We start from the raw sequence: 99317 nt of genomic DNA, 5'->3' as shown, positions 1-99317 counted from the left end.
CGCTATCGGCGCCGACGGCGGTCGCGTTGTAGCCGGAGGCCGCGCTCCAGCTGCCCACCGAGGTGCTGTTGAACCCCGACGCATCTGCACGGCCGCCGATGGCCGTGCCGTAGTCGCCCGACGCGTCCGACAGCGTACCGAAGGCCGAGGACTCGCTGCCCGAGGCCGCACTGTCGGCGCCCACCGCAGTCGCGTACGCGGACGTCGCCTGTGCACCGGCGCCCAGCGCGGTCGCGCCATCGCCTTGGGCCACGGCGTTCGCGCCGGCGGCAATCGCGCCTTCGCCATCGACGCTGGCGTCGTCGCTGCCGTCATCGGCGCCGTCGGCCTTGAAGTAGCGGTCGGTGTGTTCAGCGACCCCGGCCACCGCCTCCACCGCGTCGGCGACATCGCCAACCGCGGCAGCGACCTCATCCACCTGCCCGACCGTGGCTGCATCACTGACGGCGATGCCGTCGCTGACGTTGGTGATCCGTCGCGTGGCCGGACCGATCGTGCCCGCGCCCCCGCCGTTGCCCACCGACAGCACGCCGGCTTCTGTCGCGCGCGCGCCATAGCCGAGCGCCACGCTGCCCGAAGCGGCGGGGCTAGCGTAGGCGTTGAAGCCGATCGCGATCGCGCCTTCCGCGTGCGCCTGCGCGGCCTGGCCGACGGCGGTGCTGCGCAGGCCCAGCGCCTGGGTGGAACTGCCCAGCGCGGTCGATGCCGTGCCCGACGCCAGCGCGTTGGATCCCACCGCAGTCGCGTTGGACTGCAGCGCGCGCGCGTTGTTGCCGATCGCCGATGCGTTGGCGTGCGTCGCCCGTGCAGCATTGCCGACCGCCGTCGATCCGGCGCCGCTGGCGACCGCACCATTGCCGCAAGCCATCGCGCCGGTTGCGGTGGCGCTGGCCGTGCCGCAGTCCAAGGCCTTCTCCTTGGCCGGCGCCTTGGAAGGCGCATGCGACTTGCCCGCATGCTGTGACTTGGAACCCGATGGCCCACCAGGACCCTGCGCCATCGCAGCGCCGGCAAACACGACCGCGCCCGCCATCACCACCGCCTGCAGCAGGCGCGCACCTTTCCCCTTGCCCTTCGCCTTGGCCAGTTCGGACGCGACGATTACCTGACCGGTGGACTGGTTCCAGACCTTGGAGTAGATGCGGTTCATCGAGTGACCCTCGTGGTGGAATGGCTGACGAAAACCCCGGGAAGCGCATGCGCGGATGGCTCACGGCATGCGGTGCGCAATTGCGTCGGGAGGGAGCAGGGAGTGCTGCGGTCGCAATGAGATTCGGCTGTGAGCCAGTCCTTGTGCGGGCCAATAGCGCTGTTCCTGAACGCTCCTCGAATTGCTTGCAGCTGGGACGATATTCACCATGAGTGACAATTCTCGTCAAGCATTTGGTCGCAAAACGTCAGAAATTGACGCAGAGTTACCCTGCCACGGAAAATATCAGTGACTTACGCGATGTCCCGCGCATGGTTTCGATGTTTCCGGGGAAACGAGCTGACCTGAATGGAAAAGCAGCGCGTCGAGTCCGGCCGCAGGCACTGCTACATGGGTCCCGAGGGCGCCAGTCACGCGATTTCCAGGCGGGGATGGCTTCCGGGGGCCTACGAGCTTGTTGCTGCAGTGCAGCAAGAACTTTCCGCCTATCTGCAGTGGGGCGCAGGGCGCCGCCGCCATCGTCGGCTCGGGGCAGATCGCGGCAGCCACCCCGACAGGACAGACACCCCGATGCCGCCCGGGCGGGCACAGGCTGGATGGAGGACAGTGCGCGCTCCGCGCCGCGGCATCGCCGCGACGCGGGCGCAGGTCAGCCGAGCAGCGCCCGCGCGTTGCGGAACATCCGCATCCACGGCGAGGCGTCGGGCCAGTCGGCCGGCGCCCAGCTGAAATTGGCGCTGCGCAAGGTGCGCTCGGGATGTGGCATCAGGATCGTGGCGCGGCCATCGTCACTGGCCAGGCCTGCGATCGCGTCGGTCGAGCCGTTGGGATTGGCCGGATACGACGTTGCCGCCGCACCGTCGCCGTCCACGTAGCGAAGCGCCACGCGGGCCGCGGTGCGCTCGGCTTCGGAACCGAACTCGGCACGGCCTTCACCGTGGGAGACGACGACGGGGATGCGCGAGCCGGCCATGCCGGACAGGAACAGCGACGGCGAATCGAGCACTTCCAGCATGCCCAGGCGGCCCTCGAACTGCTCGCTGCGGTTGCGCAGGAAGTGCGGCCAGTGCATCGCACCCGGGATGATCTCCCGCAGCTGCGACAGCATCTGGCAGCCGTTGCACACGCCCAGGGAGAACGTCCCCGGGCGCAAGAAGAACGCGCCGAACTGGTCGCGCAGAAGGTCGCGCTCGAGGATCGACGTCGCCCAGCCGCGGCCCGCACCGAGCACGTCGCCGTAGCTGAAGCCGCCGCAGGCCACCAACCCGTCGAAGCCGTCCAGGCGCACGCGCCCGGCGATGAGGTCGCTCATGTGCACGTCGACCGCGCTGAAGCCGGCACGGTCGAAGCCCACCGCCATCTCAACCTGGCTGTTGACGCCCTGCTCGCGCAGGATCGCGACCTTTGGTCTCGCACCGGTGCCGATATAAGGCGCGGCCACGTCCTCGGACGGATCGAAGCCGAGCTTGGGCTGCAGGCCCGGTGCATCGAAGCGGCGCGCTGCATCGCGCTCCTCGTCGGCGCAGTCCGGGTTGTCGCGCAGTCGCTGCATCGCGTGGCTCACCGACCACCAGGCGTCGAACAGTTCCTCCCAGCGCCAGTCGACCAGGGTCTCGTCGCCATGCAGCACGCGGATGCGGCCGCCGCTGGTGGGACGCGCGATGCGCTGCGCGCACTCGACCAGGCCATGGCGCGCGAGCAGGTCGGCGAATTCCGCGCGGTCCTCGCACGCGATCTGCACCACAGCGCCCAGTTCCTCGGAGAACAGGGTGCGGAAGGCATCCTCGGCACGGTCCTCGCCCCAGCCGTCCAGGTCGATATCCAGGCCGCGGTGCGAACAGAACGCCATCTCGCACAGCGCGGCGAAAGTGCCGCCGTCGGAGCGGTCGTGGTAGGCGCGCAGCAGCCCTGCCTCGCGCGCATCGCGGATCAGTTCGAAGAAGGCCCGCAGCCGCGCCGGATCATCAAGATCGGGGCAGCTGCCGCCAAAGGCGTCGAAGCACTGCGCCAGGATCGAGCCGCCCAGGCGCTGCTTGCCCGCGCCCAGGCCGATCAGCCACAGCTCGCTGTCGATGCCATCCTCGATCAACGGCGTGAGCTGCCGGGTGACGTCGGGCACGGGCGCGAACGCGGTGACGATCAGCGAAACCGGCGAGACCGACTTGTGACTGGTGGACGGGGGCGGCTGGTCCGCAGCGGCGGCACCATTGGACGACGGCGGTTGTCCACCGCCCGCCGCATCGTTCCACTGCACCTGCATCGACAGCGAATCCTTGCCGACCGGAATGCTCAGGCCGAGCTCCGGGCACAGCTCCATGCCGACGGCATACACCGCGTCGAACAGCTTTGCGTCCTCGCCTGGATGGCCGGCGGCGGCCATCCAGTTGGCCGAAAGTTTGACCCGCTCGAGCGCCTCGATCGGCGCGGCGCACAGGTTGGTGATCGCCTCGCCCACGGCCATGCGTGCGGCCGCGGCGGCATCGATCAGCGCCAGCGGCGTGCGCTCGCCGATCGCCATCGCTTCGCCGGCCACGCCTTCATAGCCGGCCAGCGTCAGCGCGCAGTCGGCCACCGGCATCTGCCAGGGACCAACCAGCTGGTCGCGCGCGGTCAGTCCGCCCACGGCGCGGTCGCCGATCGTGATCAGGAACTGCTTGGCCGCGACGGTCGGGTGTGCCAGCACGCGCAGCCCGGCCTCGTGCAGGTCGATGGCATTGGTGTTGAGCCCGCGCCAGCGCACCGGCGCCGGGCGCTGCGCGTCGCGATGCATCTTCGGCGCTTTGCCGAACAGCACGTCCATGGGCAAGTTGATCGGCAGGTCCTGCGACGCCGATGCCGGCATGTCTCCCGCCAGCACGCCATACCCGACCGTCAGATGCTCCTCCGCCGTCGCCACGCCCACCGCGGCGAACGGGCAGCGCTCGCGTTCGCACAGCGCGGCGAATTCGGCCATGCGCGCCTGCGGCACGCCCAGCACGTAGCGCTCCTGCGATTCGTTGCACCACAGCTGCATCGGCGACAGCGAAGGGTCGTCGCTGGGCACGCGATCCAGGTCGATCACGCCGCCGACGTTGGAGTCGTGCAGCAGTTCGGGAATCGCGTTGGACAGGCCACCGGCGCCGACGTCGTGGATCGAGGCGATGGGATTGTCCTCGCCGAGCGCGACGCAGCTGTCGATCACTTCCTGGCAGCGGCGCTCCATCTCGGGGTTTTCGCGCTGTACCGAGGCGAAGTCGAGGTCTTCGGCGCTTTCGCCCGAAGCCACCGAACTCGCCGCGCCACCGCCCAGGCCGATCAGCATCGCCGGGCCACCCAGCACCACCACCGCGTCGCCGGGCTGCAGGCTGTGCTTGGCCACCATCGGCCGGTCCATCGCGCCGAGGCCGCCGGCCAGCATGATCGGCTTGTCGTAGGCGCGCGCGGGCTCGCCTTCGTGCTGCAGCTCGAAGCTGCGGAAATAGCCGAGCAGGTTCGGCCGCCCGAACTCGTTGTTGAATGCGGCGCCGCCGAGCGGGCCGTCGAGCATGATCTCCAGCGCCGGCGCCATGCGCGGGTTGAGCGCGCGCGGCGACTCCCAGGGCTGGGGCAGCGTGGGGATGCGCAGGTGCGAGACGCTGAAGCCGGTCAGGCCGGCCTTGGGCTTGCCGCCGCGGCCGGTCGCGCCCTCGTCGCGGATCTCGCCGCCGGCACCGGTGCTCGCACCGGAGAACGGAGAGATCGCGGTCGGATGGTTGTGGGTCTCGACCTTGATGCAGAACGCGCTGTCGGTAGGCGGCTCGCTGCGGTACTCGCCGCTGGCCGGATCGGGCCGGAAGCGGCTGGCCTGATAGCCCTCCATCACCGCCGCGTTGTCGCTGTAGGCCGATAGCGTGTACTGAGGCGTGCGCGCGTGGGTGTTGCGGATCATCGCGAACAGCGAGCGCGGCTGGTCCTCGCCATCTACCGTCCACGAGGCGTTGAAGATCTTGTGCCGGCAATGTTCGGAGTTGGCCTGCGCGAACATCATCAGTTCGACGTCGGATGGATCGCGGCCAAGCTCGGCATAGCGCTCGCGCAGGTACTCGATCTCGTCCGCGGCCAGCGCCAGGCCCAGGCGCGTATTGGCCTGCTCCAGCTGCGCCAGCGCAATGCGCTCGAACGCGCCGCGCGCCGGCGTGACGAACAGCCCGGCCGCCCCGGCGTGCGAAGCCAGCAGCGACTGCGTCATCGGGTCGTGCAGCAACCTCGACAGCGCGGCCTGGGCCGCAAGGTCGTCCGGCCAGTCGGCCAGGTCGATGCGGGTACCGCGCTCGACGCGGCGCACCGGCTGCCGGGCGCCGCGCAGGATCTCGCTGGCCTTGCTGGCCCAGGGCGAAATGGTGCCCAGGCGCGGGGCCACGAAGCGCGACACCGCACCTTCGACCACCGGAGCCAGGTGGTCGCCGGCCGACAGCACGCGCCGCAGCACGGCCGGATCCGGCGTTGCGCCCGGTTCGGAATCGACCCAGTAGACGTGCCAGGCGCCGACGATGCGGACCCCGGGCGATGCGGATTGGAGGCGGAGCTCAAGCCGTTCGCGACGGAACGGCGACAGGGCCGGCAGGCCCTCGAGGACGATCATGTCCGGGAGCACACTTGGGAGCGGGCCGCCTATTGTAAGCGGCTTTGCCGGACATGGCCCGCGGTTGCCCCGTCGGCCCGACACACCCGCCGGCCCTCCGCGCAGGGGCGGCTTCAGCCGCGACCGGGCCAGTCGTCCACGCCCCCGCCCTCAGCCCTCGCCGGAGCCACCCGGCTGCACCGCATCCATTTCCTGCAGCGCCGACAGCAGCGCATCGGGCGGCAAATAGCCCGGCATCGCCACGCCGCTGGCAGTGACGATCATCGGGGTGCCGGTCAGGCCCACGCGCTGGCCCAGATCGTAATGGCGCGCCACCGGGTTCTCGCAGCTGGCCTCGGGCACCTTGCGGCCGTCCTTGGCATCGGTCAGCGCCTTGCGACGATCCTTCGCGCACCAGACCGACACCATCAGACGGTAGTCCGGGGTATCGATCCCCATACGCGGGAAGGCCAGGTATTCGATGGCGATGCCGCGCTTGTTGTACTCGGCGATGTCCTGGTGCAGGCGGCGGCAGTAGCCGCACTCCACGTCGGTGAACACGCTGACGGTGTACTTCGGGCTGGGCGGCGCGAAGACGATGCGTTCGCTGGCCGGCACCGCCGCCACCAGGCGGCGCCGCACCTCGGCCACGCCGGCCTGGCTGACGTCGCGCTTGGCCTCGATGTCGTACAGGCTGCCCTGCAGCAGGTACTTGCCGTCATCGCTCACGTACAGCGCCTGGCCGCCGACGATCACTTCCTGGAAGCCGTCCAGCGGCGCGGTCGAGATCGCGTCGATCCGGATCTCCGGATTGATCGCCATGATCGCCTGGCGGGCGCGATCTTCCGGCGTGCCCGGCCTGGTCTGGACCTCTTCGACGGCGACGGTATCTGCGCCGGTCGCCTCCCCGTCCGGGCCTTCGTCCGGCGCCTGCGCGCAGGCGGACAGGCTGGCGGCACACAGGGCGGACAACAGCAGGCTTCGCATCACGGACATGGGCTCGGCGCGGGGCGCATTCGCGGAAAGCGTGAATTGTCGCACGCCGTGTCGCGGCGCCCGCGCGGGCGACGCCGACCGGTACGGGCGGGTTCAACCGCGCCGGCGTTCAGTCCCGCGCAAGCGCCTGGGCGTGAACGCCCGCGACTGCGCGCCCCGAGGGATCGGCCATCGCCGCGAAGCTCGCGTCCCAGGCGATCGCCGCGGGCGACGAGCAGGCGATCGACTTGCCGCCGGGCACCGTTTCGGCACAGGCCGCGCCGGGATAGAACTGCTCGAAGAGCGTGCGGTAGAAGTGCGCCTCCTTGGTCTGCGGCGGGTTGACCGGGAAGCGGCGGCCGGCGGCGGCGAGCTCACGGTCGCTCACCTGCGCTTCGGCGTGCGCCTTGAGTGCGTCGATCCAGCCGTAGCCCACGCCGTCGCTGAACTGCTCCTTCTGGCGCCACAGGATCGCCTCGGGCAGGTAGCCCTCGAAGGCCGCGCGCAGCACGCCCTTCTCCATACGCTGTGGGCCCTGCGCGCCGCGGTCGATCATCTTGTGGGTCGCGTCCATGCGCATGGCCACGTCCATGAACTCGCGGTCCAGGAACGGCACGCGCGGCTCCACGCCCCAGGCCATCATCGACTTGTTGGCGCGCAGGCAGTCGTAGTTGTGCAGCGCGTCGATCTTGCGCACCAGCTCCTCGTGGAACTCGCGGGCGTTGGGCGCCTTGTGGAAGTACAGGTAGCCACCGAAGATCTCGTCGCTGCCCTCGCCGGACAGCACCATCTTCACTCCCATCGCCTTGATCCGCCGCGCCAGCAGGTACATCGGCGTGGAGGCGCGGATGGTGGTGACGTCGTAGGTCTCGATGTGGCGGACCACCTCCGGCAGCGCATCCAGCCCTTCCTGCAGGGTGTAGGTGAAGCCGTGGTGCACGGTGCCCAGCATCTCCGCCGCCACTTCGGCGGCGGCAAGATCCGGCGAACCGTCCAGCCCGATCGCGAACGAGTGCAGGCGCGGCCACCAGGCTTCGCTGGCGTCGTTGTCCTCCACGCGATGGCGCGCATAGCGCGCGGCGACCGCAGCCACCAGCGAAGAGTCGAGCCCGCCGGAAAGCAGCACGCCATAGGGCACGTCGGTCATCAGCTGGCGATGCACCGCGGCCTCGAACGCCTCGCGCAGCTCCTGCAGCTCCACCTGCACGCCTTCGACCGCCGCATAGTCGCGCCACGGGCGCTCGTAGTAGCGGTGCAGCGCGCCTTCGGGCCGGCCATCCGCGCCGTCGGCCGACCACTCGTACCAGTGCCCCGGCGGGAACTGGGCGACGTCCGCGCAGATGGGCGCCAGCGCCTTCATCTCCGAGGCCACGCACAGACGTCCTTCGCGGTCATGGCCCCAGTACAGCGGCACCACGCCGATCGGATCGCGCGCGATCAGCACGCGCCCGCGCTGCGCATCCCACAGGGCGAAGGCGAAGATGCCGTTGAGGCGGTTGAGGAAGGATCCCGGGCTGTCCTCGCGGTACAGCGCGTTGATCACCTCGCAGTCCGATCCGGTCTGGAAGTCGTAGTCCTGCTGGAGTCCGGCCTTGAGCTCGCGGTGGTTGTAGATTTCGCCATTGACCGCGAGCACCTGCGCGCCATCGGCCGATCGCAGCGGCTGCGAGCCGCCGGCCGGGTCGACGATCGCCAGGCGCTCGTGCACCAGGATCGCGCCGTCGTCGTGATGGATGCCGCTCCAGTCCGGGCCGCGGTGGCGCTGGCGCTGGGACAGTTCCAGCGACTGCCGGCGCAGGGCCGCGATGTCGTCGCCGGGCTGCAGCCCGAAGATGCCGAAGATCGAACACATGGGGGGGACGCTCCTGGAGAAGAGAAGGCCGGGCCTGGTCCCGATACGAAAAAAGCCCGCATCCTGCGATGCGGGCTTTTGCGTTCCGGGCGAGGCCCCGGAGGGATCTACGCCTGGCTGCAGCCCGCTGCGCGCACACGATTGTTGGCCGCATTGGAATTGCGGTTGCGAACCTGCGCGTTGCGGAAGGACTGCGTTGCCATGTGGCGACCGTAAAGGACGCTTTCGCGGTTTGCAACGGTTGCAGACACAACCGTCACCAGGCCGCCGGAATACTGCCGGGCGCGCTGGCCGGGGGCCTGCGGACACAGTCAAGGGGCGACCATACGTGAACGACACCATGCAGCGGCTTTCCCGCACCTCGCAGATCATCGCCATGTTCGCGCGCTATCGGCGCGCCGGCATCATGACCGGCCTGGACCTGGGAGACGCGCGCGACGAGGAAGCGGCCGACGGCGAGACCGATGCGCTCGCCGAGCGCTTCGTCAACGACCTCGAGGCCATGGGACCGGCCTTCGTCAAGCTGGGCCAGGCGCTGTCGACGCGTCCGGACCTGGTGCCGGCAAGCTGGCTGGCCGCGCTCGAGCGCATCCAGGACGACGCCACGCCCGCGCAGGTCGGGGACATCGAGGTTTTGCTCGAGAACGAGCTCGGCGTGCGCGCGAGCAAGGTGTTCGCCGAGATCGATCCCAAGCCGATGGCGGCCGCCTCGCTCGCGCAGGTGCATCGTGCGGTCCTCCACGACGGCCGCGTGGTCGCACTGAAGATCCAGCGTCCCGACGTGGCGACATCGGTACGCAGCGACCTGGACGTGCTGGCGCAGCTGGCGGGTACCGCCGACACGCTGACCGATGCCGGTCGCCGCCTGCGCCTGGCCGACTGGATCGCCGAGTTCCGCAAGGCGATGCTCAACGAGCTCGACTACCGGATCGAAGCGGAGAACCTGGACCGCTTCGGCCGCCACCTGTCCGCCTACCCGCTGCTGCGGGTTCCCAAGCCGCTGTGGGACTACGTGACCCCGCGGCTGCTGGTGATGGACTGGATCGAGGGCATCAACGTCACTCGCATCACCGGCCTGCGCCGCACCGAGCTCGACACCGCGCCGGCCACCAGCCAGCTGCTGCGGGCCTACCTCGACCAGGTGTTCGTGCACGGCGACATCCACGCCGACCCGCACCCGGGCAACGTGCTGCTGGGCCCCGACGGGCGCATCGCGCTGATCGACCTGGGCATGGTGGCCACCATTCCGCCGCGCCAGCGCGAACACCTGCTCAAGCTGGTGTTCGCGGCCGTCGACGGTCGCGGCGAGGACGTGGCGCGCCAGCTCGTGGTGCTCGGCACGCGGCTGGAGGACTTCGACGAAGGCGCATACGTGCGCGAAATATCGCAGGCGGTGGCGCGCTATGCCAACGCCACCCGGCGCGCGTCGGAAGGCAGGATGGTGCTGGACCTGGTGCGCCGCGCCACCGAGTGCGGGCTGCGCACGCCTCCGGAGATCAGCCTGCTGGGCAAGACCCTGCTCAACCTCGAGCGCGTGGTGGAGACGCTCGCACCGGAGCTGGACGTCCGCGAGCAGATCGAATCGCACCTGCAGTCGCTGATGCGCGACCGTCTGCGCAAGGCGCTGTCGCCGGCCAACCTGGCCACCGAGGCGCTGGAACTGCAGGAGCTGGTGCGCGACGCGCCGCGCAAGATCTCCGACACGCTGTCGCTGCTGGCGTCGAACCGGATGCAGGTGCGCCTGGCGGGGCTCGACGACTCCCGGCTGATGGAGAACCTGCAGAAGATCGCCAACCGGATCGCCTCGTCGGTGGTGATCGCGGCCCTGTTGCTGTCGTCCACGCAGCTGATGCGGCTGGACGTGGGCCCGAGCATGTGGGGCTACCCGGCGCTGGCGGTGGTGATGTTCGTGATTGCCGCGGTGCTTGCGGTGATGCTGGTGATCAGCGCCATGCGCTACGACCGGCGCGCGCGCCCCGTCGAGCGAACGGGGGCGGAGTAGAGCCGCGCCGTACGTACCACGGCGCCCCTGCAGGAGCAGCTTCAGCCGCGACCCGGGACGCGACGCAAGCGATCGCGGCTGGAGTCGCTCCTACACAGGCGGGGTTTCGGGCAGGAGGCGTTCGATCAGGGCGAGGTAGAGGTCGGGCAGCGCTTCGAGGTCGGACACGCGCACGTGTTCGTCGACCTGGTGGATGCTGGCGTTGACCGGACCGACTTCGATGCACTGCGCGCCGAGCGGCGCAATGAAACGGGCGTCGGAGGTGCCGCCGCCGGTGCTCTCTTCGGGCATGGTGCCGGCGAACTGCGCCAGCACCTCGCGCGCCGCGGCGCGCAGCGGGCCTTCGGGCGTATGGAAGGGCTCGCCGCTGCGATGCCAGTGCAGCGTGTAGTCCAGGTCATGGCCGTCCAGCAGGGCCGAGACCTCGGCCTCCAGCGCAGCGGCATCCCAGTGCGGGTTGTAGCGCAGGTTGAACAGCACCCGCAGTTCGCCCGGGATGACGTTGCCCGCCCCGGTCCCGGCGTTGATGTTGGAGATCTGCAGGCTGGTGGGCGGGAAGCTTTCATAGCCGTCGTCCCAGGCGCGCGCGGCCAGCTCGGCGAGCGCGGGCCCCGCGGCGTGGATCGGGTTGCGCGCCTTCTCCGGGTAGGCGACGTGGCCCTGCACACCGTGCACGGTGAGCGTGGCCGACAGGCTGCCGCGGCGGCCGACGCGCAGCAGGTCGCCCAGGCGCGCGGTCGAGGACGGCTCGCCGGTGATGCACCAGTCGATGCGGGTACCGCGCTCGCGGAACAGCTGCGCCACGCGGCGCACGCCATCGATCGCGTCGCCCTCCTCGTCCGAGGTCAGCAGCAGGGCGATGGTGCCCGGATGGTCCGGATGCTCGATCACGAAGCGCTCGAGCGCGATCACGAACGCAGCGACGCTGCCCTTCATGTCGGCGGCGCCGCGTCCGTACAGCACGCCGTCGCGCACCGTGGGCACGAAGGGATCGCTGCGCCATGCCTCCGCCGGGCCGGGCGGCACCACGTCGGTATGGCCCAGCAGCACCAGCATCGGGCCTGCGCTGCCGTGCATGGCCCAGAGGTTGTCGACCTCGCCCAGGCGCATGTGCTCGATGGCGAAGCCGGCGCGGGCGAGGCGCGCGGCGATGAGCGCCTGGCAGCCGGCGTCGTCGGGCGTTACCGACGGTCGCGCGATCAGCGCGCTGGCAAGTTCGAGCACCTCGCTCACGTGGTCATGCCTCCGATCCCGAAACGCTGCTTGAAACCGTTGTCGGTAAAGCCCTGCGTGACCTGGCCATCTTCGGTCACCACCACCGGACGCCGGATCAGCTGCGGATACTCGCGCAGCAGCAGCTTCCATTCCGCATCGCTGGCCGCGGCCTTGCGGTTGTCGGGCAGCTGCCGCCAGGTGGTCGAGGACTTGTTGACCATGGCGGCAAAACCGCCCAGCTTCCCGGCCCACTCGACCAGGGTGTCCGGCGTCGGCTTGCTGTCGCGATAGTCGACGAAGGCATGCGCGACTCCGAAACGGTCCAGCCATTTCGTCGCCTTCCGGCAGGTGTCGCAGTTCCTCAGTCCGTACAGCGTGGTCATGCATCCATCCCTCAATCCGATCCATGTAGAAGCGGCTTCAGCCGCGATCCGCCGCATCCTCGATCGCGGCTGAAGCCGCTCCTACAACAGCCAAAGGTGCACCGCTCGCAGAACGATCAGTCCGCCAGGCCGCGCAGCAGGTCGTTGACGCTGGTCTTGCTGCGGGTCTTCTCGTCGACCTGCTTGACGATCACCGCGCAGTACAGCGAGTGGGAGCCGTCCTTCGCCGGCAGCGAGCCCGACACCACCACGCTCCCCGGCGGCACGTAGCCGTAGCTGACTTCGCCGGTGGCGCGGTTGTAGATGCGCGTGGACTGGCCGATGAACACGCCCATGCCGATCACGCTGTGGTGGCCGACCACCACGCCCTCCACCACTTCGGAGCGCGCGCCGATGAAGCAGTGGTCCTCGATGATGGTCGGGCTGGCCTGCAGCGGCTCGAGCACGCCGCCGATGCCGGCGCCACCGGACAGGTGCACGTGCCTGCCGATCTGTGCGCACGAGCCGACCGTCGCCCAGGTATCCACCATCGTGCCCTCGCCGACGTACGCACCGATGTTGACGAAGCTCGGCATCAGCACCACGTCGCGGCCCAGGTACGTGCCGCGGCGCGCGACCGCACCCGGCACCACGCGCACGCCCATGGCCTTGAACCGCTCCGCGTCGAAGCCGGCGAAGCGCGCTTCGACCTTGTCCCAGTACGGCGCCGGCTGCGCGTCGACCACGGCCATGTCGTTGACCCGGAAGTACAGCAATACCGCCTTCTTCAGCCACTCGTTGACCCGCCAGCCGCCTTCTGCCGCTGGTTCGGCCACGCGCAGCTCGCCGCTTTCCAGCCCCTGGATCGCCGCCTCCACCGCGGGCCTGACCACGTCGCCGGTCTCCTCGGCGGTCAGCGTGGTGCGACGCTCCCAGGCGTCCTCGATGGTGCGCTGGACGCCGCTTGCCTGTGCCGCTGGGGTCATGCCGTGGTTTCTCCGTCGATGCCGAGTTGGAGCGCGCCCCGCAGGGCGTCGCGCTGGATGTCGTCGAGTGCGCGGTCTTCGCGGTCGCTGACCAGGAACACGTCCTCGGCGCGCGCGCCGAAGGTGGCGATGCGTGCATCGTGCACGCGGATGTGCTGCTGGCGCAGGACCTGGGCGATGTCGGCCAGCAGCCCGGGGCGGTCGGTGCAGACCAGGCTCATCACGGTGCGGCGGCCATCGGCGGTGGTGTCGAAGTCGATCTGCGGCACCACCCGGAAATGGCGCAGGTGCCGCGGCTGTGCGCGCCGCGCCGGGCGCACGTCGAGCGACCCGGCCAGCACGGTGGCCAGCTTGCGATCGATGGCACCGATGTCGGGCGCCTGGCGCTGGTCGATCGACAGCACCTGGAAGGTGTCGAAGATGGTCCGCTGCGGCCCATCCAGCGCGCGCGCCTGCTGGATCGCAAGGCCCATGCGGTCGAGGGTGATCACGATCGCGGCGAACAGGCCGTCGCGGTCGGGCGCGTGCACGAACACCTCCAACGCATCGCCCGCGCCCGCCACGCGTCGCACGCGCACCACGGTCGCGCCGGGACCGGCGTCGCGCAGCGCCAGCGCCTGCCACACGACCTGGTCGGCGCGCGCGCGCAGGAAGCCGGTGTCGGGCATGCGCGCGAACAACGCGTCGATCCCGTCCACGCCCTCGGCGACCAGCAGGCCGCGGGACTTGTCGCGCGTTTCGGCGATGCGGTCGGCGGCGCCGACGCGGTGCTCCAGCCCACGCCGCAGCGCATAGCGCGTGGCGGTCCTCAGGTCGGCCAGCAGCCGGTCCTTCCATGCGTTCCACAGCTGCGGCGAGGTGCCGGCGATGTCGGCGCATGTGAGCAGGTACAGGTAGTCCAGGCGCTCGCGGTCGGCGACCTCGACCGCGAAGCGGTGGATCACCGCCGGATCGGAGATGTCCTGCTTCTGCGCGGTTACCGACATCAGCAGGTGCTTGAGCACCAGCCACTCGACCAGCGCGGTGTCGACGGCGCCGTAGCCGTGCGCCTGGCAGAAGACACGCGCGTCGACCGCGCCGAGTTCGGAATGGTCGCCGCCACGGCCCTTGGCGATGTCGTGGAACAGCCCCGCGACGAGCAGCAACTCGGGCTTGCGCAGGTGCGGCCAGACCTCGTGCGCCATCGAGAAACGCTCGTCGGGGATGCCGGTGGAGAACGACGCCAGGTTGCGCAGCACCGCCAGCGTGTGCTGGTCGACCGTGTACACGTGGAACAGGTCGAACTGCATGCGCCCGGACACCTGCGCGAAGGCCGGGATCCAGCGGCCCAGCACGCCCAGCCGGGCCATGCGCTCGAGCGTGCGCACCGGGCCGGGGCCGCGCAGCAGCGAGATGAAGGCTTCGCGCATATCCGCAAGCGCCACGTCGTACGCGGGCAGCGCGTGCAACGATTCGGCCAGTGCGCGGGCGGTCCTGGAATGCAGCCCCTTGGCCTCGGGATGGTCGGCCCACAGCGCGAACAGCGACAGTACCCGCGACATGTCGCCACCCGGCCAGAACTCGTCGCGGGCGACCAGGTAGCCGCGCTTCATCGCGAACTCCGCGTCCAGCGGCACCGCCTCGACGTCGCCCTCGATCTGCTCTTCGTAGCGCTGCAGCAGGCGTTCGCCGATGCGCAGCAGGATCGCGGCGCTGCGGTAGAAGCCCTGCATCATCCGCTCGACCGCGGCATTGTCGGCGTCGTCCAGGTGCTGCAGGCGCGCGGCCAGCGTCTTCTGGTAGTCGAAGCGCAGCCGCTCCTCGCGCTTGCCGGCCGCCAGGTGCAGGCCGTAGCGCAGCCGGGACAGCAGGCGCCACTCGCGTTCCAGCGCGGAGTATTCGTCCAGGCCCAGGTGGCCGAGCGGGATCAGCGATTCGATGTCGCGGGTACCGAACACGCGCCGCGCCATCCAGCGCAGGGTGTGGATGTCGCGCAGGCCGCCGGGGCCTTCCTTGATGTTGGGCTCGAGGTTGTCGGCGGTGTCGCCGAAGCGCGCATGGCGCTGGCGCAGTTCCTCGCGCTTGGCGTAGAAGAATTCGCGCGACGGCCAGACCCGTTCGACCGACACCGCCTCTTCCAGGCGCGCGGCCATCTCCGGCGTCGCCACCAGCGGCCGTGCCTCGATCAGCGAAGTCATGACGGTGATGTCGTCGGCTGACGCCTGGGTACATTCGGCCAGCGTGCGCACGGCGTGGCCGACCGGCAGGCCGGCGTCCCACAGCAGGGCGAACAGGCGCGACAGGGCGGCGGTATCGGCCTCGCAGGCGTCGTCGCCGACCAGCACCAGCAGGTCGATATCCGAACGCGGGAACAGCTCGCCGCGGCCGTAGCCACCGACCGCGAACAGGGTCAGCGCCGCATCCGCCGGCACGGTGCGCGACCAGGCCTGGCGCACCAGTCCGTCGACCGCGATCACGCGCGCCAGCAGCAGGCGCTCGATGTCATCGTCCGCATCGAAGCGCAGGGCGAAGCCGGCGTCCTGCGCGCGCAGGTTCTCGGCGGCCAGCGCGGCCCAGGCCGCGTCGTCGTCGCCAGCCGCCGTGTCCACGTCAGCCACCGGCGACGGCCGCAGGCGCCGGACGTGCTCGGCCGACGACGCAGCCGCCGTGGGCCAGTGCGCGGATGCGGTCGGGAGCGGCGTATGGCATCGGCATCGCCCTACAGGTCGTTGTCGTCGCCGGGCAGGCGGGTCAGGATCTCGACGCCGTCGGCGGTCACCAGCACGGTGTGCTCCCACTGCGCCGAAAGCTTGCGGTCCTTGGTCACCACGGTCCAGCCGTCCGGCAGCAGCCGGGTGAAGCGCGTTCCTTCATTGATCATCGGTTCGATAGTGAAGGTCATGCCGGGCTGGAACACCAGCCCCTCGCCGGGCCGTCCGTAATGCAGCACCTGCGGGTCCTCGTGGTAGACCTTGCCGATGCCGTGGCCGCAGTACTCGCGTACCACGCTGAAGCGTTCGCCTTCGGCATATTCCTGGATCGCATGGCCGACATCGCCCAGCGTCGCCCCCGGCCGGACCGCGCGGATTCCGCGGAACAGCGCCTCGCGCGTGGTGTCCACCAGGCGGCGCGCCATCACCGAGGGCGTGCCCACGTAGTACATGCGGCTGGTGTCGCCGTGCCAGCCGTCCTTGATGACGGTGACGTCGATGTTGATGATGTCGCCGTCCTTGAGCACCTTGGCTTCGCCGGGAATGCCGTGGCAGATGACGTTGTTGGCCGAGATGCACGTCGTCTTCGGATAGCCCTTGTAGCCCAGGTTGGCCGGGGTCGCCTTCTGCACGTTGACGATGTGGTCGTGGCAGATGCGGTCGAGCTCGTCGGTATTGACGCCGGGCCTCACGTGGGGCGCGACGACCTGCAGCACCTCGGCCGCCAGCCGCCCGGCCACGCGCATCTTCTCGATCTGCTCGGGGGTCTTGAGGGAAATGGTCATGCGCCCATTATCGCCGAGCCCGGCGCGCTCTGCCCGGGTGGCGGCCTGGCCGGCGCGCCCGGCGGCGGCCCCGCGGCCGCCCGCCGCCCGCGATCCGACGCGTGGCGGCCTGCCCCGGTTTGCCTGCGCCGCGGCTCCGGGCTATGATCGCCGGGTTGTGCCTGGCGCTCCTGCCAGGCCGCCGCCCACGCCGGGCGTGGCGTCACCTCGACGCAGGCGAATACACACCCGCTGCAGACACCCGTGCCGGGGTGTCCCCGGTCCGCAAGGAACGGGGATCTGGCCACGGAGGCAGCGGGGAGGCCCAACCCCGGAACCACGCGTCCCGCGCCCAGCGCAGGCCGCACCGCCCTTCACAGAACCGGGCGGCGGTTCCCTTTCAGGAGTTCGAAGCAATGCCCCAGATCACCATGCGCCAGATGCTGGAAGCCGGCGTCCATTTCGGCCACCAGACGCGCTACTGGAACCCGAAGATGGCGCCTTACATCTTCGGTGCCCGCGGCAAGATCCACATCATCAACCTCGAGAAGACGGTTCCGCTGTTCAACGACGCGATGAACTTCATCTCGGGGATCGCCCAGAAGCGCGGCATCATCCTGTTCGTCGGCACCAAGCGCAGCGCGCGCGACCCGATCAAGGAAGAGGCCGAGCGCTGCGGCATGCCGTACATGACCCAGCGCTGGCTGGGCGGCACGCTGACCAACTTCCGCACCGTCAAGCAGTCGGTGTCGCGCCTGAAGGAACTGGAAGCGGCCGAAACCGACGGCACCTTCGAGAAGCTGGTCAAGCACGAAGTGCTGGGCCTGCGCCGCGAGCGCGACAAGCTGGAAGCTTCGCTCGGCGGCCTGAAGGACCTCAACCGCCTGCCCGACGCGCTGTTCGTGATCGACATCGGCCATGAAGACATCGCGGTCAAGGAAGCCAAGAAGCTCGGCATCCCGGTGATCGCCGTGGTCGACACCAACTACGACCCGGCCCTGGTCGACTACGCCATCCCAGGCAACGACGACGCCATCCGCGCCGTGCAGCTGTACGGCCGCGCCGCCGCCGACGCCGTGCTGGAGGGCAAGGCCGCCGCGCCGAACGCTTCCAACGTGCGCGAGGAAGAGTTCGCCGAGGGCCAAGGCAAGCCGGGCCGCCGCGCGCCCGCGAAGAAGGCTGCCGTGGCCGAGGCGACAGCGCCGGTTGAGGGCGCAGCGCCGGTCGAGACGGCCGATGCGACAGCTCCGGCCGAAGCGGCAGCGCCGGTCGAGGGCCAGGAAGCCCCGGCGCCGGACGCGACTCCGGCAGCCTGATCCGGCGGCAAACGCGACCGCGGCGCCCTGCCGCGGTCGACCGGCCGGCCGGTCACCCGCCTGCGCGAGCATGAACCGCCCGCGGCAGCGGCGTGCCGCCGGACATCTTTCGAACAAATCCGAGGTCCCCCAATGGAAATCACCGCTTCCCTGGTCAAGGAACTGCGCGAGCGCACCGGCGCCGGCATGATGGAGTGCAAGAAGGCGCTCACCGAGCACAACGGCGACGTCGACGCAGCCGCCGAAGCGCTGCGCAAGTCCGGCCTGGCCAAGGCCGACAAGAAGGCCAGCCGCATCGCCGCCGAAGGCCGCATCGTCAGCGCCCAGGACGGCGGCAAGGCCGTCCTGGTCGAGGTCAACTCCGAAACCGACTTCGTCGCCATCGACGACAACTTCAAGGGCTTCGCCGAAGCCGTCGTGCAGGCCGCGCTGGCCTCCGGCGCCGCCGATGCCGAAGCGCTCAAGGCCGCGAAGCTCGCTTCCGGCGAAACCGTCGAGGAGGCCCGCGCCGCCGTCATCGCCAAGGTCGGCGAGAACGTGCAGGTCCGCCGCGTCGCCTCCATCGACTCCGCCAACACCGTGGCCGCCTACGTCCACGGCGGCAAGATCGGCGTGCTGGTCGAGCTCAAGGGCGGCGATGCCGACCTGGCCCGCGGCCTGGCGATGCACGTCGCGGCGATGAACCCGCCGCACAACAGGCAGTCCGACGTGCCGGCCGAGTTCGTGGCCAAGGAAAAGGAAATCGAGCTGGCCAAGATGTCCGAGAAGGACCGCTCCAAGCCGGCCGAGATCCTGGAGAAGATCATCGGCGGCAAGATCGCCAAGATCGTCAACGAGGTCAGCCTGTACGGCCAGCCCTACGTGCTCGACACCGACAAGACCGTCGAGGCCGTGCTCAAGGCCGCCGGCGCCGAAGTGGTCGGCTTCCAGCGCCTGGCCGTCGGCGAGGGCATCGAGAAGGTGGTCGAGGATTACGCCGCCGAAGTGATGAAGCAGGCCGGGCTGGCGTAAGCCACCACGCCACGCCGCAACGCCGAAAGAAGCCGCGGGGAACCGCGGCTTCTTTCGTTCCGGCGCGGTTGCACTGGCGGTGGCCAGGAAAGCTCTGGGCAACTGTCATCTCAAGCGTAAACGAGAGAGGGGCCCCGCGGGCCGTTGAAACCCGCGTCCCGCCTTCGCGGCAATGGGGATCAACAGGGAGTTGTTCAGGCCTTCCCTAAGGAATCGGCCGTGGTTGCCGATAACCGGTCCGGGAATCCCTGGTCAGGTTGCGATGCACTCCGAACTTCAAGCCGTGCTGGCCCATTGTCGCAACCTGCCGTCGCCGCCTGCGATCGCGCTGCGCATCATCGACCTGGCGCAGCAGCCGGATGCCGACCTGGACGCGACGGCCGACGTCATCGCCAAGGACAGCGCGCTCAGCGCGCGCATGCTGCGCATCGCCAACTCGCCGCTGTACGCCAACCGCCGCCAGGTCGCGACCCTGGGCCAGGCGCTGACCCTGCTCGGCCTCAACGCCACGCTGAGCCTGGCCCTGGGGCTGTCGCTGAGCCGCAACCTGCGTGACGCGCAACCCGGCGACGAGCAGGGACTTCTTTGGCGGCGCAGCGTGCTGTCCGCAATGGCGGCACGCCTGCTCGGCGAGGAGGTCGGGCTGGCGCGACTCGAGGAACTGATGCTGGCCGGTCTGCTGCAGGACATCGGCGCGTTGGCTCTTCTGCAGGTCCGGCCGGATGCCTACCGCGAGCTGCTGCGCGCCGCCGAGGGTCCGGACGACCGGCTGCGCCGCGAGCGCGAAGCGCTGGGCGGCGACCACGCTGAAATCGGAGCGTGGATCGCGAACCTCTGGAACCTGCCGGGCTACCTGCAGCAGGCGATCCGCGCCAGTGAATCGGCTGCAGGCGACGGCAACTGCTTCCATGACTGCATCGCCGCTTCGGGTTTCGTGGCCGACGTGTGGCTGGCGACCGACGAGCACCTCACCCGGAGTGCGCGGCAGCGCGCGATGGCCGCCACCCGCGACCGGCTGGGCCTGGACCAGGCGCGGTTCGACGTCCTGATCACCCGCATGTCGGACGCCCTGCCCGACATCGCGTCCCTGTTCGACGTGCACGTCGTGCAACCGGAACATCTCGACGCCATCGTCGAGCATGCCCGCGAGCTGCTGCTCGTGCGCAACCTGCGCGAGATCCGGGGCGCCATCCAGACGCGCGGCCAGGCCGACGCCACCGACGAGCGCATGCGCGAGCTGGAGGAGCTGGCGCTGCGCGACCCGCTGACCGGCATGTACAACCGGAGCCAGCTGGAAGACATGCTGGAACGCGAGTTCGGGGCCTCCGTGCAGCGCGACCAGCCCCTGAGCCTGGTGTTCATCGACCTGGACGATTTCAAGCAGGTCAACGACCGGCACGGCCACCTCGTCGGCGACCAGGTGTTGAGCGAGTTCGCCCAGGTGCTGTCGCGCCTGCTGCGCAGTACCGACCTGATCGTGCGCTACGGAGGCGAGGAATTCCTGGTGATGCTGAGCAATTCCAGTACCGATGCCGCGCTGGCGGTGATCCGGCGCATCCTCGACGAGGTTTCGCGGACCTCGATGGCCATCGTCGAGGGGGCCCCGCTGTACGTGACCTTCTCGGCAGGAGTGGCCACACGGGGCGGGCAGGAACGGTTCGAAAGCGCGCGCGACCTGCTGGACGCCGCGGACCAGGCCCTGTACGGCGCCAAGCGCCAGGGCCGCAACCGGGTGACAACACGCACTCCCGACGGCACGGATTCCTGACCGGACCCCGACGCGCAAGGCCCTGGACCCAGACGCGCCACCACGGCGCGCGACCCGGCGCGCTCCATGCGGCAGCCTGGATCGGCGCCGCGAAGCCTTCGCGCATCGGCGCGATCCGCTAGAATCCACGGGTTTCCCGCCGCTGCCGAGACCCCCATGTCGCAACTCGCCTATCGCCGCATCCTGTTGAAACTCTCCGGCGAGGCGTTGATGGGCGAGGAGGACTACGGCATCGATCCCAAGGTGATCGGCCGCCTGGCCAGCGAGGTCATCGAGGCGCAGCAGGCCGGCGCCGAGATCGGCGTGGTGGTTGGCGGCGGCAACATCTTCCGCGGCGCAGGCCTGGCGGCTGGCGGCATGGACCGGGTCACCGGCGACCAGATGGGCATGCTGGCCACCGTGATCAACGCGCTGGCCATGCAGGACGCACTGGAAAAGCTTGGCGCGCGCGCCCGGGTGATGAGCGCGATCAAGATCAACGACGTCTGCGAGGACTACATCCGCCGGCGCGCGATCCGCCACCTGGAAAAGGGCCGGATCGCGATCTTCGCCGCCGGCACCGGCAATCCCTTCTTCACCACCGACTCGGGCGCGGCCCTGCGCGCGATCGAGATCGGCGCGGACCTGCTGCTCAAGGCGACCAAGGTCGACGGCGTCTATGACAAGGACCCGAAGAAGCATCCCGACGCGGTGCGCTACGACAGCCTGACCTACGACGAGGTGATCTCGCGCGACCTGCAGGTGATGGACACCGCCGCCTTCGCCCTGTGCCGCGACAGCGACCTGCCGCTGCGGATCTTCGACATGTCCCAGCCCGGCGTGCTGCTGCGGATCCTGAAGGGCGAACCGATCGGCACCCTGGTGCACGGGCGCCGCTAGCCTTCGTTCAACCGGGCCGGCGCCAGCGGGCGACTCCACCGGGCCCCCGCGACCTGCTGAACCACCCCGATTCCCGGCACACGACACGGCCCCGGCCGCCGCCGGCGCGCCGGCCCGCCTATAATCCCGCAATCCCGCTGCCAAAGCCCACAGCTCACCGGAGCCGGCAATGCTCAATGAAATCAAGAAAGACGCCCAGACCCGCATGGCCAAATGCGTCGACGCGCTGCGCCAGACACTGGTGAAGGTGCGCACCGGTCGCGCATCGACCGGCCTGGTCGACAGCATCCGCGTCAGCGCCTACGGCGGCGACGTGCCGCTGTCGCAGGTCGCCGCGGTGTCGGTGTCCGACTCCCGCTCGCTGATGATCCAGCCCTGGGACAAGGGCATGGTGGGCGTGATCGAGAAGGCGATCCTGTCCTCCGACCTCGGCCTGACCCCGAATACGGCCGGCACCACGATCCGGCTCAACCTGCCCTCGCTCACCGAGGAGCGCCGGCGCGAGCTGACCAAGGTGGTCCACGGCGAGGGCGAGGATGCCAAGGTGGCGATCCGCAACGTCCGCCGCGACGCGATCCAGCAGGCCAAGGAGTTGCTGAAGGACAAGTCGCTCTCCGAGGACGACCTGCGTCGCGGCGAGGACGAGATCCAGAAGCTGACCGACAAGGCGATCAAGGACGTCGACGAAGTGGTCAAGGCCAAGGAAACGGAGCTGATGTCGGTTTGACGGGACGTGATCGGTGATCCGCGACCGGTGATCCCGCCCGTGGCCGGTCACACGCCCGAAGCCCGAAGAGGCCACCCCGTTGACTGAGCTCCAGGCTCCACCAGACCACGCGGTTTCGGATCGGCAGCCAGCTGGCGCCGATTCCCGTGCGCTGCCCCGGCACGTCGCGATCATCATGGACGGCAACGGGCGCTGGGCGGCGCGGCGCGGGCGGCCACGCGTCATCGGCCATCGCGCCGGCGCGCGCGCGGTCAACCTGTGCATCGACTTCTGCCTGGAGCAGGGCATCGGCGCCCTGACCCTGTTCGCCTTTTCCAGCGAGAACTGGGGCCGGCCCGAAGATGAAGTCGGCGCGCTGATGAAGCTGTTCATCGCCGCGCTCGACCGGGAGATCGAGGAAATGCATCGTCGCGGCGTGGCCCTGCGCTTCATCGGCGACCAGACGCGTTTCTCCGCGGACATCCGCGCGCGCATGCGCGTGGCCGAGACCCTGACTGCCGGCAATACCCGCCTCGTGCTGAGCATCGCCGCCAGCTACGGCGGCCGACAGGACATCGCCACCGCCGCGCGTTCACTGGCCGAGGATGTCGCCGCCGGACGGCTGCGCCCCGAGCAGATCGACGAAGCCGCGCTTGGCGCGCGCGTCGCCCTGGCCGACCTGCCGCCGCCGGACCTGTTCATCCGCACCGGTGGCGACTGCCGGATCAGCAACTTCCTGCTCTGGCAGCTGGCCTACACCGAACTGTGGTTCACCGAAACGCTGTGGCCCGAGCTCGATGCCGCCACCCTGCACGAGGCGCTCGGCGCCTATGCGGGGCGCGAGCGCCGCTTCGGCCTCACCGGCGAGCAGATCGCCGCCCGCGCCAGGCCCGATCTCCAGGGGAGTCCGACACCGTGACCCGCACCCGCGTGCTCGCCGCGTTGACGATGGCGCCGCTGGCCATTGGCGGCGTGCTCCTGCTGCCCACGCCTTGGCTGGTGGCGGTGACCGCAATCCTGTTCCTGGTCGCGCTGTGGGAATGGTTCCGGCTCTCGGACATCGACGACACCCTGCAGCGCACCGTGCTGCTGCTGGCCAACCTGCTGCTGATGGCCGCCCTGGTCTGGGCGTCACCCAACGACAGCGGCGGCTCGCTGGTGCTGTTCAAGCTGGTGTCGATGCTGGGCGTGGTCTGGTGGCTGCTGGCGATGCTGTGGCTGCGCCATTACGACTTCGCCTCCGACCACGACACCCATGCGCGCGTGTTCAAGCTGGCCGCCGGCACCGCCGCGGTGGTCCCGGCCTGGTGCGCGCTGGCGGTGCTCCACGCCGGCGACCCCGAGCCCACCAGCTGGCCGCTGGTCAGCCAGGGCCATGTGTGGCTGCTGACCGCGCTGATGATCGTCTGGGCCACCGACACCGGCGCCTATTTCGCTGGACGCAGGTTCGGGCGGCGCAAGCTGGCGCCCCGGATCAGCCCGAACAAGACCGTCGAAGGCATGCTGGGCGGCGTGGCCGCGGGCGTCGCCGTGGCGCTGACCATGGCGCCGCTGGCCGGCGCCAGCGTCGGGCAACTGCCGCTGGTCGCGCTCGCCGCCCTGGCCACGGTGCTGTTCTCGGTGGTCGGGGACCTGTTCGAAAGCCTGCTCAAGCGCCATGTCGGCGCCAAGGATTCGGGCACGCTGATCCCGGGCCACGGCGGCGTGCTCGACCGCATCGACAGCGTGCTTGCCGCCCTGCCCGTGTTCGCCGTGGCGAAGATCTGGCTGGGCTTCTGATGCAGCGCGTTGCTGTCCTTGGCGCGACCGGTTCGATCGGCGGGTCGGCGCTCGACGTCATCGCCCGCCACCCCGGCGCGATGCGCGCCAGCGTGCTTGCGGCCGGCGGCAACGTCGAGGCACTGGTGGCGCTGTGCGCCACCCATCGTCCCGACCATGCGGTGATCGGCGACGGTTCGCGCCTGCAGCTGTTGCGCGACGGCCTGCGCGCGGCAGGCCTGCCGACGTCGGCCCACGCAGGCGACGAGGCGCTGTCGGACCTGGTCGCGGGCGATGCCTGCGACACCGTGGTCGCGGCGATCGTCGGCGCGGCCGGGCTCGACTCCACCCTCGCCGCCGCCCGCGCCGGCAAGCGCCTGCTGCTGGCCAACAAGGAATCGCTGGTGCTGGCCGGCGAGCTGCTGATCGAGGCAGCGGCTACGGGCGGCGCGACCATCGTGCCGATCGACAGCGAGCACAACGCCATCTTCCAGTGCCTGCACGGCCGCGCTGCCGGCGCCGAGGTGCGGCGCATCACCCTGACTGCCTCCGGCGGCCCGTTCCGCGGCTGGGACCGCGCCCGCCTGGCCGGCGTGACCCCGGCGCAGGCCGTGGCCCATCCGAAGTGGTCGATGGGGCCGAAGATCTCGGTCGACTCGGCAACGCTGATGAACAAGGGGCTGGAGCTGATCGAGGCCCACCACCTGTTCGGCCTGGCCGACGACAGGCTCGACGTGCTGGTGCATCCGCAGAGCCTGGTCCACTCGCTGGTGGAATTCGTCGATGGTTCCACCCTGGCCCAGCTCGGACTGCCGGACATGCGCACTTCGCTCGCGGTCGGCCTGGGCTGGCCACAGCGCATTCCGTCCGGGGTCGGGCCGCTGGACCTGACGGCGCAGGGCCGGCTCGAGTTCGAGCCGCCGGACATGGACACCTTCCCCTGCCTGCGCCTGGCGCGCGGCGCACTGCGCGCCGGTGGCACCGCACCGGCGGTGCTGAACGCCGCCAACGAAGTAGCGGTTTCAGCCTTTCTTCAGGGGCGCATCGGTTTCCTGTCCATCGCCGCCCTGGTCGAAGACGCCCTCGCGGCAATCACGGTGGAACCGGCACAATCGATGGCGGCGCTGGCCGACGCCGACCTCCGCGCGCGCCACCACGCCAGCCACGCCATCGCCACGGGTGCCATCGCATGATCCGCCATGACTGATTTCCTGGGTGCCGTCTGGTGGTTGCTGGTCAGCCTCGGGATCCTGGTGACCATCCACGAGTTCGGCCATTTCTGGGTCGCGCGCCGCTGTGGCGTGCGCGTGCTGCGCTTTTCGATCGGCTTTGGCGGCGCGCTGTGGCAGCGCACGGCGAAGGACGGCACCGAGTACCGGATTGCCGCCATCCCGCTGGGCGGCTACGTCAAGATGCTCGACGAGCGCGAGTCCGACGTGCCCGAGGCCGAGGCCGCGCGCGCCTTCAACCGCCAGTCGGTGTGGAAGCGGATCGCGATCGTCGCCGCCGGGCCGGCCGCCAACCTGGTGCTGTGCTTCGGCCTGCTGTGGGCGATGTTCGTGATCGGCCGCCCGGATTACGCGCCGCTGCTGGGGCCCTCCACCGGCATCGCCGCAGAGTCCGGCCTGCAAGACAACGACCGGGTGCTCGCGCTCGGCGAGCGCCAGACGCCGACCTGGATGGAACTGCAGATGGCGCTGCTGCCGGCCGCGCTGGACCGCGTCGACGTGCCGCTGCGCGTGGCCGACCGCGGCGGGCGCGAGCGCCAGGTGACGCTGCGCCTGTCGGGGCTGCCGGAAGACTTCGACCAGCGCCAGGTGCTGCGCAGCATCGGCCTGGTCCCCCGCCACTTCACCATTCCCGCCGATATCGGCCGGGTACGGCCCGACGGGGCGGCCTGGGGCCTGCTGGCCGAGGGCGACCGCATCACCGCCATCGACGGCCACCCGGTGGAGCGCTTCGAGGACATGGGCCCGCTGGTGCAGGCGCTGGGCGAGCGTGGCGTGGAGGCCATGATCGAGGTCACCCGCGACGGCGAGCGCCTGGCCTTCCCGCTGGCGCCGCGCGAGGTCGAAGACCAGGGCGAACGGCGCTGGGTGCTGGGGATCGAGGCGCCGCGCCGCATCGAGCTGCCGCCCAAGGACGCGCTCCAGCAGTACGGCCCGGTGGCCGCGATCCCGGCGGCCGCGCGCGAGGTCGGCCACCTCACCGGCCAGCTGCTGGGCATGCTCCGGCGGGCCGTGACCGGCCGCCTGGCGATCGAAAACACCGTCGCCGGGCCCCTGACCATCGCCCGCGCCACCAATGCCTACGCCAGCCAGGGCGTGGCCTGGTACCTGACGATCCTCGCCCTTTTGTCGCTGAGCATCGCCATTCTCAACCTGCTGCCGATCCCGCTCTTGGACGGGGGACACCTGTTGTATTACCTTATCGAGTTGGTCAAGGGCAGTCCGTTAAGCGAACGTGCGATGGCGGCCGGGCAGTATGTCGGCCTGGTGCTGTTGGCTGGCCTGATGGGCCTGGCGTTCTACAACGACATTCTCCAGCTGGTGCGCTGATGCCCCGCCTTACGACCACCATTGCGTCAGCAATGGAGCACTTCCCCAATCCGGATCGATCGATGACGCGTACTCCTGCCCGCCGCCTGCTTGCACTCGCCCTTGCGACCGCGATCGCACCCGTCTGGGCCCAGCAAGCGGTCGATCCGCAGGCTGCGTTCGCGGTACCCGCTCCGGCGATGGCACAGCCTGCTGGCGCGTTCACCGTCAGCGACATCCGCATCGACGGCCTGCAGCGCATCGGCGCCGGCACCGTGTTCACCTACCTGCCGGTGGAGCGCGGCGACACGGTCAACCAGACCCGCATCGGCGAGGCCGTGCGGGCCCTGTACCGCACCGGTTTCTTCGAGGACATCCAGATCGGCCGCCAGGGCGACATCCTGGTGGTCACGGTGACCGAGCGCCCGGCAATCAACAAGCTGACGCTCCAGGGCAACAAGGACATCAAGACCGAGGACCTGACCAAGGGCCTCAACGACATCGGCCTGTCCGAGGGCGAAACCTTCGATCGCATGGCCCTGGACCGCGTGACCCAGGAACTGACCCGCCAGTACAACAACCGCGGCAAGTACAACGTCGAGATCGACCCGACCGTTTCGCGGCTGGACCGCAACCGCGTCGACGTCACCATCGACGTCAAGGAAGGCAAGGCCGCCAAGATCCGCCACATCAACCTGATCGGCAACGAGCTGTTCGAGCAGGATGAGCTGACCGACACCTGGGAATCGGGCGAGAGCAACTGGCTGAGCTGGTACCGCCGCGACGACCAGTACTCGAAGGAGAAGCTCTCGGGCGACCTGGAGAAGCTGCACAACTTCTACCTGGACCGCGGCTACGTCGACTTCAGCATCGACAACACCCAGGTGTCGATCAGCCCCGACAAGCGCGACATGTTCATCACCGCCGGGATGTCCGAGGGCGTGATCTACACCATCTCCTCGGTCGAGGTCACCGGCGACACGGTCCTGCCCAAGGAGGACATCGAGCGCCTGGTGCTGGTCCGCGAGGGCATGGTGTTCTCGCGCGCGCTGCTGGAACTTACCTCCGACGCGATCACCGCCACGCTCGGCAACATCGGCTACGCGTTCGCCCAGGTCAACACGATTCCCGAGATCGACCGCGACAAGCGCACGGTCGGCATCCAGCTGCAGGTGGTGCCCGGGCCGCGCGTGAACGTGCGTCGCATCGTGTTCCGCGGCAATTCCCGCACCTCCGACGAGGTGATGCGCCGCGAGATGCGCCAGTTCGAGGGTGCATGGTATTCGCAGGCCGCGATCGATCGCTCCAAGGTGCGACTGCAGCGCCTGGGCTACTTCGAATCGGGCAGCGTCAACGTCGAGAGCCAGCCGGTGCCGGGCAGCAACGACGAGGTCGACGTGGTCTTCAGCGTCACCGAGACCACCTCCGGCAGCTTCGTGTTCGGCGTGGGCTACTCGCAGCTGGCCGGGCTGACCACGTCGGTGCAGCTGGCGCAGAACAACTTCCTGGGCAGCGGCAACCGCGTGTCGGTGGAGGCGCAGCGCAACGTCTACCTGCAGCGGTATTCGTTCTCGTTCCTCAACCCCTACTTCACCGACGAGGGGCTGTCGCTGGGCTACAACCTGTGGTGGCGCGAGTTCGACAACTCCGAGTTCAACACCGCGCAGTTCTCCTCGACCAACGCGGCCATGCAGATGATGCTGGGGCTGCCGATCACCGAATCGGACACGATCTCGGCGCTGGTCGGCATCGACCGCAACCAGATCTTCGCCTTCCGCGGTTCCTCTCCGGAATCGATCGTCGACTACATCGACGCGGTCGGCTCGCGCACCTTCCATTCCTGGCGCAGCGAGTTGGCCTGGGCGCGCGATTCGCGCAACGACTTCCTGCAGCCGACCCGCGGCACCCTGCAGCGCGTCTCGCTGGAAACGACCCTGCCCGGCTCGACCGTCGAGTACTTCAAGCTCAACTACGAGTTCTCGCGGTATTGGCCGATCAGCCGGGCGCTGGTGCTCAACACCCGCTTCGAACTGGGTTACGGCGAAAGCTACGGCGACGACACCCTCCGCGTGTTCTGCCGCGCCTCGGGCGAGCAGCCGCTGCCGCCGCCCGGCGGCACCGCCTCCGACGCGGTCCCCGCTCCTGGCGGGGAGTGCCGCGACGGCTCGGTCTACAACAGGACCCTGGTCGCCACCGGCCTGCCGTTCTTCGAGAACTTCTACGCCGGCGGCGCGCGCTCGGTGCGCGGCTTCCGCGACAACACCCTGGGTCCGCGCGAGTCCGCGTTCAACAGCACTTACCTGCAGCCGATGGGTGGCTCGCTGAAGACGGTCGGCTCGCTGGAAATGTTCTTCCCGCAGCTGATCAAGTCGCCGGCCGCGCGCGTGTCCGCCTTCGTCGACTTCGGCAACGTGTTCCGCAACGTCGACGCCTTCGAGACCAGTGAGCTGCGCGCCTCGGCAGGCATCGCGCTGATGTGGCGCGCACCGGTGGGTCCGATCTCCATCAGCTATTCGTATCCGCTCCGCAGCCAGGACGCGGTGCGCGACAGCACCGGCCGGGTGCTGGTCGAAGGCGACGAGCTGGAGCGGCTGCAGTTCACCTTCGGCGGCGCGTTCTAGCCGCAAGCTGGAGCCATGCCCCGACCCGGCATCAGGATCACCGCAGGAGAGCTCGCCGAACGCTTCGGCCTCGGCCTGCGGGGTGACCCGGCGCGCCCCGTGCAGGGCGTCGGCACGCTTGCCGGCGCCGGGCCGACGCAGCTGTCGTTCCTCGCCAATCCGAAGTACCGCAGCCAGCTTGCCCAATCCGGTGCAGGCTTGGTCGTGGTACGCGCGGCCGATGCCGAGGGCCTGGCGCGCGACCTGCTGATCGCACCCGACCCCTACGTGGCGTTCGCGAAGATCGCGGCGCTGTTCGAGCCGGTCGAACCCGTCGAGACGGGCGTCCACCCTTCCGCCTTCGTCCATCCGGAGGCCCGGGTGCATGCGCAGGCGTCGGTGGGGCCGCATGCCAGCATCGGCGCGCGCAGCCAGGTGGCCGCCAGCGCCCGTATCGGCCCGGGCTGCGTGATCGGCGAGGACTGCGAGGTCGGCGCCGGCTGCACCCTGGTCGCACGCGTCACCCTGGTCAGGCGCGTGCGACTGGGCGCGCGCGTTCTGGTGCACCCGGGTGCGGTGCTTGGCGCCGACGGCTTCGGCCTGGCGCTCGATCGCGGAGGCGACGAGCCGCACTGGATCAAGGTGCCGCAGCTGGGCGGCGTGCGCGTGGGTGACGACTGCGAGATCGGCGCCAACACCACCATCGACCGCGGCGCGATCGAGGACACCGTGCTCGAGCATGACGTACGCCTGGACAACCAGATCCAGGTCGCCCACAACGTGCGGATCGGCGCGCATACGGCGATGGCCGGCTGCGTGGCCGTGGCCGGCAGCACCACGATCGGGCGATACTGCATGATCGGCGGCGCCGCGGGCATCGCCGGACATCTTGAAATCTGCGACCGGGTGATGGTCACGGCGATGAGCCTGGTGACCCACTCCATCCGCGAGCCGGGGGAGTATTCTTCCGGCACCCCACTGATGGACAGCCGCAGCTGGCGCCGCAATGCGGTCCGGTTCAAGCAGCTCGATGCACTGGTCCGGCGCATGCGCCTGCCGACAAAGGGAAACGAATGAACCAGCCGGTCAAGCTACCGATCGACATCAAGGGCATCCACGAGCTGCTGCCGCACCGCTTCCCGTTCCTGCTGATCGACCGCGCGGTCGAGTTCGAGCACGGCAAGCGCGTGCTCGCCTACAAGAACGTCACCGGCAACGAGCACTTCTTCCAGGGCCATTTCCCGGACCGCCCGGTGATGCCCGGGGTGCTGGTGATCGAGGCGCTGGCCCAGGCCGGCGGCGTGCTGTCGCAGCTGACCCACGGCGGCAGCCTGAGCGGGCGCCTGTCGGTCCTGGTCAAGGTCGACAACGCGAAGTTCTCGCGCATGGTGGTGCCGGGCGACCGCCTCGACCTGGAGGTGGAGATCCGCCGCGAGATCCGCAACATGACGCTGTATTGCGGCGTTGCCCGCGTGGACGGCGAGCAGGTGGCCTGCGCCGACATCCTCTGCGCCGAGGTACGCGCCTGAAATGGGCGCAGCGGACATCCATCCCACCGCGGCCGTCGACCCGTCCGCACGGATCGGCGAGGGGGTGTCGATCGGTGCCTTCACCTTCGTCGGCCCCGAGGTCGAGATCGGCGACGGCACGCACGTAGGCCCGCACTGCAGCCTGCACGGCCCCACGCGCATCGGTCGCGACAATCGCATCCTCGGCCACGCCGCAATCGGTGGCGAGCCACAGGACAAGAAGTTCGACGGTGAGCGCGTCGCGCTGGAAATCGGCGACCGCAACCTGGTCCGCGAGTTCGTCACCCTCAACCGCGGCACCGGCGACGGCGGCGGGCTGACCCGCATCGGCAGCGACAACTGGTTCCTCGCCTACACCCACGTCGCGCATGACTGCATGGTCGGCGACCACTGCGTGTTCTCCAACAACGCCACGCTGGCCGGCCACGTCACCGTGGCCGACCACGTCATCCTCAGCGGCTTCGCCGGCGTGCACCAGTTCTGCCGGATCGGCGCGCACGCCTTCATCGGCATGGGCGCATTCGTCAACGGCGACGTGCCGCCGTTCCTGATGGTGGCCCAGGACAAGTACGCGCGCCCGCGCGGCATCAACGCCGAGGGCCTGAAGCGGCGCGGCTTCGACACCGCGCGCATCGCCGCCATCCGCCGCGCCTACCGCGCCCTGTACATGGGTGACGCGAAGCTGGACGAGGCACGGGGCGAACTCGAGGAGATCGCGGCGGCCGGCAGCAGCGACGTGCGCGCGATGCTGGACTTCATCGAAAGCGGCGAACGGCCGCTGCTGCGGTAAAGCCGGGAATGGAGAGTCGCGACCCGGCAGTCGGTGACACCCATGGCGACGACCTCGCTGGCGCAGGTGCTGCTGTGGACGTCCCCCATCCCGCGCTTGCCCTGCACGAACGCAGGCTGCGCATCGGCCTGGTCGCGGGCGAGGCATCGGGCGACCTGCTTGGTGCCGGGCTGGTGGAACAGCTGCGCCTGCGCTTTCCAGCAGCGGAGTTCGCGGGCATCGGCGGCGCCGCCATGCGCAAGGCCGGTGTCGACACCTGGCACGACGCCTCCGAGCTTGCGGTGATGGGACTGAGCGAAGTGCTGCGCCACCTGCCGCGGCTGCTGCGGCTGCGGCGCGGACTGCGCAGGCGCCTGCTCGACTGGCGCGCGGATGTGTTCATCGGCATCGATGCGCCCGACTTCAACCTCGGCCTGGAGCGCGCACTCAAGCGCCGCGGCATGCGCACCGTGCATTACGTGAGCCCGTCGGTATGGGCCTGGCGCCAGGGCCGCGCGGCGAAGATCGGGCGCAGCGCCGACCGGGTGCTGTGCCTGTTTCCGATGGAGCCGGCGATCTACGCCAGGCACGGCGTGGACGCCACCTTCGTCGGCCACCCGATGGCCGACGCCATGCCGCTCAATCCCGACCGCAGGCGCGCGCGCGCCGAACTCGGCCTCGACGACGACGCGCCGGTGCTTGCGGTGCTGCCCGGCTCACGCCTGGGTGAAATCGAACGTCTCGGCGCGATCTTCCTCGAGGCCGCCCACCGTGTGGCCACGCAGGTACCCGGGCTGCGGGTGCTGGTACCCGCGGCTACGCCGGCCTGCGCCGAGGCGATCCGCGCGCTGCTGGCCGCCTCGCCGCTGCCGGCCGGCTGCGCGCTGCTGCTGGACGGCCAGGCACACGAAGCGATGGTCGCATCCAACGTGGTGCTGCTGGCGTCGGGTACGGCCACGCTGGAGGCAATGCTGGCCAAGCGGCCGATGGTGGTGGGCTACCGCATCGCGCCGAGCACCTACCGCATCGTGCGCGCGCTGGGCCTGCTCAAGGTCGACCGCTACGCGCTGCCGAACGTGCTGGCCGGCGACACCATCGCACCCGAGCTGATGCAGGACGACTGCAAGCCGGAAAACCTGGCGCGCGCGGTGCTGGCCTGGTTCGACGACCCGGCGGCGGCAGGGGCGCTCGAGCCGGTCTACCGCGACCTGCACATCGCACTGCGCCGCGATGCCTCGGCCTCGGCCGCGGACGCGGTGACCGCGCTGTTGGAGGCACCGCGATGAGCCGCCGCGTTGCCGGCGTCGACGAGGCCGGCTGCGGTCCGCTGGCCGGGCCGGTGGTCGTGGCGGCCGTGATCCTGCATCCGCGGCGCCCGGTCGAAGGCCTGGATGATTCGAAGAGGCTGAGCGCCGCCAGGCGCGAAGCCCTGTATCCCCTGATCGTCGAACGCGCCCTGGCCTGGCGCATCGAGTTCGTGCTCGTCGACGAGATCGACGCGATCAATATCCTGCAGGCGCGGCTGACCGGCATGCGCCGCGCCCTTTGTGCACTTGTTCCTGCTGCGACGCACGCGCGCATCGACGGCAACCGGCTGCCGGTCGACCTGCCCTGCCACGCCGAAGCGGTGGTGGGCGGCGACGGCCTGGAGCCCGCGATCATGGCCGCCTCGATCCTGGCCAAGGTCGCGCGTGACCGCGCGATGGTGGCGCTGCATGCGGAGTTTCCGCAGTACGGGTTCGCCCAGCACAAGGGCTATCCATCCGCCATGCACCTGGCCGCCCTGCGCGAGCACGGGCCTTGCCCGCAGCATCGGCGCAGCTTCAGCCCGGTGTCGCAGCTGTCCCTGCTCTGACGAGCGCGGGTCGTTCCGGCGTTTCCCTGCGGTGTGCGGGACTGAAGTGCGTCCCGGGAACGCGTCACTTACCGCCCGGGCTACGTCCGATGCTTCAAGGGGAGTCGCCCGTCTGGCGCGCCTGCAGGCGCTCCTGCATGGGCCTGCGCGCCGGATCGGGCCCGGACACCGCGGCCAGCGCCTGCGCCAGCACGCTGCCGGGCGCGGCGTCGATCGCGATGGCGTGTACATCGGGCTCATCGGACGGCACCTCGAGCGTGGCGAACTGGCTGTCGAGCAGGGACACCGGCATGTAGTGGCCGCTGCGCGCATGCATGCGGGCGGCGATCAGGTCCCGATCGCCCTGCAGGAACAGGAAGCACAGCGGCAGGCCGGCCTCGCGCAGCATGTCGCGGTGGCGGCGGCGCAGGCCGGAGAATGCCAGCGATACGCGCTCGCCTGCGCCGACGCGTCGCTGCAGTTCGGCGGCGATGCGCTCGACCCAGGGCTGGCGCATGGCGTCGGTGAGCGGCCGGCCGCTCGCCATGCGTGCGCAGGCCTCGTCGCTGTGGAAGTCGTCCGCATCGAGGGAGACGGCGGGCCAGGCTTCGGCCAGCGCGCGCGCAGTCGTGGTCTTGCCGCTGCCGGACACGCCCATCACCACCGCGACACGAACCTCGCCACCACTCATCCGGGCAGCTCCACGCGTACCTCGTAGCGGCGTCCCTGCTCCACCGGGCCGATACGGTCGCCGACGATCGGCTTGCCATCCACCAGCACGCGCTGTGTCGACAGGCCTGCCACGCGCTCCATCTCCACGTCGAACTCCGCGCCCCGGAAACGCCGCCGCGCGCGCGCGCGCGGCCAGTGCGACGGCAGCTGCGGCACGATGCGCAGGCCGTCGCCGTCGCCGCGCAGCCCAAGCAACGACTCGACCACGCAGCGGTACAGCCATGCCGCGGTGCCGGTATTGAACAGCTGGCTGGATCGCCCGGCCGTGCGCGGATGCAGCAGCCAGGCGCCGCGGTAGTAGTTGGGCACGAACACCGGCAGCTGGCCGCGCTGGCGGCACTCGTCCGCGTCCGGCCCGGTCAGCATCGCGCGCAGCGTCTGCCAGGCGCGGTCCGTTTCGCCGACCGCGTACAGGGCATGCATCCAGAACGCGGCGGCGTGGTTGTAGACAGCGCCGTTCTCGGCGGAGCCCGGGAATTTCTGGGTCAGTCGGCCCACGTCCTCGCGCATGCCGGTATAGGCCGGCCCCAGCATCGCCACGCCATGGGGCGAGACGAGTTCGTCCTCGACCGCAGCGAGCATGCGCGCGCGTCGCGCCTCGTCGGCCGCACCGCTGAGCATTGCCCAGCCCTGCGGGTTGAGGTAGATGCGCCCTTCCTGGTCGCTGCGCACACCGAACGCCACGCCGTCATCGGTGATGCCGCGTGCGTACCAGTCGCCGTCCCACAGCTGCGCGTTGACCGCTGCGTTGAAGGCCGCCGCGCCGACGCGAAAGGTGTCCGCCTGGTCGCTGCGCCCATGGCGCTCGCAGATGCCCGCCCACAGCTCCAGTGCATGCGCGCTGGCCAGCGACAGCCAGCCCGAAACCCCGCGGCCCTTCCAGCCAACCATGTTCATCGGGTCGCACCAGTCGCCCTGCGCGATCCAGCTCAGCCCGCGCGCGTCGCGCTGGTCGAGCAGCCAGTGCATGGCGCGGTCGATGCGCTCTGCCACGCTGGCGGCGTTGCCCGCCACGTCGGTGGCCACCTCGTCGAGCAGCGCGTCGTCGCCGGTCTCGTCCAGATAGGCCTGCAGGCAGACCGGGAGCCACACGCAATGGTCGGTGTGCGGCACCTGGTTGATGTACTTCAGCTCCGCGCCTTCGACCAGCAGGATGCCGTCCGGCATCGCGCCGCTGGCTTCCTGTTGCGACAAGGCCCGCACGAACGCCTCGCGCGCGACTGCCGGGCGCAGGTAGGCCATGCCCATCTGGTCCTGCAGCAGGTTGCGTGTCTGCGGGTCGGTGGTCAGGCGATTGGTGTCGCCGTGGTAGTAGACCTGGCGCGGCAGCCAGTGGTTGGCGAAGGCGTCGAACCACGGGTCCGGCGTCTCGACATGGACGCAGGCCTGCACCTGCGACTGGTGCAGTGCCGACGCATCCGCCGCGTCCTCGAAGCCCTGCCGCGACAGGTAGCGCTCGCGCAGCGTGGCGATCTCCGCATCGTCGCGCGCCGGGGCGAACACGAAGCGGAAGCTCTCTTCTTCGCCGGCATCGAGCGCAACGCGGTACTGCAGCGCCGCCACCGGCGTCTCGTACAGCGCGTCGCCGCAGGCCAGCAGCGCATGGCCGAGGATCGACGCCGGCGCATGCAGCCCACCCTCGCCCTCGAACGCGGCCTGGTTGGCCTCCCAGGCATCGGGTGCGCGCTCGTGCAGCAGCACGGTGCGGTCCTTGAAATCACGCTGGCGGAACCAGTCGTCGACCTTCTGGTAGGGCGTGACGCTGTCGCAGACGATGCCGCCAAGATCGGCGCGATAGCGCCCCGACTGGTTCATCCACGACATGTAGCCGACCGGGAAGTACGGATACAGCGCAACCCGCCGCGCCCGCCCCGATACGTTGCGCACGCGCAGCGTCCACAGCTCGGCCACGTCGTCCGTCGGCAGCACCACGCCCAGCTCGACCTCGATGCCGTCGCAGCGCACCGTCCACACCACATCGGATGGACCGATCGAAAACCGGAAGCTGTCCGGCGCGCGGTTGACCGGCGCGTGCGGCGCTGAAAACAGCGCGCCGCTGTCCTCGTCCTTCACGTAGCAGAAGCGCCCGGGATGGTGCGCGTAATAGGGCTGCTCCGGCTGCATGAAGGTCCTCGCCTCCAGCGTCGGTGCATGCGCGTACTTGGCCGGTTCGGGCTGCATGAACTGCGCCGTCGCATAGCCGCGGCAGTTGAGCTGCAGCAGCATGTGCCGGTTCCACAGGAAGGTGGACGCCTGCGGCATGTCGGTCGGGCTGTGCAGCACGCAGCGGCGGCCGCCGTCCTCGAATCCGCAGGGCAGATCGCTCATGCGATGGCGTCCCGGCGCGCCTGCAGGTCGGACTGCACCTGCTCCAGCGCGCGGTCGTCCAGCGGGTAGAAACGCATCACCCAGGCCGCGAGCAGGGCGACGATGCCCGGGATCACCGTCAGCAGCAGGGCGATGCCCTGGCGCGAGGCGTCGCTCTGCGCCTCGTTCGCCACATAGCCCATCGCCGCCAGCGTCCAGGCGATCACCGCCGTGGCCAGCGCGCCGCCCAGCTTCTGCGAGAACGTCGCGGCCGAGAAGGTCATCGCGGTGGCGCGGCGGCCGGTCTTCCATTCGGTGTAGTCGGCGCAGTCGGCGTACATCGAGAACGCGAGCGGAGATTTCGGACCCAGCAGCAGGCCGATCGCGGTGTTGACCGCGAACAGCAGCCAGATCTGGTCGGCCGGCACGAAGTACATCGCGCAGCTGAGCACGCCCACGCCAACCATCAGCCACATCATCAGGCGGCGCTTGTCGACGTAGCGCGTCATCACCGGGGTCAGCGCGGCGCCCACCGCCAGCGCCACCGAGTACACGCCCAGGAAGGTGCCGGTCAGCTCCGGCCGGCCCACGTAGTACTTGAGGAAGTACACCAGCGAGCCGCTGCGCATCACGATGGTCACCATGATCACCAGCGCCAGCACGAACAGCACCAGCCAGGGCCGGTTGTGCAGCAGGTCGAGGATGTCCTGCTTCACCGCGGTGCTTTGCGTCGGCGGCGGCGCGATGCGCTCGCGCGTGGACAGGAACACGGTGGCGAAGGTGGCGATGGCGATCACGCCGTACAGGCCCAGGGTGAGCTGCCAGCCCAGCGCCTCGTCGCCGCGGCCCAGCCATTCGACCAGGTCAAGCGTCAGCCAGTTGACCAGGGTGGTGCCGGCGAAGGCGGCGATGAAGCGGAAGCTGATCAGGGTGGTGCGCTGCTGGGTGTCGGCGGTCATCACCCCCGACAGCGCCGAGTACGGCATCGACAGCACCGTGTAGGCCAGCATCATCAGGGTGAAGGTGGCATAGGCCCAGAGCAGGCGGCCGTCGGGATCCAGGTCGGGCACCGTCCAGGTCAGCACGCCGGTGGCCGCCAGCGGTAGCGCGCCCCACAGCAGGTAGGGGCGGAAGCGACCCCAGCGGGTGCGGGTGCGGTCGGCCAGCGCACCCATCAGCGGATCGGTGATGGCATCCACGAGCTTGGTCACCAGCATCATCGTGCCGACCGCAGCCGCGGCCAGCCCCATCACGTCGGTGTAGAAGATCAGCAGGAAGGCCGAGATGTTGGCCCAGTACAGGTTGAAGCCGAAGTCGCCGATGCCGTAGCCGATCTTCTCGCGCAGCGGCAGGCGCGCGCGCGCGCCGCCTTCCGTGGTGGTGGCCCCTGGCTTGCCCATGTTCCTCCCTGTCGCCGGTCGGCCGGCGGCTGCGCCGGTGCGGCGTGGTAGCGCTACCAAGAGTGCCGGGATCACGATCCGTTGGCAAACGAAGTTGCCGATGCCACCGCTGCGGCGTCTGCCGAAGCCCGATGTCAAGGCCTTGTCCCGCCCGCCCGCGGCACCTACCCTGCCGCTGCCCGCCTGGCCCGGCCGCGATGTCCTCCCGCTTCGTCCATCTCCACCTCCGCAGCGAGTATTCGCTGGCTGACTCGACGATCCGCATTCCGGATCTGGTCAAGCGCTGCGCCGCGCTCGGCCAACCTTCGGTCGCGATCACCGATCGCAACAACCTGTTTTCGCTGGTGAAGTTCTACCGGGCCGCCGAGGGCGCCGGGATCAAGCCGGTGGCCGGCGCCGACGTGCTGGTCGCCGATGGCACGCAGCCGGCCTGGCTGCTGACCCTGCTGTGCCGCGACCACGCCGGCTACCTGTCGCTGTCGCGCCTGCTCACCCGGGCCTGGATGCAGGGCCACCGCCACGACGGCGTGGTGGTGCGGCCGGAGTGGCTGGCCGACGACGCCACCGGCCTGTTCGCCCTGGCCGGCCGCCACAGCCGCGCCGGCCAGCTGGTGGCCGGGCGGCGTGACGATCTCGCCAGCCAGGCGCTGGCCGACCTGCAGCGCGTCTACGGCGAGGACTGTTTCCTCGAACTCACCCGCTGCGGCCTGGACGGCGAAGCCGAGTTCAACGGTTTCGCCCTGCAGGCCTCCAGCGCGCGCGGGATCCCGGTGCTGGCCAGCAACGACGTGCGTTTCCTCGACGCGGACGGCTTCGAGGCACACGAGGCACGCGTCTGCATCTCCTCGGGCCGCGTGCTCGACGATCCCAAGCGGCCCAAGGACTACGCGCCGGGCCAGTACCTGAAGTCCAGCGAGGAGATGGCGGAACTGTTCGCCGACCTGCCCGACGCGATCGACAACACGGTCGCGCTGGCGCAGCGCTGCAACCTGGAGCTGCGGCTGGGCACGTACTACCTGCCCGCCTTCCCGGTGCCCGACGACGAGACGCTCGACAGCTGGACCCGCCGCGAAGCGCGCGACGGACTGGCGGCCCGGCTGCAGAAGTACCCGCTTGCGCCGGGACACACCCGCGAGAGCTACGACGCGCGCCTGGAAAGCGAGCTGGACGTCATCATCTCGATGGGCTTCCCCGGCTACTTCCTGATCGTGGCCGACTTCATCAACTGGGCCAAGCAGCACGGGATCCCGGTCGGTCCCGGCCGTGGTTCGGGGGCCGGCTCGCTGGTCGCCTGGGCGCTGGGCATCACCGACCTGGACCCGCTGCCCTACGACCTGCTGTTCGAGCGCTTCCTCAATCCCGAACGCGTGTCGATGCCCGACTTCGACATCGACTTCTGCATGGACCGCCGCGACGAGGTGATCGACTACGTCGCCGCGAAATACGGCCGCGACCGCGTCAGCCAGATCATCACCTACGGCACGATGGCGGCGAAGGCGGTGCTGCGCGACGTGGGCCGCGTGCTCGGCCATCCATACGGCTTCGTCGACGGCCTGTCCAAGCTGATCCCGCTGCAGCCGGCCGACCCGCTGTCGCTGGAGGATGCGATCGGGCGCAGCAAGCGCGCGCAGAAGAACGACAGCTACGTGGTCGCCGAATTCAGGCAGCGCTACCAGGATGAGGACGACGTCCGCGACCTGGTCGACCTCGCGCTGCAGCTCGAGGACCTGACCCGCAACGCCGGCAAGCACGCCGGCGGCGTGGTGATCGCGCCGAGTCCGCTGAGCGACTTCTGCCCGCTGTTCGCCGAACACGACGTCGAAGGCCGCGGCCGCAACCCGGTCACCCAGTTCGACAAGGACGACGTCGAAGCGGTGGGCCTGGTGAAGTTCGACTTCCTCGGCCTGCGCACGCTGACCATCATCGATTGGGCGGTGAAGGCGATCAACGCGCGCCGCGAAGCCGCGGGCGAGGCGCCGCTCGAGATCGACGCGCTGCCGCTCGACGATACGGCCAGCTACGAGCTGTTCGCGCGCGGCGACACCGTGGCGGTGTTCCAGTTCGAATCGCGCGGCATGCGCGAGCTGCTCAAGCGCGCCAAACCCGATACGTTCGAGGACATCATCGCGCTGGCCGCCCTGTTCCGCCCGGGCCCGCTGGGCTCGGGGATGGACAGGCAATGGTGCGACCGCAAGCACGGGATCGAGGAAGTCAGCTATCCGCACCCGGCGCTGGAGCATGTGCTCAAGCCGACCTATGGCGTGATCGTGTACCAGGAACAGGTGATGCAGATCGCCCAGGTCCTGGCCGGCTACTCGCTCGGTGGCGCCGACCTGCTGCGCCGCGCGATGGGCAAGAAGAAGCCCGAGGAGATGGCCAAGGAGCGCGCCAAGTTCGAGGCCGGCGCCGCGGCCAACGGCGTCGACGCGCGCACCGCGACCCAGATCTTCGACCTGATGGAGAAGTTCGCCGAGTACGGCTTCAACAAGTCGCACTCGGCCGCCTACGCGCTGGTGGCCTACCAGACCGCGTGGCTGAAGGTGCACTACCCGGCCGAGTTCATGGCCGCGGTGCTGTCCAGCGACATGGACAACACCGACAAGGTGGTCGGCTTCCTCAACGAGGCCAAGGTCATGGGCCTGACCGTGCGGCCGCCCGACGTGAACGCCTCGACCCACATGTTCGAGGCCATCGACGGCGGCGAAGACGCGCAGGGCCGGCGCCGCACCATCCGCTACGGCCTGGGCGCGGTGAAGGGCGTCGGCCGCGGCGCCTGCGAGGCGATCGTGGAAGCGCGCGGTACGGGCTACGCCGACCTGTACGACTTCTGCAAGCGCATCGACTCGACCAAGCTCAACCGGCGCACGCTCGAAGCGCTGATCCAGGGCGGCGCGCTCGACGCGCTGGCGTCCAACCGTGCCTCGCTGATGCTGCAGTTGCCCGAGGTGCTCAAGGCCACCGACCAGATGGCGCGCAACCGCGCCGCCGGCATGTTCGACATGTTCGGTGGCGGCGGCGCGGCCGATATCCAGATCGAGCTGCCGGTGTGCGAGGAATGGCCGCTCAAACAGAAGCTCGACGGCGAGCGCGACACCCTCGGCCACTACCTGAGCGGCCATCCGCTCGATCCCTACCGCGAAGAGCTGCAGTCCCTGGTCGGCCACGACCTCGGCCAGCTCGACCAGCTGTGGGCGGGGCGCTCGGAATCCGAATCGCGCGGCTGGCGCCCGGAAACCACGGTGATCGTCGCCGGCCAGGTGCTGGCGATGCGCAAGCGCGGCGACTCGCAGGCCTTCGTCCAGATCGAGGACGGGCGCGGCCGGCTGGAATGCGCGTTCTTCGCCGAGGAATACTTCAGCAACGCCGCCCTGCTCACCCGCGACCGCATCCTGATCATCGAGGGCGGGCTGCGCGAGGACGAGTTCAGCGGCGGATTCGCCCTGCGCGCGCGCCGCTGCTGGGATTTCGAGCAGGTCTGCGCGCAGAACGCCCAGGGCCTCGCGCTGCAGCTCGACCTGCGCGTGGCGGGCGCCATGGACCGGGTGGAATCGCTGTTCTCGCAGCACCGGCCCGGCCGCACGCCGCTGCGCTACGAGCTGCTCCTGCCATCGGGTTCGGCCGGCAAGCTGGATGTCAACGGCGGCCACGGGGTGCGCGTGGCGGCCGACCTGCCGTCCACCCTGCGCAGCCTGCCCGGCGTGCGCCAGGTGCGGCTGTCGCTGCAGCGGCCCTGGCTCAGCTAGCCCGGGCAGCCCCGCCTGGCGGCCTGCGGCGCCGTCCGGACGCCCGGGTACGGTGGCGGGCGGCCCAGTCGGCTAGACTTTCCGCTTCCCTGCAGCAGTCCCGGGCATGAATCCCAACTACCTCGACTTCGAACAGCCGATCGCGGACCTCGAGGCCAAGATCCACGAACTGCGCCAGGCCAGCAACGGCCCGGCGGTCAACATCGACACCGAGATCCACGCGCTGCGCGACAAGCTGCGCAAGCGCACCGCGCACATCTTCCGCGACCTCAGCCCCTGGCAGGTCTCGCAGCTGGCGCGGCATCCGATGCGTCCGTACACGCTGGACTACATCAAGGTGTTCTGCGACGGGTTCGAGGAGCTGGCCGGTGACCGCGCCTATGCCGACGACCCCGCGATCGTGGGCGGGCTGGGCCGGATCAACGGCCGCCCGGTGGTGATCATTGGGCACCAGAAGGGCCGCGACACCAAGGCCAAGGTACGCCGCAACTTCGGCATGCCGCGCCCCGAGGGCTACCGCAAGGCGCTGCGCCTGATGAAGATGGCCGAGCGCTTCAAGCTGCCGCTGCTGACCTTCATCGACACGCCCGGTGCGTATCCGGGCATCGGCGCCGAGGAGCGCGGCCAATCCGAGGCCATCGCCCGCAACCTGATGGAAATGGCCGAGCTCAGGACACCGATCATCTGCACCGTGATCGGCGAAGGCGGCTCCGGCGGCGCGCTGGCGATCGGCGTGGGCGACCGCACCCTCATGCTCGAGTACAGCACCTATTCGGTGATCTCGCCCGAGGGCTGCGCCTCGATCCTGTGGAAGGACGCGGGCAAGGCGCGCGATGCGGCCGAGCAGCTCGGCCTGACCGCCCGCCGCCTGCACGGCCTGAAGCTGGTCGACAAGGTGGTGCGTGAGCCGATCGGCGGCGCCCACCGCAATCCGCGCCAGACCGCGATCCGGCTCAAGAGCGTGCTGCTCAACGAACTCGACGCGCTGCAGCAGTTGCCGCTCGACGAACTGGTCGAGCAACGCTACCGCCGCCTGCGCGGCTATGGTGCCTACGACAACGCCTGACGGCCGTCCGCCGACGGCGGACGCGGGGCGGACAACAGGGGGGAGGGCCGTGGTCGAATCGGTCGACAGCATCAACATGCGCACCATGACCGACGCGTCGGTGGTCGCGCACTACGCGCGCCCGTGGGGGCTGAGCCCGGCCGAGCAGGCGTGCCTCGCCCGCATCGCCGACGAGGCGCGCGGCAGGCCGATCCTGGACATCGGGGTGGGCGGGGGACGCACGGTCGAGGCGCTGCGCCACATCAGCGACGACTACACCGGCATCGACTACAGCGCGGACATGGTCACCGCCTGCCGTCGTCGCTTCCCGGGCGTGCGCTTCGAGCACGCCGACGCGCGCGCACTGGCGCAGGTGGCCGACGGATCGGTGTTCCTGGCGGTGTTCAGCTGCAACGGCATCGGCATGGTCTCGCACGAGGACCGGCTGCGGATCCTGCGCGAGGTCCACCGCGTGCTGCAGCCGGGCGGCGTGTTCGTGTTCTCCACCCACAACCGCAACTCGCCCGAGTACCGCCGCGGCTTCCGTTTCCCGACGCTGCAGTGGTCGGCGCATCCGCTGCGCCTGCTGGTGCGCTCGGCGCGGCTCGCGCGGGACACCGTGACGCGCCTGCGCAACCGCCGCCGCTTCCGCCCGCTCGAGGTGCACGCCCAGGACTACGCCGTGATCAACGACGTCTGCCACGACTACGGCACGATGCTGTACTACGTGACCCTGGAGCAGCAGCGCCGGCAGCTGGTGGACGCGGGTTTCGCCGCGGATGTCGAGGCCTACGACCTTGACGGCGCACGCATCCATGACGACACCCGCCACGATTCGATCGCGCTGATCGCCCGCAAGCCGTCCGTCGCCGTGGCTGCGCACGGCGCCTGACCGACGGCACGCACCAAACCATCCCCGAACGCGCCATGCCAGGCAACGCCGCCCTCGCCCTGCCGCCGCCGCCGCGCGCACGACCGCTGCTGGTGGGCTACAGCGGTGGGATGGACTCGGGCGCATTGCTGCACCTGCTGGCCGCCGACCCCAGCGTGCGGCAGCGCGGACTGCGTGCCATCCATGTCCATCACGGACTCCATCGCGACGCCGATGCGTGGGCGCGGCACTGCGCGGGCACCTGTGGCGATCTCGAGGTGGCGCTCGACGTGGTCCGAGTCGAGGTGGCCCGCGACGGCGACAGCGGACTGGAGGCCGCGGCGCGTGCCGCGCGCCACGCAGCGTTCGAATCCACGCTGCGCAGCGACGAGGTGCTGGTGCTCGGACATCATCTGGACGACCAGGCCGAGACGTTCCTGCTGCGGGCGCTGCGCGCCTCCGGCGTCGACGGGCTTGCCGCGATGCGGCCCTGGCGCCGGTTCGGACGCGGCTGGATGTGGCGACCATTGCTCGACATCCCGCGCGCGCGCCTGCTCGAACATTCGCGCACGCACGACCTGCACTGGATCGAGGATCCGTCCAACGACAGCGAAGCGCACGACCGCAATTTCCTGCGCAGACAGGTAATGCCGCTGCTGCGCACGCGCTGGCCGCATGCCGGCGACGCGTTCGCGCAGGCCGCCCGGCTGCAGCGCGAGACCTCGGTCCTGCTGGAAGAGCCCGACGCGCAGGCGCTGGCGACCCTGCGCACAGCGGATCCGCGCTGCCTGCATGCGATGCCGCTGGCCGTGCTGCCGGCAGCAAGACAGGCGCGGGTGCTGCGGCGCTGGGTGGACGAACTCGGGCTGCCGCCGCTGCCGGCCCGTGGTGTCGCGCAGGTCGCGCGGCTGCTCGATGACGGACAGGATCCTCGCGGGCAGTTCGCCTGGCATGGCGCAGTGATCCGCCGCTGGCGCGACCTGCTCCGGGCCGGGCCAGTCCCGAGCGCGGCCATTCCCGCCGCACTTGCCTGGGACGGCACGGCGCCCCTGGCCTGGGACAACGGAGAACTCGCGCTCGAGCCCGGGCTGGCGCCGAACGAGACTTTCGACGCCGTCGGGATCGCGGCCCCGCCTTTCCTGGTGCACCTGCGCAGCGGCGGCGAGCGCATCACCCTGCCCGGCCGCAGCCACTCGCACGCCCTCAAGCACGTACTGCAGGACCTGGGCGTGCCGCCGTGGGCGCGGGAACGCCTGCCGCTGCTGTCGGACCGGGACGGCGCGCTGCTCGCGGCGGGCGACATCGCGTTTTCGGCGCCGTTCGACAGCTGGCTGCGCGCCAGCGGGCGCCACCTGCGCTGGACAGCCCCCATCTGACGACCGCAGATGCCGGCCACCGGCGCCTGGCTTACACTTCACCCATGGGCCAGAACGCCAATTCCGCTGCTTCCGACACCTCCCCCGTCGCCGCCTTCGAAACCTCGCTCGACCAGCTCGAGCAACTGGTCGAGAAGATGGAGCACGGCGAGATGAGCCTGGAGGAGTCGCTGACCGCCTACGAGCGTGGCGTGGGCCTGTACCGCAGCTGCCAGCAGGCGCTGGAGCAGGCCGAACTGCGCGTGCGCCTGCTCACCGACCCCGAAGCGCCGGAGCGGGCCGAACCCTTCCCCGGCCTCGATGGCGACGCCTGAGGCTGGCGGGCCGGGGCTCGAGGCTACCCTCGCCCGCTGGCGCAACCGCGTCGATATCGCGCTTGCTGCGGCACTCGACGACCTGGAGGGCGGCACGGAGCCGCGCCTGCTCGCGGCCATGCGGCACGCGGTCCTGCTCGGCGGCAAGCGCATGCGGCCGCTGCTTGCGTACGCGGCCGGCCACGCCTGCGGTGCACGTGAGGACCAGCTCGATGCGGCGGCCGCCGCAGTCGAGCTGGTGCACGCCTATTCGCTGGTGCACGACGACCTCCCGGCGATGGACGACGACGCACTGCGCCGCGGCCAGCCCACCGTGCACGTGGCCTTCGACGAAGCCACCGCCATCCTCGCCGGCGACGCGCTGCAGGCGCTGGCGTTTTCGCTGCTGGCAGGTGCGCCGGCCACGGCCGACGCGCGCGTGGCCATGATTGCGGAGCTGGCCGGCGCGGCAGGCGCGGCGGGCATGTGCGGCGGGCAGGCCTTCGACCTGGCCGCGACCGGCGCATCGATCCAGGTCGATGCGCTGGAGCGCCTGCACTCGATGAAGACCGGCGCACTGCTGCGCGCTGCGGTGCGTCTTGGCGCACTCACAGCGGAGGCAGATGCGAGTGCGCGCCAGGCGCTGGACAGGTTCGCCCAGGCGCTGGGCCTGGCCTTCCAGATCCGCGACGACCTGCTCGACATCGAAGGCGACAGTGCGACCCTGGGCAAGACCGCCGGCAAGGACGTCGCCCAGGACAAGGCCACCTTCCCCGCGCTGATCGGCGCGGAGGCCTCACGCGCGCGCCTGGACGAGCTTGCGCGGCAGATGCAGCAGGCGCTCACCGCAGTGCCGGGCGATACCGCCGCGCTGGCCGCGCTCGCCCGCCGCACGATCGAACGCGACTACTGAGCCTCTGTTTGCACGAGCGCCGTAAAGCGCGACCTCCCCAACGCTCGCCGATGGGCCGGGGTCAGAGCAGCCGCAGCGTCAGCGGATAGCGGTAGTCCTCGCCGTTCCAGGCCCGGACCGCAGCCACCACACTGCACACCAGCCACATCACCGCGATCGCGCCGACGGCCACCAGCAGCACCAAGCCCACCGGCAGGGTCAGGATCAGGCCCAGGCCGAGAGTCAGCACGGTTGCGCCCAGCAGCAGTACGCCGACCAGGCAGACCGCGCATGCATACAGGAACATGGTCAGGTTGAAGTTGAACGCCTCCCGCGCGTGCGCGGCGGCGAACGGCGATTGGTCGCGCTTGAGTAGCCAGATCGCACCGGCGGCCAGCATGCCGGCGAACCCGGCGGTCCAGCTGGTGAGCAGGGCAAGCGTCAGCGCGGCCACGTGCGCGGCCACGGCCCACTGACGATCGGCCAGCGACGCGTCTTCACGATTCAACATGGCATTCATCGTCCGCCTCCGGCCGGAAACCGTCCGGCGCAGAACTGATGATGCGATCCACGGTCGCGAACTCAACCCAACTGATGGGCTACCGGCGCCGGAAAACCCGGGCGCAAGACGTGGAAAACAGGGTCAGGAATTTCCTGCCGATGCTCCAGCACCGGTCCAGGAAACGACCCTGACCCCGGGCCCGATCAGTTGATCAGGCGGATGGCGAACGGATAGCGGTAGTCCTCGCCCTTGTTCGCGGCCAGGCCGGCGATGATGCTGAAGATGATGCAGACGATCCACAGCAGGAAGTTCAGCAGCGCACCGATCAGGATGATCGACAGGACCATGCCGATGATGTAGCCGAACAGCAGCGTGATCTGGAAGTTGAGCGCTTCCTTGGACTGGCTGAGCAGGAAACCGCGATCGGGCTTGTCCTTGTTGATCAGCCAGACCACCAGCGGCACGATGAAGCCGAGGATGATGCCGGACAGATGGGTCAGCATCGCAACGGTGCGGTCGTCCTGGCTGGCGGCACCGTGGACTGGATTGGTATCGCTCATTTCGTATCCCCTGGGCTGGTGGAAGGAAAAACCGGGTGGGGGTGGTTTTTCGGCCATGTGCAAGGCCTACGCGACATCACGTCAGGTCAACCAGGCCCCCGCCCCCTTGCGGCCGTAGCATAGCGTCAATCCCCGCCAGCCACCGTCATGCGGCCCAGCAGGATCGACCCGGTGCGGATGTGCGAACGCGGATCGGCGTCGTCGCCCACCGCCTCGATCGCCTGGAACATCCCGCGCAGGTGGCCGGCAATGGTGATCCCGTCGACCGGATGCACGATCTCGCCGTTCTCGACCAGGAAGCCGGCCGCGCCGCGCGAATAATCGCCGGTGACGTTGTTCACGCCCTGCCCCATCAGCTCGGTCACCACCAGGCCGCGGCCCATGCCGCGCAGCAGCGCGTCGAAATCGCCCGCATTGGCGCCGACCTGCAGGTTGTGCACGCCGCCGGCGTTGCCCGTGGTCTGCAAGCCCAGCTTGCGCGCCGAATAGCTGCCCAGCACGTAGCGCTGCAGCACGCCGCCTTCGACCAGCGGCGAAGCGCGCGTCGCCACGCCCTCGCTGTCCCAGGCGCCCGAACGCAGGCCGCGGCGCAGGGTCGGGTCTTCGTGGATGGAGAACCAGTCCGGGAACAGCTGCGTGCCCGCGCTGTCGAGCAGGAAGCTGGCGCGACGGTACAGCGCGCCACCCGAGATGGCGCCAAGCAGATGACCGACCAGCGAGCGCGCCACTTCCGAGGGGAACAGCACCGCGTATTCGCCGGTCGGGACGCTGCGGGGCTGCAGCCGCGCCAGCGCGCGCTGCGCCGCCCTGCGGCCGATCGCGGCCGGCGCTTCCAGATCGTCCTCGGCGAGGGCGAAGCTGTACCAGCCGTCGCGCTGCATGTCCTCGCCGCTGCCGGCAATCAGCGCGCAGCCGATGCTGTGGTGCGAGCTGCGCTCGCTGCCGACGAAACCGTGCGAATTGGCATACACGCTCAGCGCTGCGCTGGTGCTGACCGAGGCGCCGTCGGAGTTGCCGATGCGCGCGTCGACCTCGCGCCCCGCCGCCTCGCAGGCAAGCGCGAGATCCACCGCGCGGTCGGCATCGAGCGCCCAGGGATGCCAGTCGTCGAAATCGGGCCAGCCGTCCGGGCCGGGCCTTGCCATCAGCTCTGCATCCGCGAGGCCGGCGGCGGCGTCGTCCTCGGTGAACTTCGCGATCGCGCAGGCCTGGTCCACGGTGGCCTGGAGGCTGGACTCGCGCAGGTCGGCGGTGCTGGCGCTGCCCTTGCGCTGGCCGAAGTACACGGTCACGCCGATGCCGCGGTCGCGCGTGGATTCCACGGTCTCGGCCTCGCCCATGCGCACGCCGACGCTCAGGCCGCGCTCCTCCGAACACGACACCTCGGCCTGGCTGGCGCCTTGCGCGCGGCAGGCATCGAGCAGGCGCGCGGCCAGCACCTCAAGCCGCTGCAGGCGCTCGGGGCTGTCGTCTTCGGTCACGGGCACGGCAACGCTGTTCAATGGATTATCCTGATGCGATGAGAGGAAAGGACGACGACACCGGCGAGTTCCTGTCGCCCAGCCGCAGCCAGCAGCGTCGCGAGGCCCTGGACGTGCTGGCGCTTGCGGACAGGCTCACCGAACTTGAACCGGGGCGGCTGGCAAAGCTGCCGGTGCCCGAGCACCTGCTGCCGCACATCGCCGAAACGCGGCGCATCCGCTCGCACATCGCCCACAAGCGCCAGCTGGCGTTCCTGGCCAAGCAGATGCGGCGCGAGGACGACGAGGTGCTGGATGCGATCCGCGACGCGCTCGACGCCGGCGGCGAGGCCGCCAGGCAGGAAACCGCGCTGCTGCACCGTATCGAGCGCTGGCGCGACCGGCTGCTGGACGAAGGCGATGCTGCGCTGGCCGAACTGCTGGACGCACATCCGCAGGCCGACCGGCAGAAGCTGCGCCAGCTGGTGCGCGGTGCGCTGGACGACCGGGCGCGCAACAAGCCGCCGCGCGCGCTTCGGGAACTGTTCCGCGAGCTCCGCCAACTGTTGCTGGCAGGCGACGACGCGCCTGCCGAGGGCGGCAACGAAGAGCTCGACGACGCCTGATACGGCCGTCATTCCAGCGAACGCTGGAATCCATGTTGCTTTCCGCCTACGCGCGGCAGGCCAGGACGAGCCCGAATGGATGCGCAACCATCTGGCTGTCGAGAAGCACCTCCAGCTTTCGCTGGAATGACGGGCACCCTGGTTGCCGTCAGCTGCAGCATCTGCATTGATGATGGCGCGAGATCCCTCGCTGCGCTCGGGATGACAACGGTCGCGCGTCGCGCCGCACACGCCTTCGCTCACGCCTTCGTCCCGCCCACCGTGACCTGCGAGACCAGCAGCGAGGGCTGGCCGACGCCGACGGGTACGCTCTGGCCGTCCTTGCCGCAGGTGCCCACGCCCTCGTCGAGCGCCAGGTCGTTGCCGACCATGGTCACGCGCTGCATGGTTTCCGGGCCGTTGCCGATCAGGGTCGCGCCCTTGACCGGCGCGGTGATTTTCCCGTCCTCGATCAGATAGGCCTCGGTGGCGGAGAACACGTACTTGCCGCTGGTGATGTCGACCTGGCCGCCGCCGAAGTTGACCGCATACAGGCCGCGCTTGACCGAGCGGATCATCTCCTCGCGCTCGTGGGTGCCGGCCAGCATGTAGGTATTGGTCATGCGCGGCATCACCAGGTGGGCGAAGGATTCGCGGCGGCCGTTGCCGGTCGGCGCCACGCCCATCAGCCGCGCGTTGAGCGTGTCCTGCATGTAGCCGGTGAGCACGCCGTCCTCGATCAGGGTGGTGCAGCGCGTGGGCGTGCCCTCGTCGTCGACGTTGAGCGAGCCGCGGCGGCCGTCCAGCGTGCCGTCGTCGACGATGGTTACGCCCGGCGCGGCCACGCGCTGGCCCATGCGTCCGGCGTAGGTGCTGGTGCCCTTGCGGTTGAAGTCGCCTTCCAGGCCATGGCCCACCGCCTCGTGCAGCAGCACGCCCGGCCAGCCGTTGCCCAGCACCACCGGCATGTTGCCGGCCGGCGCATCGATGGCCTCGAGGTTGACCAGCGCCTGGCGCAGCGCCTCGCGCGCGAACTCCTCGGGGCGGCCGTCGGCCAGCAACACGTCGTAACCGTAGCGCCCGCCGTAGCCGGCATAGCCGCTCTCGCGGCGCCCGCCCTGCTCGACGATCACCTGCACGTTGAGCCGCACCAGCGGACGCACGTCGCCGGCCAGCACGCCGTCGCTGCGCGCGACAAGCACGGTGTCGACGCCGCCGGTCAGGCCGACCATCACCTGCTTCACGCGCGGGTCGGCGGCACGCAGGATACGGTCGATATGGCGCAGCGCTTCGACCTTGTCGGCGTTGTCCATCGCATCGACCGGATCGCGCGCCGGATACAGGCCGCCGCCACCGCGCCGTGCCACGGCCAGGCCCTGCGGCATGCGCGTGGTGCCGTCGCGCGCGATTGCGCGCGCCGAATTCGCTGCTTCAAGCAATGCCTCGCCGTTGATGTCGTCGGAATAGGCGAAGCCGGTCTTCTCGCCGCTGATCGCGCGCACGCCCACGCCCTGCTCGATCGAGTGCGCGCCGTCCTTGACGATGCCGTCCTCCACGCTCCAGCTCTCGCGCCGCGAATGCTGGAAGTACAGGTCGCCGAAGTCGATGCCGGGCCCGAGCAGGGTGCCGAACATGCGGTCGAGCTGCGGTGCGTCGAGGCCGGCCGGCAGCAGCAGGCGCGACTGGGCGAGAGTGAGTGCGGAATCGGTGTTGTCCATGCGCGCAGTCTGGGGGTTGGGGCGCCGATCGCAAGTCCGGGGCCGGTCGCCGCGTGTCAGTGGCCGCGCGAGGATGGGAGTGCAGGCGGCGCCGCGGCGGCCTGCGGCGCGGATTCGCCTTCGACCACCTCCACCTTCGGATCCTTCCACGGACCGGTCACGCGGTAGGTGCGCGCGTTCATCTCGCCCAGCGGGCGCTTGAGCATCGCATTGGCCACCGCGCCGACCGCAGCTCCCACCGGGCCACCGGCGATCGCGCCGACCGCGGGCAACAGGTTGCCGGTGCGGGGATGCACCTCGATGGTCTGGTCGTGGGTCTGCGCGCGCAGGTCGCTGCGCCCGCGCATGCGGATCTCGGCGGCGGGCCCGTCGATGGCCATGTCGTCGCTGCGCGCGGTGCCAGCGGCAAAGCGCACGCTGCCGCCGATCCGGTCGAAGGCGAAACCCTTCGAGAAGAAGTCGCGGAAATCGAGCATCAGCCGCCGCGGCAGCTGGGCCACGCCGAGCAGCCCCAGCACGCGGCCTGCGCCGGGCTCGACCTCGACCAGGTGTCCATCCTTGATCGCCAGCGACAGCTCGCCCCGGATCGCACCAAGCCCGAAATCAGCCGGGCTGCGCGGCCATTCGGCCTCGAAGCGCAGGCGACCGTCGCCACCGGCGATGCTGCTGCCAAAACCCAGTCCGGCCATCAGTTCGCCGAAATCGCGGCTCTCGGCATCCACGCGCAGCTGCGTGCGCGCGGCTGCGCCGCGGCCGGTCCATGCGCCAACCGCGTCCAGCCGCTGGCTGGGCGAACGCGTCTGCAGGCGCTCGATCTCCAGCCCGGTGGCGCTGGCGCGGGTGCGCAGTTCGAGCCGCCCAAGCGCAAGCGTGCCGAAACGGAAGTCCTCCACGTCCAGCTGCAGGGCGGGCACCCTGGACGGATCGACATCGTCGCGTGCGGGTGTCGCCGGCGCCTGGGCCGTCGCTGCCGCCGACGACGTCAATGCCTCCGCCGAGGCGGCGCTTGCCGCGCCAGCCGGCTGCGCGGCCGACAGCGGCGAGGCCGGCTGCCAGTGCAGGCGCTCGAAGCGCCCGCTGACCGCGCCGCGCGGCCCGCGCGGAATCTGCAGCGCGCCGGCCAGTGCGGCCCCGTCGAACCGCACCTGCGTCGCAGCCGCGTCCTGGGACACGCGCATACGGGTCCGCGGAAAGCCCGTGCCGAGCAGGCGCAGGTTTGCAACCTCCACGTCGATGCCGCGCAGCGGCAAGGCGCTGTCGCCCTCGCCTTCGCCGCTGGCTCCCGTGGCGAGCGCGGTCCAGCCCATTGCATCGAGTTCCGGCGTACTGCCGCCCACCACCAGGCCCGACGCCGGCGGCGGATCCGCCACCGACGAGGCGCCCAGCAGCACGCGGACGCCCGTGCCCGCCGGCGTTGTGCGCGCGCGCAGCGCAAGCCGGTTGCCCATCGTGACCGCGACGTCCGCGTTTTCCAGCGGCAGGGTCGCGGTGACCGTCGTCGGCAACGCGTCGGCGGCCGGCTTGCGCAGCGGCGCGGGCAGGTCCAGGGCGGTACCGACCAGGTTGGAGCGCAGCTGCAGCCGGGTGGTGGCGGCCTCGCCCGGGCGCGTGGCCCGCGCGACCGCCACGCCGACCTGCCAGCCCGAGCGGCCGTCAACGTACGGGGCCAGCCACGCCAGGCGGGGCGCCTGCTGCAGCAACTCGTCGGCCGAGAGCGGTGCCGCAAGTTCGGCCTCGAATGACGAAGCGGCATCGCGCACGTGGCCCAGCCCCGCCCGCAACGACAGGGCCGACGCCCTGCCGTCGCGAACGGCCGACAGCCCGTCGCCGCGGAAGCCGTGCCGGTCGTAGCGCGCCAGGCCGCGCACCTGCTGCAGCTCCAGCTTCCATCGCGCATCGCCCAGCGTCACGCCGCGCAGATCGACTTCGCCGCTCACGCTGGGGCGCGCACGCGGGCTGCCGTGGAGCGGCAGCGTCAGCGCGAAGGTGGCCGCCAAGGGTCCTGCGGCGGAGAGACTGTCGAGCGTATCTTCGATGCCCCGGCGCAGCGGGCTGCGCTGCAGCAGCGCGAGCACCTTGCCGGCATCGCCAGCCGGGCGCGCACGCACATCCAGCACCGCCTGCGAGTAATGATCGAGGCTGCCCTCGATGTCGCGCGCCTCCACGCCGGCGATGGTGCCGTTGCCCTGCACGCGGAAGCCGTCGTTGACGAAGGTGGCCACGGCATCAAGCTCCTCCAGCGCCGGCCAGTCCTTGTGGAAGCGCACGGTCGCGCGGTGCAGCCGCGCCTGGCCGTGGAACAGGCCGCGGTATTCACCGCCCGCGGCCGCGCTGAACGGCCAGTCGTCCAGGTCGCCGCGCAGCACCGCACGGCCGTCGTGCACGCTGCCGCCCACCAGGGCGCCATCGAGCCAGCGCTCGGCGGCATCGGGCATCACATGGCGCACCCAGAAGCGGCGGGCGACCGTGACCTGCGCTTCGTCGAGCACCGTCGCCAGGTCCAGCACCGGCCGCGTGCCGTCGTTCTGGAACCAGACCCCGCCGCGCATGTCGGCGGCATAGCCCTCGCCCTCCACGCGCAGCGCAGGCGTGCCCACGTGCAGGCCATCGCCCTCGCGCCAGCCAACGATCTCGCCGCGCAGGTTCACCTGATGCGGCGCACCGAACCCGGCGGGCCAGTCGAAGCGGACCACTGCATCGGGATCGGGGACAAAGCCGAAGCCATGCGCGTCGCCCGACAGCGTCCCCGCCAGGCCCGCGAGCCCGGGCGTGTCGCCCAGACTGGCGAAGCGCAGCCCTTCCAGGCGTGCCTGAGCGCGCACGCGCCCACGCTCGTCGCGGACGATCGACAGGTCGCGCACGGCGGCCTCGGGCGCGGCGCCAAGCAGCCAGCGGCGCAGGCCCGGATCGAAGCGGTCCCCCAGTGCGAGCAGCGCCAGCAGCGGACCGCCGTCGATCTGTCCGGCGCGCAGGCTGAAGCCTGCACCGCCGGTTGCCACCAGCCCGTCGAGCACCTGTGGTGCATCGCCGCTGCCCAGGCGCAGGTGCGGCGCGTCCAGGCGCCAGCCATCGGCCGAACTGCGCCAGCGCGCCTGCGCCTCGACCCGCTTGAAGGCCAGCCGCGGCGGCGTGCCCTGTCCGGGCATGGGCGCGCCGCGCAGGCCGACGCCGGTCAGCGCCGCGTCGAGCGTGACCTGCGCGACCCTCTTGTCCTGCAGCTGCAGCCACAGCTGTGCGCGTCCTTCTCCGGACTCGACGCTGGCGCCGGCGAAGCGCAGCAGCGGCGCCCAGGCCGCGACATCGGCCCGCAGCGCCGCGGCGTAGGCCTGGCCGTTGCCCTGGTGGCGATCCAAGTCGAGCGAAAGGTCCAGCGGCTGGGCCTGCTCGCTGATCCAGGCGCGCGCCGCCGCCCGCACGCGCGCGCCGTCCACCTGCAGACGCAGGTCGATGCGCGGCAGGGTCGTGTCCAGTCCAAGCGCGGGCGCATGCACGCTCAGCTGCCCGCCAATGACCTGCAGTTCGCCCAGGCGCTCGAGCACGGCGAGCGGATCGGCGTCGGCCTGCTCGCTGCCGGGCAGGCCGCGCACCTGCCAGCGCCCATCGTCGGCGCGTTCCAGGGCCAGCTGCAGGCCGCGCAGGCGCAGCTCGGTGAACGCGCGCCCCGGCAGCAGCCCCGCGTACTGCGAGACCAGCATCTCGGCCGCGCCGATGCGCACCGCATCCTCGCCCGCGCCGATGCGCAGGCCGTCGAAGCGCAGCAGCGGGCCGCGTCGCGTCCAGGCCGTGTCCAGCCGGTCGAAGGCGACCGGGCGACCCGCCCGCTCGCTGAGCCAGGCGGCGACGCGATCGGGATGCCGCTCGGCCAGCGGCAGCAGGCGACTGATCGCGCCGGTCACCAGCGCCATCAGCACCAGAACGGCGGCCAGCGCGTACAGCACGCCCCGGCGCGCCAGCCGCAGGCGACGTCGCAGTGGCGTGGTCATGGCTGCCCGATCGCCCTGCTCCGCGATCGCGGATCGTGGCCGCCTGGACTAGAGCAGCACCACATCGAACTGCTCCTGCAGGTACTGCTCGTCGGACTGGAAGCGGATGCTCTTGCCGAGGAACTCCTCCAGCTCCGCCACCGCGGCCGACTCTTCCTCGGTGATCCGCCCGACGATGTTCGGCGAGGCGATGACCAGCAGGCGCTCGGCCTCGAACTGGCGCACGGCGCGCACGATCTCGCGGAAGATCTCGTAGGTCACCGTCTCCGGTGTCTTGACCATGCCGCGCCCGCTGCAGGCGTTGCAGGTCTCGCTGAGCTGGCGCTGCAGGCTCTCGACCGTGCGCTTGCGCGTCATCTCCACCAGGCCCAGCGGCGAGAAGTCGTAGACCGTGGTCTTGGCGTGGTCCTTGACCAGCGACTTCTCCAGCGTGCGCAGCACCTGGCGGCGATGCTCGTCGTCGACCATGTCGATGAAGTCGATGATGATGATCCCGCCCAGGTTGCGCAGCCGCAGCTGCCGCGCCACCGCCTGCGAGGCCTCGAGGTTGGTGCGGTACACCGTTTCCTCGAGGTTGCGCTGGCCGACGAACGAGCCGGTGTTGACGTCGACCGTGGTCATCGCCTCGGTCTGGTCGATGACCAGATAACCGCCGGACTTCAGCGGCACCTGCTTCTCCAGCGCGCGCTGGATCTCGTCCTCGACGCCGTACAGGTCGAAGATCGGACGGTTGCCGGTATACAGCTCGATGCGCTCGGCCAGCACCGGCATGTACTTGGCGACGAACGCCTGCAGCCGGTCGAAGGTCTCGCGCGAGTCGACCTTCACCTTCTCCACGTCCTTGCGGATCAGATCGCGCACCGCGCGCAGCGGCAGGCTCAGGTCTTCGTAGATGCAGGTCTGCACCAGCGCCTCGCGCGAGCGCTTGGCAACGATGTTCCAGACCCGCGACAGATAGGCCAGGTCTTCGCCCAGCGCGTCGGCCGGCTGGCCTTCGGCATTGGTGCGCACGATGTAGCCGAGCGGCTCCTCCGGCGTCGATGCCTCGGCGACCATGGCCTTGAGGCGGGCCCGTTCGGCCTCGTCCTCGATCCGCGCCGACACGCCGATCACCCGCGACTGCGGCAGCAGCACCAGGTAGCGTGACGGAATGCTCAACTGCGTGGTCAGGCGCGCGCCCTTGCTGCCGATCGGGTCCTTGACCACCTGCACGATCACTTCCTGCCCGTCACGCAGCAGTTCGGTAACCGGGCGCACCGGCTGCGGCAACGCCGGCAGCGCGTCGTCGATGGCCTCGACCTGGATCGGGCGCACCACGTCGTTGGCGTGCAGGAACGCGGTGCGCTCCAGCCCGATGTCGACGAAGGCCGCCTGCATGCCGGGCATCACCCGCTGCACGCGCCCCTTGTAGATGTTGCCCACCACGCCGCGCCGCCAGCCGCGCTCGATGTGCAGCTCCTGCAGCATGCCGTTCTCGACCACCGCCACGCGGGTTTCGCGCGGGGTGACGTTGACGAGGATCTCTTCCGACATCCGTCCTACTCCCGGCTCGACGCGGTGGTGGTGGCGGCCCGCGGACCGGTGGCGGCCGCAGGCACCGCGAAGCCGGTCGCGATGCCGAACCCGCGCAGCAGCGCGGCGGTTTCGTGCAAGGGCAGGCCCATCACGCCCGAATAGCTGCCCTCCAGCCGGCTGACGAAACGTTCCGCCCCGCCCTGGATGGCATACGCGCCAGCGCGGCCCATCGGCTCGCCGCTGGCGACGTAGGCGGCGATATCCTGCTCGTCCAGCGGCGCGAAGCCCACCCGGGAGATACACACCACCTGCGCCTCGCGCCCGGCAGACACCAGGCTCACCGCCGAAATCACCTCGTGGCAGCGTCCCGACAGGCGGCGCAGCATCGCAGCCGCGTCGGCCGCATCGCGCGGCTTGCCGAAGACCTCGTCATCCAGCACCACCTCGGTGTCGGCGCCGAGCACCAGCGCGCCGGGCACGGTCATCACTTCGAGCAGGCCGGCGCCGGCTTTTTCACGGGCGACGCGGCGCACATAGTCCTCGGGCGGCTCCCCCGGCTCGCGCTGCTCGGGCACATCGACGTCCAGGACGCCAAACTCCACGCCGAGGCGTGCCAGGAGTTCACGTCGGCGGGGCGATTGGGAGGCGAGATGCAGCATCGGGAGAGGATACCTGCCGCAGGCAGTCCCCCAGCTGAGGCGTCCTCAACCCCGTTCAGGCTCACGGGCCGTTCACTGGACCCTGCCGACCCTTCCACCAGCCTTTCCCGGAGATCACCATGTCCCGATCCACACCCGCGTGCCTGCTGCTCGCCGGACTCCTCGCCCTGGCGCCCTACACGATGACCCATGCCCAAGCCCGCCCCGCCCCGGTCGCCACCGATGGCACCCTGCTCTCGGTCAGCGCGCACGCCGAGGCCAGCCGCACCCCGGATATCGCCAGCCTGTCCACCGGCGTGGTCACCCAGGCCGCCGACGCAAACGCCGCACTCAAGGCCAATTCCGCGCAGATGGCCAAGGTTGTGGCCACCATTCGCGCCGCGGGCGTCGCCGATCGCGACGTGCAGACCAGCGGCATCAGCATCCAGCCGCAGTACCGCTACGCCGAGAACCAGCCGCCGGTCATCACTGGCTACCAGGCCAGCAACACGGTCAACATCAAGGTTCGCGACATCGGCAAGCTGGGCGAGGTGCTCGACGCGCTGGTCGCCAGCGGCGCCAACCAGGTCAACGGGCCGAACTTCGAGATCGATCAGCCCGAGGCGGTGTACGACGAGGCGCGCCAGGCCGCGCTGAAGCTGGCGCAGGCGCGCGCGGCGATGTACGCGCAGTCGCTGGGCCTGCGCGTACGCCGCATCGTGAGCATCAGCGAGGGCGGCGGTTTCCAGCCGCCGATGCCGATGATGAAGGCGATGGCGATGGACGCGCGCATGGAATCGGCCCCGGTGTCGCCGGGCGAGACCACGCTCGGCGCCAGCCTCGATGTCGTGTTCGAACTGGGGAACTGACCATGCCCAAGAATCCAGGCAAGTCCGACGACCGCTCCGGCTACCGCGAAGAAGAGCCGCGCGACAAGGAGGACGCGCGCAAGTCCGGCGCGAAGAAACAGCCCAACCCCGACGCCGGCGGCCTCGACCGCGAGCCCGAACGTGACGGCAAGAACGAGGGCGCCTGAGCGCCTGCTGCGGCCAATGGCCGCAGCGTTCCACCGCCCGTCTGCCGGCAGGCGCCCTTCGACCTTCGCCGCATTGCCGCGTCCGCAGCCGCGGGCGTAGCGTCGGGCTGCAGTCAGGGTCGCGCACGCAGGCGGGACGCAAGGCTCCTTCTCAACCCCGTCCCCGCCACCGGCGCGTTCACTGGCCAGACGGCGGCCGTCCCGGCCACCGGCACACGCGGAGGTGGAGCATGGTCCTGCAGCAGACGCACTCATCCCGACATGGCGCGCAGGTGGGGCGCCTGGACAGCAACCGCATCCTCGGCATCAGCAGCACGCTCGCGCTGAACGTGCTGGCGCTGGCCATGCTGCTCGCGCCGATGACGCTGCCCCCACCGCCCACGCGAGTGGACCGCACGCCGGACCTGAGCGTGGTGCCGATCGTGCCGATCGAGCGCCGCACCCCGGTACCGCCGCCGGAGGTGGTGCCGGTGACGCCGCCGCGCGTCCAGCCACAGTCCACCATCCGCGACACCGCGATCGCGCCGCCGGCGGCAGACGTCCCGGTGCTGGTCGACCACGGCATCTTCGTCGACACAGCCGCGAACGCGGCCACCGAGCCGGGCGAAGCGGTGTCGATCGCGCCGCCCGGGCCGGTCATGGGCATGCAGCTGCAGTACGACCGCGCACCGTCGCCGGCCTATCCGCGCCTGGCCCTCCAGCGCGGGCTGGAGGGCGTGGTGCTGCTGCGGATCCTGGTCGGCACCGACGGCCGGCCGCTGCAGGTCGGGATCGAGCAGAGCAGCGGCCATGCCGTGCTCGACCGCGAGGCCCTGCGCCACGTGCAGCGCAACTGGACCTTCCGTCCCGCGCTGCGCGACGGCCAGCCGGTGCAGGCGGTGGGCATCGTGCCGATCGAGTTCCGGCTGGCTCGCGGTTAGGGCGCCAGGGCATTGAGCCTGCCGCGAGGCGGGGTTTCATGGTTCCGCTCCCGCTTGGGGGCGGAACCGGGGCCTTCGGCCGACCGCGACGATGGGTCGTCACTGGCGATCGCGGCTGAAGCCGCTCCTACAGAGGGAACACAGGTCCTGTAGGAGCGGCTTCAGCCGCGATGGTAGGGATGGTTCGCCAGCAGCGCGGCGGCGCGATAGAGCTGTTCGGCCAGCAGCAGCCGCACCAGCATGTGCGGCAGGGTCAGCGGGCCCAGCGACCAGGATTCGTCGGCGCGCTTGAGCACCCCGGAGGCGTGGCCTTCGGGGCCGCCGACCAGGAAGGCGAGATCGCGGCCCTGTCCTCGCCAGTGCTCCAGTCGTTGCGCCAGTTCTTCGGAGGACCATGCCTTGCCGCCGCCATCGAGCACGACGACCTGCGTGTTGCGCGGCACCGCCGCGAGCACGCGCGCGCCCTCCTCCTGCATCGCCCGCGCCGGGTCGCGGCCCTTGCCGCGCAGGCCGGGTTCGACCTCGACCAGCTCCAGCGGCAGCCAGTGCGACAGGCGCTTGCGGTATTCGCCAAATCCATCCGCGACCCAGGCCGGCGCACGCTCGCCGACGGCGATGAGGCGCGCCTTCAAGACGCGCGGCCAGTGCAAGTGTGGAGGCGGGTCTGCATCACCCCAGTATCTCATCCGTGGCCCGGTCGCCCGGAAGCGTGTATCCGGGGAAAGTCCGCGACTTGCCGCGATGGAACAGCCACGGGCAAGCGCTTCCGGCTAGCGGGGATCTTCGTCCGCGGCTTCGGGCGGCGCGTCCCCGGGCGGCTGGTCGCCGACCGTCCACAGGCGCTCGAGCGCATAGAACTCGCGCACGCGCGGCAGCATCACGTGCACGACGACATCGCCCAGATCGACCAGCACCCACTCCGCTTCGCGTTCGCCCTCGACGCCGAGTGGCTGGCAGCCGAGCTGCTTGGCCTGGCGCACCACCTCGTCGGCGATCGACTTGACGTGACGGGTCGAGGTGCCCGAGGCGATCACCATGTAGTCGCAGACGCTGGTCCGGCCGCGCACGTCGATTTCGGTGACGTCCTTGGCCTTGAGGTCCTCGACCGCGGTGTGGATGCTGCGTAGCAGCACCTCTGCCGGCGGCGGCGGGTCGGGAAGACGGGTCTTGATGACGTGCGCGGAACTGGACAAGGGCGCTGGCTCTGAAGGTTGCGGCACGATTATACCGGGGTTGGCGCATCGACCCCGTAGAGGCGGTGGCGGACGATGTAGTCGGCGACGCCCGACGGCACCAGCTGGCGCCAGTCGCTGTCGGCGGAGATGTCGGCCCGCACCCGGGTCGCCGAACCGGGGTGCAGCGCCTGCCGCAGCCGCAGCAGGCGCCCGCCCGGCTGCGCACGCAGCGCGCCCGCGTCATCGCACCAGCGGCCCTCGAGGGCTTCGGCCAGTTCCGGCGGCAGGGGGCGATCCAGGGCACTTCCGGTCCGTTCGGCCACGACGAGATGGGTCAGTCCAAGCAGCGCCCGCCATTCGCGCCACCCCGGCAGCCCAAGCAGGCTGTCGGCGCCGATCAGCAGCGCGACCGGGGCGGCGGCCCCGATGTCGCGGCGCAGTTCGCGCAGGCTTTCGACGCTGTAGCTGGGGCCGTCACGGCGCAGTTCGCGCAGGTCGATGTGGAAATCGGGCTCGTCGGCAATCGCCAGCGCCAGCATCGCAGCGCGCTGCGAGGCGTCCGCGCCCGGCGGTGGGCGATGCGGCGGATCGGCGGCGGGCATGAAGTGGATCGGCACGCCGAGCGCGTCGCGCGCCTCGCGGGCGATCGCCAGATGACCGTGGTGCACGGGATCGAAGGTGCCGCCGTACAGGACCAGCAGCGGCGTTCGGGCCGCTGGGCCGTCGTCTGCGGCGGGTGCGGAGACCTGCGATGTTTCGTTTTTGCTGACGGGCGCCATGGCTGTCTGGTGAGGTTGCGCGGTGAGGTTCGATCCGGGGCGACCTGCAGGCTGGCATGGATGCCTGCACTGCGGGGTCAAGATGGATGACCAGCCCTGCGGGCTGTTGAAAGGCGCTTCCGGCGTTCGTCGGGATGACGAACGTCCTGCGGCGGGCGGACGGCGGCAGCGGCGGGATTGCCGCTGCGCTGAACTCAGCCGGCCAGCGCCGCCGCCTTCGGCTCGGCCACCGCGACCAGCAGCCGCTCCAGCGCCAGCCACGCATCCGCCGGCTCCTCGCCGACGCGCACGCGGCCCTTGGCGATGCGGTCCACGCCGCCGGCCATCACCACGAAGCGCTCCCAGCGCGAGGCCGGGTGTCGCGACAGCGCGCGCTTGTACACGGCCTGCTTGGAATCCCAGACCCGCTGCGCCTTGAATTCGGAGGCAAGGTTGCCGCCGCGCGCCTGCACCCGCGCCAGCGCGGCGACGCGATTGAGCTCCATCACCACCATGCCCATCAGCGCCGGCACCGCCTCGCCCTCGGCGCGCAGCCCGGCCAGCATGCGGGTGGCCTGCGCGGCCTGTCCGCCCAGCGCGGCATCGACCAGGCGGAACACGTCGAAGCGGGCCGCATCGGCGACCAGCGACTCCATGCGCGCGGCGTCGAGCGTGCCTTCGCCAGCCAGCAGCGCCAGCTTGTCGACCTCCTGCGCGGCCGCCAGCAGGTTGCCCTGCACGCGTTCGGCCAGGCGCTGGACCGCGGCGCGGTCGGCGCGCACCCCGCGCTGGCGCATGCGTGATTCCAGCCAGCCTTCCAGTTCGTGCGGGCGCACCAGCGGCACCAGCACGATGTGGCCCAGGCCGGCGATCGCCTCGCTCCAGCGTCCACCGTGCTGGCGGCTCCACTCGCCTGCGGTGACCAGCAGCACGATCTCGGGCGCACCGGCGCCGGCCTGCGCGGCCTCCCGCGCATGGGCGCAGAATTCGGCAATCACTTCGCCGCCCTGCTTGCCGGGGCGCCCCGTCGGCAGGCGCAGTTCGATCAGCCGCTGCGCGGAGAACAGGCTCGGCGCGCGGAAGCTGGCCGACAGTGCATCCCAATCGAAATCGCGACCGTCGGCGTCGAACACCTCGCGCTCGCCATAGCCGCAGTCACGCGCGCGGGCGCGGATCAGGTCGGCCGCTTCCAGCACCAGCAGGGTTTCGGCGCCGGCCACCAGGTAGGCCGGGCGCGGTGGCTCTGCGCCCAGCTGCGCGCCCAGGCGCTCGGGCTTCAGCTCCATGCCGCTGCGCGGCTCACTGCGCGGCCTGGCGGCGCTCGCGCGTCGCGGCGTCGATGCGGCGCAGGATCGCTGCGGTCATCTCGCGCTGCAGTTCGCGGCCGAGCAGTTCGGCCTCGGTGTCGGTACCGGTCATGTCGGTGGGCACCGAAATGTAGTCGCGCGCGAGCTCGACGACCTGCTGCGGCACGATCTCGTCGCCATTGGCATCGATCAGCGCGAACACCACCGCGTAGCGCAGCGTGTATTCCTGGGCGCGCCCGTACTGGTCGAGGCTCAGCGGCAGCGAGGCCCAGCGCTCGGAGCGGATCGCCAGCACCGCCAGGCGGCCGGGGGTGCCAGCCTCGACCACCTGCACACCGGCATGGCCGAGCGAGCGCTCAAGCGACAGCGCCAGCGCGCTGTAGGGATCGCGGGCGGTCACGCGCACCTGGCCCAGGTCCGGCGGCAGCTGCAGCGCCTCGCGCAGGTGGAAGCCGCAACCGGCCAGGCCGAGGGCGAGGAGGACGGCAAGCAGGCAGGTCCGGATCATCGGCGAAGTCTGGCCGAGGGCGGCGGCACGGGCAAGCAGGCTGGCGCCGCGCATTCAGCCCGCCACCACGTTGACGATCTTGCCCGGCACCACGATGACCTTGCGCACCTGCAGGTCGGCAAGGAAGGCCTGCACGTTGGGCTCGGCCAGGGCGGCGGCCTCGATCGCCTCGCGCGGTGCGTCCACCGGCGCCTCGATCGTCCCGCGCAGCTTGCCGTTGACCTGCACCGCCAGCGTGACCGCGTCGCGCACCAGCGCGGCCGGGTCGGGCTGCGGGAACGCCACGTCCTCCAGCAGCATCTCCGCATGGCCCAGCGCCTGCCACAGCGCGTGGCTGGCGTGCGGGGTGATCGGGTTGAGCAGCAGCACCATCGCCTCCAGGCATTCCTGGCGCAGGGCGCGGCCGTTGCCGTCGGCAGCCTGCCCTGAGCCTGTCGAAGGGTCGAACTTCGCCACCGCGTTGAGCAGCTCCATCACCGCGGCGATGGCGGTGTTGAAGGCGTGCCGGCGGCCGTAGTCGTCGCCGACCTTCTGCACGGTTTCGTGCAGCTGCCGGCGCAGCGCCTTCTGCGCGGCGGTGAGCGTCGAGGGATCCAGTGCCGGCGCGGGCCCGCCATCGGCGTGGCGCTGGACCTGGGTCCACAGCCGGCGCAGGAAGCGCGCCATGCCCTCGACCCCGGCCTCGTTCCACTCCAGGGAAAGTTCCGGCGGCGAGGCGAACATCGAAAACAGGCGCACGGTGTCGGCGCCATAGCGCGCGATCATCGCCTGCGGATCGACGCCGTTGTTCTTCGACTTCGACATCTTCTCGATGCCGCCGATCATCACCGGATTGCCGTCGGCCTTGAGCGTGGCGCCGGTGATGCGGGCCTTGTCGTCGCGCTCCACGTCCACGTCCGCCGGGTTGAACCACTCCTTGGCGCCGTTGACGTGCTCGCGGTAGTAGGTCTCGGCGATGACCATGCCCTGGGTGAGCAGGCGGTTGGCCGGCTCGTCGCTGTCGACCAGGCCCTGGTCACGCAGCAACTTGTGGAAGAAGCGGAAGTACAGCAGGTGCAGGATCGCGTGCTCGATGCCGCCGATGTACTGGTCGACCGGCGTCCAGTATTTCGCGCGTCCGTCGACCATGTCGGCCGCGCCGGGCGAGGTGTAGCGCGCGTAGTACCAGCTCGACTCCATGAAGGTGTCGAAGGTGTCGGTTTCGCGCTCGGCCGGCTTGCCGCAGCTCGGGCAGGTGGTCGTGCGCCACTGCGGATCGGACTTGATCGGCGAATGCACCACGCCCGGATTGGAGAAGGCGTCGGCCACGTCCTCGGGCAACAGCACCGGCAGTTGGTCCTCCGGCACCGGCACCGCGCCGCAGCCATCGCAATAGACCACCGGGATCGGGCAGCCCCAGTAGCGCTGGCGGCTCACGCCCCAGTCGCGCAGGCGGAAGTTGACCTTGCGCCGGCCGCTGCCCTGGGCCTCGAAGTGCCGCGCCAGCGCAGCGAAGGCGGCGTCGTAGCCCAGGCCGTTGTATTCGCCGGAATTGATCAGGAAGCCGCGCTCGGTGTACGCGCCGCGCTGTTCGATGCCGTCCAGGTATTCGCGCACCACGGCCACCGCGGCGGACGTGTCATAGGCATCGACCGACCCGCCGGCCAGTGCGGCCTGGAACGGATCGGCGTCGTGGGCGACGTCGCCGATCACCTCGAGCAGCGCGTCGCGCACGCCCTGCGGCACGATCACCGCCCGCACCGGCAGGCCATAGGCCTTGGCGAATTCCCAGTCGCGCTGGTCGTGCGCCGGTACCGCCATCACCGCGCCGGTGCCATAGCCCATCAGCACGAAGTTGGCGACGTAGACCGGCACGTCCTCGCCGGTGAGCGGATGGATCGCCCACTGGCCGGTGGCCATGCCGCGCTTGTCCTGCGCCTCGATGTCGGCTTCGGACACGCCGCCGCGCTTCAGCTCATCGAGGAACGCGGCCAGCTCGGGATTCGAAGCGGCGGCCTTGATCGCCAGCGGATGCTCGCCGGCGATGGAGATGAAGGTCACTCCCATCAGCGTGTCGGGGCGCGTGGTGTAGACCGACAGCGGCGCGTCCTCGCCATCGACCTTGAACTGCAGCTCCAGACCTTCGCTGCGGCCGATCCAGTTGCGCTGCATGGTCTTGACCGACTCGGGCCAGCCGTCCAGCGTGTCCAGCCCGTCCAGCAACTCCTGCGCGTAATCGGTGATGCGCAGGAACCACTGCGGGATCTCGCGCTTTTCCACCAGCGCGCCCGAGCGCCAGCCGCGGCCGTCGATGACCTGCTCGTTGGCCAGCACGGTCTGGTCGACCGGGTCCCAGTTCACCACCGAGTTGCGGCGGTAGGCCAGGCCCTTGTGCATCAGCCGCACGAACATGCGCTGCTCGTGCACGTAGTAGTCGGGCGAGCAGGTCGCGAACTCACGCGACCAGTCGATCGCGTAACCCAGCGACTTGAGCTGGGCGCGCATGTGGTCGATGTTGGCGTAGGTCCATTTCGCCGGCGCGGTGGCGTTTTTGATCGCCGCGTTCTCGGCCGGCAGGCCGAACGCGTCCCAGCCCATCGGCTGCAGCACGTTCTTGCCGGTCATGCGCTGGTAGCGGCTGATCACATCGCCAATGGTGTAGTTGCGCACGTGGCCCATGTGCAGCGCACCGGAGGGATACGGCAGCATCGACAGGCAGAAGAATTTCGGCTTGCCCGGCTGCTCGGTCACCTCGAAGGCGCGGGTGTCGTCCCAGAAGCGCTGCGCAGCGGCCTCGATCGGGGCGGGCTGGTAGGCGGCGGATTCGGGGCTGGCGGACTCTACGGACACGGTATCTGCGCTGGAAAAACAGGGACTGGAAGCCTACCCCAGCGCGGCAGCCCCGTCATTCGCCGGCGTCCACCGCGCGTGCACATCGTGTCGACGTGCGCCCCCTGGCGTCTGCGGCGCGGCCGGGCCACCGCCGGAAGCAAGGCCGGCGGGGCCGCATTCGGCGGCGGCAGCTGTGGTTCAATCGGCCGACCCTTGCCGCCGACCAGACCGATGCCCTTGATGCCACGCCTGCTCCCCTTCCTCGTCCTGGCCGCCTGCCTGTCGCCACAGGCAGTCGCAGCCGATCCCGTGGCGCTGCACTGCGAGCGGATCTTCGATGCCCGCAGCGGCCGGGTGCTCGGCGAACACACGATCGTGGTCGAGGATGGCCGCATCCGCTCGCTGCAGCCCGGACGCACCGCCACGCTTGGCGCCGAAACCATCGACCTGGCAGGCCGCACCTGCCTTCCCGGCTGGACCGACCTGCACGTGCACCTGGGCAGCCAGTCCGGTCCGCAGAGCTACTCGGAAGGCTTCCGGCTGGATCCGGTCGACTACGCCTTCCGCTCGGTCGGCTATGCCGGCAAGACCCTGCGTGCCGGCTTCACCAGCGTGCGCGACCTTGGCGGCGAGGTCAGTCCGCACCTGCGCGACGCGGTCAACCAGGGCCTGGTCGACGGGCCGCGCATCTTCGCCGCCGGCAAGTCCATCGCCACCACCGGCGGCCACGCCGACCCGAGCAACGGCTGGAACTCGATGCTCTCGCACCTGCTCGGCCCGCCCGGCCCGACCGATGGCGTAATCAACTCCGTCGACGACGCCCGCCAGGCCGTGCGCCAGCGCTACAAGGACGGCAGCGACGTCATCAAGATCACCGCCACCGGCGGCGTGCTGAGCTATGCCAAGTCCGGCGACGCGCCGCAGTTCACCGTCGACGAGATCCGCGCGGTGGTCGACACCGCGAAGGATTACGGCTACACCGTCGCCGCGCACGCGCACGGCGAGGAAGGCATGCGCCGCGCGGTTCTGGCGGGCGTGACCAGCATCGAGCACGGCACCCACATGAGCGACGATGTGATGCGGCTGATGAAGCAGCACGGCACCTGGTACGTGCCGACCATCTACGCCGGACGCTTCGTCGCCGAAAAGGCGAAGGAGCCGGGTTACTTTCCCGAGATCGTGCGCCCCAAGGCCGCCCGCATCGGCGCGCTGATCCAGGACACCGCCGCGCGCGCCTATCGTGCCGGAGTGAAGATCGGCTTCGGCACCGACCAGGGCGTGGGCCCGCACGGCGACAACGCGCGCGAGTTCATCTACATGGTCGAAGCCGGCATTCCGGCGGCCTACGCGCTGCAGTCGGCGACGCTGCACGCCGCGCAGGTGCTGGGCGTCGACGACCAGGGCGTGATCGAACCCGGCAAACGCGCCGACATCATCGCCCTGCCCGGTGATCCGGTTGCGGACATCAATGCGGTGATGGCGGTCGACTTCGTGATGAAGGACGGCCGCGTGTATCGCAGGCCGGGGGTTGAATGAACCTGGAATGGCTTGGCTACGTGGCTGCGATCCTGACCACGCTGGCATTCGTGCCGCAGGCGGCCAAGACGATCCGCAGCCGCGACACCAGCGGCATCTCGCTGGGCATGTACGTGGTGTTCACCATCGGCATCGTGTGCTGGTTCGGCTACGGCCTCGTGCTGGGCGCGTGGCCGATGATCCTGGCCAATGCGGTGACCTTTGTGCTGGCGACGGTGATCCTGGGGCTGAAGTTGCGGCACGGGTGACCCCGCAGGCAGCAGCGGGGCCGCGCTCGCGCTGTCGCAGGCTCGACCGGCTCACCGCTGCCTGTCATTCCGACCGCAGCGACAACTCCAGCCACCACATCCACGCAAACCACGCCGCGAACGCCAGCCGCTGGCTGATGCCCGTCCCCAGCAGCTGCGGCAGCAGCACGCCCGCACCCAGCACCAGCAGCCACGCACCGACGGCTGCGACCCGCAGCGCGCGCAGCGACGCCGCCAGCAGTGCAGTGCCGGCCAGGAACGCGATCCACCACACGGTCCAGGCCGCGGCATGCCAGCGGCTGGCGCCTGCGTCAGGCTGCTCCAGATCGAGCGGCAGCATGCCCTGCACGGCGTAGGCCAGCGCCGACAGCAACAGCATGGTCGTGCCGAGCCGCGCGGCCATGCCGGTGCGCGCCGGCAGCCGCCCGCGCAACCGCCATGCGGACGCGGCCAGCAGCAGTCCCGGCAGCACGAACACCAGCAGGTTGAACGCGAACGCGCGCGGCACGCCGTCCGCCCCGGGCAGCGCGACCGGATGGAGCAGGTGCGAGTAGCCGTCCAGCGGCGCGCCCAGGCCGGCGTACGCAGACACGGCGACCACGCCAGCGATCGGCGCGAACCAGCGATCCGGATTCTTCATGACCCCTCCCAGCGAAACACGTCCTCGACCCCGACGCCGAACGCGCGTGCGATGCGGAACGCCAGCTCCAGCGACGGCGCGTAACGGCCCGCCTCCAGCGCGATGATCGTCTGCCGCGTCACCCGGCAGGCATTGGCCAGCGCCTGCTGGGTCATCTCGCCGTGTTCGAAGCGCAAGCGGCGGATCTCGTTGGCGATGGGCGTGCCGCTCACTGGCGGTCGCGCAGGTACAGCATTGCGGTCGCCGCGCACTCGGCCAGCCAGGCGCACATGAGCGCCAGTACCAGCAGGTTCGCGACCATGAAGTGCGTGGCCCACTGCAGCCGCTCCGGCGGCGAGAAGCCCAGGGTTACGGCAAGGGCGAGTACGGCCACGGCAGCGGTACCGCGCCACCACCCGGCCGCCTGCACCGCGATGCCGCGGTCGCGCTCGTCCTCGTCCACCGCGCCCTTCCAGCGCGACGCCAGCACCTGCGACAACACGGTCCACGCGACCAGCAGCAGCACCAGGTGACCGGCCATCGCACGCGCCGCCCGGTCGTCCGGCCCGGCCGCGAAGACCTCCACGTGGCCGACGAAATACGCCACCGCCACGGCCATGAAACCGGTGCCGATCCAGGCCCTCCATTCGGCCGGCGCGATCGCCGCCTCGCCCTCGCCCCGCGGCAGCTTCGACAGCGCCAGCAGGCTGGTCCATGCCGCGGTCACCAGCAAGACCATGCCGATGTGGTCGCCCTCGATGCCGAGCAGGCGCTCGGGGCCGGCCAGCAGCAGCCAGAGCGCGGGCAACGCGATCGCCGCCAGTGCAGCGACCTGCCACGGATGTGTCTGCATATGTCCGCTCCAGCTGACTTGATGTAAAAACTAATTTACATCGCCATCGATCAATGTCAACTATTTTTTACATCGACTTGGAATCCTGAACCCTCGCCGCCATCCTTCTCCTCCCCTGCACCGGAGCCGTCCATGTCCGTCGACACCACCAAGCACGTCTTCGACGCCACCACCGCCGGCTTCGAGACCGAGGTCCTGCAGAAGTCGCTGGTGGTGCCGGTGCTGGTCGATTTCTGGGCCGAATGGTGCGGGCCGTGCAAGACCCTCGGCCCGATCCTCGAGAAGCTGGCTGGCGAGTACCACGGCGCCTTCCTGCTGGCCAAGGTCGATACCGAGAAGGAACCGCAGATCGCCGGCGCCTTCCAGGTCCGTTCGATCCCGACCGTGTTCCTGGTCAAGGATGGACAGATCCTCGACGGCTTCCAGGGTGCGCTGGCTGAAAGCCAGGTGCGCCAGTTCCTGCAGCACCACGGCGTCGAGCCGGCCGAAGTCGTCGACGAGGCGGCAGCGGAGGAGACCGCGCCACTGGATCCGCATGCCGAAGTGGCCCGCCTGCGCGAGGCGATCGCCGCCGAGCCCGGTACCGAGGAACTCAAGCTGGACCTGGCCCTGGCGCTGCTGCAGACCGGCGCCGCGCAGGAAGCCGAGCGACTGCTCGATGCCCTGCCTGCCAACCTGTCCACCGACGATCGCGCGGTGAAGGCGCGCGCGCGCCTGGGCTTCGCCACGCTGCTGGTTGACGCACCGCCGGTCGCGTCGCTGGAGGCTGCGATCGCCACCAACCCCGATGACCTGCGCGCGCGCCACCTGCTCGGCGTGCACAGGATCGTGGGCGATGATCCGGCGGCCGGCCTCGAGCAGTTCCTGGAGATGCTGCAGCGCGACCGCGGCTTCGAGGACGGACTGCCGCGACGCGCCCTGATCGACGCATTCCGCATCCTGGACGACGCCGAACTGGTGGGCCGCTACCGCCGCCGCATGGCCTCGCTGCTGCTGGTCTAGCCTGCCGGCCGCCACTCAGCGCGGCTGCGCGGAAACGCTCCATACCAATACGTATGGTAGCCTCGCCCTCCCCGGTCCTGCCCCCACGCGATGAGTCCTAACCTGCTGCGCTGGATCTTCAACCTGTGGCCGCCCTTCGCCGCCGCCGGGATCCACGTGACCCGGCTGTCGGGCGACTGGCGCCATGCGCGGGTCGAGCTGCGCATGCGCCCCTGGAACCGCAACTACGTGCGCACCCACTACGGCGGCAACCTGTTCTCGATGACCGATCCGTTCTGGATGATCATGACCCTGCAGTCGCTGGGCCGCGACTACATCGTCTGGGACAAGGCCGGCACCATCGATTTCCTCAAGCCGGGCAAGGGTACGGTGGTCGCGGATTTCCGGCTCGAAGAGGCGGTGCTCGACACGATGCGCGCCGCGACCGCGGATGGCGGGCGCCACCTGCACTGGTTCGAGACCGACATCGTCGATGGCCAGGGCGATGTCGTCGCACGCGTGCGCAAGCAGGTCTACGTACGGCGCAAGCGCGACCGCGCCGGGCAAGACCCGTCCACGTCCGCGGCATAGCTGTCGGGCAGCGAATCGTCGCCGCACACCGCCGCCGCTCGGCATCGCGCCGTCATGGCGGCGCCTGGAGCGCATGCGACATCGCGCATTCCGGTTACTGTCCCGGTTTCCACGGCTAACGCGCCAGGTTGCGCACGGATTCACTGCCTTGGACGCAGGCCTTGTATATGCTCTCCATCGTAATCAGGGGGTTGCATGATCACAGGGGCAAGCGCCAGTACGCACGCACCGTTGCCGGAAATCGCCGGCTATCGGCTCACGCGTGTGCTCGGCGAGGGCGGGATGTCGACCGTATACCTGGGCACCCAGCTGTCGCTGGGGCGCGAGGTTGCGATCAAGCTGATGCGCAAGGAAGCGCTGGCCGACGAGGTGAGCAGGCGCCGCTTCGAAAACGAGGCGCGCACGATCGCGCGGCTGGAGCATCCGCACATCGTCGGTATCCACGAAGTGGGGCGCACCACCGACGGCCTGCCCTGGTATTCGATGCCATACCTGCCGCGCGGCCACGTCGGCCAGCGCGACCTCACCGGCGATCCACAGCGCGTGCGCGAAATCCTGCGCGCGCTGCTGTCGGCGCTGACCTTTGCCCACGCGCGCGGCGTGGTGCACCGCGACGTCAAGGCCGAGAACGTGCTCTTCGACGAAGCCGACCGCCCGCTGCTGGCGGATTTCGGCATCGCCCTGCGCCGCGGCCACGGCACGCGGGTGACGATGACCGGCCTGGCGGTGGGCAGCACCGCCTACATGGCACCCGAGCAGGCGCGTGGCGAACAGGTCGACCACCGCGCCGACCTCTACGGCGTCGGCGTGCTGGCCTGGGAAATGCTGACCGGCGAGCTGCCCTACAAGGCCGATGACGCGCTGGCGATGGCCATCCAGCATGCGCAGAAGCCGGTGCCGAAGCTGCCGCCCGGGCTGCGCCACTGGCAGCGCTTCATGGAACGGGCGCTGGTCAAGTCGCCGCGCAGGCGCTTCCACGACGCCGCGCAGATGCTGGCCGCGCTGGAACAGGTGCCGCTGTCCGCGCACGCGCGCGGCGCCTGGCTGGGTGCGGCCGCCAGCCGCGCCGGCGGACAGCTGCGACGCCTGCCGATGCTGGCCTGGGTGGGGCTGGCGCTGCTGTGCGCCGCAGCCGTGGGCCTGGGCCTGCACTGGAATGCGCCAGGCGCGCCACAGGCCAGCGATGCACCGACGGTCGCCTCCCCGACATTCGAGACCGATGCGCTTGCGCCGGCGCCGACCGACGCCACCGCCATGCACCGCGCCGCGCCGCTGTCGCCGGCCGACCGGCTGGTCGAGCGCATGCACGAACAGATCCGTGCCGGCCGACTGGCCGCGCCCGCTGACGACAACGCGACCGCGAGCCTGCTTGCCGCGCGCCGGGCAGACCAGGGGCATCCGCAGCTGGACGAGGCGACGACGGCGCTGATGGATGCGCTGGGCAAGTCGGCCGCGGACGCGATCACCCGCGACCGCGACGATGATGCGGATGCGCTGCTGCGCGCAGCCGCGCGCGCGCGCGAGAACATCGGCACGCTGCCGGGCGATGCGCTGGCACGCTGGCAGGACCGCGTGGGCGAAGCCCTGGCCGCACGCTCCGCATCTGCGGTGCGCAAGGTCGAACGCGACCGCGCGACGCGCGTGGTGGAGCTGGCGAAGATCGCCGATTTGCCGTCGGCAGCCGTGCAGCGCCTGCAGGCACAGGTCAAGCGCATTCCCGACCTGGGTGGACGCCAGGCGGGCAACCTCGAAGGGATGGTGGTGCTGGAAGGCGGCACGGACCCGGTCGCTGCGTTCGCGCGCCCGGTCAGCCGCGCCGAATACGCGCGCTTCGCCGAGGTCAATGGACGCGAGCCTGCGCTGTGCCGGGAGCGCATCTCGCTGCTGCGCATGCTCGACCCGCGCAACTGGCAGACGCCGGGCTTCGAGCAGGGCGACCGCGACCCCGTGGTCTGCGTGTCCTGGCAGGATGCCGAGGCCTACACGCAGTGGCGCGGCCGCCGCGACGGCCAGCGCTACCGCCTCGCGACCACAGCCGAAGGCGCCCGCCTGCCGCTTGCGGCCGGCGACCGGCAGGTGTCGGAATGGCGGGCCGACTGCGGCGACAGCTGCGCACGGCGCGCCGCCACCGGGCCCAGCTGGCGCACGGAGAGCACGACGCGCGCGCTGGTCCCGGACCGTGGTTACGACGACGTTGGTTTCAGGCTGGTGCGGGATCTGTAGGCGTTGCCGCAGGGCCGCTTTGGCGGTGATGCGGCGTTCGGCAGCGATGCGGGGAAGCAGATGCGGCCATGCGCACGCAGCGTCGCGCACGTGTGCCCGCCAGTCGCGGCCGCGACCGGTAGAATCCGCGCATGCCATCGACTCCTCCCTCGCTCAGCCAGCGGCTGCAGCGACTGTTCCTCACCGGACTGCTCACCCTGCTGCCGATCTGGCTGACCTGGGTGGTGGTCAAGTTCGTGTTCGTGCTGCTGTCGGACATGAGCCGGCCGTGGGTGGCCCCGCTGTCCTACCAGATCGCGGCCTGGTTCCCGGATACGCTGGGCTGGGCCAACGCCGATTCGGTGCAGGCGACGATCGCGATGGTCGCCACCCTGCTGCTGATCGTCACCGTGGGCTGGCTGGCGCGGCGCGTGGTCGGGCAGCGCCTGCTGCGCTGGATCGAAGCGCTGGTCGAGCGCATCCCGCTGGCCAACATCATCTATTCCAGCGCACGCAAGCTGCTCGACATCCTGCAGACCAAGCCCGACGGTACCCAGCGCGTGGTCCTGATCGACTTCCCGCACGACCAGATGAAAGCGATCGGCTTCGTCACCCGCGTGATCCGCGAACAGGGCACCGGCCGCGAGCTGGCCGCGGTGTACGTGCCGACAACGCCCAACCCCACGTCGGGCTATCTGGAAATCGTGCCGGTCGAGTACATCACGCCCACCGACTGGACCGTCGACCAGGCGATGAGCTTCATCATCAGCGGCGGTGCGGTGGCGCCGGACACGATTCCGTTCGCGCCGCCGGTGCGGGACAAGCCGTAGGCCCACACCCCTGGAGCTTCGCCGCACATGCAGCGGCCGCGCCACCAGGCCGCGGCCGCATGCACTTCCGCAGGCTCAGTACATGACGCGCAGGGTCACGCCATAGGTGCGCGGCGCACCGAGGAAGGCGTTCCACGAGCCGGTCTGGATCGGCGCATCGAAGCCGACCTGGCTGTAGGTCTCGTCGGTGAGGTTGCGACCCCACAACTCGACCGCCCAGCGCCGGTTGCGCGAACCCAGCACCAGGCGCGCGTCGACCACGGTGTAGGCCTCCTGGAACTTCTGCGGATCCAGGTCCGATCCGGTGTTGTGGTCACCGGTGTAGCGCGCGCCCAGGTAGGTGCGGGCCATCAGGCTGTCGGCGACGTCCCACTCGTAGGTCAATGACGCATTCGCCTGCCACCGCGGCATGAACCCGGGCGTCGCCCCGGGCAGCAGCACCAGGTCGTCGTCTGGCAGCAGGTCGCTGCCGAACTCCGCGTCCAGGTACGTCGCCCCGCCCTGCAGCGACAGGCCGTCGACCGGCGTCTGCCACATCAGGTCCAGGTCCAGGCCACGGCTCACGAGTTCCGGGATCGAGCGCACGACATAGCTGGTGCCGAGGAAGCTGTTGAGCTGGAAGTCGGTGAAGGTCTGCTGGAACAGCGCGGCGTTGAACAGCAGGTTGCCGCCTGCCAGGGTCGATTTCGCGCCGATCTCGTAGCTGTCCACGAACTCGCCCGGGAACGAGGTGTCGTCGACCGGGGTGATGCCGGCCGCGCCCGAGGACAGGCCATCGGCCGACTGCACGCGATCAAGGTTGAAGCCGCCTGACTTGTAGCCCCGCGCTGCCGAGGCATAGGTCATGAACCGCTCGTTCCAGCGGTAGGACGCGCGCAGCGTGCCCGACCACTCCTTCTCCTCGCGCTCCTGCCAGGTGTCGCGGCCATGGTGCTGCACGTTGCTCCACGGCAGGCACATGTAGCCGATCACGGTCGGCACCAGGCCGGCGATGTACGCCCCCGGCACCCCACGCCCGGCCAGCGCCGCGCCCACCTGCGCCGGATTGGTCAGCCCGTTGAAGCAGCCGATGCCGCCGTTGGGATTGGACAGCGTCGAGCGCAGCGTCTTGCGCTCGTCGGTGTAGCGCGCGCCCAGGGTGATGTCGAGCGCGTCGGTGGCGTGCCAGACGTTGTTGGTGAACAGCGCGGTGCTGCGCGCATTCTGCTCGAAGTGGTCGTGGCTGCCGCCGCCGGTGAACGTGGTGCCGAAGGGACGGCCCGCGGCCTGCGACAGGAACAGGAACGGATTGCCGGTGTTCACCAGCCCGGCCGGGAACGAGTTGGCGATGTTGTTGATCAACGCGATCGACAGATACGGCTCGTAGGCGCTCCCCATGCTGATGCTGTCGTTGCGCACCAGGTCCTCGTCGGCATGGAATACGCCGAGCATCCAGTCCACCCGCTCCCTCGACCCCGTCAGCCGGAATTCCTGGCTGAAGGTCTCGAAGCCGACATCGTTCTCGCCGGCGCCGTAGGGACGGACCCAGATCGGTGCCGTGGTGAAGTCGAGGTCGCCGGAGTTGAGGTTGGTCCAGTCGCGCATCGCGGTGATCGAGGTCAGGGTGGCATCGCCCATCCACGGCGTGTCCCAGTCGACCTGTACCGACCAGCCCTTGTCCTCCACCGACTGGCGGGTGATGTCGTTGCTGTAGGCCAGGCGGCGCGAGGGGTCGGGAACGGCAATGACCCCGGCGCCACCGGCCAGCGCATCGACGATGTCGGCGGTGGGGCCGCGCGTGGTGGTGACCGCCGCGCAGCATTCCTCGGTGCGGCTGGCGAAGTCGGCGATCATGCGGATGCGCAGGCTGTCGGTCGGCTCGAGCAGCAGCTGGCCACGCAGGCCGTGGAAATCAAGGTCGCTGTCCTCGCGGCTGGTGCGCGGGCCCGGCCCGGTCTCGACATCGAGGAAGCCGTCGCGCCAGCGCTTGACCCCGTAGAGGCTGAAAGCGGCCTTGTCGCTGATCGCGTCGTTGTAGCTGGCCGAGACGCCGAACAGGCCGTAGTTGCCGGCGGTGATCTCGGCTTCCGCGCTCTGGCTGTAGGACGGCGCCCGGGTCACGACGTTCACCAGGCCGGCCGAGGTGTTCTTGCCGAACACCGTGCCCTGCGGGCCCTTGAGCACCTCCACCCGCTCGACAGGGCCGAGGTCGCCGAAGCCCACGCCGTTGCGTGGACGGTATACGCCGTCGATCACCACGCCCACCGACGATTCCAGGCCCGGGTTGTCGCCCACCGTGCCAACGCCCCGCAGGCGCACCGTGGTCTGGCTTTCCGAGGCCGTGCTGGTGACGCTCATGCCCGAGACCAGGTGCTGCATCTCCTTGATGTCGCGAACGCCCGCGTCCTGCAGCAGCTGTTCGGGCAGCACGCTCATGGTGATGGGCACGTCCTGCAGCGCCTCCTCGCGCTTCTGCGCGGTGACTATCAGCGCGTCGAGCGTGGTCGGCGCGCTGTCGCGCGCCCGCGTTGGCTGCGACTGCGCACGCGCATCGTCCTGCGCCGCGGCAGCGGTGGCGAAACCCGCCAGCACGGCCGCGACCGACCAGGCCAGCATGTTGCGATTCTTCTTGTTGCGATTCATGGATCTACCCTCCCAAGCAGACTGGATGTGGAGAACCCGCCCTCACGGCCCGCGCCCATGGCGTGGCGCCCGGATTCCCTTGCTGTGCCGCGTCCCGCGATTGGCGTGTGTTCCCTCCCCTGGGCGGCCTGCGCCGGCGCGAGACGCCGGTACAGCCGCATGTGGTCGTCGGTGGTGCCCATGCGCAGCTCGAAGGCGAGCAGGCGCCTGAAGCAGTGGCTGACGTCGAGCTCGTCGGTCATGCCCATGCCACCGTGCAGCTGCACCGCCTCCTGCCCGACGCTGCGTGCGGCCTGGCCGACGATCACCTTGGCGCCGGAGACCGCCTCGCGCCTGGCGTGCGCGTCGTCCTGCAGGCAGGCGGAGGTGGCGAAGTAGGTCATCGATCGCGCCTGCTCGACCTGCATGTACATGTCGGCCATGCGGTGCTGCAGCGCCTGGAAGCGGCCGATCGGCGTGCCGAACTGGGCCCGATCGCGGCTGTACTGCACGGTCGCGGCGAGGATGCGGTCGAGCACGCCCACCGCGTCGGCGCACAGCGCGGCGATGCCGCGGTCGAGCGCTTCGTCGAGCGCAGCGCTGGCGTCGCCATCGCCCAGCCGCGCATCGGGGCCGAGTCGGACATCGAAGGCGATGTCTGCGGCGCGCTGGCCGTCGACGGTGCGCACCGGCTGCAGGCGCACGCCATCGGCCTCGCGCTCGACCAGGAACACGCCGCAGCCATCGTCCGTGCGCGCGGTGACCAGCAGCCAGCGCGCCATCGGCGCGTGGTAGATCCCGGCCTTGTCGCCGCGCAGGCGCCAGCCGTCGCCCTCGACGATGGCTTCCGTCGCGAGCGGCTGTGCCCAGCCGCCGGCTTCGTCGTGGGCGAGCACCGCGATCGCCTCGCCTGAGGCCAACGCGTCGAGCAGGCGTGCGCGGCGTTCGCCCCGTGCGAGCAGCGAGACCACGCGCGTGGCGAGGATCGCACTGGAGTGGAACGGCTCGACCAACAGGCCTGCGCCGGTGGCCTGCGAGACCAGCATCGTGCCGACCGGCCCGGCGCCGATGCCGCCGTCGGCTTCGTCGATGTCGAGCGCCAGCAGGCCCAGCTCGGCCAGGTCGCGCCAGCTGCGCTGCGACCAGCCTTCCCCGCTGGCGAGGATCTTCGCGCGGTGCTCGAGCGAATATCCCGATTCCATGTAGCGCCGGATCGAGTCCTGCAGCATCTGCTGCTCTTCGGTGAAGGAGAAATCCATGCGTCGTTCCCGTCAGAGATTGAGGACCATCTGCGCGATGATGTTTCGCTGGATCTCGTTGGATCCGCCGTAGATGCTGAGCTTGCGCAGGTTCATGTAGTTGCCGACCGCGCGCGGCACGTCCTCGCCGTCGCCGTCGAACGCCAGTGCCTTCGCGCCGAGCGCCTCGACCTGCAGTTCGCTGATGCGCTGGAGGATCTCGGTGCCGCGGACCTTGAGCATTGACGCCTCCGGCCCCGGCGCCTGCTGGCGTGCCTCGGCGAAGATCACGCGCAGGTTGGTGACCTCAAGCGCCTTGAGCTCCAGCGCCACCTGCGCAATGCGCGTGGCGAACAGTGGATCGTCGGCCAGCGGCGCGCCGTCGCGGCGGAGTTCGCCGGCCATGCGCCCAAGCCGCGCCAGCTCGCGGCGGCTGGCGCCGATGCCGGCGATGTTGGTGCGCTCGTGGCCGAGCAGGAACTTGGCGTAGGTCCAACCGGCGTTCTCCTCGCCGACGAGGTTCCCGACCGGTACGCGCACGTTGTCGAAGAACACTTCGTTGACTTCGAAGCGGCCGTCGAGCAGTCGCGTGGGCTGCAGGCGGATGCCGGGCGTCTTCATGTCGACCAGCAGGAAGCTGATGCCGCGCTGCGGCTTGGCCGCCGGGTCGGTGCGCACCAGGCAGAAGATCCAGTCGGCGTACTGGCCGAGTGTGTTCCAGGCCTTCTGGCCGTTGACCATGTAGTGGTCGCCATCGCGCTCGGCGCGGGTCTTGAGCGAGGCGAGGTCCGAGCCCGAACCGGGTTCGGAATAGCCCTGGCACCACCAGTCGCTGCCGTCGAGGATGCGCGGCAGGAAGCGCTCCTTCTGCGCCTGCGAGCCGTAGCGCATGATTACCGGCGCCACCATCTTCAGGCCGAACGGCAACTGGATTGGCGCGTCGGCGGCGGCGCATTCGAGCTCGAACAGGTACTGGCGGGTCTTGTCCCAGCCGGTGCCGCCGTGCTCGGCCGGCCACATCGCCGCGCCCCAGCCCTGCGCGTGCAGGATCTGCTGCCAGCGGCGAAGATCGCGTTCGGTGTCGCCCTCGTCGCCGCGGCGCACACGGTCGCGGATATCGTCGGGCAGGTGCACAGCGATGAAGGCGCGTACCTCGTCGCGGAAGGCGAGTTCGTCGGGGCTGAAGTTGAGGTCCATTCGGTCTCCGTGGAGTTCAGGGCGCGCGCAGCGCGTCGACCAGCTGCTGCCGCAGCTGCGGCATCGCGGCGTAGGGATCGGGAGGCGCGTCGCCGGCCTGCAGCGCATCGATGCGGGCGCGCACGCCGTCGAGCGCCTGCGGGTGCGGCAGGATCCAGAAGCGGCGCGCGGCGACGGCATCGAAGGTGAGGCGCGCGACGTCGGCTGCGGTGAGCCTGGCCGACGCCACTGCCTGCTCGACCAGTGCGCGGCCCAGCGCGGCAGCGCGCGTGGTCGAAGGCGTCTGCGCCGGCCGATTGCGGTCGGAATGGGCGATGCCGGTGGCCACCCACGACGGACACAGCACCGAGCAGCCGACCTGGCGCGTGACCAGCGACAGGTCCTGGTGCAGGGTTTCCGACAGCGACACCACCGCGTGCTTGGCGACGTTGTAGGGGCCGGTCAGCGGCGGATCGACCAGCCCCGCCATCGATGCGGTGTTGACCACGTGCGCCCGGTATCCGGCATTCTCGTGCGCGGCGGCCAGCATGCGCGGCACGAAGGCGCGAACGCCGTGGATGCTGCCCCACAGGTTCACGCCCAGCACCCAGTCCCAGTCCTGCTCGGTGGATTCCCACAGCAGTCCGGTGGTGCCAACGCCGGCGTTGTTGAACAGCAGGTGCACCGCACCGAAACGCGCCCAGGCATCGTGCGCAAGCGTGTGCATGTCCTCGCCCCGGGCCACGTCCAGGCGCCGGTGCATCAGCTCGGCCCCCTCGCCTTCGAGTTCGGCGACCGTCCCCGACAGCGCGTCGGCCTGCACGTCCGCCAGCACCAGCGCCATGCCCGCGCGCGCGGCGGTACGCGCAAACTCGCGACCGAAGCCCGAGCCGGCGCCGGTGATCACGGCGACCTTGCCGCGCAGCGTACCCATGGCCAGCGTGGACGCACTCATACCGCCGTGTACCCGCCATCGATGGCCAATACCTGCCCAGTGATGTGTGCGCCGGCGTCGGACGCGAACAGCAGCGCAGCGCCCTTGAGGTCGCCGTCGCCACCGAGCCGGCGCAGCGGCGCGCTGCCCATCAGCGCCTCTTCGCCGAGCGCATCGATCACGCCCTGGCTCATCTTCGAGGGGAAGAATCCCGGCGCGATGGCGTTGACGGTGATGCCGTGGCCGCCCCACTCCGCCGCGAGCGCGCGGGTCAGGTTGACCACCGCGCCCTTGGAGGCGTTGTAGGCGACTGTCTTCAGCGCGTTGCCGCCGTTGCCGCGCAGGCCGGCGACGGAAGCGAGGTTGATGATGCGCCCGCGGCTGCGAGGTAGCATCGAGCGCTTCGCCACCTGCTGCGTCAGCAGGAACAGGCCACGCACGTTGAGGTCGAAGACCTTGTCCCAGGCCTCGAGCGGATAGTCGGCCGCGTCCGCGCCCCAGCTCGTGCCGGCGTTGTTGACCAGGATGTCGACGTGGCCGAAGACGGCGAGCGTGGCGTCGACCAGGCCTGCAACCGATTCGGGCTTGCCGATGTCGGCGGCAAAGGCCTCGGCGCGGATGCCACGCTGGCGCAGTTGCGCCAGCGCGGCGTCGAGTTCGGCCTGCTTGCGCGCGGAGATCATCACGCTGGCGCCGTAGTCGCCCAGCGCCTCCGCGATCTGCAGGCCAAGCCCGCGCGATCCGCCGGTGACGAGGACGACGCGGCCATCGAGGTCGAACAATGTCCGGTGGGATGGCATGCGTATCTCCTTCAGAACCATTCGTCGCGCATGGCGAGCGCGGTGTCGTCGTTGTCGGCCAGGCGGTCCAGCCACGCGTCCACGCGCGGCAGTTCCCAGGCGATGAAATGGCGCGCGGCCTGTCGCTTGCCGCGCGCGAAGTCGTCGTCGCGGTCGCCCAGCGCCAGCACCTGGTCCAGCCAGACCCAGGCGACGGTGACGTGGCCGAAGGCCTCGAGATAGGCGCTGGCGTTGGCCAGCCGCGCCACCGGGTCGGCGACGGCGAGCAGGCGCGCGGTGACTTCGCGCAGGCGATCGAGGCGTGCGGCCAGCCGCTCCGCGTCCTCGATGTGTGCGCCCGTGCGGGCACGATCGATGGTGGCTTGGACCAGCCTGCAGTACGCCGCGAACGCCGCGCCATCGTCCATCGCCACCTTGCGCCCGAGCAGATCGATGCCCTGGATGCCGTGCGCGCCCTCGTGGATCGCGTTGAGCCGGTTGTCGCGCCAGAACTGCTCGACCTTGTAGTCGCGCGTGTAGCCGTAGCCGCCGTGCACCTGGATCGCGAGGTCGTTGCCGGCCAGGCACCACTGCGAAGGCCAGCTCTTGGCGATGGGCGTGAGGATGCCGAGCAGCCGGCTGCACGATGCGACGGCTTTCGCGTCGCCTGCCTCGCGCGCGATGCTGGCCTCGTCGACCAGCTTCGCGCACAGCAATACCAGGCCCAGCCCGCCTTCGGCATACGCCTTCTGCGCCAGCAGCATGCGGCGCACGTCGGCATGCGCGACCAGCGCCACCTGCGGTTGCGATGCGTCCTTTCCGGCGGGCCCCGGCAGACGCCCCTGCGGGCGGTTGCGCGCATAGTCCAGTGCGTGCAGGTAGGCGGTGTAGCCCAGCGCCGCCGCGCCGAGGCCAACGCCGATGCGCGCCTCGTTCATCATGTGGAACATGCAGGCCAGGCCCTCGCCGGGCCTGCCGACGAGGTAGCCGACCGCGCCGGCGCGGCCACCGGGCCGGAACCGTCCTTCGCCGAAGTTGAGCGCGCAGTTCACCGTGGCGCGGTAGCCGAGCTTGTGGTTGATGCCGGCGAGACTGACGTCGTTGCGTTCGCCCGCGCCGCCATCGACACCGGGCAGCACGCGCGGCACGACGAGCAGCGAAATCCCCTGCGTCCCGTGCGGCAGCCTGCCGTCCGCGTCCGGCACCTTGGCCAGCACCAGATGGACGATGTTGCCGAGGATGGTGTGCTCGCCGCCCGAGATCCACATCTTGCGGCCGCTGACGCGGTACTGCGGCCCCAGCGGCGATTCGCACTCGTATTCGGCGCGCGTGGCGATGTCCGACAGCGACGAGCCCGCCTGCGGCTCCGACAGGCACATGGTGCCGGTCCATTCCCCGCGCAGCTGCGGCAGGGCGAAGGTGTCGACCTGCGCCGGCGTGCCGTGCGCCAGCAGCAGCGAGGCGTTGCCCATGGTCAGCGCCGGATAGGCGCAGGCGCCGATGTTGGCCGCGTACAGGTAGGCCAGCGCCGCGGCGTGCACCACGACCGGCAACTGCATGCCGCCCACCGATTCATCGTGCGTCGCTGCGACCAGGCCGCTTGCCGCGAAGGCGCGCACCGCCTCGGCAACCTGCGGATGCACCGTGACCTGGTCGCCGTCGTACTGCGGCTCCTCCCGGTCGGCCGCCTGGTAGCACGGCGCGAACACGTCTTCCGCCAGCCGCTCGCAGCCGTCCAGCACCGCATCGAAGGTCTCGCGCGAATGCGCCGCGAAGCGCGGCGCCTGCGTCAGTGCGTCCACGTCCAGCCAGTCGTGCAGCTGGAAGCGCAGGTCTTCGCGCGAAACGAGCAGTCCGGCCATGGCGTCACATGACCTCGAACAGTCCCGCCGCGCCCTGGCCGCCGCCGACGCACATGGTCACCACCACGTGCCTCACGCCACGGCGCCGGCCCTCGATCAGCGCGTGCCCGACCAGGCGCGCACCGCTGACGCCGTAGGGATGCCCGACCGCGATCGCGCCGCCATTGACGTTGAGCCGTTCGTGCGGGATGCCGAGCCTGTCCATGCAGTACAGGACCTGCACCGCGAACGCCTCGTTGAGCTCCCACAGGCCGATGTCGTCGACGGTCAGTCCCGCGCTCTTCAGCAGCTTCGGCACCGCGAACACCGGCCCGACGCCCATCTCGTCGGCGTCGCAGCCCGCCACCGCGAAGCCGCGGAACACGCCCAGCGGCTGCAGTCCCCTGCGCTGCGCGGCATCGGCCGACATCAGCACCGACGCGGACGCGCCGTCGGAGAACTGGCTGGCGTTGCCCGCGGAAATCACGCCGCCTGGGATTGCGGAGCGGATCCCCGACACGCCTTCGTAGGTGGTATCGGCGCGCACGCCTTCGTCGGCCGACAGCGTGACCTCGCGCGTGCCCATCGCCTTCGTCGCCGGATCGGCCACGGCCATGCGCACGGTGATCGGCACGATCTCCTCGTCGAAGCGTCCGGCCGCCTGCGCCGCGGCGGCGCGCTGCTGGCTTTCGGCGCCGTAGCGGTCCTGGCGCTCGCGGTCGATGCCGTAGCGCTTGGCCACGTTCTCGGCGGTGTGCAGCATCGGCATGTAGATCGCCGGGTAGTGCCGCTGCATCCAGGTGTCTTCCAGCATGTGCTGGTTGATCGTGTTCTGCACCGTGGAGATGCACTCCACGCCGCCGGCCACGAACACATCGCCCTCACCGGCGACGATGCGCTGGGCGGTCTGCGCGATCGCCTGCAGGCCGGAGGCGCAGAAGCGGTTGACCGTGGCGCCCGCCACGCTCGCCGGAAGCCCGGCGCGGATCGCGGCCTGGCGCGCGATGTTGCTGCCGGTCGCGCCCTCGGGCCACGCGCAGCCCATGACCACGTCCTCGACCTCGGCCGGATCGATGCCAGCGCGCTCGACCGCATGGCGCACCACGTGGCCGCCGACCGTGGCGCCGTGGGTCAGGTTGAGCGCGCCCTTCCAGCTCTTGGCCAGGCCGGTGCGCGCGGTGGAGACGATGACGGCTTCTTTCACGGGAGACCTCACGCGGCGGCGGCGCGCGGGCGCGCAACCGGATCGTTGAAGGACCGGCCGGATTCGGCCAGTTCGACCAGCAGCGGCGCCGGCTCCCAGGCCTCGCCGCGGTGGCCGCGCGCGTAGCGGTGCATCGTCGCGAGCACGTTGTAGAGGCCGACCTGGTCGGCATGGAACATCGGCCCGCCGCGCCATACCGGGAAGCCGTAGCCGGACAGGTAGACGATGTCGATGTCGGAGGCACGCGCGGCGATGCCCTCCTCGAGGATGCGCGCGCCTTCGTTGGCCAGCGCGTACAGCAGCCGCTCGACGATCTCCTCGTCGCCGATCGCGCGGCGCGCGATGCCCTGCGCCTTCGACTGCCCGACGATCATCGCCTCGACCTCGGCCGAGGGCCGCGGCGTGCGGTCGCCCGGCACGTAGTCGTACCAGCCCTTGCCGGTCTTCTGGCCGTAGCGGCCCATCTCGCACAGCAGGTCGGCGTTCTTCGCGTAGACCATGCCGGGGCGCTCGAGGTAGCGGTGCTTGCGGATCGCCCAGCCGATGTCGTTGCCGGCGAGGTCACCCATCCGGAACGGCCCCATCGCAAAGCCGAACGCCTCGATCGCGCGGTCGACCTGCTGCGGCAGCGCGCCCTCGTCGAGCAGGAAGCCGGCCTGGCGCGCGTACTGCTCGATCATGCGGTTGCCGATGAAGCCGTCGCACACCCCCGACACCACCGCGGTCTTGCGGATCCGCTTGGCCATCGCCATCGCGGTGGCCATCACGTTCTTCGCGGTCTTGCCGCCGCGCACCACCTCCAGCAGCGGCATCACGTTGGCCGGGCTGAAGAAGTGCAGGCCCAGCACCTCCTGCGGGCGGCTGGTGAAGGCCGCGATCCTGTCCACGTCGAGCGTGGAGGTGTTGGTGGCGAGGATCGCGCCGGGCCTGGCCACGGCGTCGATCTTGGCGAACACCGCCTGCTTGACCTCGTACTCCTCGTACACCGCCTCGATGACGAGGTCGGCGTCGGCAAGCGCGTCGCAGGACAGCGAGGGCGTGATCAGTCCCATGCGCTGCTCGACCTGTTCGGCGGTGAGCTTGCCCTTCTTCGCGCTGTTCTCGTAGTTGCGGCGGATCGTGTCCAGGCCGCGATCCAGCGCCTCCTGCGTGGTCTCCACCAGCGCCACCGGGATGCCGGCGTTGAGGAAGTTCATGCTGATGCCGCTGCCCATGGTGCCGGCACCGACCACGCCGACCCGCTCGATCGGGCGCGGCTGCACGTCCGGGCCGACGTCTTCGATCTTGCTGGCGGCGCGCTCGCCGAAGAAGGCGTGGCGCAACGCGCGCGATTCGGGGGAATCCACCAGCACGGTGAAGCCCTCGCGTTCGACCGCGATGCCCTCGTCGAACGGCTTGAGCGAGGCGGCCACGGCATCCACGCAGCGCAGCGGCGCCGGGAAATTCCTCGAAGCCGCGGCCACGCCCATGCGCGCCCAGGCGAGGAAGCCCTGCGCATCGTCGTGCTCGACCCTGCGATCGCGCACGCGCGGGTGCGGCTGGCCTGCGGCGATCCTGTCCTTGAGCAGTTCGATCGCGGCCTCGACCACGTCGCCCTCGACCACGCGGTCGAACAGTGCGGTGCCTTCGAGCCGCGCGGCGGGCACCATCGCGCCGGACACGATCATGTTCAGCGCGGTTTCCAGTCCGACCACGCGCGGCAGACGCTGTGTCCCGCCGGCGCCGGGCAGGATGCCGATCTTCACTTCGGGCAGGCCGACCTCGGCCTTCGCGTGCGCCACGCGATAGTGGGCGCCGAGCGCGAGCTCCAGCCCGCCGCCCAGCGCGGTGCCGTTGATGGCGACCGCCACCGGCCTGGCGCTGGCTTCCACCGCCGCGATCAGATCGTGCAGGTTGGGCGCCTGCGTGGCGCGCGGGGTGTTGAACTCCTTGATGTCGGCGCCACCCGAGAACACGCGGCCGCCGCCGGTGATGACGATGCCTGCGACCGTGTCATCGGCATTGGCCGCAGCCAGCGCTTCGGCCAGGCCGCGGCGGATGTCCAGGCCCAGTCCGTTGACCGGCGGGCTGTCGAAGGTGATGACGGCGATGTCGTCGCGCGATGTACGGGTTACGGCCATGTCGGTGCCTGCACCTTGCGGTGTGGGAAGGAAGGGAAGATCGATGCCTGCGCCAGGATCACGCGCCCGTCCCGGCGCGCTGCGCGAAGCGCCAGCCGAGTTCGGCCAGCATCGGCACCTGCGCGCCGAAGCGCAGCGCGTCCGGGTCGGTCGCCATGCCGGCGCGCGCGCGTGCGGCCACGCCCTGCAGGATCGCGGCGAGCCGGAACAGGTTGTAGGCCAGGCAGAAGTCCCAGTGCCCGCCGACGCTCGATCCGGTGCGGCGCTCGTAGGCGCGCACGTAGTCGTCCTCGCCGGGGATGCCGAGCGCGTCGAGGTCGAGGCCGCCGAGGCCGGCGAGGAAGCCAGGCGCGATGTGCCAGCTCATCACGTGGTAGCCGAAATCGGCCAGCGGATGGCCGAGCGTGGACAGCTCCCAGTCCAGCACCGCCAGCAGCCGCGGCTCGTCGCGGGCGAACACGAGGTTGTCGATGCGGAAGTCGCCATGCACCAGCACCACCGGCTCATCGTGCTCGCGCGGCACATGCGCCGGCAGCCACGCGATCAGCCGCTCCATTGCCGCGACTTCGCCGTCGCGGCTGGCCGCGTACTGGCGCGTCCAGCGGGCGATCTGGCGCTCGAAGTAGCTGCCGCCGCGACCGTAGTCGCCCAGTCCCAGCGCATCCACGTCGAGCGTGTGCAGGGTGGCGATCGAAGCGTTCATCGCGTCATAGCGCGCGCCGCGCGCATCGCGCGACAGGCCCGGCAGGGACTGTTCGCGGAAGATGTCGCCGTCGACGAAGTCCATCACGTAGAAGCCGGCGCCGATGATCGTCTCGTCCTCGCACAGCGCGTGCACCGCCGGAACCGGCACGCCGCTGCCGGCCAGCGCCCGCTGCACCCGGAATTCGCGTTCGATCGCGTGCGCGGACGGCAGCAACTGCGTGCGCGGACCGGGGCGCGCGCGCAGCACGCAGTCGCGACGTGCGCTGCGCAGGCGCCAGCCCGGGTTGGAGCGCCCGCCGCCGAGGCGGTCGAACTGCAGTTCGCCGTCGAAGCCCTCCAGGTGCGCGCGCAGCCACGCCCGCAGGCGACCGGCGCCGGCCTCGACCGTCGGGAGCGGCGACGCACCGCTCACGCCGCCGCCCTCACCAGCACGCCGTCGCGCAGCACCGGCACCACGTCGCACGAATCGCAGGACGCCGCGTGCGCGATCTCTTCGTCCAACCCCGCCCGCGCCAGCATCCGACCGACCCGCGAACGGGCGAGCGCCGCGGCCGGCTCCGTGCCGGCGCAGGCGTATTCGGCCGCAAGCGCCGCGTCACTCGCCGCGTAGTCGGCGCACCCCCGCAGCGCGCGCACCAGGTGGCCCGCGCCAATGAAATCCTCCAGGCTGAAACGCCCCAGCGAGCCCGCGCACACCAGCAGCACCGGCCAGCCCGGGTGGACGCGGGCGATGTGGCGCGCCAGCGCTGCGGCGTTGGTCAATGCACCGGCATAGACCGCGCCCGCGTCGCTGCAGGCCGAGATCGCACGGGTGCCGTTGGTGGTGAAGTAGACCAGTTCGCCGCCGTCGCGCAGGCGCGCAGCCAGCGCCAGCGGCGTGGCGGGGGCATGGTCGGGCAAGGTGCGCGCAAGGTATTCGCCGGCAACCACCGCGCCCGGGCGCTGCCGGGCGGCGACACGTGCATCTTCGTCGTCACGCGCCGGGTAGACCGAGGCCACGCCGGCGTCGAGCGCGCGCACGATGGTCGAGGTCGCGAACAGCACGTCGACCACCACCACCACGCGTCCGCGCAGCCGCCCGGGATCCACGTCCTCGCGGCGGACGAGCACGTGCAGGCTGGGCAGCGAACCGGGATCCGGGTCGGTCACTTGAATTCCGTATAGTGGAACTTAATTCTGTACATTGGAATAATCTAGCCCCCATCTCCACGCATCGCAAGCGGCACGCGTGCTGCGTTGCACAACTTGCCGGGCTTTATCAGCGGGTTGCGCTTGCCGATCGCTCGGCATAGCATCGCGTTAATTGATGGAACTATGTTTCGACATACGGAACTTTATGGACCTGACACCCTCACCCCACGCACTAGCCCTTCAGCAGCGCCTGCTGTCCTTCCTGCAGGAGCGCGTTTGGCCAAGCGAGGCCGCCCACCTCGAGGAAGAGGCCGGGGCACGTGCCGCCGGCGATCCCTGGCGGGCCAGCGACGTGATCGAGCGGCTCAAGGCCGAGGCCCGCGCGCAGGGCCTGTGGAACCTGTTCCTGCCCAACTCCCCGCGCGCGCCCGAGGGCCTGTCCAACCTCGACTACGCACCGTTGTGCGAGCTGATGGGGCGGGTGCACTGGTCGCCCGAGGTGTTCAACTGCAGCGCGCCGGATACGGGCAACATGGAGGTCCTGGCGCGCTACGGCACCGAGGCACAGCAGGCGCGCTGGCTGGACCCCCTGCTCGAGGGCAGCATCCGCTCCGCCTTCCTGATGACCGAGCCGGCGGTGGCCTCGTCCGACGCCACCAACCTCGAATGCGCGATCCGCCGCGACGGCGACGAGTACGTGGTCGAGGGCCGCAAGTGGTACGCCTCCGGCGCCGGCGACCCACGCTGCAAGGTCTACATCGTCATGGGCATCACCGACCCGGATGCCGATCCGCACGGGCGCCACTCGATGATCCTCGTCCCCGCCGACACGCCCGGCATCCGCGTCGAGCGGGCGATGGACGTGTACGGCTACGACGATGCGCCGCACGGCCACATGCAGGTCGCGCTGGAGAACGTGCGCGTGCCCGCCTCCAACATGCTGCTGGGCGACGGCCGCGGCTTCGAGATCGCGCAGGGCCGGCTCGGCCCCGGCCGCATCCACCACTGCATGCGCGCGATTGGCCTGGGCGAGCGCGCGCTCGAGGCGATGTGCCGGCGCCTCGCCTCGCGCCAGGCCTTTGGCCGCGCCGTCTCGGAGTACTCGATCTGGCGCGAGCGCATCGCGCAGTCGCGCTGCCTGCTCGACCAGGCGCGGCTGATGGTGCTCAAGGCGGCGCGGATGATGGACACGGTGGGCAACAAGGCCGCGCGCAAGGAGATCGCGATGATCAAGGTGATCGCGCCGCAGGCGGCCGAGAAGGTGCTCGACTGGGCGGTGCAGGCGCACGGCGCGGCCGGCGTCAGCCAGGACACCTTCCTGGCCAAGGCCTGGGCGCACACGCGCACCCTGCGCATGGCCGACGGCCCGGACGAAGTGCATCGCGAGACGATCGCCCGCCTCGAGCTCAGGAAGTACGCACCGCCCAGGGGAGGCCACTGACATGGGCAGCCCCAAACGCGACATCCAGACCCTGACCGCCGACGTCGACGGCCGCAACCCGCAGCTGGTGAATTCGGTGGTGCGCGCGTTCTCGATCCTGCGCTGCTTCGAGCGCACGCGCGGCAACCCGGACGATCGCTACCTCGGCAACCAGGACATCGCCAGGCGCACGCGCCTGCCCAAGGCCACTGTGTCGCGGCTGACGCAGACGCTGGCCACGCTGGGCTATCTCGAATACTCGCCGACGCTGGAGAAGTACGCGCTCGGCCCGGCCGTGCTCGGCCTCGGCCACGCCTACATGGCCGGCCACGACATCGTCGGCATCGCCCAGCCGCTGATGCAGGAGCTGGCCGACTACACCCAGTCGGCGGTGATGCTGGCCGTGCCCGAAGGCCTGCGCATGCTGCTGCTGGAGGTGTGCCAGGGCGACGAGATGTTCAACCTGCGCCTGGAAAAGGGCGCGCGCGTGCCGCACGGCACCACCGCGCTCGGTCGCGCCGACCTCGCCGCGCGCCCACGCGAAGTCTTTGAACAGCGCCTGGCCGAACTGGTGCACACCAGCAGCCCCGAAGCCTGGCCGCAGATCCGCGCCGGGATCGAGCGCGCGCGCCAGGATTACGAAACCTACGGCTTCGTGTTCTCGCTGGGCGACTGGAACCCCGACGTGTTCGCGGTCGGCGTGCCGATGGTGTCGGCCGACCGCACCCGCCACTTCGCCTTCAACATCAGCGGCCGCGTCTCGGTGATGACGCGCGACAAGCTGGTGCAGGACTACGGGCCGCGCCTGGTGGCGCTGCGCAACCGCGTCTACGAGGCCACCGAAGGCCGCTTCTGAATCCCGGGGAGGATCACCACATGAAAGCCGTCGTCTGCGAGGCCTGGGGCACGCCCGACTCGCTGCAGGTCAAGGACATGCCGCTGCCCGCACCGGGCCCCGGACAGGTGCGCGTGCGGGTGCGCGTGGCCGCGGTGAATTTCCCCGACGCACTGATGGTCGCGGGCAAGTACCAGCTCCGCCCCGATTTCCCGTTCGCGCCCGGCTCCGAATTCTCCGGCACGGTCAGCGCGGTCGGGGAAGGCGTGGCGTCGCCGGAGGTCGGCGACAAGGTCGTCGGGAGCGCGTCGTTCGGCGCATACGCCGAAGAAGTCGTTGCCGAAGCCGGCCACCTCATCGTCCTGCCGGACGACACCGGCGACGAGGAACTGGAACTGGCCGGCAGCTTCCTGCTGACCTACGGCACCTCCTACCACGCGCTCAAGGACCGCGCCGGGGCGAAGCCTGGCGAAATCCTGCTGGTGCTCGGCGCCGGTGGCGGCGTCGGCCTGGCGGCGGTCGAGCTGGGCAAGCGCATGGACCTGCGCGTGATCGCGGCGGCGTCCAGCGAAGCCAAGCGCGAGGCGGCGCGCTCGCGCGGCGCGGACGAGGTCGTCGACTACACCGCCGACGGCTTCCGCGACCGGATCAAGGCACTCACCGGCGGGCGCGGCGTCGACATCGTCTACGACCCGGTCGGCGGCGACATCAGCGAGACGGCATTGCGCAGCATCGGCTGGCGCGGCCGCCACCTGGTCGTCGGCTTCGCCGCCGGCGAGATCCAGAAGCTGCCGGCCAACCTGCTGCTGCTCAAGGGCAGCGCACTGGTCGGCGTGTTCTGGGGCGACTTCGTACGCCGCGAACCCGAGGCCAACGCCGCCAACACCCGCCAGTTGCTCGCATGGCTGCGCGAGGGCGCGCTGCGGCCGCTGGTGTCCACGCGCTACCCGCTGTCGCAGGCACCCGCCGCGCTCAACGCCCTGCTCGGCCGCGAGGCCGTGGGCAAGCTGGTGGTCTTGCCGCAGCTACACGACTGAGCCTCGCCCGGCCACGACAACAGGAGCCACCGATGCCGCGTTCCCCGCACTGGCCCCCCGGACTGCCGCACCACCTCGAGCTGCCGCAGACCTCGCTGTACGAGAATCTCGCCACCAGCGCGCGCCGTTACCCGCGGCGCCCGGCCACGATCTTCTACGGCGGCGAGCTGTCCTATGCCGAACTCGATGCACAGGCGGTCGCGCTGGCCGGCTTCCTGCAGCAGCGCTGCGGCGTGGCGCGCGGCGACCGCGTGGCGCTGTTCATGCAGAACTGCCCGCAGTTCGTCGTCGCCTTCCACGCGATCCTGCGCGCGGACGCGGTGGTGGTGCCGGTCAACAGCATGAACCGGCTGGAGGAAGTGCGGCACATCGTCCGCGACAGCGGGGCGCGGGTGGCGCTGGTGGCGCAGGAACTGCTGCCGGAACTGCTGCCGCTCAAGGGCGAACTGCTCGACCACGCCATCGTCGCCACCTACGCCGACTACATCGACCCCGCCACCGACCTGCCATTGCCGGATGTGGTGGCGATGCCGCGTGCGCACGTCGAAGGCACCGTCGCCTGGGCCGATGCGCTGGCGCAACAGCTGGTGCCGGCCGAATGCCTCTCCGGACCGGACCATCTGGCGGTGATGCCCTACACCTCCGGCACCACCGGCAACCCCAGGGGCTGCCTGCACAGCCACCGCAGCGTGATGCACACCACCGTCGCCGGGCCCGAATGGTGCTTCGCGCCGAAGGACACCGTGGTGCTTGCCAACCTGCCGATGTTCCATGTCACCGGCATGCAGAACGGCGTCACCACGCCGGTCTGGCGCGGCAACACCATCGTGGTGATGACGCGCTGGGACAAGCGCTGCGCGGCGCTGCTGATCGAACGCCATCGCGCCGGCTCCTGGACCGCGATCCCGACCATGCTGATGGACTTCCTCAACCAGGACCTGTCGGCCCACGACCTGTCCTCGATGCACATCCTCACCGGCGGCGGCGCGGCGATGCCCAAGGCGGTTGCCGAACGCATCCGCCAGCTGTGGGGCATCGACTATGTCGAGGGCTACGGCCTGTCCGAAACCATGGCGCCGACACACCTCAATCCGGTGCATCGCCCGAAGGCGCAGTGCCTGGGCCTGCCGATCTTCGACGTCGACGCGCGCGTGGTCGATCCGCAGACCTTCGAGGAACTGCCGGTGGGCGAGGTCGGCGAGATCGTCAGTCACGGGCCGCAGGTGATGCTTGGTTACCACGGCCGGCCGCAGGACGACCGCGACACCTTCGTGGAGATCGACGGCAAGCGCTTCCTGCGCACCGGCGACCTGGCCTACGTCGACGACGAGGGCTACTTCTTCATGGTCGACCGGCTCAAGCGCATGATCAACGCCTCCGGCTTCAAGATCTGGCCGGCCGAGGTCGAGGCACTGCTGTACGGACACCCGGCGGTGCAGGAAGCCTGCGTGATCGGCATTCGCGACGCGCACCGCGGCGAAAGCGCAAAGGCGATCATCGTGTTGCGCGAAGGCCACGACGCCAGCGAAGCCGGGATCATCGAATGGGCGCGCGCGAACATGGCCGCCTACAAGGTGCCGCACGCGGTCGAATTCAGGCCCGCGCTTCCGCGCAGCGCCACCGGCAAGGTGCAGTGGCGCGCGCTGCAGGAAGCCGAAGACGGACGTGCGCCATGAGCGGCGCGCGCGACGTGCGGCCCACGCCCGAAAAGACCGGCTGGCGCTGGGGTCCGTTCACCTTCCGCCTGCCGTTCCTGCATACGCGCCCGTGCTGGCAGGAGCTGCTGCAGGGCACGCTGGTCGCGACCGCGACCGGACTGGCGCTGGTGCCGATTCTCACCGGCTACTTCGGCATGGACTTCGAGCAGGCCATCGCCGCCACCCTGCTGTTCAGCGTCTTCCTGGTCATGTCGCTGTGGGGCTTTGGCGATCCCTACGCGCCGGGCTGGAACACGCCGGCGCTGCCGCTGGTGCTGGCCTTCGTGCTCGCGCGCTACGACACCCCCGACCTGCGCTTCCAGGCGATGACCGCGTTGTCGCTGCAGTTCGCCGTGCTGGTGTTCGCACTCGGCATCACCGGCACCGGGCCGCGCCTGATCGCGTGGTTGCCGCCAACGCTGCGCGCCAGCATCCTCATCGGCTCGGCGCTGGCCGCGTTCCACCAGGTCTTCATCACCGATGCGCCGCGCTTCCTGCACAAGCAACCGATCTCGATCCTGCTGGCCTGCGCGATCTGCCTGATGTGCGTGTTCTCCGCGCCGCTGCACCGCTGGCAGGCGCGCTTCGGCTGGCTGCGCACGCTCACCTCGCTGGGCCTGCTGCCCGGCTTCCTCGCAGCCGCCCTCATCGGCCCGCTGGTGGGCGAGGTGCACTACCAGATCGAGTGGGGCTGGCTGCTGCCGCCGGTCGGCGAGGCGGTCGCGAAAATGTCGCCGTTCTCGATCGGCTGGCCGTCGGCGTCGATGTACTTCGACGTGGTGCCGCTGGTGCTGCTGACCTACGTGATCCAGTTCGGCGACTGGGTGACAGGCGATGCGGTGGTGCGCGAAGCACAGCCGTCGCGCCCCGACGATCCGATCCGCATCGATCCGCGCCGCTCGCACCTGGTGCTGGCACTGCGCAACGCCGGCTCGGCGCTGGTGGCGCCGTTCTTCCCGGCGCAGGGCTCGCTGTGGACGGGCGTGCATGTCGTGGTCGCCACGCGCTGGCGCGAGGGCCCGCGCTCGATGCGCGACCTGCACAGCGGCCTGATCTCCTACTACCTGATGGGCCTGCCGGTCATCTACTTCCTGATGCCCCTGCTGACCGGGGTGCAACCGCTGCTGGGCGTGGCGCTCGCGATCACCCTGGTGACCTCGGGCTTCGCCTGCGCCTACATCGGCATGGCCATCCCGCGCAACAACGCCGAGCGCGGCAGCGCGCTGCTGGGCGGCGTGGCACTGGCGCTGTTCGATCCGTGGATCGCGCTGGCGGTGGCAGTGGCCTGCTGGTTCCTGCTGGTGGGGCGCGAGCAGAAGGGTTCGCCGTCGCCAGCGCCCATCCCGGCATCCGACATCCACGAGCAGCAGGCATGAACGCACGCGACGGCTACCGCCACTTCCTCGCCATCCCCACCCGCTGGAAGGACAACGACGTCTACGGCCACGTCAACAACGTCGAGTACTACAGCTACTTCGACACGGTGATCAACACGTACCTGATCACCGAAGGTGGGCTCGACATCCACCGTGGCGCCGCGATCGGCCTGTGCGCCGAATCGCACTGCCGATTCCTGCGCGAGATCGCCTTTCCCGGCAGCGTCGACGCCGGGCTGCGCGTGGAGAAGCTGGGCAACAGCAGCGTGCGCTATGGCATCGCCCTGTTCCGCGCCGGCGAGGACGAACCAGCGGCCGAAGGCTGGTTCGTCCATGTATTCGTCGACCGCGACGGCCGCCGCAGCACGCCGATCCCCGCGCGCATCCGCGCCGCGCTGCAGCCGCTGCTGGCGCCGCCGGCGTGATCACCATGCGCGCGGCGGTGCTGCGCTCGAGCGCTGCGCCCGCGCCGTACGCGCAATCACAGCCGCTGTCCATCGAGACGGTGCGCCTGCTGCCGCCCGGTCGCGGCGAGGTGCTGGTGCGCGTGCGCGCGGCGGGGCTGTGCCATTCGGATCTTTCCGTCATCGACGGCTCGCGCCCGCGGCCGTTGCCGATGCTGCTCGGCCACGAGGCGGCCGGCGAGGTGGTTGAAGCAGGCGACGGCGTGACCACCCTGCGCACCGGCGGCCAGGTGGTGTTCTCGTTCGTGCCGATGTGCGGTCACTGCGGCCCCTGCGCCTGCGGCCGCCCGGTGCTGTGCGAGCCCGGCGCGGCGGCCAACGCAGCAGGTCGCCTGCTGGCAGGCGGCATGCGGCTGCGCGACGCGAGCGACGCGCCGTTGCACCACCATCTGGGCGTGTCAGGCTTTGCCGAGTACGCGGTGGTGTCGGAGCACTCGGCCGTGCGCGTGGATCCCGCGCTGCCGCCCGACATCGCCGCACTGTTCGGCTGCGCGGTGATGACCGGCGTCGGCGCGGTGGTCAACACCGCCGCGGTGCGCCCGGGAGAATCGGTGGCGGTGTTCGGGCTGGGTGGCGTCGGCCTGTCGGCACTGCTGGGCGCGGTCGCCTGCTCGGCGTGGCCGCTGGTCGCGGTCGACGTGGTGCCGGACAAGCTGGCACTGGCGCGCGAACTCGGGGCCAGCCACTGCATTGATGCGCGCGATGGCGACGTCGCCGCCGCGATCCGCGACATCAGCAACGGCGGCGTCGAGCACGCCATCGAAACCGCAGGCAGCGAGGCAGCGCTGGCCGCGGCCTATGCCGCCACCCGGCGCGGCGGCACCACCGTCACCGTTGGTCTGCCCGCACCCGGACGCGCATTCAGCGTGCCGGCGGTGAGCCTGGTGGCCGAGGAGCGCACGGTGAAGGGTTCCTACATGGGATCGGCCGTGCCGCGGCGCGACATTCCCCGCTACATCGCGCTGTACCGCGCGGGCCGCCTGCCGGTGGACCGGCTGCTCACGCACAGGCTGTCTTTGGACGGGATCAACGCCGGCTTCGACCGCCTCGCACGCGGCGAGGCGATCCGGCAGGTGGTGCTGTTCGAAGACTGACGCAGCCCGGTGGGCGCGCCCCGATCGCACCGCGCTCGAGATGCAGGCACGCCCGATGGGCCGCATCGCACCTGCCACGCGCCAGCCACGCCCGATCGGCAGGCGCGCAAAAAAGGTTCTTCTCCCATTCGAGGGGGTTAGCCGGATTGCAGGCGAATGGATCAGGCCTGCGGCCGGGGGTCGTTCCGGGGCGGGGGTTGCTCTCCGGCTCGGTCAGCCATCCATGGCTGACTCGCCGCCGCAGCGCATCCATGCGCTGCTTTCCGCAACCCCCGCCCCGGAACAACCATCGCCCAGTCACTGGCATGGCTTGGAAAAAGCTCCCACCGAAGCATCGCAGCATCAGTCGCAGTGAGCCGTGTCCTGGCGAGCGGGGATCGCGACAAGCAAAACATGGATGTTTTGCGCGCGAGTCAGGGCATGATGCCCTGACCGAGCGAAAAGCGATCCCCGGTCGACAGGGCGCGGCGTCCATTCGAAGCCCGCGTGGGACTTTCCGCGATCGTGTCCACCTTCTCCCTTGATTGGGAGAAGAACCAAAAAAAACGGCCGGCCCCGCGAGGGGCCGGCCGCTGCATTCAAGCCGCCTTGCGTGCGCCGATCAGGCGCGCGAGTCGAAGCGCTGGCTGCTGCGGGCTGGACGCGTTGCCGGCTTGCCGGTGTGCGCATGTGCGTGCGCGCCGCGGTCGGCCGGCTTGCCATGCCCACGGGCACCGGCCTTGCGCGGGGTGCGCTGGCCGCCGGGCTTCTGCTGGTCCGGACGCTGCGCCGCCCGGCCTCCCGCCGGCTGCCCACGCTGCTGGCCGCCACCGTTCTTCGGGATCGGCGCGTCGAGGCGGATCGGGCGCGTCGGCTCGAAGCCATCGACCGTCTGCATCACGATGTCGGCCTTGAGCATGCGCTGGATCTGGCGCAGCAGGCCGCCTTCTTCCGGTGCCACCAGCGAAAGCGCTTCGCCCGTGGCGCCGTTGCGGCCGGTGCGGCCGATGCGGTGCACGTAATCCTCGGCCACCATCGGCAGGTCGTGGTTGATCACCAGCGGCAGGCTGGGGATGTCCAGGCCGCGCGCGGCCACGTCGGTGGCCACCAGGATGCGCGCCTTGCCCGACTTGAACTGGTCCAGGGCCTTCTGACGCTGCGCCTGGCTCTTGTTGCCGTGGATCGCCAGCGCCGGCAGGCCGGCCTTGTCGAGCTGTTCGGCGAGGCGGTTGCAGCCATGCTTGGTCTTGCCGAAGATCAGCACCTGGTCGGTGTGGCGGCGGCTGAGGATCTCGACCAGCAGGTCACGCTTGCGCGAGGCATCGACCGGATGCACGCGGTGGACGATGGTCTCGGCGATGGTGTTCTTCGCGGCGACCTGCACCTCCACCGGATTCCTGAGCAGTTCCATCGCCAGGCCGCGGATACGCGGCTCGAACGTGGCGGAGAACAGCGCGGTCTGGCGCTCCTGCGGCACGCGCGAAAGCACGCGCTTGATCGAGGGCAGGAAGCCCATGTCGAGCATGCGGTCGGCCTCGTCGAGCACCAGCATCTCGACCGCGTCGAGCTTGGCGTGGCCCGAATCGAGGTGGTCGATCAGCCGGCCCGGGCAGGCGACCAGGATGTCGACGCCACGACGCAGGTTGTCGATCTGCGGCTGCATGCCAACGCCGCCGAAGATCATGGTCACGTTCAGCCGCAGGTGGCGGCCGTAGGTCTTGATGCTCTCGGCCACCTGCACCGCGAGCTCGCGGGTCGGCACCAGCACCAGGGCGCGCGGCTTGCGCGGACCCTTGGGCGGCGTTTCCTTGGACAGCTTCTGCAGCAGCGGCAGGCCGAATGCGGCGGTCTTGCCGGTGCCGGTCTGCGCAGCGCCCAGCAGGTCCTTGCCCGACAGCAGCGCGGGGATGGACTGGGCCTGGATCGGCGTGGGGGTGGTGTAGCTGGCATCGGACAGCGCGCGCAGCAACGCGGGCGAAAGCCCGAGGGATTCAAACGTCATGTGGATTGCACTCCTTCACAGCCGCAGTACTTCGTGCCGTGCATCCACCGGGTGGGCACGGGCATCGAATCAGCACCTTTCGACTGGCTTGCCCGGAACCATCCAGATCCGCGTTGCGGGCAATATTTGACGGCTGCCGGAGGTTCCGGGCCGTGTCTGCGCGACGAAAGACGTGCGGGAGAGGACGCCGCCGGGGAGTGCCCGGGGCCGGCCTGCCAGGATCGTGAACCTGCGCGAGGCAGGGGCAGCCGTGTTGCAAACGCCGCCATTGTAGGGGCTGGACCCCTGCCTGCGCCAGCCTTGGGCCGCCCATCGGCCCTGGCCGGTCAGCTGGCAGCGTGCCTGCGCCCACGCTGGGACCCCGATGGCAATCGTTGCGCCGAGGCCACCGGCCGCCCACTGGAACCGGTGCGCCCGCCTGTGACACCCTTTGCGGGTTCCCACCACGCGAAACGCCGCATGTCCTTCCGCACGCCGCAATCGAGTCCCGGAATCACCCTCGCCCGCCTGCTGCTCGCAAGCGTCCTCATCGTCATGGGCGCATGGCGCCTGTGGAACGTGGTGCAGGGCGGCAAGTCCAGCGGCGAGATGCTCAGCTTCAGCGTGGCCGGGCTACTGGTCGGACTGGCGGTCGCGGGAGGCTGGCGGCTGCGCTGGAGCGCCCTGCTGGCCGCGGCCCTGGTGTTGGCCGAGGCGGTGCTCTGGCATCCATTCTGGTCGCAGGGCGAGCCTGCGCGCAGCGCGCAGTTGCTGCACTTCATGAAGAACGCCGCCCTCGTTGGCGGCTTCCTGCTGCTCTCGCTGACCGCGCCCACGCGGAGACGCTGACCCCGGTGGCCGCCGAAGCCGACCCGGCCAGCCTGGTCAAGGTGGTCGCCCTGTTGGGCGCGGCGGTGGTGGCGGTGCCACTGTTCCGCAAGCTGGGGCTGGGGTCGGTGCTGGGCTACCTCGCCGCCGGACTGGTGATCGGCCCGTTCGGGCTGGGATGGTTCTCGCACCCCCAGTCGATCCTGCATTTCGCCGAACTCGGCGTGGTGATGTTCCTGTTCGTCGTCGGGCTGGAGATGCGGCCCTCGCACCTGTGGGGGCTGCGGCGACAGATTTTCGGCCTCGGCACGCTGCAGATCGGGCTCGCCACCCTGGCGCTGACCGCAGTCGGGTTCGGGTTCGGCTTCCCGCTGCCGGTGGCGTTCATCGGCGGCGCGGGCTTCGTGCTGACCTCGACCGCGATCGTGATGCAGCTGCTGGGCGAACGCGGCGACATCGCCCTGCCCCGCGGCCAGCGCATGGTCTCGGTCCTGCTGTTCGAGGACCTGCTGATCGTGCCGCTGCTCGCGCTGGTGGCCTTCATGTCGCACGCGCCGGTGGATCCGGACGCGCCGCCCCGGCTGGTCAGTTTCGGCATCGCAGTCGCTTCCCTGGCGGCGCTGATCGTGGCCGGCCTGTTCCTGCTCAACCCGCTGTTCCGGATCCTGGCCGCCGCCAAGGCGCGCGAGGTGATGACGGCAGCGGCGCTGCTGGTCGTGCTGGGCGCCGCGTTGCTGATGGAGATGGGCGGGCTGTCGATGGCGATGGGTGCCTTCCTCGCCGGCGTGCTGCTTTCGGAGTCCACGTTCCGGCACCAGATCGAGGCCGACATCGAGCCGTTCCGCGGCATCCTGCTCGGCCTGTTCTTCCTCGCCGTGGGCATGTCGCTCGACCTCGCGGTGGTGCGCGGGAACTGGCAGCTGATCGCGCTCGCGGTGCCGGCGATGATGCTGGCCAAGGGCCTGTGCATCTACCTGGTCGCGCGCCTGCTGCGCAGCAGCCACGGCGATGCCCTGGACCGCGCGACGCTGATGGCGCAGGGCGGCGAGTTCGCCTTCGTGCTGTATTCGGCCGCCGAAGCCGCAGGCGTCATCAGCGGCGAGACCAACGACAGCTTCACCGCGACCGTGGTGCTGTCGATGGTGCTGACGCCGCTGGTGGTGCTGGCCACCCGCCGGCTGGTGCCGAAGCACCGGCCATCGCTGGACGGGGTCGAAGCGGTCTCGGGCCAGGCCGGCAGCGTGCTGATCATCGGCTTCGGCCGCTTCGGCCAGGTGATGAGCCAGTCGCTGCTTGCGCGCGACGTCGACGTGACCATCATCGACACCGACATCGAGATGATCCAGAGCGCGGCCGGCTTCGGCTTCATGGTGTACTACGGCGACGGCGGGCGGCTGGATGTGCTGCACGCCTCGGGCGCCGGCTCGGCGCGCGCGATCGCGGTCTGCATCGACAACCCCGCGACCGCCGACCGGATCGTGCAGCTGGCGAAACATCATTTCCCGCAGGCCAGGCTGCTGGTGCGCTCCTACGATCGCGAACATTCGCTGAAGCTGGTCAACGCCGGCGTCGATTTCCAG

Annotated in this window: 80 protein-coding genes (1 of these 80 only partly in view); 41 read left to right on the top strand and 39 right to left on the bottom strand. The window is 70.3% G+C overall.

Annotation, left to right across the window (positions count from 1 at the left end):
• From ACW5DW_RS10825 to asnB, 4 genes are all read right to left on the bottom strand, one after another.
• Positions 1-1150 (bottom strand): ESPR-type extended signal peptide-containing protein (locus tag ACW5DW_RS10825; protein ID WP_457018848.1); only part of this gene is annotated, 1150 nt, incomplete at its 3' end.
• Between the two features lie 649 nt (positions 1151-1799).
• Entirely contained in the window at positions 1800-5750 is a 3951-nt protein-coding gene (gene purL, locus ACW5DW_RS10820) for a phosphoribosylformylglycinamidine synthase (RefSeq protein ID WP_457018847.1), read from the bottom strand.
• A 150-nt stretch (positions 5751-5900) separates the two neighbouring features.
• Positions 5901-6725 (bottom strand): DsbC family protein, encoded by an 825-nt coding sequence (locus tag ACW5DW_RS10815; RefSeq protein ID WP_457018846.1) that lies wholly within the window; start codon positions 6723-6725, stop codon positions 5901-5903.
• 109 nt (positions 6726-6834) lie between these two features.
• Positions 6835-8556, bottom strand: a complete 1722-nt coding sequence (gene asnB / locus ACW5DW_RS10810; protein WP_457018845.1) for an asparagine synthase B — start codon at positions 8554-8556, stop codon at positions 6835-6837.
• 340 nt (positions 8557-8896) lie between these two features.
• On the opposite strand from asnB, the gene ACW5DW_RS10805 reads away from it, so the two are divergent.
• Entirely contained in the window at positions 8897-10558 is a 1662-nt protein-coding gene (locus ACW5DW_RS10805) for an ABC1 kinase family protein (RefSeq protein WP_457018844.1), read from the top strand.
• A 90-nt stretch (positions 10559-10648) separates the two neighbouring features.
• Here the strand turns inward: ACW5DW_RS10805 and dapE are convergent, their stop codons facing one another.
• The 5 genes from dapE to map all read right to left on the bottom strand — a co-directional run bounded on the left by dapE (position 10649) and on the right by map (position 16596).
• Positions 10649-11791 (bottom strand): succinyl-diaminopimelate desuccinylase, encoded by a 1143-nt coding sequence (dapE, locus tag ACW5DW_RS10800; RefSeq protein WP_457018843.1) that lies wholly within the window; start codon positions 11789-11791, stop codon positions 10649-10651.
• On the bottom strand, positions 11788-12156 hold the full coding sequence (locus ACW5DW_RS10795) for a Spx/MgsR family RNA polymerase-binding regulatory protein (RefSeq protein ID WP_457018842.1): 369 nt from the start codon (positions 12154-12156) through the stop codon (positions 11788-11790). The genes dapE and ACW5DW_RS10795 overlap by 4 nt, the downstream gene beginning before the upstream one ends.
• Before the next feature lie 116 nt (positions 12157-12272).
• Positions 12273-13121, bottom strand: coding sequence for a 2,3,4,5-tetrahydropyridine-2,6-dicarboxylate N-succinyltransferase (dapD, locus tag ACW5DW_RS10790; protein ID WP_457018841.1), 849 nt, complete (start codon positions 13119-13121; stop codon positions 12273-12275).
• Positions 13118-15718: a [protein-PII] uridylyltransferase gene (gene glnD, locus ACW5DW_RS10785; RefSeq protein ID WP_457018840.1), complete on the bottom strand. Its 2601-nt coding sequence runs from the start codon at positions 15716-15718 to the stop codon at positions 13118-13120. Before glnD ends, dapD begins: the two co-directional genes overlap by 4 nt.
• A gap of 101 nt (positions 15719-15819) precedes the next feature.
• The gene (map, locus tag ACW5DW_RS10780; RefSeq protein WP_457018839.1) at positions 15820-16596 is read right to left on the bottom strand and encodes a type I methionyl aminopeptidase; all 777 of its coding nucleotides are present in this window, start codon (positions 16594-16596) and stop codon (positions 15820-15822) included.
• 395 nt (positions 16597-16991) lie between these two features.
• On the opposite strand from map, the gene rpsB reads away from it, so the two are divergent.
• From rpsB to ACW5DW_RS10705, 15 genes are all read left to right on the top strand, one after another.
• On the top strand, positions 16992-17891 hold the full coding sequence (rpsB, locus tag ACW5DW_RS10775) for a 30S ribosomal protein S2 (RefSeq protein ID WP_457018838.1): 900 nt from the start codon (positions 16992-16994) through the stop codon (positions 17889-17891).
• A gap of 132 nt (positions 17892-18023) precedes the next feature.
• The gene (gene tsf / locus ACW5DW_RS10770; RefSeq protein ID WP_457018837.1) at positions 18024-18902 is read left to right on the top strand and encodes a translation elongation factor Ts; all 879 of its coding nucleotides are present in this window, start codon (positions 18024-18026) and stop codon (positions 18900-18902) included.
• Positions 18903-19164: 262 nt separating this feature from the next.
• Positions 19165-20670: an HDOD domain-containing protein gene (locus ACW5DW_RS10765; RefSeq protein ID WP_457018836.1), complete on the top strand. Its 1506-nt coding sequence runs from the start codon at positions 19165-19167 to the stop codon at positions 20668-20670.
• Between the two features lie 156 nt (positions 20671-20826).
• Positions 20827-21549: a UMP kinase gene (pyrH, locus tag ACW5DW_RS10760; RefSeq protein ID WP_457018835.1), complete on the top strand. Its 723-nt coding sequence runs from the start codon at positions 20827-20829 to the stop codon at positions 21547-21549.
• A gap of 169 nt (positions 21550-21718) precedes the next feature.
• Positions 21719-22276, top strand: a complete 558-nt coding sequence (gene frr, locus ACW5DW_RS10755; protein WP_457018834.1) for a ribosome recycling factor — start codon at positions 21719-21721, stop codon at positions 22274-22276.
• Between the two features lie 151 nt (positions 22277-22427).
• Positions 22428-23174, top strand: coding sequence for a polyprenyl diphosphate synthase (gene uppS / locus ACW5DW_RS10750; RefSeq protein ID WP_457018869.1), 747 nt, complete (start codon positions 22428-22430; stop codon positions 23172-23174).
• A complete protein-coding gene (locus tag ACW5DW_RS10745) occupies positions 23171-24034 on the top strand; it encodes a phosphatidate cytidylyltransferase (protein ID WP_457018833.1) in 864 nt (287 codons plus the stop codon). Before uppS ends, ACW5DW_RS10745 begins: the two co-directional genes overlap by 4 nt.
• Complete coding sequence (dxr, locus tag ACW5DW_RS10740) at positions 24019-25206, top strand: 1-deoxy-D-xylulose-5-phosphate reductoisomerase (RefSeq protein WP_457018868.1); 1188 nt, start codon at positions 24019-24021, stop codon at positions 25204-25206. The genes ACW5DW_RS10745 and dxr overlap by 16 nt, the downstream gene beginning before the upstream one ends.
• Before the next feature lie 6 nt (positions 25207-25212).
• Positions 25213-26571, top strand: coding sequence for an RIP metalloprotease RseP (gene rseP / locus ACW5DW_RS10735; protein ID WP_457018832.1), 1359 nt, complete (start codon positions 25213-25215; stop codon positions 26569-26571).
• 62 nt (positions 26572-26633) lie between these two features.
• Positions 26634-29171, top strand: a complete 2538-nt coding sequence (bamA, locus tag ACW5DW_RS10730; RefSeq protein ID WP_457018831.1) for an outer membrane protein assembly factor BamA — start codon at positions 26634-26636, stop codon at positions 29169-29171.
• A gap of 15 nt (positions 29172-29186) precedes the next feature.
• Positions 29187-30227 (top strand): UDP-3-O-(3-hydroxymyristoyl)glucosamine N-acyltransferase, encoded by a 1041-nt coding sequence (gene lpxD / locus ACW5DW_RS10725; protein WP_457018830.1) that lies wholly within the window; start codon positions 29187-29189, stop codon positions 30225-30227.
• Positions 30224-30679 carry a 3-hydroxyacyl-ACP dehydratase FabZ gene (gene fabZ / locus ACW5DW_RS10720; protein ID WP_457018829.1) on the top strand — a complete coding sequence of 152 codons (456 nt, stop codon included), beginning with the start codon at positions 30224-30226 and terminating at the stop codon, positions 30677-30679. The genes lpxD and fabZ overlap by 4 nt, the downstream gene beginning before the upstream one ends.
• A gap of 1 nt (position 30680) precedes the next feature.
• The gene (lpxA, locus tag ACW5DW_RS10715) at positions 30681-31469 is read left to right on the top strand and encodes an acyl-ACP--UDP-N-acetylglucosamine O-acyltransferase (RefSeq protein ID WP_457018828.1); all 789 of its coding nucleotides are present in this window, start codon (positions 30681-30683) and stop codon (positions 31467-31469) included.
• A gap of 8 nt (positions 31470-31477) precedes the next feature.
• On the top strand, positions 31478-32734 hold the full coding sequence (gene lpxB / locus ACW5DW_RS10710; protein ID WP_457018827.1) for a lipid-A-disaccharide synthase: 1257 nt from the start codon (positions 31478-31480) through the stop codon (positions 32732-32734).
• On the top strand, positions 32731-33303 hold the full coding sequence (locus tag ACW5DW_RS10705) for a ribonuclease HII (protein WP_457018826.1): 573 nt from the start codon (positions 32731-32733) through the stop codon (positions 33301-33303). The genes lpxB and ACW5DW_RS10705 overlap by 4 nt, the downstream gene beginning before the upstream one ends.
• A 94-nt stretch (positions 33304-33397) precedes the next feature.
• Here ACW5DW_RS10705 and ACW5DW_RS10700 read toward each other — a convergent pair whose 3' ends face one another.
• The 3 genes from ACW5DW_RS10700 to ACW5DW_RS10690 are packed head-to-tail and all read right to left on the bottom strand — an operon-like array spanning position 33398 to position 37721.
• Positions 33398-33973, bottom strand: a complete 576-nt coding sequence (locus ACW5DW_RS10700) for a gluconokinase (RefSeq protein WP_457018825.1) — start codon at positions 33971-33973, stop codon at positions 33398-33400.
• A complete protein-coding gene (locus tag ACW5DW_RS10695; RefSeq protein ID WP_457018824.1) occupies positions 33970-36342 on the bottom strand; it encodes a GH36-type glycosyl hydrolase domain-containing protein in 2373 nt (790 codons plus the stop codon). The genes ACW5DW_RS10700 and ACW5DW_RS10695 overlap by 4 nt, the downstream gene beginning before the upstream one ends.
• Positions 36339-37721: an MFS transporter gene (locus tag ACW5DW_RS10690; protein ID WP_457018823.1), complete on the bottom strand. Its 1383-nt coding sequence runs from the start codon at positions 37719-37721 to the stop codon at positions 36339-36341. The genes ACW5DW_RS10695 and ACW5DW_RS10690 overlap by 4 nt, the downstream gene beginning before the upstream one ends.
• 197 nt (positions 37722-37918) lie before the next feature.
• Here ACW5DW_RS10690 and dnaE point away from each other — a divergent pair, with 197 nt between their 5' ends.
• The 6 genes from dnaE to ACW5DW_RS10660 all read left to right on the top strand — a co-directional run bounded on the left by dnaE (position 37919) and on the right by ACW5DW_RS10660 (position 45962).
• Positions 37919-41464 (top strand): DNA polymerase III subunit alpha, encoded by a 3546-nt coding sequence (dnaE, locus tag ACW5DW_RS10685; protein ID WP_457018822.1) that lies wholly within the window; start codon positions 37919-37921, stop codon positions 41462-41464.
• 106 nt (positions 41465-41570) lie between these two features.
• Positions 41571-42530, top strand: a complete 960-nt coding sequence (locus ACW5DW_RS10680; RefSeq protein ID WP_457018821.1) for an acetyl-CoA carboxylase carboxyltransferase subunit alpha — start codon at positions 41571-41573, stop codon at positions 42528-42530.
• A 49-nt stretch (positions 42531-42579) separates the two neighbouring features.
• Positions 42580-43401, top strand: coding sequence for a class I SAM-dependent methyltransferase (locus tag ACW5DW_RS10675; RefSeq protein WP_457018820.1), 822 nt, complete (start codon positions 42580-42582; stop codon positions 43399-43401).
• Positions 43402-43436: 35 nt separating this feature from the next.
• A complete protein-coding gene (gene tilS, locus ACW5DW_RS10670) occupies positions 43437-44756 on the top strand; it encodes a tRNA lysidine(34) synthetase TilS (protein ID WP_457018819.1) in 1320 nt (439 codons plus the stop codon).
• A gap of 44 nt (positions 44757-44800) precedes the next feature.
• The gene (locus tag ACW5DW_RS10665; RefSeq protein WP_457018818.1) at positions 44801-45070 is read left to right on the top strand and encodes an exodeoxyribonuclease VII small subunit; all 270 of its coding nucleotides are present in this window, start codon (positions 44801-44803) and stop codon (positions 45068-45070) included.
• Complete coding sequence (locus tag ACW5DW_RS10660) at positions 45057-45962, top strand: polyprenyl synthetase family protein (RefSeq protein ID WP_457018817.1); 906 nt, start codon at positions 45057-45059, stop codon at positions 45960-45962. Before ACW5DW_RS10665 ends, ACW5DW_RS10660 begins: the two co-directional genes overlap by 14 nt.
• A gap of 61 nt (positions 45963-46023) precedes the next feature.
• On the opposite strand, the gene ACW5DW_RS10655 is transcribed toward ACW5DW_RS10660, so the two are convergent.
• The 3 genes from ACW5DW_RS10655 to pmbA all read right to left on the bottom strand — a co-directional run bounded on the left by ACW5DW_RS10655 (position 46024) and on the right by pmbA (position 48505).
• A complete protein-coding gene (locus ACW5DW_RS10655) occupies positions 46024-46452 on the bottom strand; it encodes a DUF4870 domain-containing protein (RefSeq protein WP_457018816.1) in 429 nt (142 codons plus the stop codon).
• A gap of 194 nt (positions 46453-46646) precedes the next feature.
• Positions 46647-47003: a DUF4870 domain-containing protein gene (locus ACW5DW_RS10650; protein ID WP_457018815.1), complete on the bottom strand. Its 357-nt coding sequence runs from the start codon at positions 47001-47003 to the stop codon at positions 46647-46649.
• 125 nt (positions 47004-47128) lie between these two features.
• A complete protein-coding gene (pmbA, locus tag ACW5DW_RS10645) occupies positions 47129-48505 on the bottom strand; it encodes a metalloprotease PmbA (protein ID WP_457018814.1) in 1377 nt (458 codons plus the stop codon).
• 17 nt (positions 48506-48522) lie between these two features.
• Here pmbA and yjgA point away from each other — a divergent pair, with 17 nt between their 5' ends.
• The gene (yjgA, locus tag ACW5DW_RS10640) at positions 48523-49089 is read left to right on the top strand and encodes a ribosome biogenesis factor YjgA (RefSeq protein ID WP_457018813.1); all 567 of its coding nucleotides are present in this window, start codon (positions 48523-48525) and stop codon (positions 49087-49089) included.
• A gap of 239 nt (positions 49090-49328) precedes the next feature.
• Here yjgA and tldD read toward each other — a convergent pair whose 3' ends face one another.
• From tldD to ACW5DW_RS10620, 4 genes are read right to left on the bottom strand one after another with little or no spacing between them, the layout of a single operon-like run.
• Positions 49329-50786, bottom strand: coding sequence for a metalloprotease TldD (tldD, locus tag ACW5DW_RS10635; RefSeq protein ID WP_457018812.1), 1458 nt, complete (start codon positions 50784-50786; stop codon positions 49329-49331).
• A gap of 56 nt (positions 50787-50842) precedes the next feature.
• Positions 50843-54769, bottom strand: coding sequence for a YhdP family protein (locus ACW5DW_RS10630; protein ID WP_457018811.1), 3927 nt, complete (start codon positions 54767-54769; stop codon positions 50843-50845).
• Positions 54770-54817: 48 nt separating this feature from the next.
• Positions 54818-56302, bottom strand: a complete 1485-nt coding sequence (gene rng / locus ACW5DW_RS10625; RefSeq protein WP_457018810.1) for a ribonuclease G — start codon at positions 56300-56302, stop codon at positions 54818-54820.
• Between the two features lie 5 nt (positions 56303-56307).
• Positions 56308-56943, bottom strand: a complete 636-nt coding sequence (locus ACW5DW_RS10620) for a Maf family protein (protein WP_457018809.1) — start codon at positions 56941-56943, stop codon at positions 56308-56310.
• Between the two features lie 119 nt (positions 56944-57062).
• Here ACW5DW_RS10620 and ACW5DW_RS10615 point away from each other — a divergent pair, with 119 nt between their 5' ends.
• The 3 genes from ACW5DW_RS10615 (at position 57063) to ACW5DW_RS10605 (ending at position 58878) form a co-directional block, all read left to right on the top strand.
• A complete protein-coding gene (locus tag ACW5DW_RS10615; protein ID WP_457018808.1) occupies positions 57063-57791 on the top strand; it encodes an SIMPL domain-containing protein in 729 nt (242 codons plus the stop codon).
• 2 nt (positions 57792-57793) lie between these two features.
• On the top strand, positions 57794-57958 hold the full coding sequence (locus ACW5DW_RS10610) for a hypothetical protein (RefSeq protein ID WP_457018807.1): 165 nt from the start codon (positions 57794-57796) through the stop codon (positions 57956-57958).
• 230 nt (positions 57959-58188) lie between these two features.
• The gene (locus tag ACW5DW_RS10605) at positions 58189-58878 is read left to right on the top strand and encodes an energy transducer TonB (protein ID WP_457018806.1); all 690 of its coding nucleotides are present in this window, start codon (positions 58189-58191) and stop codon (positions 58876-58878) included.
• Positions 58879-59039: 161 nt separating this feature from the next.
• On the opposite strand, the gene rlmH is transcribed toward ACW5DW_RS10605, so the two are convergent.
• The 6 genes from rlmH to leuS form a co-directional block, all read right to left on the bottom strand.
• Positions 59040-59510, bottom strand: coding sequence for a 23S rRNA (pseudouridine(1915)-N(3))-methyltransferase RlmH (gene rlmH, locus ACW5DW_RS10600; RefSeq protein ID WP_457018805.1), 471 nt, complete (start codon positions 59508-59510; stop codon positions 59040-59042).
• A gap of 138 nt (positions 59511-59648) precedes the next feature.
• Complete coding sequence (gene rsfS / locus ACW5DW_RS10595) at positions 59649-60071, bottom strand: ribosome silencing factor (protein WP_457018804.1); 423 nt, start codon at positions 60069-60071, stop codon at positions 59649-59651.
• 29 nt (positions 60072-60100) lie between these two features.
• On the bottom strand, positions 60101-60832 hold the full coding sequence (gene nadD, locus ACW5DW_RS10590; RefSeq protein ID WP_457018803.1) for a nicotinate-nucleotide adenylyltransferase: 732 nt from the start codon (positions 60830-60832) through the stop codon (positions 60101-60103).
• 194 nt (positions 60833-61026) lie between these two features.
• Positions 61027-62097 carry a DNA polymerase III subunit delta gene (gene holA, locus ACW5DW_RS10585; protein WP_457018802.1) on the bottom strand — a complete coding sequence of 357 codons (1071 nt, stop codon included), beginning with the start codon at positions 62095-62097 and terminating at the stop codon, positions 61027-61029.
• Positions 62098-62110: 13 nt separating this feature from the next.
• A complete protein-coding gene (locus ACW5DW_RS10580; protein WP_457018801.1) occupies positions 62111-62626 on the bottom strand; it encodes an LPS-assembly lipoprotein LptE in 516 nt (171 codons plus the stop codon).
• Between the two features lie 54 nt (positions 62627-62680).
• The gene (gene leuS, locus ACW5DW_RS10575; RefSeq protein ID WP_457018800.1) at positions 62681-65455 is read right to left on the bottom strand and encodes a leucine--tRNA ligase; all 2775 of its coding nucleotides are present in this window, start codon (positions 65453-65455) and stop codon (positions 62681-62683) included.
• A gap of 222 nt (positions 65456-65677) precedes the next feature.
• On the opposite strand from leuS, the gene ACW5DW_RS10570 reads away from it, so the two are divergent.
• Together ACW5DW_RS10570 and ACW5DW_RS10565 are read left to right on the top strand one after the other, a co-directional pair.
• Positions 65678-66973, top strand: coding sequence for an amidohydrolase family protein (locus ACW5DW_RS10570; RefSeq protein ID WP_457018799.1), 1296 nt, complete (start codon positions 65678-65680; stop codon positions 66971-66973).
• Positions 66970-67221, top strand: a complete 252-nt coding sequence (locus ACW5DW_RS10565; RefSeq protein WP_457018798.1) for a SemiSWEET transporter — start codon at positions 66970-66972, stop codon at positions 67219-67221. The genes ACW5DW_RS10570 and ACW5DW_RS10565 overlap by 4 nt, the downstream gene beginning before the upstream one ends.
• Positions 67222-67285: 64 nt before the next feature.
• On the opposite strand, the gene ACW5DW_RS10560 is transcribed toward ACW5DW_RS10565, so the two are convergent.
• The 3 genes from ACW5DW_RS10560 to ACW5DW_RS10550 are packed head-to-tail and all read right to left on the bottom strand — an operon-like array spanning position 67286 to position 68693.
• Entirely contained in the window at positions 67286-67861 is a 576-nt protein-coding gene (locus ACW5DW_RS10560; RefSeq protein WP_457018797.1) for a DUF998 domain-containing protein, read from the bottom strand.
• Entirely contained in the window at positions 67858-68073 is a 216-nt protein-coding gene (locus ACW5DW_RS10555; RefSeq protein WP_457018796.1) for a helix-turn-helix transcriptional regulator, read from the bottom strand. Before ACW5DW_RS10555 ends, ACW5DW_RS10560 begins: the two co-directional genes overlap by 4 nt.
• On the bottom strand, positions 68070-68693 hold the full coding sequence (locus ACW5DW_RS10550; RefSeq protein WP_457018795.1) for a hypothetical protein: 624 nt from the start codon (positions 68691-68693) through the stop codon (positions 68070-68072). Before ACW5DW_RS10550 ends, ACW5DW_RS10555 begins: the two co-directional genes overlap by 4 nt.
• A 132-nt stretch (positions 68694-68825) precedes the next feature.
• Between ACW5DW_RS10550 and trxA the strand changes: the two genes are divergently transcribed.
• The 4 genes from trxA (at position 68826) to ACW5DW_RS10530 (ending at position 73297) form a co-directional block, all read left to right on the top strand.
• On the top strand, positions 68826-69695 hold the full coding sequence (trxA, locus tag ACW5DW_RS10545) for a thioredoxin (protein WP_457018794.1): 870 nt from the start codon (positions 68826-68828) through the stop codon (positions 69693-69695).
• 90 nt (positions 69696-69785) lie between these two features.
• Positions 69786-70265, top strand: coding sequence for a DUF4442 domain-containing protein (locus tag ACW5DW_RS10540; protein WP_457018793.1), 480 nt, complete (start codon positions 69786-69788; stop codon positions 70263-70265).
• Positions 70266-70460: 195 nt separating this feature from the next.
• On the top strand, positions 70461-72488 hold the full coding sequence (locus tag ACW5DW_RS10535; RefSeq protein ID WP_457018792.1) for a protein kinase domain-containing protein: 2028 nt from the start codon (positions 70461-70463) through the stop codon (positions 72486-72488).
• A 131-nt stretch (positions 72489-72619) separates the two neighbouring features.
• On the top strand, positions 72620-73297 hold the full coding sequence (locus ACW5DW_RS10530; RefSeq protein ID WP_457018791.1) for a DUF502 domain-containing protein: 678 nt from the start codon (positions 72620-72622) through the stop codon (positions 73295-73297).
• Positions 73298-73372: 75 nt separating this feature from the next.
• On the opposite strand, the gene ACW5DW_RS10525 is transcribed toward ACW5DW_RS10530, so the two are convergent.
• Genes ACW5DW_RS10525 through ACW5DW_RS10480 form a run of 10 tightly spaced genes read right to left on the bottom strand, consistent with a single transcriptional unit; the run spans position 73373 to position 87044 of the window.
• A complete protein-coding gene (locus tag ACW5DW_RS10525) occupies positions 73373-75919 on the bottom strand; it encodes a TonB-dependent receptor (RefSeq protein WP_457018790.1) in 2547 nt (848 codons plus the stop codon).
• Positions 75916-77157 carry an acyl-CoA dehydrogenase family protein gene (locus tag ACW5DW_RS10520; protein ID WP_457018789.1) on the bottom strand — a complete coding sequence of 414 codons (1242 nt, stop codon included), beginning with the start codon at positions 77155-77157 and terminating at the stop codon, positions 75916-75918. Before ACW5DW_RS10520 ends, ACW5DW_RS10525 begins: the two co-directional genes overlap by 4 nt.
• Before the next feature lie 12 nt (positions 77158-77169).
• Positions 77170-78333 carry an acyl-CoA dehydrogenase family protein gene (locus tag ACW5DW_RS10515; RefSeq protein ID WP_457018788.1) on the bottom strand — a complete coding sequence of 388 codons (1164 nt, stop codon included), beginning with the start codon at positions 78331-78333 and terminating at the stop codon, positions 77170-77172.
• Positions 78334-78349: 16 nt separating this feature from the next.
• The gene (locus ACW5DW_RS10510; RefSeq protein WP_457018787.1) at positions 78350-79246 is read right to left on the bottom strand and encodes an SDR family oxidoreductase; all 897 of its coding nucleotides are present in this window, start codon (positions 79244-79246) and stop codon (positions 78350-78352) included.
• 17 nt (positions 79247-79263) lie between these two features.
• Positions 79264-80046, bottom strand: coding sequence for an SDR family oxidoreductase (locus ACW5DW_RS10505; RefSeq protein ID WP_457018786.1), 783 nt, complete (start codon positions 80044-80046; stop codon positions 79264-79266).
• A gap of 11 nt (positions 80047-80057) precedes the next feature.
• A complete protein-coding gene (locus ACW5DW_RS10500; protein ID WP_457018785.1) occupies positions 80058-81887 on the bottom strand; it encodes an acyl-CoA dehydrogenase in 1830 nt (609 codons plus the stop codon).
• Between the two features lie 4 nt (positions 81888-81891).
• Positions 81892-83070, bottom strand: coding sequence for an acetyl-CoA C-acyltransferase (locus ACW5DW_RS10495; protein WP_457018784.1), 1179 nt, complete (start codon positions 83068-83070; stop codon positions 81892-81894).
• An 8-nt stretch (positions 83071-83078) separates the two neighbouring features.
• On the bottom strand, positions 83079-85190 hold the full coding sequence (locus ACW5DW_RS10490) for a 3-hydroxyacyl-CoA dehydrogenase NAD-binding domain-containing protein (RefSeq protein ID WP_457018783.1): 2112 nt from the start codon (positions 85188-85190) through the stop codon (positions 83079-83081).
• Between the two features lie 58 nt (positions 85191-85248).
• Positions 85249-86307 carry a phosphotransferase family protein gene (locus ACW5DW_RS10485; RefSeq protein ID WP_457018782.1) on the bottom strand — a complete coding sequence of 353 codons (1059 nt, stop codon included), beginning with the start codon at positions 86305-86307 and terminating at the stop codon, positions 85249-85251.
• Positions 86304-87044, bottom strand: a complete 741-nt coding sequence (locus ACW5DW_RS10480; RefSeq protein WP_457018781.1) for a 2-phosphosulfolactate phosphatase — start codon at positions 87042-87044, stop codon at positions 86304-86306. Before ACW5DW_RS10480 ends, ACW5DW_RS10485 begins: the two co-directional genes overlap by 4 nt.
• Before the next feature lie 187 nt (positions 87045-87231).
• On the opposite strand from ACW5DW_RS10480, the gene ACW5DW_RS10475 reads away from it, so the two are divergent.
• From ACW5DW_RS10475 to ACW5DW_RS10445, 7 genes are read left to right on the top strand one after another with little or no spacing between them, the layout of a single operon-like run.
• Complete coding sequence (locus ACW5DW_RS10475) at positions 87232-88467, top strand: acyl-CoA dehydrogenase family protein (RefSeq protein WP_457018780.1); 1236 nt, start codon at positions 87232-87234, stop codon at positions 88465-88467.
• 1 nt (position 88468) lies between these two features.
• Complete coding sequence (locus tag ACW5DW_RS10470) at positions 88469-89302, top strand: IclR family transcriptional regulator (protein WP_457018779.1); 834 nt, start codon at positions 88469-88471, stop codon at positions 89300-89302.
• Between the two features lie 20 nt (positions 89303-89322).
• The gene (locus ACW5DW_RS10465) at positions 89323-90318 is read left to right on the top strand and encodes an NADPH:quinone oxidoreductase family protein (RefSeq protein ID WP_457018778.1); all 996 of its coding nucleotides are present in this window, start codon (positions 89323-89325) and stop codon (positions 90316-90318) included.
• Positions 90319-90350: 32 nt separating this feature from the next.
• A complete protein-coding gene (locus ACW5DW_RS10460) occupies positions 90351-91994 on the top strand; it encodes a long-chain-fatty-acid--CoA ligase (protein WP_457018777.1) in 1644 nt (547 codons plus the stop codon).
• Positions 91991-93391 carry a hypothetical protein gene (locus ACW5DW_RS10455; RefSeq protein ID WP_457018776.1) on the top strand — a complete coding sequence of 467 codons (1401 nt, stop codon included), beginning with the start codon at positions 91991-91993 and terminating at the stop codon, positions 93389-93391. The genes ACW5DW_RS10460 and ACW5DW_RS10455 overlap by 4 nt, the downstream gene beginning before the upstream one ends.
• Positions 93388-93816 carry an acyl-CoA thioesterase gene (locus ACW5DW_RS10450; RefSeq protein WP_457018775.1) on the top strand — a complete coding sequence of 143 codons (429 nt, stop codon included), beginning with the start codon at positions 93388-93390 and terminating at the stop codon, positions 93814-93816. The genes ACW5DW_RS10455 and ACW5DW_RS10450 overlap by 4 nt, the downstream gene beginning before the upstream one ends.
• Positions 93817-93821: 5 nt before the next feature.
• Positions 93822-94949, top strand: a complete 1128-nt coding sequence (locus tag ACW5DW_RS10445; protein ID WP_457018867.1) for a zinc-dependent alcohol dehydrogenase family protein — start codon at positions 93822-93824, stop codon at positions 94947-94949.
• A gap of 601 nt (positions 94950-95550) precedes the next feature.
• On the opposite strand, the gene ACW5DW_RS10440 is transcribed toward ACW5DW_RS10445, so the two are convergent.
• Complete coding sequence (locus ACW5DW_RS10440; protein WP_457018774.1) at positions 95551-96930, bottom strand: DEAD/DEAH box helicase; 1380 nt, start codon at positions 96928-96930, stop codon at positions 95551-95553.
• Positions 96931-97389: 459 nt separating this feature from the next.
• Between ACW5DW_RS10440 and ACW5DW_RS10435 the strand changes: the two genes are divergently transcribed.
• Both ACW5DW_RS10435 and ACW5DW_RS10430 read left to right on the top strand, forming a co-directional pair.
• Positions 97390-97758, top strand: a complete 369-nt coding sequence (locus ACW5DW_RS10435) for a hypothetical protein (protein WP_457018773.1) — start codon at positions 97390-97392, stop codon at positions 97756-97758.
• Between the two features lie 5 nt (positions 97759-97763).
• Positions 97764-99317, top strand: partial view of a monovalent cation:proton antiporter-2 (CPA2) family protein gene (locus ACW5DW_RS10430; protein WP_457018772.1) — the 5' portion only. 300 nt of this gene lie beyond the right edge of the window; 1554 of the gene's 1854 nt are visible here — the first part of the coding sequence; the start codon lies at positions 97764-97766; its stop codon lies off the right edge, out of view.

Source organism: Luteimonas sp. A482 (assembly GCF_054072655.1).
This window is presented reverse-complemented; position numbering and strand designations above follow the sequence as displayed.

What these genes read in the sequence shown, in the direction of transcription:
- dnaE (WP_457018822.1), top strand. Translation starts at nt 37,919, where the DNA reads ATGTCCTCCCGCTTCGTCCATCTCCACCTCCGCAGCGAGTATTCGCTG.
- ACW5DW_RS10660 (WP_457018817.1), top strand. Translation starts at nt 45,057, where the DNA reads ATGGCGACGCCTGAGGCTGGCGGGCCGGGGCTCGAGGCTACCCTCGCC.
- map (WP_457018839.1), bottom strand. Translation starts at nt 16,596, where the DNA reads ATGACCATTTCCCTCAAGACCCCCGAGCAGATCGAGAAGATGCGCGTG.
- fabZ (WP_457018829.1), top strand. Translation starts at nt 30,224, where the DNA reads ATGAACCAGCCGGTCAAGCTACCGATCGACATCAAGGGCATCCACGAG.
- ACW5DW_RS10695 (WP_457018824.1), bottom strand. Translation starts at nt 36,342, where the DNA reads ATGAGCGATCTGCCCTGCGGATTCGAGGACGGCGGCCGCCGCTGCGTG.
- ACW5DW_RS10435 (WP_457018773.1), top strand. Translation starts at nt 97,390, where the DNA reads ATGTCCTTCCGCACGCCGCAATCGAGTCCCGGAATCACCCTCGCCCGC.
- tilS (WP_457018819.1), top strand. Translation starts at nt 43,437, where the DNA reads ATGCCAGGCAACGCCGCCCTCGCCCTGCCGCCGCCGCCGCGCGCACGA.
- trxA (WP_457018794.1), top strand. Translation starts at nt 68,826, where the DNA reads ATGTCCGTCGACACCACCAAGCACGTCTTCGACGCCACCACCGCCGGC.
- ACW5DW_RS10465 (WP_457018778.1), top strand. Translation starts at nt 89,323, where the DNA reads ATGAAAGCCGTCGTCTGCGAGGCCTGGGGCACGCCCGACTCGCTGCAG.
- asnB (WP_457018845.1), bottom strand. Translation starts at nt 8,556, where the DNA reads ATGTGTTCGATCTTCGGCATCTTCGGGCTGCAGCCCGGCGACGACATC.
- ACW5DW_RS10460 (WP_457018777.1), top strand. Translation starts at nt 90,351, where the DNA reads ATGCCGCGTTCCCCGCACTGGCCCCCCGGACTGCCGCACCACCTCGAG.
- ACW5DW_RS10650 (WP_457018815.1), bottom strand. Translation starts at nt 47,003, where the DNA reads ATGAGCGATACCAATCCAGTCCACGGTGCCGCCAGCCAGGACGACCGC.
- ACW5DW_RS10580 (WP_457018801.1), bottom strand. Translation starts at nt 62,626, where the DNA reads ATGATCCGGACCTGCCTGCTTGCCGTCCTCCTCGCCCTCGGCCTGGCC.
- ACW5DW_RS10805 (WP_457018844.1), top strand. Translation starts at nt 8,897, where the DNA reads ATGCAGCGGCTTTCCCGCACCTCGCAGATCATCGCCATGTTCGCGCGC.
- ACW5DW_RS10525 (WP_457018790.1), bottom strand. Translation starts at nt 75,919, where the DNA reads ATGAATCGCAACAAGAAGAATCGCAACATGCTGGCCTGGTCGGTCGCG.
- ACW5DW_RS10765 (WP_457018836.1), top strand. Translation starts at nt 19,165, where the DNA reads ATGCACTCCGAACTTCAAGCCGTGCTGGCCCATTGTCGCAACCTGCCG.
- ACW5DW_RS10445 (WP_457018867.1), top strand. Translation starts at nt 93,822, where the DNA reads ATGCGCGCGGCGGTGCTGCGCTCGAGCGCTGCGCCCGCGCCGTACGCG.
- ACW5DW_RS10550 (WP_457018795.1), bottom strand. Translation starts at nt 68,693, where the DNA reads ATGCAGACACATCCGTGGCAGGTCGCTGCACTGGCGGCGATCGCGTTG.
- ACW5DW_RS10515 (WP_457018788.1), bottom strand. Translation starts at nt 78,333, where the DNA reads ATGGACCTCAACTTCAGCCCCGACGAACTCGCCTTCCGCGACGAGGTA.
- ACW5DW_RS10440 (WP_457018774.1), bottom strand. Translation starts at nt 96,930, where the DNA reads ATGACGTTTGAATCCCTCGGGCTTTCGCCCGCGTTGCTGCGCGCGCTG.
- ACW5DW_RS10815 (WP_457018846.1), bottom strand. Translation starts at nt 6,725, where the DNA reads ATGTCCGTGATGCGAAGCCTGCTGTTGTCCGCCCTGTGTGCCGCCAGC.
- ACW5DW_RS10500 (WP_457018785.1), bottom strand. Translation starts at nt 81,887, where the DNA reads ATGGCCGGACTGCTCGTTTCGCGCGAAGACCTGCGCTTCCAGCTGCAC.
- ACW5DW_RS10510 (WP_457018787.1), bottom strand. Translation starts at nt 79,246, where the DNA reads ATGGGTACGCTGCGCGGCAAGGTCGCCGTGATCACCGGCGCCGGCTCG.
- ACW5DW_RS10570 (WP_457018799.1), top strand. Translation starts at nt 65,678, where the DNA reads ATGCCACGCCTGCTCCCCTTCCTCGTCCTGGCCGCCTGCCTGTCGCCA.
- rseP (WP_457018832.1), top strand. Translation starts at nt 25,213, where the DNA reads ATGACTGATTTCCTGGGTGCCGTCTGGTGGTTGCTGGTCAGCCTCGGG.
- frr (WP_457018834.1), top strand. Translation starts at nt 21,719, where the DNA reads ATGCTCAATGAAATCAAGAAAGACGCCCAGACCCGCATGGCCAAATGC.
- ACW5DW_RS10490 (WP_457018783.1), bottom strand. Translation starts at nt 85,190, where the DNA reads ATGGCCGTAACCCGTACATCGCGCGACGACATCGCCGTCATCACCTTC.
- ACW5DW_RS10705 (WP_457018826.1), top strand. Translation starts at nt 32,731, where the DNA reads ATGAGCCGCCGCGTTGCCGGCGTCGACGAGGCCGGCTGCGGTCCGCTG.
- ACW5DW_RS10505 (WP_457018786.1), bottom strand. Translation starts at nt 80,046, where the DNA reads ATGCCATCCCACCGGACATTGTTCGACCTCGATGGCCGCGTCGTCCTC.
- yjgA (WP_457018813.1), top strand. Translation starts at nt 48,523, where the DNA reads ATGAGAGGAAAGGACGACGACACCGGCGAGTTCCTGTCGCCCAGCCGC.
- purL (WP_457018847.1), bottom strand. Translation starts at nt 5,750, where the DNA reads ATGATCGTCCTCGAGGGCCTGCCGGCCCTGTCGCCGTTCCGTCGCGAA.
- holA (WP_457018802.1), bottom strand. Translation starts at nt 62,097, where the DNA reads ATGGAGCTGAAGCCCGAGCGCCTGGGCGCGCAGCTGGGCGCAGAGCCA.
- ACW5DW_RS10605 (WP_457018806.1), top strand. Translation starts at nt 58,189, where the DNA reads ATGGTCCTGCAGCAGACGCACTCATCCCGACATGGCGCGCAGGTGGGG.
- ACW5DW_RS10470 (WP_457018779.1), top strand. Translation starts at nt 88,469, where the DNA reads ATGGGCAGCCCCAAACGCGACATCCAGACCCTGACCGCCGACGTCGAC.
- ACW5DW_RS10620 (WP_457018809.1), bottom strand. Translation starts at nt 56,943, where the DNA reads ATGCTGCATCTCGCCTCCCAATCGCCCCGCCGACGTGAACTCCTGGCA.
- ACW5DW_RS10530 (WP_457018791.1), top strand. Translation starts at nt 72,620, where the DNA reads ATGCCATCGACTCCTCCCTCGCTCAGCCAGCGGCTGCAGCGACTGTTC.
- ACW5DW_RS10690 (WP_457018823.1), bottom strand. Translation starts at nt 37,721, where the DNA reads ATGGGCAAGCCAGGGGCCACCACCACGGAAGGCGGCGCGCGCGCGCGC.
- ACW5DW_RS10520 (WP_457018789.1), bottom strand. Translation starts at nt 77,157, where the DNA reads ATGGATTTCTCCTTCACCGAAGAGCAGCAGATGCTGCAGGACTCGATC.
- lpxD (WP_457018830.1), top strand. Translation starts at nt 29,187, where the DNA reads ATGCCCCGACCCGGCATCAGGATCACCGCAGGAGAGCTCGCCGAACGC.
- pyrH (WP_457018835.1), top strand. Translation starts at nt 20,827, where the DNA reads ATGTCGCAACTCGCCTATCGCCGCATCCTGTTGAAACTCTCCGGCGAG.
- ACW5DW_RS10700 (WP_457018825.1), bottom strand. Translation starts at nt 33,973, where the DNA reads ATGAGTGGTGGCGAGGTTCGTGTCGCGGTGGTGATGGGCGTGTCCGGC.
- rng (WP_457018810.1), bottom strand. Translation starts at nt 56,302, where the DNA reads ATGTCGGAAGAGATCCTCGTCAACGTCACCCCGCGCGAAACCCGCGTG.
- ACW5DW_RS10540 (WP_457018793.1), top strand. Translation starts at nt 69,786, where the DNA reads ATGAGTCCTAACCTGCTGCGCTGGATCTTCAACCTGTGGCCGCCCTTC.
- lpxA (WP_457018828.1), top strand. Translation starts at nt 30,681, where the DNA reads ATGGGCGCAGCGGACATCCATCCCACCGCGGCCGTCGACCCGTCCGCA.
- lpxB (WP_457018827.1), top strand. Translation starts at nt 31,478, where the DNA reads ATGGAGAGTCGCGACCCGGCAGTCGGTGACACCCATGGCGACGACCTC.
- ACW5DW_RS10535 (WP_457018792.1), top strand. Translation starts at nt 70,461, where the DNA reads ATGATCACAGGGGCAAGCGCCAGTACGCACGCACCGTTGCCGGAAATC.
- tldD (WP_457018812.1), bottom strand. Translation starts at nt 50,786, where the DNA reads ATGGACAACACCGATTCCGCACTCACTCTCGCCCAGTCGCGCCTGCTG.
- dapD (WP_457018841.1), bottom strand. Translation starts at nt 13,121, where the DNA reads ATGACCCCAGCGGCACAGGCAAGCGGCGTCCAGCGCACCATCGAGGAC.
- ACW5DW_RS10455 (WP_457018776.1), top strand. Translation starts at nt 91,991, where the DNA reads ATGAGCGGCGCGCGCGACGTGCGGCCCACGCCCGAAAAGACCGGCTGG.
- ACW5DW_RS10450 (WP_457018775.1), top strand. Translation starts at nt 93,388, where the DNA reads ATGAACGCACGCGACGGCTACCGCCACTTCCTCGCCATCCCCACCCGC.
- ACW5DW_RS10795 (WP_457018842.1), bottom strand. Translation starts at nt 12,156, where the DNA reads ATGACCACGCTGTACGGACTGAGGAACTGCGACACCTGCCGGAAGGCG.
- ACW5DW_RS10475 (WP_457018780.1), top strand. Translation starts at nt 87,232, where the DNA reads ATGGACCTGACACCCTCACCCCACGCACTAGCCCTTCAGCAGCGCCTG.
- ACW5DW_RS10655 (WP_457018816.1), bottom strand. Translation starts at nt 46,452, where the DNA reads ATGTTGAATCGTGAAGACGCGTCGCTGGCCGATCGTCAGTGGGCCGTG.
- tsf (WP_457018837.1), top strand. Translation starts at nt 18,024, where the DNA reads ATGGAAATCACCGCTTCCCTGGTCAAGGAACTGCGCGAGCGCACCGGC.
- ACW5DW_RS10610 (WP_457018807.1), top strand. Translation starts at nt 57,794, where the DNA reads ATGCCCAAGAATCCAGGCAAGTCCGACGACCGCTCCGGCTACCGCGAA.
- ACW5DW_RS10615 (WP_457018808.1), top strand. Translation starts at nt 57,063, where the DNA reads ATGTCCCGATCCACACCCGCGTGCCTGCTGCTCGCCGGACTCCTCGCC.
- ACW5DW_RS10680 (WP_457018821.1), top strand. Translation starts at nt 41,571, where the DNA reads ATGAATCCCAACTACCTCGACTTCGAACAGCCGATCGCGGACCTCGAG.
- bamA (WP_457018831.1), top strand. Translation starts at nt 26,634, where the DNA reads ATGACGCGTACTCCTGCCCGCCGCCTGCTTGCACTCGCCCTTGCGACC.
- ACW5DW_RS10565 (WP_457018798.1), top strand. Translation starts at nt 66,970, where the DNA reads ATGAACCTGGAATGGCTTGGCTACGTGGCTGCGATCCTGACCACGCTG.
- ACW5DW_RS10630 (WP_457018811.1), bottom strand. Translation starts at nt 54,769, where the DNA reads ATGACCACGCCACTGCGACGTCGCCTGCGGCTGGCGCGCCGGGGCGTG.
- nadD (WP_457018803.1), bottom strand. Translation starts at nt 60,832, where the DNA reads ATGGCGCCCGTCAGCAAAAACGAAACATCGCAGGTCTCCGCACCCGCC.
- rpsB (WP_457018838.1), top strand. Translation starts at nt 16,992, where the DNA reads ATGCCCCAGATCACCATGCGCCAGATGCTGGAAGCCGGCGTCCATTTC.
- ACW5DW_RS10665 (WP_457018818.1), top strand. Translation starts at nt 44,801, where the DNA reads ATGGGCCAGAACGCCAATTCCGCTGCTTCCGACACCTCCCCCGTCGCC.
- ACW5DW_RS10560 (WP_457018797.1), bottom strand. Translation starts at nt 67,861, where the DNA reads ATGAAGAATCCGGATCGCTGGTTCGCGCCGATCGCTGGCGTGGTCGCC.